99 protein-coding genes, 1 tRNA gene and 1 pseudogene (1 of these 101 running past the window's edge) are annotated in these 112352 nt (G+C 68.4%); 60 read left to right on the top strand and 41 right to left on the bottom strand.

Annotated features, from left to right (window positions below; all coding sequences use genetic code 11):
* The 3 genes from ACTIEF_RS03215 to ACTIEF_RS03205 all read left to right on the top strand — a co-directional run.
* Window positions 1–1038 carry the 3' portion of a sensor histidine kinase gene (locus ACTIEF_RS03215; RefSeq protein WP_439470757.1) on the top strand. The gene continues 423 nt to the left of window position 1, outside the view, so only the last 1038 of its 1461 coding nucleotides appear in the window; its start codon lies off the left edge, out of view; it ends in the stop codon at window positions 1036–1038.
* A gap of 99 nt (window positions 1039–1137) precedes the next feature.
* On the top strand, window positions 1138–1623 hold the full coding sequence (locus ACTIEF_RS03210) for a hypothetical protein (RefSeq protein WP_439470756.1): 486 nt from the start codon (window positions 1138–1140) through the stop codon (window positions 1621–1623).
* Between the two features lie 68 nt (window positions 1624–1691).
* Window positions 1692–3257 carry a carboxylesterase/lipase family protein gene (locus tag ACTIEF_RS03205; RefSeq protein WP_439470755.1) on the top strand — a complete coding sequence of 522 codons (1566 nt, stop codon included), beginning with the start codon at window positions 1692–1694 and terminating at the stop codon, window positions 3255–3257.
* Here ACTIEF_RS03205 and ACTIEF_RS03200 read toward each other — a convergent pair.
* Window positions 3254–4294: an oxidoreductase gene (locus ACTIEF_RS03200; protein WP_439470754.1), complete on the bottom strand. Its 1041-nt coding sequence runs from the start codon at window positions 4292–4294 to the stop codon at window positions 3254–3256. The two genes, ACTIEF_RS03205 and ACTIEF_RS03200, sit on opposite strands and share 4 nt — an antisense overlap.
* A 54-nt stretch (window positions 4295–4348) precedes the next feature.
* The gene (locus tag ACTIEF_RS03195; protein ID WP_439470753.1) at window positions 4349–5398 is read right to left on the bottom strand and encodes a ribonucleotide-diphosphate reductase subunit beta; all 1050 of its coding nucleotides are present in this window, start codon (window positions 5396–5398) and stop codon (window positions 4349–4351) included.
* A 249-nt stretch (window positions 5399–5647) separates the two neighbouring features.
* Between ACTIEF_RS03195 and ACTIEF_RS03190 the strand changes: the two genes are divergently transcribed.
* On the top strand, window positions 5648–6301 hold the full coding sequence (locus ACTIEF_RS03190) for a glutathione S-transferase family protein (RefSeq protein ID WP_439470752.1): 654 nt from the start codon (window positions 5648–5650) through the stop codon (window positions 6299–6301).
* Here ACTIEF_RS03190 and ACTIEF_RS03185 read toward each other — a convergent pair.
* Window positions 6298–8442 (bottom strand): response regulator, encoded by a 2145-nt coding sequence (locus ACTIEF_RS03185; RefSeq protein WP_439470751.1) that lies wholly within the window; start codon window positions 8440–8442, stop codon window positions 6298–6300. The genes ACTIEF_RS03190 and ACTIEF_RS03185 overlap by 4 nt on opposite strands.
* 171 nt (window positions 8443–8613) lie before the next feature.
* On the opposite strand from ACTIEF_RS03185, the gene ACTIEF_RS03180 reads away from it, so the two are divergent.
* On the top strand, window positions 8614–9393 hold the full coding sequence (locus tag ACTIEF_RS03180; RefSeq protein WP_439470750.1) for a hypothetical protein: 780 nt from the start codon (window positions 8614–8616) through the stop codon (window positions 9391–9393).
* 111 nt (window positions 9394–9504) lie between these two features.
* Entirely contained in the window at window positions 9505–10266 is a 762-nt protein-coding gene (locus ACTIEF_RS03175) for a metallophosphoesterase family protein (RefSeq protein ID WP_439470749.1), read from the top strand.
* A 187-nt stretch (window positions 10267–10453) separates the two neighbouring features.
* Here ACTIEF_RS03175 and ACTIEF_RS03170 read toward each other — a convergent pair whose 3' ends face one another.
* Window positions 10454–11191: a phosphatase PAP2 family protein gene (locus tag ACTIEF_RS03170; RefSeq protein ID WP_439470748.1), complete on the bottom strand. Its 738-nt coding sequence runs from the start codon at window positions 11189–11191 to the stop codon at window positions 10454–10456.
* Window positions 11192–11460: 269 nt separating this feature from the next.
* On the opposite strand from ACTIEF_RS03170, the gene ACTIEF_RS03165 reads away from it, so the two are divergent.
* Together ACTIEF_RS03165 and ACTIEF_RS03160 are read left to right on the top strand one after the other, a co-directional pair.
* Entirely contained in the window at window positions 11461–13344 is a 1884-nt protein-coding gene (locus ACTIEF_RS03165) for a ribonucleoside-diphosphate reductase subunit alpha (RefSeq protein WP_439470747.1), read from the top strand.
* Window positions 13345–13558: 214 nt separating this feature from the next.
* Entirely contained in the window at window positions 13559–14428 is an 870-nt protein-coding gene (locus ACTIEF_RS03160; protein WP_439470746.1) for a lipid A-modifier LpxR family protein, read from the top strand.
* Between the two features lie 65 nt (window positions 14429–14493).
* On the opposite strand, the gene ACTIEF_RS03155 is transcribed toward ACTIEF_RS03160, so the two are convergent.
* Window positions 14494–16251 carry a gamma-glutamyltransferase family protein gene (locus ACTIEF_RS03155; protein WP_439470788.1) on the bottom strand — a complete coding sequence of 586 codons (1758 nt, stop codon included), beginning with the start codon at window positions 16249–16251 and terminating at the stop codon, window positions 14494–14496.
* A gap of 120 nt (window positions 16252–16371) precedes the next feature.
* Between ACTIEF_RS03155 and ACTIEF_RS03150 the strand changes: the two genes are divergently transcribed.
* The 5 genes from ACTIEF_RS03150 (at window position 16372) to ACTIEF_RS03130 (ending at window position 19554) form a co-directional block, all read left to right on the top strand.
* Complete coding sequence (locus tag ACTIEF_RS03150) at window positions 16372–16950, top strand: hypothetical protein (protein ID WP_439470745.1); 579 nt, start codon at window positions 16372–16374, stop codon at window positions 16948–16950.
* A gap of 84 nt (window positions 16951–17034) precedes the next feature.
* Window positions 17035–17111 (top strand) — tRNA-Arg (locus ACTIEF_RS03145).
* Between the two features lie 187 nt (window positions 17112–17298).
* A complete protein-coding gene (locus ACTIEF_RS03140) occupies window positions 17299–17757 on the top strand; it encodes a MerR family transcriptional regulator (protein ID WP_439470744.1) in 459 nt (152 codons plus the stop codon).
* Complete coding sequence (locus ACTIEF_RS03135) at window positions 17747–18517, top strand: SDR family NAD(P)-dependent oxidoreductase (RefSeq protein ID WP_439470743.1); 771 nt, start codon at window positions 17747–17749, stop codon at window positions 18515–18517. Before ACTIEF_RS03140 ends, ACTIEF_RS03135 begins: the two co-directional genes overlap by 11 nt.
* Window positions 18514–19554, top strand: coding sequence for a phosphotransferase family protein (locus ACTIEF_RS03130; protein ID WP_439470742.1), 1041 nt, complete (start codon window positions 18514–18516; stop codon window positions 19552–19554). The genes ACTIEF_RS03135 and ACTIEF_RS03130 overlap by 4 nt, the downstream gene beginning before the upstream one ends.
* Here the strand turns inward: ACTIEF_RS03130 and ACTIEF_RS03125 are convergent.
* Window positions 19551–21350: an AMP-binding protein gene (locus tag ACTIEF_RS03125; protein WP_439470741.1), complete on the bottom strand. Its 1800-nt coding sequence runs from the start codon at window positions 21348–21350 to the stop codon at window positions 19551–19553. The genes ACTIEF_RS03130 and ACTIEF_RS03125 overlap by 4 nt on opposite strands.
* 169 nt (window positions 21351–21519) lie before the next feature.
* Here ACTIEF_RS03125 and ACTIEF_RS03120 point away from each other — a divergent pair, with 169 nt between their 5' ends.
* On the top strand, window positions 21520–22476 hold the full coding sequence (locus tag ACTIEF_RS03120; RefSeq protein WP_439470740.1) for a winged helix-turn-helix transcriptional regulator: 957 nt from the start codon (window positions 21520–21522) through the stop codon (window positions 22474–22476).
* 12 nt (window positions 22477–22488) lie between these two features.
* On the opposite strand, the gene ACTIEF_RS03115 is transcribed toward ACTIEF_RS03120, so the two are convergent.
* Window positions 22489–24693 carry a TonB-dependent receptor gene (locus ACTIEF_RS03115; protein WP_439470739.1) on the bottom strand — a complete coding sequence of 735 codons (2205 nt, stop codon included), beginning with the start codon at window positions 24691–24693 and terminating at the stop codon, window positions 22489–22491.
* Between the two features lie 115 nt (window positions 24694–24808).
* On the opposite strand from ACTIEF_RS03115, the gene ACTIEF_RS03110 reads away from it, so the two are divergent.
* Genes ACTIEF_RS03110 through ACTIEF_RS03070 form a run of 9 tightly spaced genes read left to right on the top strand, consistent with a single transcriptional unit; the run spans window position 24809 to window position 35938 of the window.
* A complete protein-coding gene (locus tag ACTIEF_RS03110; RefSeq protein ID WP_439470738.1) occupies window positions 24809–25723 on the top strand; it encodes an SDR family NAD(P)-dependent oxidoreductase in 915 nt (304 codons plus the stop codon).
* Between the two features lie 57 nt (window positions 25724–25780).
* A complete protein-coding gene (locus ACTIEF_RS03105) occupies window positions 25781–27250 on the top strand; it encodes a carotenoid oxygenase family protein (protein WP_439470737.1) in 1470 nt (489 codons plus the stop codon).
* 12 nt (window positions 27251–27262) lie between these two features.
* On the top strand, window positions 27263–28411 hold the full coding sequence (locus ACTIEF_RS03100) for an acetyl-CoA C-acyltransferase (protein WP_439470736.1): 1149 nt from the start codon (window positions 27263–27265) through the stop codon (window positions 28409–28411).
* A gap of 2 nt (window positions 28412–28413) precedes the next feature.
* Window positions 28414–30096 (top strand): aldehyde dehydrogenase family protein, encoded by a 1683-nt coding sequence (locus ACTIEF_RS03095; protein WP_439470735.1) that lies wholly within the window; start codon window positions 28414–28416, stop codon window positions 30094–30096.
* The gene (locus tag ACTIEF_RS03090) at window positions 30093–31322 is read left to right on the top strand and encodes a thiolase family protein (protein ID WP_439470734.1); all 1230 of its coding nucleotides are present in this window, start codon (window positions 30093–30095) and stop codon (window positions 31320–31322) included. The genes ACTIEF_RS03095 and ACTIEF_RS03090 overlap by 4 nt, the downstream gene beginning before the upstream one ends.
* Window positions 31319–32809 carry a class I adenylate-forming enzyme family protein gene (locus ACTIEF_RS03085; RefSeq protein ID WP_439470733.1) on the top strand — a complete coding sequence of 497 codons (1491 nt, stop codon included), beginning with the start codon at window positions 31319–31321 and terminating at the stop codon, window positions 32807–32809. The genes ACTIEF_RS03090 and ACTIEF_RS03085 overlap by 4 nt, the downstream gene beginning before the upstream one ends.
* Complete coding sequence (locus ACTIEF_RS03080) at window positions 32806–34524, top strand: class I adenylate-forming enzyme family protein (RefSeq protein WP_439470732.1); 1719 nt, start codon at window positions 32806–32808, stop codon at window positions 34522–34524. Before ACTIEF_RS03085 ends, ACTIEF_RS03080 begins: the two co-directional genes overlap by 4 nt.
* On the top strand, window positions 34521–35474 hold the full coding sequence (locus ACTIEF_RS03075) for an NAD(P)H-dependent flavin oxidoreductase (protein ID WP_439470731.1): 954 nt from the start codon (window positions 34521–34523) through the stop codon (window positions 35472–35474). Before ACTIEF_RS03080 ends, ACTIEF_RS03075 begins: the two co-directional genes overlap by 4 nt.
* Complete coding sequence (locus tag ACTIEF_RS03070; protein WP_439470730.1) at window positions 35471–35938, top strand: PaaI family thioesterase; 468 nt, start codon at window positions 35471–35473, stop codon at window positions 35936–35938. Before ACTIEF_RS03075 ends, ACTIEF_RS03070 begins: the two co-directional genes overlap by 4 nt.
* Before the next feature lie 559 nt (window positions 35939–36497).
* On the opposite strand, the gene ACTIEF_RS03065 is transcribed toward ACTIEF_RS03070, so the two are convergent.
* Window positions 36498–37715, bottom strand: coding sequence for an acetyl-CoA acetyltransferase (locus tag ACTIEF_RS03065; protein WP_439470729.1), 1218 nt, complete (start codon window positions 37713–37715; stop codon window positions 36498–36500).
* Between the two features lie 12 nt (window positions 37716–37727).
* Window positions 37728–39242: a carotenoid oxygenase family protein gene (locus ACTIEF_RS03060; protein ID WP_439470728.1), complete on the bottom strand. Its 1515-nt coding sequence runs from the start codon at window positions 39240–39242 to the stop codon at window positions 37728–37730.
* 134 nt (window positions 39243–39376) lie between these two features.
* Between ACTIEF_RS03060 and ACTIEF_RS03055 the strand changes: the two genes are divergently transcribed.
* Window positions 39377–40564, top strand: coding sequence for an acyl-CoA dehydrogenase family protein (locus ACTIEF_RS03055; protein WP_439470727.1), 1188 nt, complete (start codon window positions 39377–39379; stop codon window positions 40562–40564).
* Between the two features lie 67 nt (window positions 40565–40631).
* Here ACTIEF_RS03055 and ACTIEF_RS03050 read toward each other — a convergent pair whose 3' ends face one another.
* Window positions 40632–42965 (bottom strand): TonB-dependent receptor, encoded by a 2334-nt coding sequence (locus ACTIEF_RS03050; protein ID WP_439470726.1) that lies wholly within the window; start codon window positions 42963–42965, stop codon window positions 40632–40634.
* A 374-nt stretch (window positions 42966–43339) separates the two neighbouring features.
* On the opposite strand from ACTIEF_RS03050, the gene ACTIEF_RS03045 reads away from it, so the two are divergent.
* The 5 genes from ACTIEF_RS03045 to ACTIEF_RS03025 all read left to right on the top strand — a co-directional run bounded on the left by ACTIEF_RS03045 (window position 43340) and on the right by ACTIEF_RS03025 (window position 48164).
* Window positions 43340–44677 (top strand): spinster family MFS transporter, encoded by a 1338-nt coding sequence (locus tag ACTIEF_RS03045; RefSeq protein WP_439470725.1) that lies wholly within the window; start codon window positions 43340–43342, stop codon window positions 44675–44677.
* The gene (locus ACTIEF_RS03040) at window positions 44677–46305 is read left to right on the top strand and encodes an AMP-binding protein (RefSeq protein WP_439470724.1); all 1629 of its coding nucleotides are present in this window, start codon (window positions 44677–44679) and stop codon (window positions 46303–46305) included. The genes ACTIEF_RS03045 and ACTIEF_RS03040 overlap by 1 nt, the downstream gene beginning before the upstream one ends.
* A 31-nt stretch (window positions 46306–46336) precedes the next feature.
* Window positions 46337–47278 carry a winged helix-turn-helix transcriptional regulator gene (locus ACTIEF_RS03035; protein ID WP_439470723.1) on the top strand — a complete coding sequence of 314 codons (942 nt, stop codon included), beginning with the start codon at window positions 46337–46339 and terminating at the stop codon, window positions 47276–47278.
* Window positions 47279–47394: 116 nt separating this feature from the next.
* Window positions 47395–47796, top strand: a complete 402-nt coding sequence (locus ACTIEF_RS03030; RefSeq protein ID WP_439470722.1) for a nuclear transport factor 2 family protein — start codon at window positions 47395–47397, stop codon at window positions 47794–47796.
* The gene (locus ACTIEF_RS03025) at window positions 47793–48164 is read left to right on the top strand and encodes a nuclear transport factor 2 family protein (RefSeq protein WP_439470721.1); all 372 of its coding nucleotides are present in this window, start codon (window positions 47793–47795) and stop codon (window positions 48162–48164) included. Before ACTIEF_RS03030 ends, ACTIEF_RS03025 begins: the two co-directional genes overlap by 4 nt.
* 139 nt (window positions 48165–48303) lie before the next feature.
* Here the strand turns inward: ACTIEF_RS03025 and ACTIEF_RS03020 are convergent, their stop codons facing one another.
* The 5 genes from ACTIEF_RS03020 to ACTIEF_RS03000 form a co-directional block, all read right to left on the bottom strand.
* A complete protein-coding gene (locus ACTIEF_RS03020; protein WP_439470720.1) occupies window positions 48304–49809 on the bottom strand; it encodes an AMP-binding protein in 1506 nt (501 codons plus the stop codon).
* Complete coding sequence (locus tag ACTIEF_RS03015) at window positions 49806–50633, bottom strand: DUF1295 domain-containing protein (protein WP_439470719.1); 828 nt, start codon at window positions 50631–50633, stop codon at window positions 49806–49808. Before ACTIEF_RS03015 ends, ACTIEF_RS03020 begins: the two co-directional genes overlap by 4 nt.
* Window positions 50634–50666: 33 nt before the next feature.
* The gene (locus tag ACTIEF_RS03010) at window positions 50667–51425 is read right to left on the bottom strand and encodes an SDR family oxidoreductase (RefSeq protein ID WP_439470718.1); all 759 of its coding nucleotides are present in this window, start codon (window positions 51423–51425) and stop codon (window positions 50667–50669) included.
* A 9-nt stretch (window positions 51426–51434) separates the two neighbouring features.
* Window positions 51435–51968: a nuclear transport factor 2 family protein gene (locus ACTIEF_RS03005; RefSeq protein ID WP_439470717.1), complete on the bottom strand. Its 534-nt coding sequence runs from the start codon at window positions 51966–51968 to the stop codon at window positions 51435–51437.
* Between the two features lie 77 nt (window positions 51969–52045).
* Window positions 52046–53068 (bottom strand): NAD(P)H-dependent amine dehydrogenase family protein, encoded by a 1023-nt coding sequence (locus ACTIEF_RS03000; RefSeq protein ID WP_439470716.1) that lies wholly within the window; start codon window positions 53066–53068, stop codon window positions 52046–52048.
* A 134-nt stretch (window positions 53069–53202) separates the two neighbouring features.
* Between ACTIEF_RS03000 and ACTIEF_RS02995 the strand changes: the two genes are divergently transcribed.
* The 3 genes from ACTIEF_RS02995 (at window position 53203) to ACTIEF_RS02985 (ending at window position 55865) form a co-directional block, all read left to right on the top strand.
* Window positions 53203–54168: an SDR family NAD(P)-dependent oxidoreductase gene (locus tag ACTIEF_RS02995; RefSeq protein WP_439470715.1), complete on the top strand. Its 966-nt coding sequence runs from the start codon at window positions 53203–53205 to the stop codon at window positions 54166–54168.
* A 42-nt stretch (window positions 54169–54210) separates the two neighbouring features.
* Window positions 54211–55365, top strand: coding sequence for a DNA cytosine methyltransferase (locus ACTIEF_RS02990; protein ID WP_439470714.1), 1155 nt, complete (start codon window positions 54211–54213; stop codon window positions 55363–55365).
* Window positions 55366–55433: 68 nt separating this feature from the next.
* On the top strand, window positions 55434–55865 hold the full coding sequence (locus ACTIEF_RS02985) for a surface-adhesin E family protein (protein ID WP_439470713.1): 432 nt from the start codon (window positions 55434–55436) through the stop codon (window positions 55863–55865).
* A gap of 18 nt (window positions 55866–55883) precedes the next feature.
* Here the strand turns inward: ACTIEF_RS02985 and gyrB are convergent, their stop codons facing one another.
* The 3 genes from gyrB to recF all read right to left on the bottom strand — a co-directional run bounded on the left by gyrB (window position 55884) and on the right by recF (window position 60627).
* Complete coding sequence (gene gyrB / locus ACTIEF_RS02980) at window positions 55884–58322, bottom strand: DNA topoisomerase (ATP-hydrolyzing) subunit B (RefSeq protein ID WP_439470712.1); 2439 nt, start codon at window positions 58320–58322, stop codon at window positions 55884–55886.
* Window positions 58323–58474: 152 nt separating this feature from the next.
* Window positions 58475–58717 (bottom strand): hypothetical protein, encoded by a 243-nt coding sequence (locus ACTIEF_RS02975; RefSeq protein WP_439470711.1) that lies wholly within the window; start codon window positions 58715–58717, stop codon window positions 58475–58477.
* 749 nt (window positions 58718–59466) lie between these two features.
* A complete protein-coding gene (gene recF / locus ACTIEF_RS02970; protein ID WP_439470710.1) occupies window positions 59467–60627 on the bottom strand; it encodes a DNA replication/repair protein RecF in 1161 nt (386 codons plus the stop codon).
* A 160-nt stretch (window positions 60628–60787) separates the two neighbouring features.
* Between recF and ACTIEF_RS02965 the strand changes: the two genes are divergently transcribed.
* Window positions 60788–62617, top strand: a complete 1830-nt coding sequence (locus ACTIEF_RS02965; protein ID WP_439470709.1) for a hypothetical protein — start codon at window positions 60788–60790, stop codon at window positions 62615–62617.
* A 54-nt stretch (window positions 62618–62671) separates the two neighbouring features.
* Here the strand turns inward: ACTIEF_RS02965 and ACTIEF_RS02960 are convergent, their stop codons facing one another.
* From ACTIEF_RS02960 to ACTIEF_RS02940, 5 genes are all read right to left on the bottom strand, one after another.
* The gene (locus tag ACTIEF_RS02960; RefSeq protein ID WP_439470708.1) at window positions 62672–62809 is read right to left on the bottom strand and encodes a hypothetical protein; all 138 of its coding nucleotides are present in this window, start codon (window positions 62807–62809) and stop codon (window positions 62672–62674) included.
* 99 nt (window positions 62810–62908) lie between these two features.
* Window positions 62909–64027, bottom strand: coding sequence for a DNA polymerase III subunit beta (dnaN, locus tag ACTIEF_RS02955; protein WP_439470707.1), 1119 nt, complete (start codon window positions 64025–64027; stop codon window positions 62909–62911).
* A 117-nt stretch (window positions 64028–64144) separates the two neighbouring features.
* Window positions 64145–65590 (bottom strand): chromosomal replication initiator protein DnaA, encoded by a 1446-nt coding sequence (dnaA, locus tag ACTIEF_RS02950; protein WP_439470706.1) that lies wholly within the window; start codon window positions 65588–65590, stop codon window positions 64145–64147.
* 448 nt (window positions 65591–66038) lie between these two features.
* Window positions 66039–66308, bottom strand: a complete 270-nt coding sequence (gene rpsT, locus ACTIEF_RS02945) for a 30S ribosomal protein S20 (RefSeq protein WP_439470705.1) — start codon at window positions 66306–66308, stop codon at window positions 66039–66041.
* Between the two features lie 131 nt (window positions 66309–66439).
* Complete coding sequence (locus ACTIEF_RS02940; RefSeq protein WP_439470704.1) at window positions 66440–68329, bottom strand: BCCT family transporter; 1890 nt, start codon at window positions 68327–68329, stop codon at window positions 66440–66442.
* 153 nt (window positions 68330–68482) lie between these two features.
* Here ACTIEF_RS02940 and ACTIEF_RS02935 point away from each other — a divergent pair, with 153 nt between their 5' ends.
* A complete protein-coding gene (locus ACTIEF_RS02935) occupies window positions 68483–68860 on the top strand; it encodes a BlaI/MecI/CopY family transcriptional regulator (RefSeq protein WP_439470703.1) in 378 nt (125 codons plus the stop codon).
* Window positions 68857–70671 (top strand): M56 family metallopeptidase, encoded by a 1815-nt coding sequence (locus ACTIEF_RS02930; protein WP_439470702.1) that lies wholly within the window; start codon window positions 68857–68859, stop codon window positions 70669–70671. The genes ACTIEF_RS02935 and ACTIEF_RS02930 overlap by 4 nt, the downstream gene beginning before the upstream one ends.
* 63 nt (window positions 70672–70734) lie before the next feature.
* Here ACTIEF_RS02930 and ACTIEF_RS02925 read toward each other — a convergent pair whose 3' ends face one another.
* A complete protein-coding gene (locus ACTIEF_RS02925; protein WP_439470701.1) occupies window positions 70735–71523 on the bottom strand; it encodes an enoyl-CoA hydratase-related protein in 789 nt (262 codons plus the stop codon).
* Here ACTIEF_RS02925 and ACTIEF_RS02920 point away from each other — a divergent pair.
* Window positions 71485–72015, top strand: coding sequence for a hypothetical protein (locus ACTIEF_RS02920; protein ID WP_439470700.1), 531 nt, complete (start codon window positions 71485–71487; stop codon window positions 72013–72015). The two genes, ACTIEF_RS02925 and ACTIEF_RS02920, sit on opposite strands and share 39 nt — an antisense overlap.
* 12 nt (window positions 72016–72027) lie before the next feature.
* On the opposite strand, the gene ACTIEF_RS02915 is transcribed toward ACTIEF_RS02920, so the two are convergent.
* The 4 genes from ACTIEF_RS02915 to ACTIEF_RS02900 form a co-directional block, all read right to left on the bottom strand.
* A complete protein-coding gene (locus tag ACTIEF_RS02915; RefSeq protein ID WP_439470699.1) occupies window positions 72028–72504 on the bottom strand; it encodes a hypothetical protein in 477 nt (158 codons plus the stop codon).
* A complete protein-coding gene (locus ACTIEF_RS02910; protein ID WP_439470698.1) occupies window positions 72501–73037 on the bottom strand; it encodes a DUF1697 domain-containing protein in 537 nt (178 codons plus the stop codon). The genes ACTIEF_RS02915 and ACTIEF_RS02910 overlap by 4 nt, the downstream gene beginning before the upstream one ends.
* A gap of 82 nt (window positions 73038–73119) precedes the next feature.
* On the bottom strand, window positions 73120–73983 hold the full coding sequence (mutM, locus tag ACTIEF_RS02905) for a bifunctional DNA-formamidopyrimidine glycosylase/DNA-(apurinic or apyrimidinic site) lyase (RefSeq protein WP_439470697.1): 864 nt from the start codon (window positions 73981–73983) through the stop codon (window positions 73120–73122).
* A 115-nt stretch (window positions 73984–74098) separates the two neighbouring features.
* The gene (locus tag ACTIEF_RS02900; RefSeq protein WP_439470696.1) at window positions 74099–74542 is read right to left on the bottom strand and encodes a cytochrome c; all 444 of its coding nucleotides are present in this window, start codon (window positions 74540–74542) and stop codon (window positions 74099–74101) included.
* Window positions 74543–74776: 234 nt separating this feature from the next.
* Between ACTIEF_RS02900 and ACTIEF_RS02895 the strand changes: the two genes are divergently transcribed.
* Window positions 74777–76834: an OPT family oligopeptide transporter gene (locus ACTIEF_RS02895; RefSeq protein ID WP_439470695.1), complete on the top strand. Its 2058-nt coding sequence runs from the start codon at window positions 74777–74779 to the stop codon at window positions 76832–76834.
* Window positions 76831–77436, top strand: a complete 606-nt coding sequence (locus ACTIEF_RS02890) for a hypothetical protein (protein ID WP_439470694.1) — start codon at window positions 76831–76833, stop codon at window positions 77434–77436. The genes ACTIEF_RS02895 and ACTIEF_RS02890 overlap by 4 nt, the downstream gene beginning before the upstream one ends.
* On the opposite strand, the gene ACTIEF_RS02885 is transcribed toward ACTIEF_RS02890, so the two are convergent.
* The gene (locus ACTIEF_RS02885; RefSeq protein WP_439470693.1) at window positions 77323–78159 is read right to left on the bottom strand and encodes a phosphatase PAP2 family protein; all 837 of its coding nucleotides are present in this window, start codon (window positions 78157–78159) and stop codon (window positions 77323–77325) included. The genes ACTIEF_RS02890 and ACTIEF_RS02885 overlap by 114 nt on opposite strands.
* Window positions 78160–78417: 258 nt before the next feature.
* Between ACTIEF_RS02885 and typA the strand changes: the two genes are divergently transcribed.
* Window positions 78418–80250: a translational GTPase TypA gene (gene typA, locus ACTIEF_RS02880; RefSeq protein WP_439470692.1), complete on the top strand. Its 1833-nt coding sequence runs from the start codon at window positions 78418–78420 to the stop codon at window positions 80248–80250.
* Here the strand turns inward: typA and ACTIEF_RS02875 are convergent.
* Window positions 80247–81986 carry a GNAT family N-acetyltransferase gene (locus ACTIEF_RS02875; RefSeq protein WP_439470691.1) on the bottom strand — a complete coding sequence of 580 codons (1740 nt, stop codon included), beginning with the start codon at window positions 81984–81986 and terminating at the stop codon, window positions 80247–80249. The two genes, typA and ACTIEF_RS02875, sit on opposite strands and share 4 nt — an antisense overlap.
* 106 nt (window positions 81987–82092) lie before the next feature.
* Here ACTIEF_RS02875 and ACTIEF_RS02870 point away from each other — a divergent pair, with 106 nt between their 5' ends.
* Window positions 82093–82455, top strand: coding sequence for a hypothetical protein (locus ACTIEF_RS02870; protein WP_439470690.1), 363 nt, complete (start codon window positions 82093–82095; stop codon window positions 82453–82455).
* A 67-nt stretch (window positions 82456–82522) separates the two neighbouring features.
* On the opposite strand, the gene ACTIEF_RS02865 is transcribed toward ACTIEF_RS02870, so the two are convergent.
* Window positions 82523–82765, bottom strand: a complete 243-nt coding sequence (locus ACTIEF_RS02865; protein WP_439470689.1) for a GlsB/YeaQ/YmgE family stress response membrane protein — start codon at window positions 82763–82765, stop codon at window positions 82523–82525.
* Window positions 82766–82946: 181 nt separating this feature from the next.
* On the opposite strand from ACTIEF_RS02865, the gene ACTIEF_RS02860 reads away from it, so the two are divergent.
* Both ACTIEF_RS02860 and hisN read left to right on the top strand, forming a co-directional pair.
* Window positions 82947–83330, top strand: coding sequence for a helix-turn-helix domain-containing protein (locus ACTIEF_RS02860; protein WP_439470688.1), 384 nt, complete (start codon window positions 82947–82949; stop codon window positions 83328–83330).
* A 119-nt stretch (window positions 83331–83449) separates the two neighbouring features.
* Window positions 83450–84235: a histidinol-phosphatase gene (hisN, locus tag ACTIEF_RS02855; protein ID WP_439470687.1), complete on the top strand. Its 786-nt coding sequence runs from the start codon at window positions 83450–83452 to the stop codon at window positions 84233–84235.
* A 139-nt stretch (window positions 84236–84374) separates the two neighbouring features.
* Here hisN and ACTIEF_RS02850 read toward each other — a convergent pair whose 3' ends face one another.
* The 3 genes from ACTIEF_RS02850 to ACTIEF_RS02840 all read right to left on the bottom strand — a co-directional run bounded on the left by ACTIEF_RS02850 (window position 84375) and on the right by ACTIEF_RS02840 (window position 87291).
* Window positions 84375–85460: an alpha/beta fold hydrolase gene (locus ACTIEF_RS02850; protein WP_439470686.1), complete on the bottom strand. Its 1086-nt coding sequence runs from the start codon at window positions 85458–85460 to the stop codon at window positions 84375–84377.
* Window positions 85457–86368, bottom strand: a complete 912-nt coding sequence (locus tag ACTIEF_RS02845) for a class I SAM-dependent methyltransferase (RefSeq protein WP_439470685.1) — start codon at window positions 86366–86368, stop codon at window positions 85457–85459. Before ACTIEF_RS02845 ends, ACTIEF_RS02850 begins: the two co-directional genes overlap by 4 nt.
* Window positions 86369–86463: 95 nt before the next feature.
* Window positions 86464–87291, bottom strand: coding sequence for a class I SAM-dependent methyltransferase (locus ACTIEF_RS02840; protein ID WP_439470684.1), 828 nt, complete (start codon window positions 87289–87291; stop codon window positions 86464–86466).
* 261 nt (window positions 87292–87552) lie between these two features.
* On the opposite strand from ACTIEF_RS02840, the gene ACTIEF_RS02835 reads away from it, so the two are divergent.
* Complete coding sequence (locus ACTIEF_RS02835; RefSeq protein ID WP_439470683.1) at window positions 87553–88029, top strand: Hsp20 family protein; 477 nt, start codon at window positions 87553–87555, stop codon at window positions 88027–88029.
* 101 nt (window positions 88030–88130) lie between these two features.
* On the opposite strand, the gene ACTIEF_RS02830 is transcribed toward ACTIEF_RS02835, so the two are convergent.
* The 3 genes from ACTIEF_RS02830 to gpmA form a co-directional block, all read right to left on the bottom strand.
* A complete protein-coding gene (locus tag ACTIEF_RS02830; protein ID WP_439470682.1) occupies window positions 88131–89396 on the bottom strand; it encodes a pentapeptide repeat-containing protein in 1266 nt (421 codons plus the stop codon).
* A 62-nt stretch (window positions 89397–89458) separates the two neighbouring features.
* Window positions 89459–90097 (bottom strand): bifunctional diaminohydroxyphosphoribosylaminopyrimidine deaminase/5-amino-6-(5-phosphoribosylamino)uracil reductase RibD, encoded by a 639-nt coding sequence (gene ribD / locus ACTIEF_RS02825; protein WP_439470681.1) that lies wholly within the window; start codon window positions 90095–90097, stop codon window positions 89459–89461.
* A 2-nt stretch (window positions 90098–90099) separates the two neighbouring features.
* Window positions 90100–90819, bottom strand: coding sequence for a 2,3-diphosphoglycerate-dependent phosphoglycerate mutase (gpmA, locus tag ACTIEF_RS02820; RefSeq protein ID WP_439470680.1), 720 nt, complete (start codon window positions 90817–90819; stop codon window positions 90100–90102).
* A gap of 184 nt (window positions 90820–91003) precedes the next feature.
* On the opposite strand from gpmA, the gene ACTIEF_RS02815 reads away from it, so the two are divergent.
* The 4 genes from ACTIEF_RS02815 to ACTIEF_RS02800 all read left to right on the top strand — a co-directional run bounded on the left by ACTIEF_RS02815 (window position 91004) and on the right by ACTIEF_RS02800 (window position 95219).
* Window positions 91004–92503, top strand: coding sequence for a phosphomannomutase/phosphoglucomutase (locus ACTIEF_RS02815; protein ID WP_439470679.1), 1500 nt, complete (start codon window positions 91004–91006; stop codon window positions 92501–92503).
* Between the two features lie 74 nt (window positions 92504–92577).
* A complete protein-coding gene (locus tag ACTIEF_RS02810) occupies window positions 92578–93123 on the top strand; it encodes a hypothetical protein (protein ID WP_439470678.1) in 546 nt (181 codons plus the stop codon).
* Window positions 93124–93180: 57 nt separating this feature from the next.
* Window positions 93181–94500, top strand: coding sequence for an FAD/NAD(P)-binding protein (locus ACTIEF_RS02805; protein WP_439470677.1), 1320 nt, complete (start codon window positions 93181–93183; stop codon window positions 94498–94500).
* On the top strand, window positions 94497–95219 hold the full coding sequence (locus ACTIEF_RS02800; RefSeq protein ID WP_439470676.1) for a ribonuclease T2 family protein: 723 nt from the start codon (window positions 94497–94499) through the stop codon (window positions 95217–95219). Before ACTIEF_RS02805 ends, ACTIEF_RS02800 begins: the two co-directional genes overlap by 4 nt.
* Here ACTIEF_RS02800 and glmM read toward each other — a convergent pair.
* Window positions 95216–96565 carry a phosphoglucosamine mutase gene (gene glmM, locus ACTIEF_RS02795; protein WP_439470675.1) on the bottom strand — a complete coding sequence of 450 codons (1350 nt, stop codon included), beginning with the start codon at window positions 96563–96565 and terminating at the stop codon, window positions 95216–95218. The two genes, ACTIEF_RS02800 and glmM, sit on opposite strands and share 4 nt — an antisense overlap.
* A 167-nt stretch (window positions 96566–96732) precedes the next feature.
* Between glmM and glmS the strand changes: the two genes are divergently transcribed.
* Both glmS and galU read left to right on the top strand, forming a co-directional pair.
* Window positions 96733–98547 carry a glutamine--fructose-6-phosphate transaminase (isomerizing) gene (gene glmS, locus ACTIEF_RS02790; RefSeq protein WP_439470674.1) on the top strand — a complete coding sequence of 605 codons (1815 nt, stop codon included), beginning with the start codon at window positions 96733–96735 and terminating at the stop codon, window positions 98545–98547.
* 55 nt (window positions 98548–98602) lie between these two features.
* Window positions 98603–99481, top strand: a complete 879-nt coding sequence (gene galU, locus ACTIEF_RS02785) for a UTP--glucose-1-phosphate uridylyltransferase GalU (protein ID WP_439470673.1) — start codon at window positions 98603–98605, stop codon at window positions 99479–99481.
* Here galU and ACTIEF_RS02780 read toward each other — a convergent pair.
* From ACTIEF_RS02780 to ACTIEF_RS02770, 3 genes are read right to left on the bottom strand one after another with little or no spacing between them, the layout of a single operon-like run.
* Complete coding sequence (locus tag ACTIEF_RS02780; RefSeq protein WP_439470672.1) at window positions 99465–99701, bottom strand: hypothetical protein; 237 nt, start codon at window positions 99699–99701, stop codon at window positions 99465–99467. The genes galU and ACTIEF_RS02780 overlap by 17 nt on opposite strands.
* A gap of 3 nt (window positions 99702–99704) precedes the next feature.
* Entirely contained in the window at window positions 99705–99932 is a 228-nt protein-coding gene (locus ACTIEF_RS02775; RefSeq protein ID WP_439470671.1) for a hypothetical protein, read from the bottom strand.
* A gap of 15 nt (window positions 99933–99947) precedes the next feature.
* On the bottom strand, window positions 99948–100706 hold the full coding sequence (locus ACTIEF_RS02770; protein ID WP_439470670.1) for an alpha/beta fold hydrolase: 759 nt from the start codon (window positions 100704–100706) through the stop codon (window positions 99948–99950).
* A gap of 71 nt (window positions 100707–100777) precedes the next feature.
* Between ACTIEF_RS02770 and ACTIEF_RS02765 the strand changes: the two genes are divergently transcribed.
* The 11 genes and pseudogenes from ACTIEF_RS02765 to ACTIEF_RS02715 all read left to right on the top strand — a co-directional run bounded on the left by ACTIEF_RS02765 (window position 100778) and on the right by ACTIEF_RS02715 (window position 112280).
* The gene (locus ACTIEF_RS02765) at window positions 100778–101743 is read left to right on the top strand and encodes a glycosyltransferase family 9 protein (protein WP_439470669.1); all 966 of its coding nucleotides are present in this window, start codon (window positions 100778–100780) and stop codon (window positions 101741–101743) included.
* A gap of 126 nt (window positions 101744–101869) precedes the next feature.
* Window positions 101870–102391: a translation initiation factor IF-3 gene (gene infC / locus ACTIEF_RS02760; protein WP_439470668.1), complete on the top strand. Its 522-nt coding sequence runs from the start codon at window positions 101870–101872 to the stop codon at window positions 102389–102391.
* A 92-nt stretch (window positions 102392–102483) separates the two neighbouring features.
* Window positions 102484–103776: pseudogene (locus ACTIEF_RS02755) on the top strand (MFS transporter); the annotation flags it as partial.
* Between the two features lie 155 nt (window positions 103777–103931).
* Window positions 103932–104129 (top strand): 50S ribosomal protein L35, encoded by a 198-nt coding sequence (rpmI, locus tag ACTIEF_RS02750; RefSeq protein ID WP_003166435.1) that lies wholly within the window; start codon window positions 103932–103934, stop codon window positions 104127–104129.
* Between the two features lie 126 nt (window positions 104130–104255).
* On the top strand, window positions 104256–104615 hold the full coding sequence (rplT, locus tag ACTIEF_RS02745; RefSeq protein ID WP_439470667.1) for a 50S ribosomal protein L20: 360 nt from the start codon (window positions 104256–104258) through the stop codon (window positions 104613–104615).
* Between the two features lie 91 nt (window positions 104616–104706).
* A complete protein-coding gene (locus tag ACTIEF_RS02740) occupies window positions 104707–105648 on the top strand; it encodes a polysaccharide deacetylase family protein (protein ID WP_439470666.1) in 942 nt (313 codons plus the stop codon).
* 100 nt (window positions 105649–105748) lie between these two features.
* Window positions 105749–107740, top strand: coding sequence for an alpha/beta hydrolase family protein (locus ACTIEF_RS02735; RefSeq protein WP_439470665.1), 1992 nt, complete (start codon window positions 105749–105751; stop codon window positions 107738–107740).
* A gap of 64 nt (window positions 107741–107804) precedes the next feature.
* The gene (pheS, locus tag ACTIEF_RS02730; RefSeq protein WP_439470664.1) at window positions 107805–108881 is read left to right on the top strand and encodes a phenylalanine--tRNA ligase subunit alpha; all 1077 of its coding nucleotides are present in this window, start codon (window positions 107805–107807) and stop codon (window positions 108879–108881) included.
* A gap of 20 nt (window positions 108882–108901) precedes the next feature.
* Window positions 108902–109324 carry a hypothetical protein gene (locus ACTIEF_RS02725; protein ID WP_439470663.1) on the top strand — a complete coding sequence of 141 codons (423 nt, stop codon included), beginning with the start codon at window positions 108902–108904 and terminating at the stop codon, window positions 109322–109324.
* Complete coding sequence (pheT, locus tag ACTIEF_RS02720) at window positions 109321–111729, top strand: phenylalanine--tRNA ligase subunit beta (RefSeq protein ID WP_439470662.1); 2409 nt, start codon at window positions 109321–109323, stop codon at window positions 111727–111729. The genes ACTIEF_RS02725 and pheT overlap by 4 nt, the downstream gene beginning before the upstream one ends.
* Before the next feature lie 2 nt (window positions 111730–111731).
* On the top strand, window positions 111732–112280 hold the full coding sequence (locus ACTIEF_RS02715; protein WP_439470661.1) for a TIGR00645 family protein: 549 nt from the start codon (window positions 111732–111734) through the stop codon (window positions 112278–112280).
* Window positions 112281–112352 lie beyond the last annotated feature (72 nt).

Below are 112352 nucleotides of genomic sequence, written 5' to 3'. Positions count from 1 at the left end.
CCGTGGCAGACCCTGTTCGGCCACCCCGACCGCTCTATCCGGGTGCAGGCCCGCCCGCGCTATCGCTCCGGCGACTTCATCGAAATCCTGGCCCCGGCCCAGCCGCTGAAGGCCGAGCTGAAGACCTTCCTGCGCAACAGCCTGCTGACCTCCCTGTTCGTGTCGCTGGTGGCGGGGGGCCTGCTCTACGCCGGCCTGGCCTTCCTGGTGCTGCAGCCGCTGCGCCGGGTGACCCGCTCGATCGAGCATTTCGCCGAGGACCCGGAGAGCGAGGGCGCTCCGCCCAGCGACCGTCAGGACGAGATCGGCCGGGTCGAACGCGAACTGGCCCGCATGCAGGAAGAAGTGCGTCACTCCCTGCGCTCGCGCGCCCGTCTGGTGGCGCTGGGCGAGGCGGTGGCCAAGATCAATCACGACCTGCGCAACATGCTGACCTCGGCCCAGATGGCGTCCGAGCGTCTGGCCGATTCGCCGGACCCCGCCGTGGCCAAGGCCCTGCCCCGTCTGGAGCGCGCCCTGAGCCGCGCCGCCGCCCTGTCGCGCAATGTGCTGGAGTACGGCCGCAGCGAGGAGCCCGCCCCGCAGAAGGTGCGCGCGCCCCTGTCCGCCGTCCTGACCACCGCCGCCGAGGATGCGGGCCTGTCGCCGGACGGGGTGAAGCTGGTCAAGTCCCTGCCGCCCCGCTTCAACGTCCACGCCGATCAGGATCAGCTGTACCGCATTCTGGTGAACCTGCTGCGCAACGCCCGGCAGGCCATCGAGACCGACGCCACCCGCGCCGACAAGCACGGGGTGGTGCGGATCAGCGGCTCGACCGCCGACGGCGACTGCGTGATCCTGGTCAGCGACGACGGTCCGGGCATCCCGGCGCGGGTGGCGGACCGGCTGTTCGAAGCCTTCGTCAGCGGACGGGCGTCCGGCGGCACCGGGCTGGGCCTGACCATCTCGCGCGAGCTGGCGGTGAACAACGGCGGGACCCTGACCCTGATCGAGACGGGGCCGACAGGCACCACCTTCGAGCTTCGCCTTCCCAATTAGGCGATCAAGCTGAGCCAAATCGCGCGAACGGCGTTAAGCCTCGCGGAGCGCCGCGAAACGGCCCAGCTTGTTCGCGACGACTTGCTTCCGGAGGACGCCATGACCCGCACCCTGAAGACCCGCCTCGGCCTGACCTGCGCCGCCGCCCTGATGCTGGCCGTCGCGCCCGCCGGGGCCCAGACCGCTTCGCCACAGACGGCGCCGGTGGCCGCCCCGCAGGCCGCGGCCCCGAGGCCAGGCTCGGATGAATGGCTGCGCCAGCGCGGGGAGACCTATCACTCGGCCCCGGAGTCGGCTCAGGACCCTGCGGAAATCACCGCCACCGCCAAGCTGAACGAGGGCATCGCCGCCCGTAACGCCGCCGCCGAACAGGCCGAGGCCGCTGATCAGGCCCGCTTCGACGCCGAAAACCAGCGCTACCAGAACGACACCGCCCGCTCAAACACCGCCCGGGTCCAGTGGGAGTCCGACGTGGCCGCCGCCAATGCCGCCCAGGCCCAGTGGGAGCGGGAACGCGCCGCCTATGAGGCCGAGGTCGCCGCCTGCCGCGCCAGCCGCCGCACCTGCGTGGTCACGCCCCGCTAGGGCCGCCCGCATTGCGCCCCTCTCAGGGGCGTGACACCGTTCCCTGCAGAGACGGAACGAGGTTGGGCGTGGCGCGTGGACAGCTGACACGACGAGGGCTGGGGCTGGCCGCGGGCGCGGCCCTGACGCTGGGCCCCGCGCCGTCGCTGGCCCGGGACAGACGACTGGCCGTCGCTGAAACCCGCCATGGATCCGTGCGCACCGACACCGACGGGATGGTGTTGTCGGCCAAGGGCGTGCCCTATGGCCGGGCGCGTCGGTTCGAGCGGCCGGAGCCGCCCGTCCCCTGGACCGGGCGACCGGATTTCACCCTCTACGGCCCGGCCTCGCCCCAGCGCGGCAATGAACCGAACCAGGCGGAAGACTGCCTGAGGCTGAACCTCTGGACGCCCGCGCTGGATCAGGGGCGCCGCCCGGTGATCGTCTACATCCACGGCGGCGCCTATTCGACCGGATCGGGCTCCAGCCTCCTGACCAACGGCGCGCGGCTGGCGGCGCGGGGCGATGTGGTGGTGGTCACGGTGAACCACCGGCTGGGGCCGCTGGGCTACGCGCCCCTGGCCCGGATCGCGCCGGGGTTCGAGGACAGCGGCAATCTGGGCCAGTTGGACCTGGTTCTGGCGCTGGAGTGGGTGCGGGACACTATCGCGCTCTTCGGCGGCGATCCGGGCTGCGTGACCCTGGTGGGCCAATCGGGCGGCGGGGCCAAGATCGCCACCCTGATGGCCATGCCCGCCGCCGCCGGCCTGTTCCACCGCGCCGTGACCATGAGCGGCCAGCAGGTCACCGCCTCCGGCCCGCTGAACGCCACACGGCGCGGGCAGGTCTGGCTGGAGGCGCTGGGCCTGACGCCGGACCGGATCGACGAGGTGCGCACCCTGCCGGTCCAGCGGCTGATCGAGGCGGCGGGGGCGACCGATCCCATCCTCGGCGGTGCCCTCTATTTCGGCCCGGTGCTGGATGGACGCAGTCTGCCGCGCCATCCCTTCTGGCCCGACGCCCCGGCGCAGTCGGCGTCCATCCCGATGATGATCGGCAACTGCCGCGAGGAGACCCTGGCCTTCCTCGGCGACGATCCGGCCCATGTCGGCCTGACGTGGGAGACCCTTCCGGCCAAACTGACCCCGTCGCAGATGCGCATCGACATCGCCCCGGAAGAGGTGGTCGCTTGGTATCGCGCCCAGCATCCGGAGATGACGCCCGATCAGGTGCTGATCCGCGCGACCACGGCGGCGCGGTCGTGGCGAGCGGCGGTGATCGAGGCCGAGATGCGGGCGGCGCAGGGTTCCCCCGCCTTCGTCTATCAGCTGGACTTCCCCAGCCGCCGGACCAACGGGCGGACGGGGGCGTATCACACCTCGGACATCCCCCTGATGCTGGACAATGCCATGGCCGAGGGCTCGGGCGCCTCCGGGCCGGACGGACAGGCCATGGCCGACCGCATGGCAGACGCCCTGATCGCCTTCGCCCGCACCGGCGATCCGAACCACCCCGGCCTGCCGCGCTGGACGCCTTACTCACTGGCCCGCCGCGAGACGATGGTGCTGGACCGGAACAGCCGTATGGCCGACGATCCACGCGGGGACGAGCGCCGGTTCTTCGGGCGCATCCCCTACATCCAGCCGGGGACCTAGGAGAGCGGCGCCTCCGCCCGCAGCCGATCACTCTCGATCCCGGCCTCCAGCACCGCCATGACGGCCAGCGCCTGCTCCGGCGGCACAGGGTTGCCGCCCCGGCCGGTCAGGGCGGCGGCGACGGCGGCGTAGTAGGCGGCATAGTCGCCCGGCGGGCAGGCGACCTCGGTCCGCGCGCCCGTGGCCCCGTCGACCACGATGGCCGGACGCGGATCGACGCCCCAGCCCTCCGAGCCGACGCCCTGCCGGGCCTTCAGCTGATCCTCCTGCACATCCAGCCCGCCCTTCAGCCAGCTCGCCTTCGCCCCGTGCACGGCGAAACGGACATCCGGCGCCGGGGTGGTCATGTCGGCATGCAGGATCACCCGCTTGTCGGCGTAGCGCAGGACGGCATGCGCCCAGTCCGTCGCCTGCCCGCCGTCCCTCAGCACCGCCAGTTCGCAGGTGATGCCCAGAGGTTGGCCGAACAGCACCAGCGCCTGGTCGATCAGGTGCGGGCCGAGGTCGTTCCAGATGCCGCCGCCCGGCCCGTCGCGCTCCCGCCAGCGGTCGCGGACCTCGGGGCGGAATCGGTCGAAATGGCTCTCATAGGTGCGGATATCGCCCAAGGCGCCGGACGCGATCTGCTGCTGCAGGCTTAGGAAGTCGGCGTCCCAACGGCGATTGTGGAAGATGGACAGGAACAGCCCCTTCTCGCGCGCCAGATCGGCCACGCCGCGCGCCTCCTCCAGCGACGGGGCGAAAGGCTTGTCGATGACCACCGCCTTGCCCGCCTCCAGCGCCGCGCGGGCCTGGGGCGCATGCAGGTCATTGGGGGTGGCCAGGACGACCAGATCGATCTCCGGGTCGGCCAGCACAGCCTCCAGATCAGCGACGGGGCGCGCTTCGGGCCAGGCGGCGCGGACGAGGTCGGGCTTGCCCGTGACGATGCTGTGCAGCCTCAGGTCCGGGCAGGCGGCGATCAGGGGCGCATGGAAGGTCTGTCCGGCATAGCCGAAGCCGACGAGGGCGACGTTGGGAAGGGATGACGCGGTCATGCCCCGTTCTAACGCAGCGGGCGCAGGAGCGGGGTCACGTTCGGCGACCGGAGCTTAAGCCCCCGCCTCTTCGTTGCGCTTCTTCATCAGGGCGTCGAACGAGCCCCAGACGCCATCGGCGCCGTGCCACGAGCCCTTGGTCGCGGCCTTGGAGTATTCGGTGGCGCGGGCTTCGAAGAAGTTGGCGTGCTCGACCCCCGACAGCAGGGCCTGCAGCCACGGCAGCGGGTTGTCCTTCACGCCGCCGTACAGCTCCGGCAGTTGCAGCTGGCGCAGGCGCCAGTCAGCGATGAAGCGGATGTAGGCCTTGATGTCGTCGGCGGTCATGCCGTTCACCGGGCCCATCTCGAAGGCCAGGTCGATGAACTTGTCTTCCATGTTCACCACGGTGCGGCAGCACTCGACGATGTCGTCGGCGACCGCCTTGGTGACCGCGCCGGTCTCCTTGTTGAAGGCGTGGTACAGCTTGATGATGCCCTCGCAGTGCAGGCTCTCGTCCCGCACCGACCACGAGACGATCTGGCCCATGCCCTTCATCTTGTTCTGGCGCGGGAAGTTCATCAGCATCGCGAACGAGGCGAACAGCTGCAGCCCCTCGGCGAAGCCGCCGAACATGGCCAGGGTCCGACAGATGTCGGCATCCGTGTCCACGCCGAACTGGCCCATGTAGTCGTGCTTGTCGCGCAGGGCCTCATATTCCATGAAGGCGCCGAACTCGGCCTCGGGCATGCCGATGGTCTCGAGCAGCAGGGCGTAGGCCGCGATGTGGATGGTCTCCATGTTGGCGAAGCTCGCCAGCATCATCTTGACCTCGGTCGGTTTGAACACCCGACCGTAGCGCTCCATGTAGTTGTCCTGGACCTCGATGTCCGCCTGGGTGAAGAAGCGGAAGATCTGGGTCAGAAGGTTGCGCTCGGCGTCACTTAGGTTGACGGCCCAGTCCTTCATGTCCTCGCCCAGCGGCACCTCTTCGGGCATCCAGTGGACCTGCTGCTGCTTCTTCCACATGTCGAACGCCCACGGATAGCGGAACGGCTTGTAGGCGGCCGAGGGGGTCAGCAGACCCGGCGTGATCAGACCAGTGGGCGAGACGTGCGCGTTCATCGGGAGCTCTGGAACGAATCCGTGGGGGAGAAGTGATTTTCACAATGCGGGCGAGCGGCCCCGGCGCCAAGCCGAAACAAGGCTATTTTGCGATCAATTTTTTCATGACCGCTAGATGTAGTAGCTGAGCCATACTCTCTTGGGGACGAACCGGGGGATGATCCCAAGCGGGACTTATGCCGCCCGGCCAAGGACTTGGATGCGGAACCGCGCCGCCGGGCGCAGGTTTGGCCCGGAAGGAGCATCTCCATGACCTACACCGTCTACGGCGCCGCCGGCTCGGGCTCGGTCCCGGTCGAGGCGGTCCTGACCCTGATCGGGGCGCCCTACGAAGTCATCGAGGCGGTGACCTGGGAGGGCGACGCCGAGCGCGACAAGGTGGCCCCGGTCAATCCGATGCGGCAGGTCCCGGCTCTGATCACGCCCGCCAATTCTGAAGGAATTCGCGAGACGATCACCGAAAGCGCCGCCATCCTGATCTGGCTGGCCGAGCAGCACCCGGAGGCCGCCCTGGCGCCCGAGCCGGGCGATCCACGCCGGGCCCAGTTCCTGCGCTGGATGAGCTTCATCCCAGCCTCCATCTATTCGATGTTCTGGGTGCGGGACGTGCCCTCCCGGCTGGGCGGTGACGATCCGGCGGCGCATCAGGTGATCCAGAAGCGCACCGCCGAGCGCATCGCCGAATGCTGGGGCGTGATGGATCGCCAGATCGCGCCGGGCCGCTGGCTGCTGGGCGACGAGATGACGGTGCTGGACCTCTATGTCGCGGTGGCCAGCCGCTGGACGCCCGGCCGCGCCCGCTTCGCCGAGGTCGCCCCGCGCATGGCCGAGGTGGTGGCGCGGGTGGACCGCCTGCCGGAACTTCAGGCCTTCTGGGCCGAGCGCTTTCCGTTCGAAGGCTAGGCCGCGCGGCTGACCCGGGCTTCGGGCAGGTCGCCGGCGAGGGCGCGGTTGACCGCGTCGAACAGGCCCGCCTGGCTGATCGGCTTGGCCATGTGGGCGTTCATCCCGGCGGCGAGGCAGCGCACCACATCCTCCGGCATGGCGTCGGCGGTCATGGCGACCACCGCCATCCGCCCGGCGTCGCCCGGCAGGTCGCGGATGCGGCGGGTGGCCTCCAGCCCGTCCATGCGCGGCATCCGCACATCCATCAGCACCAGATCGAAGGTCTCGGCGCGGGCGGCGGCGACCGCCTCGACCCCATCGCAAACCTCGACCACATGGCAGCCGAAGGCCTGCAGCATGATGCGGGCGACCTCGCGGTTCACCGGGTGATCATCGACCACCAGAATGCGCGGCGGCAGATCCGGGGCGGGCTCGACAAGCACGGGCGCGGGCTCGACGGTTTGAACCGGCTCGGGCTCGGCGTCGGCCAGCCGGACCAGCGGCAGGTAGAGGCTGAAGGTCGAGCCGACGCCCAGCTCGCTCTCGACATCGACGATGCCGCCCAGACGGGCCACGTGGCGGGCGACCAGCGCCAGGCCCAGCCCCGCGCCCGAGTGACGGCGGCGGATCGAGGCGTCGCCCTGGGCGAAGGCCTCGAACATGTCGGCCATGGCCTCGGTCGGAATGCCGCTGCCGGTGTCCGACACGCGAATGACGACGCCGTCGGCGCCGCGCTCGAGGCGGACCACCACCTCGCCGGTCTCGGTGAATTTCACGGCGTTGGCGACCAGCGGGTGGATGGCCTGGCGCAGGGCGCGGCGGTCGCAGGCGAAGCGGGCGCCGGTCGGCAGGCCGTCCTCGACCGCCAGCCTTAGCCCGCGCGCATCGGCGGCGGCGCGGCTGGGCGTCAGGGCCTCGCAGGCCACGGCGGCCAGATTCAGCGGCTCCAGCGACACCGCGTCGTCGCCATGGGCGAAGTCCAGAATGTCCTCGACCAGCATCAGCAGGCCATCACTGGACTCGCGTATCTGACGCACCTGCCAGCGGGCATCCGGCGCCAGATCATAGCGGGCGGCGAGCAGGTCGGCGAAGCCCGCCACGCCGTTCAGAGGCGTGCGCATCTCATGGCTCATGACCGCCAGGAAGCGCGAGCGGGCGGCGGCGGCGTCCTCGGCCCGGCGGCGGGCCTCCTGCGCCGCGATCGTGCGGGCGCGCAGCCGGGCCTCCAGCCGACGCCGCTCACTCATCACCGTCGACAGCGGCAGGACGGTGATCACCATCGACAGCATGAACAGGTTGTAGATGCCCAGCCGGCGCAGCAGGGGCGACACCCCCTCCAGTCCCGGCACGTCGGCCAGATGGGCCAGATGCACCGGACCGTGCCCCGTCAGGGTGGCCGCCCCACTGATGGCCGCGACGATGATCAGGCCGCTGGCCGCCATCTTGGGCGACAGACGCAGGCCGATCAGCAGCATAGGGGGCAGGGTGACGAACAGCAGCGGGTATTCGTTCTGCCAGAATACCGCCGCCGTCACGACCGTCATCAGCGCCATCAGGGCCACGGCCTCGGGCGCCGAGGCGCGGGTCATGCCCTTGAAGCGGTGGACGCGGGCGAACAGCAGAAGCACCGGCGTGACCAGCAGCAGGCCCATCGTCTCCATGACGAAGAAGGACTGCAGATTGAACAGCCAGACCGGCAGCGGCGGCTGGCGCAGCACCCAGACCAGGCTGAAGCCGATCACGGCGATGACGGCCACCGCATTGGCCGAGATGATCATGAAGCGGATCAGACGACGCGGGCGGCGCATGTCCAGCGCGGCGCCGCAGTATCGACGGGCGATCACGGCGGCCAGCATGGCCTCACCCAGATTGAGCACCGCGTTGATCCAGAGGAAGACGCCCGGATCGCCGCGGAAGGTGTTCGAGAAAAGGTTGATCGCGAAACAGGCGGTGATCACCGTCATCGCGGGGCGGCGATGCAACTGCAGCAGGGCCGCGACCATAATGCCGTTGGACAGCCAGACCGCGACGCTGCCGAAGGTGTCGACGCTCCAGTGGCCGATGAGCTGCGACAGGGCGAAGAGCAGCACATACAGCCAGGGCGGCGGGCCGGCGACGCGCCCCGCTTCGTGTCTGAATAGACGCCAACGTCCCTTCAAGCGGCGGCCCTCCCGGCTCCAACCCGATGGAATATCCTTATGGGTCAATCCGTAAACAAACTTGGCAGCAGTCGAATGAGGGATTTCCCGTAACGCAGATGTCCGATTCCGGACGGAACTTGACCGCGAGCCGAGCCGTTTTTCGCCCCGCGTCGCCGGAGAAAAGCGCCCATGTCAGACACCGTCGCCGAGCCGTCCTTCCATCCGCCGGAAGAGGCTTTGGCCTTCTATGAGGAATCCCTCCGCCTGCTGAAGGAGAGCGGCATTCCCTTCCTGCTGTCCGGCACCTACGCCGTCACCGCCTATACGGGCATCAGCCGCCCGACCAAGGATCTGGACGTCTTCTGCAAGCCCGGCGACTACCCCCGCATCCTCGCCTTCTTCCAGGCGCGCGGCTACCGCACCGACGTCGAGGACGAGCGCTGGATCGCCAAGGTCTGGAAGGACGAGAAGCATTTTTTCGACGTGATCTTCGCCATGTCGAACGGCACCATCGCCGTGAACGACAGCTGGTTCGGCGACGACAGGATAATTGTCTACGGCCATGAGGTCGGCATCACCCCGCCCACAGCCCTGATCCTGTCCAAGGTCTTCATCCAGGACCGCTATCGCTACGACGGGGCCGACGTGAACCACGTCATCCTCAAGCAGTCGGACGCCATCGACTGGAAGAGCCTGCTCGACCAGATGGACCTCTACTGGGAGGTGCTGTTCGCCCACCTGCTGAACTTCCGTTTCGCCTATCCGACCGAGCGGGACCGGGTCCCCGGCTGGCTGGTGGTCGAACTGAACGAGCGGCTGCGCGCCCAGGTCGATCTGCCCGCGCCGCGCGTGAAGGTCTGCCGTGGCCGCCTGTTCAGCCCGCGCGACTACATCGCCGACATCACCGAATGGGGCTTCGGCGACATCGTCGGCAAGGGACTGGAGGAGCGCCATGACCCCATACATTAAGGTGCGCTATCGCTCGGCTCGCGGAGCCTCGCTGCTTGAGCGCGGGAGAACGCGCGGAGATGTCCTCCCCATGCCATGGGGAGGGGGGCCGCGAAGCGGTGGAGGGGCGGCATGAACGACCCGCAAACGCCCCAGCCCGGTCTGGACGCCGGACCGAAGAAGAAGCTGCGGGTGGCCGCCGTCGGCGACCTGCACGTCGGCGAGAACCACGAGCGGCCGCACCGCGAACTGTTCGAGAGGGTGGCCGATGACGCCGACGTCCTCTGCCTGTGCGGCGACCTGGTGAATTTCGGCAAGACCCGCGAGGTCGAGATCCTGCTGGAGGACATCCGCGCCTGCAAAATCCCCATGGTCGGGGTGCTGGGCAATCACGAGCATGAGTGCGGCCAGCCCGAACATGTGACGAAGATGCTGTGCGACGCCGGCGTCCAGATGCTGACCGGTCAGGCCTATGAGATCGAAGGCGTCGGCTTCGCGGGCGGCAAGGGCTTCGTCGGCGGCTTCGGTCGCTACATGCTCAGCCCCTTCGGTGAGGCGACCATCAAGACCTTCGTGCAGGAGGCGGTCGAGGACGCCAACCAGATCGAGAACTCGATCCGCATGCTGCGCACCGAACGCTCGGTCGTGCTGCTGCACTATTCCCCGGTGGTCGACACCGTCATGGGCGAGCCGCCCGAGATCCACGCCTTCCTCGGCTCCTCACGGCTGGGCGAGACGATCGACCGCTATGACAACGTCAGCCTCGTGGTCCACGGCCACGCCCATCGCGGCGCCCCCGAGGGCAAGACCCACAAGGGCGTCCCCGTCTACAACGTCGCCCTGCCTGTGCTGAGGACCCTGGGCGACCAGCCGTACCGGGTGTTTGAAGTGTAAAGTGTCCTCCCCGTCGCGGTCCGCGATGGGGAGGTGGCGCGCTTCGGATACGAAGCGTGACGGAGGGGGCGGCTCAGGCCTGTGAAAGCCATCCGCCAATCCCGTCACATCTGCGCCGCCCCCTCCGTCTCATCGGCTGATAGCCGCCGAGCCACCTCCCCATTCGCAACGCGAACGGTGAGGAAACCTACCCCGCCCCTTCATCCTGCAACCGCGCATGGGCCGCGCTCTGGCGGCGTTCGACCGCATAGGCGACCAGCCACAGGGCCATGGCCCAGGCGGCGCCCGCGCACCAGCCGGCGATGACGTCCGAGGCCCAGTGGGCGCCGAGGTAGACCCGGGTCAAGCCGATCAGCAGGGCGATCAGGATGGCGCAGCCCAGCACGAAGGCCTTCAGCCGCTTCTTGGGGAAGGCCCGGGTCAGCATGACCCCCAGCGTCAGATAGAAGACCGTCGACAGCAGGGCGTGGCCCGAGGGGAAGCTGGCGTTGATCGTCTCCACCGCCTGATAGGCCAGCGGCGGACGCTCGCGCTCGAACAGGGCCTTCAGTCCCTCGCTCAGACAGACACCGCCGATCAGGCCGACCACCAGCAGCAGCGCCGACAGCCGCTTGCGCTGGATGACCAGGAAGCTGAAGGCGATCACCGCGAACAGGGTCAGGACCGAGATCCCGCCCAGCGAGGTCAGGTCCGCCGCCGCCTCATGCAACCACCACGGCCCGCGCGGCTCGCCCGCCACGGGCTGCAGCCAGTGCAGGACCTGCAGATCGAACCTCTGGCCGTCGGCCTCGGTCATGTCATCGGCGACCTCGACGAAGGTCATGACCCCCAGGGCGATGATCATCAAGGCGCTCAAGGCGGCGATTTCGGTGCGGGCGATGCGCAGCGCGCGGCGCCAGAATACGACTTGCTGTTCCCCGGTCATGGCCAAGCTAACGGTCCCGTTTGTGGGACGTTCCACTCACGCGTTCGTGATCGAATATGGCGTAACCTTGTCATGCCCGCGTCGCGGCCTGTCCACAGGCTAATCCCCCGCCAAGACGACGATTCGCCCAGAAAGTGATCGTCAAGCCCGTTGACGGGTCATCAACCATCTGGCTCCCATATATTGGTTCGAGGCGCACCTCACCCACTAGGTCTTGTGGTTGCGGCGCGGGGATAGCTCGTAGATTTTTTGTTCAGGGCGGCGATCAAATGGCTGGCGGCGAAGCGTTGAAGACTGTGGAATTCCAGACGGTTGCAGGCGCCGAGGGCGAAGCTCGCCCCCACCTGTCGCTCGTTCCTTCGATCCAGATCGACCGTTCGCGGGATGATCTGCTCACGGACTTCGGCAAGAAGACCCTGGAGGACCGCTATCTGCTGGCCGGCGAGAGCTACCAGGACATGTTCGCCCGCGTGGCGACCGCCTTCTCGGACGACGCCGAGCACGCCCAGCGCGTCTACGACTACATGTCCAAGCTCTGGTTCATGCCGGCGACCCCGGTACTGTCAAACGGCGGCGCGGATCGCGGCCTGCCGATTTCCTGCTTCCTGAACGCGGTCGGCGACTCGCTGGACGGCATCCAGAACGTCTGGAACGAGAACGTGGCCCTCGCCTCGAACGGCGGCGGCATCGGCACCTACTGGGGCGGCGTCCGCTCCATCGGCGAGAAGGTCAAGGGCGCGGGCCAGACCTCGGGCATCATCCCCTTCATCCGCGTGATGGACTCGCTGACGCTGGCCATCTCGCAGGGCTCGCTGCGTCGCGGCTCGGCCGCCGTCTACCTCGACATTCACCACCCGGAGATCGAGGAGTTCCTCGAAATCCGTAAGCCGTCGGGCGACTTCAACCGCAAGTCCCTGAACCTGCACCACGGCATCTCGATCACCGACGAGTTCATGGAGGCGGTGCGCGACGGCAAGACCTTCGACCTGCTGTCGCCCAAGAACAAGGAAGTGATGAAGACGGTCGACGCGCGCGCCCTGTGGCAGAAGATCCTCGAGATCCGCCTGCAGACCGGCGAGCCCTACCTGATCTTCTCCGACACGGTGAACCGGCAGATGCCGCAGCACCAGAAGGACCTGGGCCTGTCGGTCAAGCAGTCCAACCTGTGCGCCGAGATCATGCTGCACACCGGCCGCGACCATCTGGGCGTCGACCGCACCGCGGTCTGCTGCCTGTCGTCGGTCAACGCCGAGACCTTCCTGGAATGGCGCGAAGAACCCAAGTTCATCGAGGACGTGATGCGCTTCCTCGACAACGTGCTGGAAGACTTCATCCGCCGCGCCCCGCCCGCCATGGCCGCCGCCGTCTACTCGGCCAAGCGTGAGCGCTCGGTGGGTCTGGGCCTGATGGGCTTCCACTCCTTCCTGCAGTCGCAGGGCGTGGCCTTCGAAAGCGCCATGGCCAAATCGTGGAACATGCGCCTGTTCAAGCACCTGCGTCGCGAGGCCGACAAGGCCAGCCGCCTGCTGGCCGAAGAGAAGGGTCCGTGCGAGGACGCCGCCGAGCGTGGCGTCATGGAGCGCTTCAGCCACAAGATGGCCATCGCCCCGACCGCCTCGATCTCGATCATCTGCGGCGGCACCTCGGCGGGCATCGAGCCGATCCCGGCCAACATCTACACCCACAAGACCCTGTCGGGCTCGTTCGCGGTCAAGAACCCCTACCTGCAGAAGCTGCTGGGCGAGAAGGGCATCGACACCGAGGCCGTGTGGAACTCGATCCTCGAGCACGAAGGCTCGGTCCAGCACCTCGACCAGCTGAACGAGGACGAGAAGGGCGTGTTCAAGACCGCCTTCGAGCTGGACCAGCGCTGGATCGTCGAACTGTCAGCCGACCGCGCCCCGGAAATCTGCCAGGCCCAGTCGATCAACCTCTTCATCCCCGGCGACGTGGATAAGTGGGACCTGCACATGCTGCACTGGCGCGCGTGGGAGACCGGCGTGAAGTCGCTCTACTACCTGCGCTCCAAGTCGGTGCAGCGCGCCTCGTTCGCGGGCTCGGAAGACAAGGCCGAGGCCGAGGTCGATCCGAACCAGCCGGATCTCTTCTCGGCGGCCCGCACAGACTATGACGAGTGCCTGGCCTGCCAATAAGGCCTCGGACTGACATTCGAGGGGGCGGAGGCTTCGGCGTCCGCCCCCTTTTTGTTGCGCGCCGGGCCGGACTCCCCTCCCCCAGCTTGGCCATACGGAACCCGCGCCGCCTTCAGACCGTAATCCGGGCGAACACTTGTTGTGAAAATGTCAGTTGGCGGGCCGGCCCTGATCGTGCAGGGTCGAGTCTGTTAACGGACTGAGGGGACCGTTGATGCGTATTACGGTAATCGCCGGACTTTTCGTCTTCGCAGGCAGCGCGGCTTCCGCCGTCGCCGGCGAAGCCGTGGCCGGTCAGGTCGCCATCGCCGATCCCTGGGCCGTGACACGGGAGCGCCCCACCAATGTCTCCGACCTTCTGACCGAAATAGACCGCGACGCCCGCTTCGCCGAAAGCAATGCGCGCGGCTTCGACGAGGTGACCACCCGCGACGGCTTCGTGCCCGCCCGTGACGCCGCGTGGGCCGCGTCCAACCGCGACGTCTGGTTCGAGGGCGGCGCCTATAACGACCGCCTGCGGGTCCGCACCGAGGGTCGCCTGCGCCGCGCCGACGGCGCGCCCCTGCCGCCCAACCCGCTCGACGCCGCCGCCCTGGAGGCCGAGCACTACGACGTCACCTATGTGCGCGGCTGGACCGAGACCCTCGGTCAGACCGGCTCGGGGCTGGACGTCACCCTGACCCCGCACATCGGGGTGGGCGTCGGCAGCCGCGGCGGCTCGACCGAGGCCGGCGCCACCCTGCGCATCGGGCGCGATCTGAATCGCGTGGTCCCCGAGGGCTCGGACGCCTTCGGAGAGCGCCCGCGCTGGTACGTCTACGCCGCTGGTTCGGGCCGGGCCGTCGGCTACAATTTCGCCCGGACCCGCGACGGCGACTACGCCCGCTCGGGCGTCAGCCACGACAGCGGCAACTTCATGGGCGACGCCTCCATCGGCGTGGCCATGCGCCGGGGCGCGATGCAGAGCTCCGTCGGGCTGGTCTATCGCGAGATCGGCGTCGAGGGCTTCAACGCCGGTCCGGGCGTCGACAGCGACGTCTCCGAAGGCCTGATCGCCTTCCAGCTGAGCATCAAGCCCGAGTGAGGGCTTAGGGCGTAGGGATCAGGGTTAGGGAAGCGTCTCCGCCCCGCCGACCTACGCCCTAATTCCTATTCCGTCCTCGCCACGCCCTCGCGCCGGTCGTCCGCCGCGCCGTCCCAGCCCCATTGGCCATCGGCGCGCTGGCGCCAGATGCCGCCGTGCAGGCCCGAGTTCTCGCTGGCGTTCGGACGCAGGGCGATGCCGTTGGCGATCAGCCCGTCCCGCAGAGCGGGCGTGAACCGGTCCGTATCGGCTCCGAACCCGTCCCCGCGCGCCACCAGATTCGGCAGGGCGAAGGCCTCGGCCACCGGCAGGTTCCAGTCCAGCACCCCGATCAGGGCCTTGGTGTTGTAGGCGAGGATCGACGGCCCGCCCGGCGAGCCGAAGGCCCCGACCAGCCGCCCCTCGCGGTCCAGCACGATGATCGGCGCCATGGACGAGCGCGGCCGCTTGCCCGCCGCCACCGCATTGGCCGCCGGCGCGCCGTCCGTGCGGGTCGGCGAGAAGGAGAAGTCCGTCAGCTGGTTGTTCAGGAAGAAGCCGCCGACCATCCGGCCCGAGCCGAAGATGCTCTCGACCGTGGTGGTCATGCTGACCGCGTTCCCGACCGCGTCGACGATGACCATGTGCGAGGTCCCGGCGGGCTCGTGCGTCGCGTCGGGGCCGGTCAGGGCGCCGCCGGGCGGGTTGCCCGGCTGCGCCGCGCCGGTCAGGCCGGGGGCCAGGGCCGCGCGCTGGGCCACATAGGTCGGGTCCAGCAGACCCTGCACCGGCACGCCGACGAAGGCGGGGTCGCCCACATAGCGGTCGCGGTCGGCGTACATCAGCCGCTGCAGCTGGGCGAAGGCGGTCCAGGCGGCGAGGCTGTCGGCGCCGTCGTCGATGTCCGGCGTCCGCTCGGCCATGGCCAGCAGTTGCAGCACCGCCACGCCCGACGACGGCGGCGGCGGCACACAGACCACATAGATGCGGTAGGGGCGGCACAGGGCTCCGCGCTCGATCGGCTGATAGGCGGCGATGTCGGCGGCGGTCAGGGCGCCCGGACGCGGCTCCTGCGCCACCGTCGCCGCGATCTCCTGCGCGATCCGGCCGCGATAGAAGACCTCCGGCCCCCGCGCCGCCAGATCGGCGACGGTGCGGGCGTAGTCCGGGTTCCGCAGGGTGTCGCCCGCGACATAGCGGTTGCCGTCCGGCTTGGTGAAATAGGCGTCGGCCCAGCGGGTGCGCGCCGCGCCCCGGTTCAGGGCGATCATCCCGGCCAGACGCGGGCTGACGGTGAAGCCGTCGCGGGCCAGCCGTTCGGCGTCGCTGAACAGGGCGCTCCAGGGCAGGCGTCCATGGTCCTTCTGGGCCAGGGCGAGCATGGCCACCGCCCCCGGCGCCCCGGTGGAGCGCCCGCTCAGCACCGCCGACATGAAGTCCAGCGGCTGGCCGTTCTCATAAAAGAGCTCGGGCGTCGCGGCGGCGGGGGCGGTCTCGCGCCCGTCATAGCTGGTCACCTCGCCGCTGGCGGCGTCATAGACCATCATGAAGGCCCCGCCGCCCAGACCGGACGACTGCGGCTCCACCAGCCCCAGCACGGCCTGCACGGCCACGGCGGCGTCGACCGCCGAGCCGCCCTCGCGCAGCACCCGCATCCCCGCCTCGACCGCCAGCGGATTGGCCGCCGCGACGAAGGGCCCGCGGGCCGGTGGGGCCACAGGCGCCGCGACCGGCGCCTGTATCGGCGAGATCGGGACGCCGCTCGCACAGCCGCTCAGGGCCACGGCGACGGCGACGGTCGCGACGGCGAAGGGACGGAACAGGCGCGATAGCGTGGGGGGCATGGCGAACTCGACGAATGCGGGACGATCCCTCTGCAGGCTCAGGCCGCCCATGGAAACCCCGCTGGCGTTTCTCCACGGACGTGACAAAGCTTGGACATATCCATCTGGAGACCCTGCCCCGTGCGCGCAATCCTTCTGTCCACAGTCGCCCTTCTGCTTTCGACCCCGGTCGCCGCCGCCCAGACCCCGGCTCCAGCCCCCGCGCCTGCGCCAGCGCCTGCCCCCGCCGTCCAGGCGCCGGTCGCGGCTCCCCAGGACGTCGCCTCGATCGACGCCATCGTGGCCGCCCTCTACGATGTCATCTCGGGCGAGGCCGGGGCGCCGCGCGACTGGGACCGCTTCCACAGCCTGTTCGCCCCCAACGCCATCATGGGCGGCACGGGCCGCACGGCGGCGGGCGAGCTGCGCATGCGCATCGTCTCCCCGGCGGACTACGTCACCCGCAACGCGCCCCACTTCGCGCAGGAGCCCTTCTACGAGCGCGAGATCGGACGGCGGGTCCAGCGCTTCGGCCCGGTGATCCAGATCCTCTCGGCCTATGAGATCCGCAACGCCCGCGACGCGGCCGAGCCGGTGATGCGCGGCGTCAACGCCATCAGCCTGTTCGACGACGGAAATCGCCTGTGGATCTCCTCCATCACATGGGCCGGCGAGACCCCCGAGACCCCGATCCCGGCGGACCTTTTGGCCGCCCCCTGAATTCCGGAATTAAAACCCACAAAGAGGTCTTGCCCCCCCGGCGTCGGTGGGGTAGAGACCCGCCCTCGCCGTTAGCGGCCGTGCGCACCCGTAGCTCAGCTGGATAGAGCACCAGACTACGAATCTGGGGGTCAGGAGTTCGAATCTCTTCGGGTGCGCCATTCGCTTTCCTTCCTGGGTGGAAGTAAAGCCTTGTTCCCCAAAGGCAGAACCACAGCGCCCCGCATCGCCGGGTCGTTTTCGCGTGTCCGCATCCCCCGAGCGAAAGATGCGAAAAGCCGCGCCCGCCTCACTTGCAAACCCGGACTGATCGCGGCAGGTTCGGTTACGCAAGTGACGGAGGAATGGATGACGGTCGTACCGCTGCACCACAGGACTTCTGGCAATCCGGCGCTTCGGTCGGTGATCAGCATTCGCGAGCTGTCGGCGCGGACCGGGGCGACGCTTCGGGCGCTGCGGCACTATGAGGACATCGGCCTGCTGACCGCCGGACGGCGGCCGTCGGGGGCGCGGTGCTATGACGCCGACCAGCGGCGGACGGCGGCGCTGATCGCCCGCCTGCGGCGGCTGGGCATGCCCACGCCCGATATCCACGCCGCCCTGTCGGACCGGCGTCCGGGCGAGAGCGTCGAGGCGGTGTCACGCTTCCTCTCCGCCGAGATGGCCGCCGCCATCGACCGCATCCAGGACCTGCGCAACGCCCTGATGGAGCTGGAGAGCGAGGGGTTGGACGGCCTCGGCGCGGGCGAGTCCCCGCCCTCGGTCGGTTCTCTGGATCGCTCGGCCCGACTGCGCCATGTCCGCTGAAGGCAAGCTTTCCGGTCGTCACGTCCTGATCACCGGCGCCTCGTCGGGAATCGGCGAGCATCTGGCCCGGGTGGCCGCGCGCGAAGGGGCGCAGGTCACCGTCGCCGCCCGCCGCACCGATCGTCTGGCCGCCGTCGTCGAGGCCATCAGGGCCGACGGCGGCGAGGCCCTCGCCGTGGCCATGGACGTCGCCGACGAGGCCAGCGTCATCGCCGGGATCGCCGCCGCCGAACAGGCGCTGGGGCCGCTTCACACCGCCTACGCCAACGCCGGCATCGGCCTGCCGGGCCTCGCGCTCGACGCCCCGGTGGCCGAGTTCGACCAGATGTTCACCGTCAATGTGCGCGGCGCTTTCCTGACAGCGCGCGAGGCGGCGCGCGCCTTCAAGGCCAATGGAACGGCGGAGGCCGGGCGCGGCCGCATCGTCCTGATCGCCTCCATCGGCGCCCAGCTGCAGCTGCCGGGCCTGACCGGCTACTGCGCCTCCAAGGCGGCGGTCGTGTCGCTGGGCAAGGGTCTGGCGCGCGAATGGGCGCGCGAAGGGATCAACGTCAACGCCGTCTGCCCCGGCTATCTGGAGACGGAGATGAACTCCGACTGGTTCTCCAGCCCCGGCGGCGAGAAGCAGATCAAGGGCTTCCCCCGTCGACGCCTGATGCCGGGCGACGGACTGGACCCGACCCTGATCCTGCTGGGCTCGGACGAGGCCGCGCCGATCACCGGCGGGGTCTTCGTCATCGACGACGGCCAATCGCTGTGACGGCTGACGCAGGCGTGCGCGCCGGGTTCGAACTGGACGCGGCGGCGCTGGAGGCGTGGATGCGGGCGCGGATGGAGGTCCCGCCCGGCCCGCTGGCGATCACCCAGTTCTCGGGCGGACAGTCCAACCCGACCTATGGCGTCGCCGTCGGCGACCTGAACCTCGTCCTGCGCCGCAAGCCGCCGGGCGCCCTGCTCAAGGGCGCCCACGACGTGCTGCGCGAGGCGCGGGTCATGGGGGCCTTGGGCGAGGCCGAATTCCCCGTCCCGCGCATCCATGGCGTCTGCGAGGACCCGGAGGTGATCGGCACGGCCTTCTATCTGATGGCCCATGTCGAGGGTCGCATTGTCTGGGACCCGGCGACCGACATCGCCGATCCGGGCGAGCGCGCGGCCACCTTCGACGCCATGAACGCGACCCTGGCGAAGCTGCACAGCCTCGACATCGACGCCCTGGGCCTGTCCGACTACGGCCGTCGCGGCGGCTTCGTCCAGCGGCAGACCGCCCTGTGGACCCGCCAGTATCGCGAGGTCGCCGACGCCGGGCGCGACGACAACATGGACCGTCTGGCCGACTGGCTGGCGGGGAAGGAATTGCCCGACGAGACCTCGGTCATCCACGGCGATTTCCGCATCGACAATCTGATCCTGCGGCCCGGCCGGCCCGAGGTGGCGGCGGTGATCGACTGGGAGCTGTCGACCCTCGGCCATCCGCTGGCCGACTTCGCCTACCATCTGATGATGTACCGGATGCCGACCCATCTGGGCGGGCTGGGCGGACGCGACCTCAAGGCGCTGGGCATCCCGGCGGAGGCCGACTACGTCGCCGCCTATGCGGAGCGGACCGGGCGCGCCGTCCTGCCCGACCTCGACGTCTTCGTGGCCTTCAACATGTTCCGCTTCGCCGCCATCATCCACGGCATCCGCGGCCGGGTGATCCGCGGCAACGCCGTCTCGCCCAAGGCCCGCAAGCGCGCCGACGAATTCCCCGACCTGGCCCGGCTGGCGTGGGAGCAGGCGGTGAAGGCTGGGGCCTAGGGCGTAATCACGCCCGCCCCGCCCGCATACAGCCGCGCCATATCCCCGGCGCGACGGCGCAGGACCATGGCCCGGTTGATCGAGCCCTTGTCCGACACCTCATGGCCTTCGACATCCGGCGGCGTTTCGAGGAACAGAAGCCCCGCCAGCCGCTCGCTCTGGGCGGTGTGGGTCGCATTGTAGCGGCGCAGGCCGTCGGCGACGGCGGCGTCCACATCCCCCAGCCGTCGCTCCGCCTCCGGGTCGGCCCAGGCCAGCACCCGCAGGTCCGCCTGTCCCTCGCCGCAGATGACCACGTCGCGGAACACGCCCGGCAGGGCCTCCAGCAGGTCGGTCCGCAGGCGACCGGCGGCGACGAAGGTGCCGTTGGCCAGCTTGAACTGCTCGACCCGGCGCCCGGCGAAGAACAGGCCCAGCAGCGGCGCTTCCGGATCGTGGAAGTCGGCCAGGTCGTCCATCCGCAGGAAGCCGTCCTCGTCGAAGACCTCGGCGGTCCGCGCGTCATCGCCATGGTAGCCGGGCGTCACGCTGGCCGCCTTGACCCGCACCTCATAGGCGCCGTCGGCGGGGACCAGTTTCAGCGCCGCGCCCGGCACCGGCAGGCCGATGCCGACGCGGGTGCTCTCCCACCAGGTGTAGCTGATCGCCGAACCGGTCTCGGTCGAGCCGTAGCCGGAGACGAACATGAACCTCTGCCCCGTCGTCGCCACCGCCAGCCGCTGAAGCCGGTCATGCAGGGGCTGGGGCAGGCCCGCGCCGCCGAACAGCATCACGCGCAACTCGCTGAAGAAGGTCCGCCGCAGATCCTCGTCCGCCTCCAGCGCATCGGCCAGCATGGCGTAGCCGCTGGGCATGGTGCCGTAGAAGCGGACCGGAACCTCCTTCAGATTGCGCAGGGTCGCCGCGAAGCCGGTCGCCGTCGGGCGGCCGTCGTCGATGTGCAGCGTCCCGCCCAGCCAGGTGATGTTGGTCAGCAGGGACGAGCCGGCGATATGGCTCCACGGCAGCCAGTCCAGCATGGTCCCGCCCCAGTCGAAGGCGTCGCCCATGGCCTGCGCCCCGCTGGCGGTGTTGCCGGTCATCATGGCCTGGGTGTGGATCACCGCCTTGGGCCTTCCGGTCGAGCCGGAGGTCAGCAGATAGCGGGCGGGCGCCGTCGGATCGAGCGCCTCGACGGCCTGCCCGATCCCCTCGACATCCGGCGTCGACAGCACCTCGGCCATCGTCACGGTTCCAGCCGAGAAACCCTCCGCCTCGGCGCTGACGATCACCGCGTCCTCCGGCGCGATGGCCTCGGCGGCCCGCGCGAAATCGGCCGTCTCGGCGAAGATCACCGCCGGCTTCACCAGATCGACCACATGGCGCAGCCGCTCGAAATCGGTGCTCAGCAGGGCGTAGTTCACACTGACCGAACAGATCGGCACGCCCGCCGCCATCGCCCCGAAAATCCACAGCGCGTGGGTGGGCGTATTGCCCGACAGGACCAGGATCGAGCGGCTGGCCGGGACGCCCCGCGCCTTCAGCCAGGTCGCCACGGCCGAGACGTCGCGCCGGGCGTCGCCATAGGTCAGCCGCCGCCAGTCGTCTCCGTCGCGTTCGGCGATCCAGGTCTTGTCGGCCTGACTGTCGCCCAGCCGCCAGAAGCGGCGCAGCAGGTTCTGCTCATAGGGTTCCAGAGGCGCCTTGGCCGACAGGATCAGGGTCCCGTCATCGCGCCGCTCGATCTCCAGCCCGACATCGCCGAAGCGGATGGGGCGACAGGGCGCCTGATGAAAGTCCTCGACCGTATCCAGCACGCTCAACTCCCATACCTGTCCGGTTCTCCGGATCTGGGCGCCATCCTACCCCTGACGACTGACTTGCAAAACAGGATTTATCGTCCAATTGCGCGCCTTCACGCGTACACCTGCGATTCGGGCGCGCATGGTGCTAGAACGGTCCGGGGCAGGACCGAAACGAGGGCTCGTGGACCACATTTCCACCCGCGATCTGATCATGGGCAATCCCGTCGCGCGCGCGTTCGCGGTGACGGGGGACGCCTGGACGCAGTTGATCCTGCGCGAGGCCTTCTATGGCGCGCGCCGCTTCTCCCAGTGGCGCGACCGCCTGGGCATGCCACGCAGCGTGCTGACCGACCGGCTGAACCGTCTGGTCGCCTCGGGCCTGCTGGAGCAACGCCCGGCCAAGGACTCGCCGACCCGCATGGAGTACCGGCTGACCGAGATGGGCCTCGACATGTTCGGGGTCGCGGTCATGCAGGGGCAGTGGGAGCGCAAATGGGCGCGCTCGCCGCTGCAGGAGCGCTACGCCCTGGCCTTCTTTGATCGCCAGACCGGCGAACGGGTGACCCCGGCCATCTTCGATCATGAGCGCGGCCACCCCATCGATCCGCATTTCGTGCGCGGCGAGGCGGGCGAGGGACTGGCGCCGATCCCGCCGCCGACCTCGCGCCGTCGCCGGACCCAGCCGGTCGAGACCGATCGGGCGATCATCGACCGCTCGACCGACATCATGGGCGACTACTGGAGCTGGGCCGTGCTGGCCGCCGCCTTCTTCCGCCTGCGCCGGTTCGACGAGTTCCATGAGGCCCTGGGCGCCGCGACCAACATCCTGGCCGACCGGCTGAACCGCATGGTCCTGCACGGGGTGCTGGAGAAGAAGCTCTACCAGAAGGCGCCGCCGCGCTTTGAGTACCGGCTGACCCAGGCGGGGCTCGACCTGTTCCCGATGATCATGGCCATGCACGGCTGGGCCGAGCGCTGGCTGTGCCCGGACGGCGTGCCGCTGAAGCTGGTCGACACCCGCACCGGCGAGGCGATCCACCCCGTCGTCTGCGACCTGAACACGGGCGCCCTGCTGGATGCGCGCAACATCCGCTGGGAAGTCGAGGCGACGGCGCCGGAAGGCTCCGGCGCCGCCTGACGCGCCCCGGTCCTAGAAGCTCTGCGTCACCGCCAGGCCGAACGACCGCGGCGCGCCGAATACGCTGAAGCCGACGCCCACATTCTTGATGATGTGGGTCTGGTACTCGGTGTCCGTCAGGTTCTTGCCGTAGACCGACACCTTCAGGCCCGAGGGCGCTTCCCACGACAGGAAGGCGCTGACCAGATCGTGGGCGGGCGACAGGACTTCCGGATTGTTCGACGGATCGAAGTAGAAGTCGTCGCTCCATTGGTAGTCGGCGCGGGCCGCCAGCACCCCGCCGGCCACATCCCATTCGCTGTCGATATAGATCGTGTACTGGCTGTCCGGCGAGCGCGGCAGGCTGTTGCCGTTGTAGGGCAGGACCAGCGAGCCCGAGACCGCGTTCGAGGTAAATTTGGCGTCCAGGCTGGTGTAGGAACCGCCGATGGTCAGGTTGTTGGTCACGGCCAGCGCCGTCTCGATTTCGAAGCCCTCGACCTCGGCCTCGGCGTTGGAGGTGACCAGCGCCAGACCCAGAAGTTCGTAGACCTGCAGGTCCTGGTAATCGAGCTTGAACGCCGCGGCGTTGAAGCGCCAACGGCCGAACAGGGTCGACTTCACCCCCAGCTCGTAGTTGTCGAGCAGCTCCGACGCCAGAGGCATCAGGGCCTGCGTCCCCGACTGCGCCGTCGACGGATACGAGCCCGCCTTGTAGCCGCGGTCATAGCTTGCATAGAAGCGGACGTTGTCGACCGGCTCGACCGCCAGCGAGATCTTCCACGTCGGCTCGCTGAAGTGGGTGTAGCCGCTGACGTTGTAGGGGTTTCCGGTCGGTCCCAGCGGGATGCCCACCGGCGGATTGGCCCCGCCCTCGTTGTCAATCGCGACCTGATGGATCTTGCGATAGTCGCTGGTCCAGCGCAGGCCCAGCGTCAGCTCCCAGATATCGGCGAACGGGATGTTCGCCTGGCCGAAGGCGGCGAAGCTGCGGTTGGTGGCGTCCTGGAAGAAGGTGGTGTCGCCGCCGAACGACGGCGGGGCGATGGGCAGGGCGGCGCGCACGATGAACCGCTCGGTGCGCTCGATCTCTTCCTGGAAGAAGTAGACGCCGCCGACCCAGTTGATCGCGGAGTCCGGCTTGGACACCAGACGGAACTCCTGGCTGAACTGCTTCGCCGCCTCGGACGCCCGGTCGTCGACTTCCAGCGGGAAGGCCGGGAATGGCAGGCCGCCCAGATTGTCCCGCCACGAATAGTCATTGTCGCGGTACGAGGTCAGGGAGACGAAATCGAAGGCGTCGCCCGAATGCTCGACCCGCGCGGTCAGGCCGTAGTTGGTGCGTTCCTGATAGTTGTCGGGCGAGGAGAAGCTCTGGCGACGGTCCAGCCCGTTGCGCAGGGTATTGATCAGTGTGACGAAGGCCGGGGCCGTGCCGGACGCCGTCACCGGGATCCGGGCGTGGCCGTCCATATCGTCCTCGGAGTAGTCGCCGCTGACCAGCACGCTCCAGTCGCCGATGTCCTTCAGATACGACAGGCGCGCGCCCCAGGAGGTCCCGCCTTCCAGCCCCTCGCCGCTCGGCAGGCTCTCGGCGTAGCCGTCATTGGTGGTGTAGCGGGCGGCGAAGCGGATGGCCGAGTCGTCGCCCAGCTGGCGGTTGATCACGCCTTCCAGCCCGTACTCGTCGAAGCTGCCGACGCGGGCGGTGATGCTGCCGGAATCCTCGAACACCGGCTTGCGGGTGTAGATGTTCAGCGCGCCGCCCGAGGCGTTGCGGCCGTACAGGGTCCCCTGCGGCCCGCGCAGCACCTCGACCCGCTCGATATCGAGGAAGGACAGGGCGCTGGCGCCCGAACGACCGATGGAAACCTCATCGATGGAGAAGCCGATCGACGGGTCGCTGGCCGCCGAGTCGCTCGAGGTGCCGACGCCCCGGATGTAGAGCTGCGGCTCACCGATGTTGAACTGGGTCAGGGTCACCCCCGGCGCCTTGGCCGCGATGTCCTGAATGCCCGTCGCCGCCGTGCGCTCCAGCGTCTCGGCGTTGAAGGCGGTGATGGCGATCGGCACGTCCTGCAGGCTCTGCTCGCGCCGCTGGGCGGTCACGATGACCTCGTCCAGGGTCGCGGCGGCTGGCGCTTCCTGCGGTGCGGACTGCGCGAAAGCCGGTGAGCCGAGGGCCGCGGCGGCGACCAGAGCGACGGCGGACGTAGTTGTGGCGTGTGCAAACTTCATCAGCGTTTCCCTCCCCAGGGCAGCGGCCTCTCGTTGATCGGAAGCTCGACTGGAAGAGTAGCTTGCGCCAACAGACCAAGTTTGCAAGTCTTTTTACGCAAGCAGGGAGGTGCCGATGGAACAACGGTCATTGAAAGACCGGGTCATCGTGGTCACGGGAGCGGGGCGGGGGCTGGGTCTGGCCTATGCGCTGGATCTCGCGTCGCGCGGGGCCAGGGTGGTCGTGAACACAAGGCCCCGGGCGTCGGGCCAGCCGGCCTCGGCGGAGTCCGTGGTCGAGCGCATCCGGGCCGCGGGCGGCGAGGCCGTCGCCTGCCCCCTGGCGGTGGAGCAGGACGACGCCGGAGAGCGTCTGCTCGACGCCGCGCTCAGCGCCTTCGGCCGCATCGATGGTCTGGTGAACAACGCCGGCGCCCCCGAGGCCAGGAGCCTGCACAAGCAGACGATGGCCGAGTTGCGCGCCGTCTTCGACATCAACTTCTTCGGCACCGTCAGCGCCACCCTGCCGATCTACCGCCACATGCGCGATCAGGGCGCCGGGCGGATCGTCATCACCACCTCGGCGGCGGGCCTGCACGGGGTGCACGGCATGGCGGCCTACTCCTCGTCCAAGGCCGCGCTGATCGGCCTGATGCGGGTCATCGCGCTGGAGGGCGCCTCCAGGGGCGTCCAAGCCAACGCCGTCGCCCCCTATGCCCTGACCGGCATGACCGAGGCCTATGTCACCGACGAGGTCGGCTCGGCCATGCCGCCCGAATACGTCGCCCCCGTCGTCAGCTGGCTGATGAGCGAAGGCTGTCCGCTGAACGGCGAGACCCTGGTCGCGGGCGCGGGCAAGGTGCGCCGCGCGGTGCGGATCGAGGGCCCCGGCGTCCAGTTCCAGCCGCCCGGCGAAGTCTCGCCCGACGACCTGAACGCCGCCCTTGGCCCCCTCATGTCGCTGGAGGACTGGACCCTGCCGCCGGACGGCAACGCCGCCTTCGAAGCCTTCCTCAAGGCCCGCCCCGCGACCGCGGTTCGCCTGCAGTAACTTGCAGAGATGGACCAAATTAGGCAGATTGCATTCTGAGACTTAAGGAGCCGCACCATGGCCGATGACGCAACCGCGGCGCGCCGGATCGAGACCGGCGAGCTGACCCCGCTGAACGAGATGAACCCCTATCTGCAGGGGCTCTACGAGCCTGTGGCGAAGGAGACGACGGCGCTCGACCTGCCGGTCATCGGCGAGATACCAAAGGACCTCTACGGCGCCTTCGTCCGCAACGGGCCGAACCCGGCCGACGCCCCGTCCGGCCTGCATCACTGGTTCGACGGCGACGGCATGGTCCACGCCATCCATTTCGAGAACGGCAAGGCCGAGTACCGCAACCGCTACGTCGGCACCGACGACTACCGCGCCGAACAGGCCGGGCTCGACATCCACGCAGGCGGCGTCCTGGCCCCCTCGGCCCGGACCCGTCCGGATTCGAAGCGCGGCGAGCTGGTCTACAAGGACACCGCCAACACTGATCTGGTCTTCCACAACGGCTCGCTGATGGCGCTGTGGTACATCTCGGGCAAACCGGTGCGGGTGAACGCCCGCACGCTGGAGACGATCGGCAACGAGACCTTCGGCGGCGCCCTGCCCCGCCACGTCTCGGCCCACGGCAAGGTCGACCCCAGGACCGGCGAGTTCTGCTTCTTCGACTATTCGCTCTACGAGCCGTGGATGACCTTCGGCGTCGTCAGCGCCGATAACCAGCTGACGAACTTCCAGAAGGTCGACCTGCCCGGGCCGCGCCTGCCGCACGACATGGGCCTGACCGAGAACTACATCATCCTGCACGACCTGCCCGTGGTCTTCACCGAGGCCGGGCTGCGCAACTCGATGTGGCAGATCAAGGTCGCCGATCAGCCCGCCCGCTTCGGCGTCGTGCCGAAGACCGGGACCGGCGATCAGGTCCGCTGGTTCGAAACCGACACCTGCTACATCTACCACGTCGTCAACTGCTGGGAGGACGGCGACGAGGTCGTCATGACCGCCTGCATGATGACGCCGAACGGCTTCCCGCCGAACCCGGCCTATGGCCCCTACGCCTCGATGGTGAACGTGCTGGCGCTCAACGCCGTGCCGGTCGAGTGGCGGATGAACATGGTCACCGGCCAGGTCCGCAAGCGCCAGCTGGACGACCGCATCGGCGAGTTCCCGGTCGTCAATCTCGACTACACTGGCCGCAGGACCAACTGGTCCTATCACGTCGCCATGGCCCCGCAGGAGCTTCAACGCTTCTCGGGCCTGATCAAATACGACCTCAACACCGGCGCCGCGAAGACCCATGAGTTCGCCCCCGGCGTCGGCGGCTCCGAGCCCGCCTTCGCGCCCCGCGTCGGCGCGGTGGATGAGGACGACGGCTACGTCATCGTCTTCACCACCGACGAAGCCACCGGCCAGTCCGAGGTTCAGGTGCTGGCCGCCAAGGATTTCGAGGCCGGCCCCATCGCCCGCATCCCCCTGCCCGCCCGCGTGCCCGCCGGCTTCCACGGGACCTGGGCGCCCGGCGCCCAGATCGCCGCCTGAGGACAGAACAGTATGACCGCCTATATCGTCGACGCCGTCCGCACGCCCCGCGCCAAGGCCCGCCCCGACGGCGGTCTCGCCTCCCTGAAACCCCATGAACTGGTCTCGGGCCTGATCGACGCCCTCGACCAGCGCAACGGCGGCGCCGCCCACAAGGCCGACGCCCTGATCCTCGGCGCCGTGGGCCAGGTGGGGGCGCAGGGCGCCAACGTCGCCCTCGTGACCAAGATGCACGCCGGACTGCCGGACGACGCCTACGCCTTCAGCCTGAACAACTACTGCGTCTCGGGCCTGACCGCGATCGGACAAGCCGCCAACATGGTCGCCGCCGGGGACGCGCAGACCGCTCTGGCGGGCGGGGTCGAGATGATGAGCCGCGTCCCCTTCATGGGCGACAAGGCCGACTACTATGAGGACGCCAGCTTCCCGCCGCGCACCCGCTACATCCCCGTCGTCGTCGCCGCCGACCGGTTGGCCGAAGACATCGGCGTCACCCGTCAGGAGATGGACGAGGCGGCCCTGCGCTCGCAGCAACGCACTGCCGCCGCCGAAGGCACGGCCCTGACGAAGTCGCGTATCCCGCTGAACGGCCTCAACACCGAGGAACCCGCCCGCGCCTCGACCACTGCCGACAGCCTCGCCGCCATGCCCGCCGCCTTCGCCCCGCTGGGCGAGCAGTACGCCGAGGCGCTGAACGGCCGGAAGATCGACCACCGCCACACCGTCGCCCACGCCCCGCCCATGTGCGACGGCGCCGGGCTGGCCCTGGTCAGCGCCGCCGCCGACGGCGCCCGCGCCAGGATTGTCGCCTACGCCGAGGCCGGGGGCGATCCCGAGGCCTCGCTGACCGCCGGCTTCACCGCCATGGACCGGGCGCTGGCCAAGGCCGGGCTGACGCTGGGCGACATGGACCGGATCGAATTCATGGAGGCCTTCGCCGTCACCATCGTGAAATTCCTGCGCGAGCGGGACGTGGACGTCGACAAGGTCAATGTCGGCGGCGGCCACCTCGCCAAGGGCCATCCGATGGGCGCGACCGGCGCCATCCTGCTGTCCTCCCTGCTCGATGCGCTGGACGCCGCCGAGGGCCGCTATGGTCTGGTCGTCGCCGCGGGCGCCCAGGGCGTCGGCGCGGCCATGATCGTCGAGCGGGTCGGCTGACCATGTACGGGGCCGGGTCGGATCGTCATGCCGAACTGATCGCGCGCCACGCCGCGACGCTGGACGCCGCCATCCAGGCCGTCCGCACCCGCGCGGCCTGGAGCCCGTTCAGCGACTCCCCCTCGACGAAGATCCACGGCCCCGACAAGCCGGGCGCCGGCAAGGCCGCCTTCGAATCCCGCCTGGGAACCACGTTCGAACTGCACCAGCCCGGCGCCACGGGCGAAACCGTCGGCGAGGAGGTCTCGCCCTTCACCCAACAGCCGCTGGGCATCCGCTATCCGGTCAGCGATCCCGAGGCCCTGGTCGCCGCCGCCGTCGCCGCGATGACGAGCTGGCGCGAGATCGATCCCGAGCTCCGCCTCGCCCTCTGCGTCGAGATGGCCCAGCGCCTCTACGACCGCAATTTCGAGATGGCCCACGCCGTCATGCATGTGGCGGGTCAGAGCTATGTGCAGGCCTTCAGCGGCTCGGGCCCCAATGCGCTGGACCGCGGCGTCGAGGCCCTCGCCTACGCCGCCAAGGCCATGCGGGACGTCACGCGCGAGGCGGAGTACCACCGCCCCTTCGGCGCCGATCAGGTCGCGCTGAAGAAAACCTACACACTGGTCCCGCGCGGGGTCGGGCTGGTCATCTGCTGCGCCTCCTTCCCGACGTGGAACGCCTGGCCCGCCATTTTCGCCAGCCTCGCCACCGGCAATCCGGTGATCGTGAAGCCCCACCCCATCGCCATCCTGCCCATGGCCATCGGTGTCGAGACCTGCCGTCGCGTGCTGGCCGATTTCGGCTTCGATCCGAACCTCGTGACTCTGGCGGCCGATACACTCGCCGAGCCCGTCGCGGGCCGGTTCGTGGATCACCCCGACGTCCAGATCATCGACTTCACCGGCAGCCCCCGATACGGCGGCCACCTGGAGCGGACGGTGACCGGCAAGCTGCTGTTCACCGAGACGGCGGGAGTGAACACCGTGGTCATCGACAGCGTCGCCGAGGTCGCCCCCGTGGCCCGCGCCATCGCCCGCTCGTCCAGCCTGTTCTCGGCCCAGATGTGCACCAGCCCGCAGGTCATCTACATCGCCCCCAACCTGTTCCCGGCGATGTCGCAGGCCATCGTCGACCAGATCGACGCCCTCGCCGCCGACCCGTCTCAGGCCGCTGGGGTCATGGGCGCCATCCAGGGGCAGGTCAGCCTCGACGTGGTCGAACAGGCCCGCCGCGCCGCCGAGGCCGCGCCCGGCGCCCGCGTCCTGCGCGAGGCCGCCCCCTATCCGCATCCCGACTTTCCGAACGCCCGCACCCTGACCCCGCTGGTCATCGCCATCGAGGGCGCGAGCGATCCCGAGATCTATGCCGAGGAGCGGTTTGGCCCGGTCCTCTTCCTCGTCTCCCGCCCGTCCGATGAGGCGGTGATGGAGGCGACCTGGCTGGCCAAGACCAAGGGCTCGATCTCGTCCTACCTCTACTCGACCGATGAGGCCTTCATCGACCGCGTCACGCCCGCCTATGAGGCGGCGGGGGCCAATCTCTCGATCAACCTGACCGGCGCGATGTGGATCAATTTCGCCGCCGCCTACAGCGACTATCACGTCACCGGCCTCAACCCGGCGGGCAACGCCTGCCTCGCCGACCTGGCCTTCGTCGCCTCGCGCTTCCGCATCGTCCAGCGACGGCGGCCGCTGGCATGAGCCAAGACGTCTTCCTCGCCGGCGTCTCCATGACCGCCTTCGGAAAGCGGCCGGGCGACAGCGTCAAGGCGCTGACCGCCGAGGCCGTCGCCGCCGCCCTGTCCGACGCGGGAGCCGTTGTCGCTGACATTGAGGCCGCGTGGTTCTCCAACACCCGCCAGCCCATGCTGGAGGGCCAGAACACGGTGCGCGGCCAGATCGCCCTGCGCCCCCTCGGCCTGACCGGCATTCCCGTCGTCAATGTCGAGAACGCCTGCGCCTCCGGCTCCACCGCCCTGCTGCAGGCCCTCCACTGGATCCGCGCCGGAGCCGGAGACATCGCCCTCGTCGTCGGGGTCGAGAAGATGGTCTTCCCCGACCGCCCCGATCAGGTCGCCGCCGCCTTCGCGGGCGGCACCGACATCCACGACCGCGACGGCGTGCTGGACTACATCCGCCAGATGGGCGGCGAGCCGCCAACCGATGGCCGCAGCCTGTTCATGGACCTCTACGCCGCCCAGGCCCGCGCCCACATGGCCCGCTTCGGATCGACACCGCTGGACCTCGCCCTGCTGGCGGCCAAGAACCACACCGCCGCCCAGCACAATCCGCGCAGCCAGTACCGCACCCCGATGACGGCCTCGCAGGTGCTGGCCGACAAGCCCATCGTCTTCCCCTTCACTCGCGCCATGTGCGCGCCCGTTAGCGACGGCGCCGCCGCCGCCATTGTCTGCTCCGCGCGCGGCCTGAAGCGGCTGAACGCCCAGGCCCGCGCCGTCCAAATCCGGGGCTGCGTTCTGGTCAGCGCGGGCGCCCGCGACGCCCGCGACTTCGACAACCACATCGGCCGTCGCGCCGCCTCCGCCGCCTATGAACAGGCTGGGATCGCCCCCGCCGAGATCGACCTCGCCGAGGTCCATGACGCCACCAGCTACGCCGAACTCCAGCAGATCGAGAACCTCGGCCTGGCCGAGCCCGGCAGCGTCGGCGCCCGCGTGGCGGCGGGCGATTTCGCCCTCGGTGGAAAGACTCCGGTGAACCCCTCCGGCGGCCTCGTCGCCAAGGGCCATCCGGTCGGCGCCACGGGCCTCGCCCAGCTGTTCGAACTGACCACCCAGCTGCGCGGCGAGGCCGGGCCGCGCCAGGTCGAGGGCGCCCGTGTCGCCGTGGCCGAGAACGGCGGCGGCTTCCTCGGCGTCGAGGAGGCGGCCACCGTCGTCACCGTTCTGGAACGGCGGGCCGCATGACCCATCCGATCCACGCCCTCTACGAAAACGCCGCCGCGAAGGCCGACCGCCCCGCCCTGTTCGACGGCGACGTGACCCTGACCCACGGCCAACTGATCGCCCTCGTCGAGCGCGCCGCCGCCCACCTGACCGCGCGCGGGATTCAGCCCGGCGACCGCATTGGCCTCTGCGCCGCCAACAGCTGGCGGCACGCCGTCGCCTACCTCGCCATCCTGCGCGCCAATGCGGTGTGGACCCCGCTCAACCCGCGCAACGGCGCCGGGCTGAACAGCGACTTCCAGCGCCGCGCCGGACTGGCCCTGACCCTGCACGACGCCGCCTCCGCATCGGAGATGGGCGCGACGACCCATCCCCTGTCGCTGGAAGACTGGCTGGCCGACCTCCCCAAGGCCGCCCCCGCCGCCATCCTCGACGATCCCGCCGCCCCCTTCGCCCTGAAATTCACCGGCGGCTCGACCGGCGTTCCGAAAGGCGTGGTCCAGTCGCAGGCCAGCGGCCTCGCCGCCCTCCGCTCGTTACAGCAGTTCTACGGCTTCACCGCCGACGACGTGAACCTCGCCGTCGCGCCCCTGACCCACGGCTCCTCCCACTACATCCTGCCGGTCCTGGCCGCCGGAGGCGCGCACGTCCTGCTGCCCACGCCTGACCGCGGCGCCATCCTGTCCGAGCTGAAGCGCCGCACCACCGTCGTCTTCATGCCCCCGACCCTCATCGCCCTGCTGATGGGCGAGACGGACTTCGGTCCCGATGACTTCCCGCGCCTGCGCCATCTCACCTGGTCCGCCGCCCCCATGTCGCCGGGACGTGTCGCGCAGGCCGTCTGCCGCTTCGGCCCGGTCCTCTCCAGCCTCTACGGCCAGACCGAGGCCCCCATGGCCATCACCGGCCTGAACGCCGCCGAGACCGCCAATCCCGACCTCCTGGCCAGCGTCGGCCGCCCCTTCCCGGGCACGCCCGTCGCCGTCCTGACCCGCGACGGTCGGATCCTGACCAAAGGCGAAGGCGAAGTGGTCGTCGGCGGCGATCTGGCCCGCACCGAATATCTGGACGCGCCCGAGCTGACCGCTGCTTCCCGTCACGACGGCTGGCTGAAGACCGGCGACATCGGCCGCATCGACGCCGACGGCCGCCTGACCCTGATCGGCCGGTCCAAGGAGCTGATCATCACCGGCGGCTACAACGTCTATCCGGGCGAGGTGGAAGCCGCGCTGAACGCCCATCCCGCCGTGCGCGAGGCCTGCGCCTTCGGCCTGCCCGACGCGGTCTGGGGCGAGCGTCTGGAGGCCGCCGTGGCCGTCGACGCCCGCTTCGTCGACGACGCCGCCATCCGCGCCTTCGTGCGCGAGGCCATCGGCCCCGTGCGCACCCCCAAACGCCTGCACCTCATGCCCGCCCTGCCCCGCAACCCGGTCGGCAAGGTCGTGCGGGGCGAGGTCCGCAGCCTGCTCTATCCCGACGCCAACATCGCCGTGGAGGCCCAGCCATGATCGTCATTCCCGAGCACCGCATCCGCGAGATGAAGGCCAAGGGCTGGTGGGGCGACGTCACCCTGGACGACCTGTTCCTGAAGCATGTGAAGGCCCATCCGGACACCGAGGCCCTGGTCGATCCGTTCAACGCCCCGGACATCGTCGGCGGGACCGCCGAGCGCCTGACCTGGCGCCAGACCGCCGACGCGGTTGACCGCCTCTGCGCCGTCCTGACCGCCCACGGCATCGGCAAGGACGACGTGGTCGTGGTCCAGCTGCCCAACATCGCCGAACTGACCATCAGCTATCTGGCCTGCCTGCGGCTGGGGATCATTGTCAGCCCCGCCCCGGTCCAGTACCGCGAGCATGAGCTGGGCTACATCATCGGCAAGACCGACGCCGTGGCCGCCCTCACCAACGACCGCATCGGCAAGCAGATGCATGGCGAGATGCTGGTCGGGCTGAAGGCGACCTGCCCGACCCTGCGCCACATCTTCGTCCTGGGCGCGACCTGCCCGCCCGGCGGCCTCGACCTCGAGCCCCTGATGGACGGCGTCACCCCCGCCCAGCACAAGGCCGCGCAGAAGGCGGCGAAGGCGGCCCGCATCACCGCCGACGACATCGTCACCATCTGCTGGACCTCCGGCACCGAGGCCCAGCCCAAGGGCGTCCCACGCAGCCACAATGAGTGGATCATCATGGGCCACGGCGTCATCGACGCCGCTGATCTGGAGCCGGGCGCGCGCCTGCTGAACCCCTTCCCGATGGTCAATATGGGCGGCATCTCCACCGCCTTCATCGGCTGGCTGCTGCTGGGCGGCGCCCTGATCCAGCACCATCCGTTCGACCTGCAGGTCCTGCTGAAACAGATGCGGGACGAGAAGATCGACTACACCGTCGCCCCGCCCGCGGTGCTCAACCTGCTTTTGCAAAATGAAGCGATGCTGGAGGGCATCGACTTCAAGCGGCTCAAGTCCATCGGCTCGGGCTCGGCGCCCCTGTCCGAGTGGATGGTGCGCGGCTTCCACGAGAAATACGGCGTCCAGATCGTCAACTATTTCGGCTCCAACGAGGGGGCCTCCTTCCCCTCGGCCCTGAAGGACCTGCCCGAGGCCGCCGACCGCGCCAGCCTGTTCCCGCGCCTCGGCGACGGCTTCCGCTGGAACTGCGTCCTGCACGACCGCATCTTCACCCGCCTGATCGACCCCGAGACCGAGCAGGAGATCACCGCCGCCGGTCAGCCGGGCGAGCTGCGGGTCAAGGGCGCCACCATCTTCTCCGGCTACTGGCGCGCGCCCGAGATCAACGACCGCGCCTTCGACGCCGACGGCTGGTTCCGCACCGGCGACCTGTTCGAGCTGGCCGGCGACCGGCTCCAGTATCTGAAGTTCGTCGGCCGCCTGAAGGACATCATCATCCGCGGCGGCATGAACATCTCGTCGGAGGAGATCGAGAGCCATCTCGTCGCCCATCCGGCCATCGCCGAGGCCGCCGTCGTCGGCGCCCCGGACCCCAATCTGGGCGAGCGCCTCGCGGCCTTCGTCGTCTTCCGTCCCGAGCAGAGCGCCAGCATGGCCGAGATCAACGCCTTCCTGACCGGCGACCGCCAGATCGCCGTCTACAAGCAGATCGAACGCCTCGACGTCGTCGAGGCCCTCCCCCGTAACCCTGTCGGCAAGATCCTCAAGCGGGAGCTTCGCCAACGCGTCACCACCGAGACCCTGACCGCATGACCTCCCCCTTCGACACCCTGCGCCTGCCCGTGTTCGCGGCGCCCATGTTCCTGATCAGCGGGCCGGAACTGGTCATCGCCGCCTGCAAGGCGGGCGTCGGCGGCGCCTTCCCGACCCCCAACTGCCGCACGGTCGAGGACCTCGATACGTGGATGGGCACGATCACCGACGCGCTGAAGCCGGGCGACGCTCCGTGGATCGCCAACATGATCACCCACTCGACCAACGCCCGCCTGCCCGAGGACCTGCGCCTGATCGCCGAGTACAAGCCGCCGGTCGTCATCACGGCGCTCGGTTCGCCCAGGCCGGTCATGGAGACGGTGAAATCCTATGGCGGTCTGGTCTTCGCCGACGTCGTCTCGATGAAGCTGGCCAGGAAGGCCGCTGAGGCCGGCGTCGATGGGCTGGCCTGCGTCAGCGCCGGCGCGGGCGGCCACACCGGCCACCTGTCGCCCTTCGCCTTCATCTCGGCGGTGCGTGACTTCTTCGACGGCTATATCGCGGTCGGCGGCGGCGTCGGCGACGGCGCGGGCGTGGCGGGCGCGGTCGCGGCAGGCGCCGACTTCGTCTACATGGGCACCCGCTTCCTGGCCTCGGCCGAGAGCATGGCCCAGCCGGAGTACAAGCAGATGGTCGTGGACTCCGGTCCGGACGATCTGATCGTCTCCTCGTCCGTCACCGGCACCCCGGCCTCCTGGCTGCGCCCCAGTCTGGTCGCCGCCGGTCAGGATCCAGACAACCTCGGCGCCGCCCCGGACCGCAACTACACCTCGGGCGGCTCGACCAAGCGCTGGCGCGACATCTGGGCCGCCGGTCAGGGGCTGGAGGCGGTCAAGGCCGTCGAACCGGTCGCCGACATCGTGAACCAGCTCGCGGGCGAATACGACGCCGCCGTCGCCCGCTTCCAGTCGAAGACCGGAGGACGAACGGCCCGGGGCGCGGCGGCGTGAAGGCCATCGCTCCCGTCGACTTCGACCTCGACCCGACCGCGACGGGGCTCGAGCTTCTGCGGCGCTGGGCGCAGAAGGCGGACACCGTCGGCGGCTACCCCCAGCGGCTGGCCGCCCGTCCGGTCGAGTTCGAGGAGGGGCTGGTCCGCATCGTCTGCGACCTCGACCCCGGCCACGCCAACTTCATGGGACTGGTCCACGGCGGGGTTTCGGCTTCGCTGGTGGACGTCGCTGGCGGCAGCGCCGTCATGACCATCCTCGAGCCGGGCCAGAGCCTGCTGACCACCGACCTGTCGATGCGCTTCCTCAACGCCGCCCCGATGGGCTGCGACCGGCTGGAGACCGTCGGCCGCATCGTCTTCCGCGACGGCCGCAAAGCCGTGGTCGAGGCCACGGTCAGCACCGCCGACGGACTGGTGATCGCTCAGGGGACGGTGGGGGTGGCGATCCGGGCGGGGCGGTAAATCCCACGCCCCTCAAGCTATCGTCATCCCCACGAAAGTCGGGACCCAGAACCCCTCCCTTGTCATCCCGGCCGACGCGAAGCGGAGAGCCGGGACGCTGGCCTCATCTCATTGAAGCGCTCCCGGACAGCCCGTCAGGGCTGAGCCGGGAGACAGCCGGCTCCACGCTCCGCTCTTCTCCCGGATAACCGCTGCGCGCTTTCCGGGAGATACTGAGGGTGCGCATCCGTCCCGGCTCTCCGCTTCGCGTCGGCCGGGATGACAAATCCGACATACGTCCAATAGTGACGCACCGGCATGCCATCCTGTCGAAATGGCCCGTCCGAACCCTCGACATGCCGCTCGCCCAATAGACGGGATAGACGCTTTAGACGGTGTTTTCCGACCGTCTACGCCACGTCGGCGACGCGCCCACTCGATAGACGCCGTAGACGGGATAGACGGTTTAGACGATATATTTCGACCGTCTACGCAGCGCCCGAAAGCCACCCAGCCGATAGACGGATTAGACTCTTTAGACGGTTTAGACGGTGTTCTCCGACCGTCTAAACTGCCCGCCTCACATCCCGATCAGGAAGCTCACCGTCGTCGTCGTCGAGCCGCCGATGTTCAGGGTCTGGACGTTGCGCGCCCCCTCGACCTGCATCTCGCCCGCCGTTCCAGTCGTCTGCTTGAACGCGTCCAGAGCCATCCGCACCCCCGTCGCCCCGACCGGGTGACCACAGCCGATCAGCCCGCCCGACGGATTGATCGGCAGCTTGCCGCCCATCTCGATGTCGCCCGCCTCGATCGCCTTCCAGCTCTCGCCCGGCGCTGTCAGGCCCAGATGGTCGATGGCCATGTATTCGGTCATCGAGAAGCAGTCGTGGGTCTCGACCGCGTGGATATCATCCAGCGACACCCCGGCACGCGCCCGGGCGTCGTCGATGGCGCGCTTCACCTGCGGGAAGACGTAAGCCTGCCCCTCGCTCGCCCGGATCTTGCGGCCATAGTCGATGGGGGCGCAGCGGTGGCCCCAGCCCTTGATGCGCGGCAGGCTTTCCAGCGGAACGCCCCGCTTGCGCGCATACTCGGCCGCCCGCTCTGGCGAGGCCAGGATGATGGCGGCGGCGCCGTCGGTCACCTGACCGCAGTCAGTCTTGCGCACCCGCCCCTCGATCACCGGATTGGCCTCGTCGTCGTTCGAGAAGCTGGCCTCGGTGAACTGGTAGTTCCGGGTCTGGGCGTTCGGATTGCGCTTGGCGTTGGCGAAATTGATCTGGGCGATCCGGCGCAGATGCTGCTCGTCGATGCCGTAGCGACGGTCGTATTCCTCAGTCAGGTCCGAGAAGGCGCGCGGCCAGGGATAGGTCGCGTCCAGATACTCGTGTCCGGCCCAGGCGGCTGCGCCCAGATGCTCGGCGGCGGTCACGCCGGGGACGTTGCGCATCATCTCCAGACCCAGCACCAGCGAGGTCCCGTAGCGGCCCGACTCGATGTCCGCCGCCGCCGCCATGATCGCCAGACTGCCCGAGGCGCAGGCCGCCTCATGGCGCGAGGCCGGCATGCCCGTGAAGCGGTCGTCCGCCATGGCGAAGAAGCCGCCCAGCATCCCCTGACCGGTGAACAGGTCGCCGACGAAGTTCCCGACGTGACCCACATCAATGTCCTCGGGGGCCAGACCGGTGTGGTCCAGCGCCCCGTGCACCGCCTCGGCGAAGCCATCGCCGATCTCCAGCCCTTCCCGGGCGTAGTTGCGCGAGAAGTCCGACTGCCAGCCGCCGAGGATGTAGGTCATACGCTCTGGTCCTTACGCCGCGGCCTGGGAGGCGCGGATGGTTTGCCCCTGCGCCCAGGTGGCGTGGGTGCCGCTGGACAGACGGCCCGGCAGGATGATCCGCGCCACCGGCCCGTCGCCGGGCTTCAGCGCATCATAGATCACGCATTCCGACCGGTTCTCGATCATGTCAGTGACGTAGGTGATCAGATAGCCGTCGTCCTCGGACTTCGGATTCAGGCGCGGTGCGAAGCCGGGCTCGGAGCCGTAGCGTTCCGGGCCGAACTCGACGGTCCAGCTCTCGCCGGTGTCCATGTCGTGCTTCACCAGACCGGTGAACAGGAACCAGCCCGGCTTGGACACGGCGCTGTAGGCGTAGCGGTACTTCACCCCGCCGTACTGGTTGTTGATGATGCCGAACTCCAGCACTCGGTCGTCCATCCGCTGCTCGGTCGTCTCCCCCGTTTTCAGGTTGAAGCGCCAGCGGTGCAGCTTCGGCTGCAGCATGTTCTGGTCGAGGAAGGTCATGATCCGCTCATGCCCCGGCCAGGCGTCCGGGCTGGTCTCGGGCACCGGATTGTCCTGGAAGTAGCCGTCCATGATGATCTCGTCGCCCTCCTCCCACGCATTGAGGAAGTGCAGGACGTAGGTCGCGTCGGCTTCGAACCAGCGGACATCCTCGGCCGTGCCGTAGCGGGGCAGGATGCCGAACCGCGACTTCATCTCCGGGTGGAAGCGCGCCGCATGGATCCCCTTGGGCAGCAGCTCCTCCTCCCAGAACAGGGGGAAGTCGTTCAGGATCGAGTAGTTGGTCGTGAACGCCATATCGTGCGGCAGGCGCGCGCCCGGCAGCGGGATCGGCGTGAAATGCTTCAGCTTGTTGTCCGGCCCGACCACGCCGTAATGCATGTGCGGCGCGGCCTTGGAGTAGTTGAAGAACAGCAGGTCGCCGGTCTTCTCATCCACCTTCGGGTGGGCCGAAATGCCTTCCGGCGGACACCAGTCGGCGCTCTCCAGCTGCTCCATCGTATAGGGGTCCAGACGATAGCCTTCCCCGCACTGGTAGAAGGTCGACAGGATCGCGCCCGCATGGACGATCACATCCGTCGAGGACGAGTCCTTCAGCCCGCCGTGGGCGCCCCAGCCCGGCTGTTGCGACAGCGACGGATGCTCGGCCAGACCGGCCCAGATCGCATGCCCCGCCGCCTGCTCGGCCAGGAAGCCCTTGGTGCGGACGAAGCGGTTGCGATAGGCAGCCTTGCCATCCTTAAAGCTGATCGTGTGGATCATGCCGTCGCCGTCGAACGGGTGATAGCGGCCGATCGGCTCATGCACCGGGTTCTCGGTGTTGCGCACATAGACGCCGTCGATGTCGGTCGGGATGGTCCCGATGACCGGCATATCCTCGGCCGTGAACTCCTCATGCTGAGGCGTCCAGGCTCCGGTCATATAGGGATGCTCGTTCGGCTTCAGTGTGACCTTGAACGGTTGCTGCGAGACCTTGCCCAGCTGGGCGTCGCGGGCGGCGCCGGTCGGTTCGAACCCCATCGAAAACTCCTTGCGGACCAACGGTCCGGAAATAGTAGCTTTCGTTAGAATACCATTCTTGTCGAAGAAGGCGAGGGCTTTTAGTATCCGTTTGAAAGCGACGCCGAAGATGGCGCGAAACGGGAGGATTACCGATGGCAGACCACACCGCTCCAGCGCTCGATTTCGACGGCCTGCGCCCGCCCAGCCCCTTCCTGACGGAGCGGCACGACGCCTGGCGGACTCAGCTTCGGACCTTCGTGGATACGCATATCGCCCCCAATCTGAAGGACTGGGACGCCGCCTCCGACTTCCCCGACAGCCTCTATGTCGAGGCGGCCAAGGCCGGCATCCTCGGCATGGGCTTCCGCGAGGATCTCGGCGGCACGGGCGAGGACATCGACCTGTGGGACCGCATCATCTTCGCCGAGGAGTTCTTCCGTCTCGGCTCCGGCGTCGTCTTCGCCGACCTGGCCACCCCGTGGATCGCCCTGCCCCCGATCATCTCGGGCGGCGCGCCTGAGATGCTGGAACGCGTCGCCAAGCCGGTGCTGGCGGGCCAGAAGAAGATCGCCTTCGCCGTCACCGAGCCCGGCGGCGGCTCCGACGTCTCGGCCTTCACCACCACCGCCGAGCGCAAGGGCGACGTCTTCGTCGTCAACGGCGGCAAGACCCTGATCTCGGGCGCCATGAAGGCCGACTTCCTGCTGACCGCCGTCCGCACCGGCGGCCCCGGCATGGGCGGCCTGTCCATGCTGCTGATCGAGACCGACCGAGCGGGCGTCAGCCGCGGCCCGGTGCCAGGCCTGGAATGGTACAACCGCAACAACGGCTGGCTTCAGTTCGATAATGTCGAAGTCCCGGTCACCAATCTGATCGGGGTCGAGAACCGCGGCTTCGCCGGGCTCGCCGGCCAGTTCAACATCGAGCGGTTCAGCGGCATCTCGGCCACCCTTGCCATGGCCCGCACCTGCATCGCCGAGGCCATTTCATTTGCCCGCGAACGCCAGACCTTCGGCAAGCGGCTGATCGACCACCAGTCGATGCGCCACAAGATCGTCGAGATGATCCAGCGGTTGAAGGCGTCCTACGCCCTGCTCGACATCCTCGTCTGGCGCTTCCAGCGCGGCGAGACCCCGGTCGCCGACCTGGCCCTGCTCAAGGTCCAGGCCACCACCACGCTCGAGCACTGCGCCCGCGAGAGCCTGCAGGTCCTCGGCGGCCGCGCCTACACCGGCGACAACCGCGTCGAGCGCATCTACCGCGAGGCCCGCATCTTCGTCATCGGCGGCGGCTCCGAGGAGATCCTGCGCGACCTCGCCGCCAAGCAGATGGGCTTCTGAGCAAAAGAAGAGGGCCCCGGCGTCAGGATCACGCCGGGGCCCCAAGGCTCAGGAAAACGCAGCGTCTTCAGAAGTTGCGACGCAGGGTGATCCCGTAGGTGCGGGGATCACCGAGGAAGGCCGAGTAGGAGCCGGCCTGGAAGGTCGCCGGGATGATCCGGCGGTAGTAGTCCTTGTCGAACAGGTTGCGGGCCCACAGGTCCACCGCCCAGTCGCCGCTCTCATGGCGCAGCGAGAAGCGGGCGTTGGCCACCGAGAAGGACGGCTGCACCCGGTTCGGATCGAAGCCGCCGGTGAAGAACTCGGAGCTGTAGCGGTTGTCGATATAGGCCACCCCGGTCAGGTCGCCCGAGATCGGGAACTCATAGGTCACCGAGGTCACGTTCACCCAGTCCGGCGACTGCTCCATCTCCTTGCCGGAGTAGGTCGAGTTGCCGGCGTTGGTCGGATAGTAGGCGTCGGTGTAGCTCAGGCCGTTGGTGATGGTCAGGCCCGGCGTCGGACGCCAGGTCACCTCCAGCTCCGCCCCTTCCGAGATCGCCTCGGACAGGCTGCGCACCACGAAGTTCACGCCGGTGTATTCAATCAACTGGAAGCCGCTGAACTTCTGATGGAAGATCGCCAGGTTGGCGGTCAGGCTGCGGTCGAAGAACTCGCCCTTCAGACCGAACTCATAGGCGTCCACCGTCTCTTCCGAGAAGGCCAGATCGCGGGCGTTCGGCGTCGCCGGGGTGGTGAAGCCCGCGCGGTCGAAATTGTAGCCGCCCGACTTGTAGCCGCGCGAGTACGACAGGTAGCTCGTCAGCGTCGGCAGGAACTCATAGGAGACGTTGAAGGTGCCGGTGACCGCGTCCTCGCTGCGCGAGTCCGTGTCGCCCGCCGGGTTGAAGCGGGTGTCCCAGAACGGGGCGCAGAAGCGGGTGATGCCCGGCGCATCCGCCGTCGCCACCGCGCTGTCGCACGCCGGGTTGAAGTTCTGGCCCCAGAAGTCGATCGACTTCTTGTTGTTGGTGTAGCGCAGGCCCGCCGTGACGCTGAGCTGGTCGGTGATGTTGAAGATGTTGTGGGTGAAGACCGAGATGTCCCGCCCGCTCTGTTCGCCCACGCCCCGCGCGCCGTCGCCCGGCGTGAAGGCCGCCAGCGTCGTCGCCTGGAAGGTCGCGGCGCCGCCGTAGATCAGCGGATAGTCCGCGCCCATCCGGTAGGCGGAGTCATTGCGAACGTCCTCGTCCGAATAGTAGGCGCCGACCAGCCAGTCGACGATGCCGGTCGTCCCCTGCAGGCGGATTTCCTGGGTGAAGACGTCGAAATTCTGGTGCAGGCCGTCCGGGGCGAAGAAGCCCAGATCCGCGCCGGAGTGGTCGAAGTCCTGCGACCGGGAGGCTTCCCAGCTGCGGTAGGCGGTGACCGAGGTCAGATCCGCCCAGCCCAGGTCCCAATTGGCCTGGGCCGAGAAGCCCCAGTCGTCGATGTTCTCGGAGTTGACCCGGCCGCTGCTCTTGGAGGCCTCGCGGTCGAACGGATTGGTGCTGGTGTAGCCCACGTCACCGCGCGTCCCGGCCAGGGTGTTGACCAGACCATAGGTCGGGCCCGCGATGGCCAGAACCGCGACGCAGCAGTTCTCTTCGCGCTGGGTGTAGTCAGCGCTGAACATCCACGACAGGGTGTCCGACGGCTCCCAGCGCAGTTTGGCGCGGATGAACTGGCGGTCCAGATTGTCCAGCGTCTCCTGGCTGTTGGCGTCCGGATAGAAGCCGTCGCGGGTCTCGGAGCTGCCTTCGACGCGCAGCGCCGCATTGTCGCTCAGGGGCAGGTTGATCGCTCCGGCAACCCTCATGTTCGAGAAGTCGCCGTAGGTGCCTTCCATCCGTCCTTCGACGCCGGAGAAGCTGGGCGCGCGGGTCACGATGTTGATCAGGCCCGAGGAGGTGTTGCGGCCGAACAGGGTGCCCTGCGGCCCGCGCAGGACCTCGATCCGCTCCAGATCACCTAGCTCGGACAGGGCCACGCCGGTGCGGGCGCGGGTCACCCCGTCGATGACCACGCCGACCGAGGACTCCAGGCCCGGATTGGTCGAGGTGGTGCCGATGCCACGAATGCGGATCGACGAGTCCGCGCCGCCGCCGGGGGTCTGGAACTGGACGCTGGGCGCCAGGCCCGTCAGTTCGCGAATATCGGAGACGCCCGAGTTCTGAAGCTGTTCAGAGCCGATGGCGGTGACGGCCACGGGCACGTCGATGAGCCGCTCTTCCCGTTTGGTCGCTGTGACGATCACCTCGTCCAGCTGGGTCGCGTTGTCTTGCGGCGGTGTCTGCGGCGCTGTCTGGGCCCACACCGGCGTCGCGCCGAGAGAAGCCGCCAGAAGCAGTGCGGATACGCTGATCGAACCTCGAATGTTCACGCCCTATCCTCCCTTGAGCCCCCGTTTAGCCGAGGTGCTTCAGCGCTAGGTGTAACTTGCGTATTCAGACTGTCAAATAGCTTTTGTAATCAGACCGACTTCCGTGCTTCATTGCCGGACGACCGCGACAGGGGCGCCGGAACGGCTTTCGCAAGCCCGCCCCGAACCCTGACGCTGGATCGAGCAGACCGGAAAACCGGCGCAAGAACAGGGAGTTGAGACGAGTCCATGGAGACATCGGCGACACGTCACAGCGATCGGACCGGACCGCTTCAGCGGCCCGCGATGCGGTGCGACATCCGCTCCCCGTCGGGCGCTTCGGCTGCTCCTAGTCACTTTCACCTTAAGATTGATCGCTTGACCGGACCTCGCCGATGACCAGTACGACGTCGCCTTCCCAGCCCCGGATATGGCCGCACCCCGCATGGGGCTGGTTCGCGGTCGCGGCCCTGATGGTGGCCTACACCTCCAGCTTCATCGACCGCCAGATCCTCAGCCTGCTGGTCGAGCCGATCCGGTCGGATCTGGGCATCAACGACACCGAGTTCAGCCTGCTGGCCGGCCTGGCCTTCTCGCTCTTCTACACCCTGATGGGCGTGCCGCTGGCGCGACTGGCGGACCGGGGAAGCCGTCGCTGGATCATCTTCTTCGGCATCATGGTCTGGAGCGTGATGACCGTGATGTGCGGTCTTGCCAACAGCTTCTGGGCCCTGTTCGCCGCCCGCGTCGGCGTCGGCATCGGCGAGGCCGCCCTGTCACCCGCCGCCTATTCGATGATCTCGGACTACTTCCCGCCCCGCATGCGGGCGCGGGCGCTGGCGGTCTATTCCATGGGTCCGTACATCGGCGCCGGTCTGGCCCTGATGATCGGCGGCGGCGTGATCGACATGATCGCCCGCCACGGCACGCTGACCCTGCCCTTCGTCGGTGAACTGGCGCCCTGGCAGCAGACCTTCGTGCTGGTCGGCCTGCCCGGCGTGCTGATCGCCGCCCTGTTCCTGATCGTGCGCGAGCCGCCCCGTCATGGGCTGGTGAAGGCGGATCCGAAGGCGGGCGTGCTGAAGTTCATGTGGGCGCGCAAGAAGACCTTCTACGCGATGATCATCGGGTTCTCGATCTTCGGCATCGCGGGCATTTCGTACCTGGCCTGGATTCCGGCGGTGCTGATCCGCACCCACGGCTGGGACGCCTCGCAGGTCGGCTTCACCTACGGCGCGGTCCTGCTGCTGGCGGCGACGCCCGGTGTCCTGATCGGCGGCTGGCTGAGCGACTTCCTCGCCGCACGGGGCCGCAAGGACGCGCCGCTGTACGCCGCCATCATTGGTCTGGTGTGCAGCATCCCCTTCGCCATCGCCACGCCTCTGTTCACCGACGTTCGCTGGACGGTGGCCTCGCTGGCCGGCTTCAGCTTCTTCGCCGGCGTGATGAACAGCCTGCCCGCCACCTCGCTGCAGTCGGTGTCGCCGAACCAGTTCCGGGCCCAGGTCACCGCCATCTACTTCCTGATCGGCAACCTGATCTCGCTGGCGGGCGGCCCGACCATCGTGGCCGCGATCAGCGACGCCCTGCTGGGCGGATCGCAGAAGATCGGCCTGTCGTTGGCCATCGTCAGCGGCGTCTGCATCACCCTGGCCTCAGCCATCCTGATCAAGACCCTGCCCCATTTCCGCGCCAGCGTGGACGAGGCCCAGGAATGGCAGGGTGGCCACTGATGGGCGCGTTGAAGCTTCCGTGGTTCGATCCGAAGCCGCCGACGGCGGACGAGTGTGTGATCCCTCGCCTGCTGGATCGCTACGCGTCCGAGACGCCGGACAAGGTCTTCATCCGCTATGAGACCGGCGAGACCTGGACCTGGGCCGAGACCCGCCACAAGGCGCTGGAGACGGCCGCCGCCCTGCAGGAGCGCGGGGTGAAGAAGGGCGACATCGTCGCCGCCTGGGCGCCGAATTCAGCGGCGCTGGTGCGGTCGTGGTTCGGGGCCAACGCCGCCGGCGCGGCGCTGGCCCCGATCAACACCAGCTTCCGCGGCAAGCTGCTGGAGCATGCGATCCGCAAGACCGGGGCGACGATCCTGATCGTCCATCCCGATCTGGTCGAACGACTGGAGGGTCTGTCGCTGGGTTCGGTCCAGCGGCTGATCCTGACCGGCGAGGCCAAGGGGCCGATCAATCTGGATGTGGCGATCGAGCCCGTCTCGGCCCTGTCCGGCGACGCCTCGACTTACACCCCTGTGCCGTCCGATCCGTGGGATGTGCCCGTGGTGATCTTCACCTCCGGCACGACCGGGCCGTCGAAGGCGGTGCTGACCTCCTATGTGCAGGAGTGGACGACCGGCAAGGTGACCTACGGCTATATGCACGGCGGCGACCGAATGCTGGTGAACCTGCCGATGTTCCACGTCGGCGGCATCGCGGCGATCACGGCGGCGGTGTCCTGCGGCGGCTCGGTCGCCCTGTTCGAGGCCTTCGACACCCGCCGCTTCTGGGATGTGATCCGCGAGACGGAATCGACGGTCTGCAGTGGCCTGATCGGTGCCCTGACCGCCTTCCTGATGAAGGAGCCGCCAAAGCCAGACGACCGGGACAATCCCCTGCGGATGGTGACCCTCGCCCCGATCACCGAAGACACGGTCGCGCTCGCGGACCGGTTCGGCTTCGACTACATCTCGGGCTTCAACATGACCGAGGTGTCGGGGCCGCTGATCTGCGCGGTGAACGAGACGGTGATGCGCTCCTGCGGCCGCGCCCGCGAGGGGATGGAGTGCCGGATCGTCGACGCTTTCGACAATGAGGTGCCGCACGGTCAGCCCGGCGAACTGGTCATCCGCGCCGACAATCCCTGGACCCTGAGCCACGGCTATCTGGGCGATCCGGAAGCGACCGCCGAGGCCTGGCGCAACGGCTGGTTCCACACCGGCGACCTGATGCGGCGCGACGAGGAAGGCTGCTTCTTCTTCATCGACCGCAAGAAGGACGCAATCCGTCGCCGGGGCGAGAACATGTCCTCACTGGAGATCGAGATCGAGGTCTGCGGCCACCCGGCGGTGCGCGAGGCGGCGGCCTATGGCGTGGACCTGCCGGGCGGTGAGCAGGAGGTGATGGTCGCCGTCGCCCCCATCGCCGGGGCGACCATCGATCCGAAGGAATTGGTCGAATACCTGATCCCGCGCATGACCCATTTCATGGTGCCACGCTATGTGCGGGTCGAGGCGGAACTGCCGAAGACCCCCACAAACAAGATCCAGAAAACGGGCCTGCGGGCCGAGGGGGTGACGGCGGAAACCTTCGATCGGGAGACCGCCGGTCTGTCCGTTCGCAGACAGAAGCTATCGACCGCTTGAATCCCGTTCGGCGAGACCGCTAAGACAAGCCATGGCTTCCCAAGGCGCGCCGAAGACCCGGCTGGTTCCCAAGAGTTCCCTGAACCGGGCGCTGAACGCGCTCGGCGACCGCTGGAGCCTGCTGATCGTGCAGGAGGCCTTCCTCGGCGCGACCCGGTTTGAGGAGTTCCACGAACGGCTGGGCGGCGCGCGCAGCACCCTGTCCAGCCGCCTGCAGGCGCTGGAGCGCCACGGCATCCTCGAAAAGCGCCCGCACAAGGATGAGGGCGCGCGCATGGCCTATCACCTGACGCCGCGCGGGCTGGACCTGTTCGACAGCATGATCCTGATGTGGGGCTGGGGCGTGCGCTGGGGCGTGGCCGGTCGCCGCGCGCCGACGGTCTTCATCCACTCGGTCTGCGGCAAGCCGATGCTGCCCGAGGTGCGCTGCTCGTCCTGCGGCGAACTGATGACCCTGCGCAGCTGCAGCTTCGTGCCCGGCCCCGGTCAGGGGATGGAGAAGCTGCCCGTCCAGCGCATGCACCGCAAACGCCAGCCGACCGACACGACCCCGGTGCTGGAGCTGGTTGACCTGCTGGGCGACCGCTGGACCGGGCTGGTGGTCAGCGTCCAGTATTTCGGCATCCACCGCTTCGACGAGATGCAGAACCTGCTGGGCATCGCGTCCAACATCCTGACCGACCGCCTGCGCACGCTGGAGAACGCGGGCATCTTCGAGCGGCGGCTCTATGAGATCACCCCGCCCCGGTACGAGTACCGGATGACCAAGAAGGGGCTGGATCTCTATCCCCACGCCCTGACCATGCTGAACTGGGCCGAGACCTGGCTGAAGGACAAGGCTGGGCCGCCGGTCCGCATCCGTCACGAGTGCGGCGCGGCCTTGGCCAGCGAGGTCGATTGCAGCTGCTGCAAGGGCCGTCTGAAGATGGCCGATGTGCTGCTGAAGCCCGGCAAGGGCCACACCATCACCTGATCGTCGGAGCGCTCGCGAGGACGTGAAAGTCCGCGTTTGAAAGCGTCGTTCACGTCGCTTGCATAAACAAACTTATGCCCCTAGCGTTCTTCCAACGACAAAACGGGAGAGACGCCATGGGCGAGCATATGAAGGTGGTCGAGGCCATGATGGCCGCGTGGAAGAAGCGCGACGTCGAGGGCTTCATCGCCACCCTGTCCGACGACATCGAGTACCACTGGCACCCGACGAAACGTCCCGCCATCGGCAAGGACAAGATGCGCAAATTCCTGTCCAACTACGAGCAGGGCTTTGACCAGCAGGAGTGGCGGATCGTGCACTCGGCCGAGGCCGGAGAGGTGCTGTTCGTCGAGGGCATGGAGGTCCTGGTCGACCGTTCGACGGGCGTGAAGATGGACAATCCCTTCGTTCAGGTCTTCGAGCTGCGCGACGGTCTGATCCGCCGCATGCGGGACTACTATGACACCTCGCAGGTCCATGCCCCGGCCAAGCCGGACGCCGCCAAGGCCACGGCGTGACCGCGCCGATCGAACGCCTGCGGGCGTTGATGGACGTCTCGGGACGTCGCGACAAGGCGGCGTTCCTGGACGCCTTCGACCCGGCCATCGAGTACCACTACCACGTCGGCACCCGGCCTCTGGTCGGCATCGAGTGGGTGGAGAAATTCATCACCCGCTACTGGGCCAATCACTCCCGGACCGAATGGGTCCTGACCAACTGGGCGCAGAACGACACCCAGGTCCTGACCGAGGGCCGAGAGGACTACGTCAACGCCGACGGCGTGAAGGTGTCCCACCCCTATATGGGCATCATCGAGTTCGGGCCGGACGGCAAGATCACCGCCTGGCGCGATTATTTCCAGATGAAGGATCCGGCGGCGACCTGATCTTCATCCTCGGGATTGACCCGAGGATCGGACTTTCCGTGTTGATGGAATGGAAGAGGGCGCACGGTCGGTCGTGCGCCCTCTTTTGCATCGTGCAGGTTGAACGTCTCGTCCTCGGGTCGAGCCCGAGGATGACGGGTCAGTGGAGTAGGCGCTCCGCGCGAAGCTGGCTGCGCCGCACCTTGCCGGCGTCGTCGCGCAGGCGTTGGGCGGTCGCCTCGAAGCTGCGCGGCTGTTTGTAGCGGGCGATGCGGTCGGCGAGAAAGGCGGCCAGCGCCACCTGGTCCAGTCGCCCGTCCGCCGTCTCGACGATGGCGTGGACCCGCTGGCCGAGATCATCGTCCGGCAGGCCGATGACGACGCTGCACTGGACGCCCGGGAAGGCGTCGATGGCCGCCTCGACCTCGGCCGGATAGACGTTGGCGCCGCCCGACAGGATCATGTCCACGCGCCGGTCGGCGAGGAACAGATAGCCGTCCGCGTCCACCCGACCCAGATCACCCAGGGTCTCGAACTCGCCCACCGCCTTCGGCTCGGCGCCGAGGTAGCGATAGGTCGTCCCCTGCCCCCGCAGCGGTCGGAAGAAGATTTCGCCGACCTCATCCACGTCACACGCCGAGCCGTCCGGGCGCAGCACCTGCATCTCATAGCCGGGCAGGATGCGTCCGACCGAGCCGGGCTTCTGTAGCCACTGGACGCCGTTGATGCCCGTTCCGCCCATGGCCTCGGTGCCGGTGTAGAGCTCCCACACCGTCTCCGCGCCGACCCAGTCGATCCACGCCTGCTTCAGCCAGGGCGGACAGGGGGCGGCGATGTGCATGACGGCGTCGAGCGAGCCGATGTCGTATTTCGCCTTCACCGCGTCCGGCAGGGCCCAGATACGGTGCATCATGGTCGGCACCTGGAACAACCAGCGCACCTTGTGCCGCTCGATCAGGCGCAGGGCCTCCTCGGCGTCGAAGCGGGGCATCAGGACCACATGCAGGCCCCAGCCCATGGCGAAGCAGGTCATGCCGAAGGGGGCGGCGTGATACAGCGGCCCCGGATTCATCAGCACGTCGCCTTCCGGCAACATGCCGAGCAGGGGCTTGTCCGGATCGGCCACGCCCGGCGACATGTCGACGATGACCTTGGGCCGCCCGGTGCTGCCGCCCGAGGCGATGGCCTTCAGATGCGGCGCGATCTTCTCGGGCAGGGGGCTGTCGTCCGCCGAGGCGTCGAAGGTGTCGGCCTCTGCATGGGCCGGCGTGTCGCCCGCCTTCGACGCATCGTTGATGACCACCAGCCGGGGCTTGAGCAGGTCGAGGATGCCTCTCAGTTCGGCGGCGGGCAGCTTGTGCGACAGGGGCGCGGGGGTCGCCCCCAGCGCCCAGACGGCGAAGGCCAGTTCGAGGAAGGCGGGGCTGTTGGGCAGGGCGATGGCGACGAAGTCCCCCGCCTGAACCCCCAGCCGCTCCAGCGTCCGCGCCCGGCGGTTGACCCGCGAGGCCAGCGCCGCGCGGGTCAGGGTCGTGCCCTCGAACGACAGGGCCGGAGCGTCCGGGTCGCGCGCCGCATGGATGTCCAGCAGGGCGCCCATCCCCCGCGGCGTCATCTCGCCGATCCCGGGGGTGGACATGACGCGGGGGGTGGCGGGCCTCTTCACGCGGCCTCCGATCCGGCTTTCTTCGGCGGCCAGGGGATCAACGAACTGGTCCGGGCGATGTACTCGGCATAGCCTGGGCGCTGGTAGGTGAGGCGTTTCTCATACGACGGCCCGCCGCTGTATTTGACGAACATCAGCAGCAGCAGCAGCGGCCCGGCGATGGAGACGATGCCCAGCAGCCCCGTCTCGGCGGCCACCAGCCACAGGCCAAACCAGACGCACAGGTCGCCGAAATAGTTCGGGTGGCGGGTGTATTTCCACAGGCCGCTGGACAGCACCTTGCCCTCGTTGGCCTTGTTCGCCTTGAAGCGGACCAGCTGGAAGTCGGCGGTGCTCTCGAACAGGATGCCGAAGACCACCAGGCCGGCGCCGACCCAGCCCAGCGTGCCGACGGCGGCGGGCGTGGCGGACATCTGGCCCAGTTGCACCGGCAGGCTGACGGCCCACAGGATCGGCGCCTGGAACATGAAGACCAGACGCCAGGAGGCGACCGGGAAGCTCCAGCCCTTGGTCTCCTGCGCCCGGCTCAGCATCTTCACATAGCGCCTGTCCGGCCCATGCGAGCGCCAGCGCCACAGGATGTAGAGGCCCAGCCGCAGGCCCCAGGCTCCGGCGAGGATCAGGATCAGTTGCATCCGCTCCGGCGAGCCCTCGGCCTGGAAGAAGGTGGTCACGGCCATGAAGGCCAGCCCCAGCGCCCACCAGGCGTCGACGAAGGTGACGTCCTTCAGGGCGCAGCCGATGGCCCAGAGGATGACGAAGGAGGCGATACAGACCCCCAGATTGATCCCGAGGATCGTGGCGATCTCCTGAATGCCCGGCATTGAACTTCCTCCCCCGTATTGTTCCGCCGGCGCCTAGCGGCCGGTCGATGGTTCCCTGACGAAGACGGCCTTGGCCATCTGGCGTTCCAGCCCCTTGGGATCACGCGCCATGGCGGCGCGCATCTCGATGGCGAAGCGGTCGGTGTCGATCTCGTCCGTGCCGCGCGTGATGCCGCGCATGGCGGCGCGGGCGATGTCCTCGGGCGCCTCCTTGGCCCCCTTCACATGCGAGGCCATGCGGGTGTCGACCGAACCGACGATCAGCGAGGTGACGCTGGTCCCCTGCCCCGCCAGCTCGGCGCGGATGCAGGTTCCGGCGGCGCGCATGGCGAATTTCGACGGGCTGTAGCCCCCCATGTTCGGCGCGGCGAGAATGCCCCCCACCGACAGCACGTTCAGGATGGCGCCACCGCCGTTGGCCTTCAGGATCGGGGCGAAGGCCCGGGCCATGGCCAGGGGACCGAAATAGTTGACCTCCATCTCCTCGCGCGCGGCGGACATGTCATCGGCGCCGATCAGGAGCTGGTTGTTGAAGGCGCCGGCGTTGTTGACCACGACCGACACGTCGGGACAGGCGGCGGCCGCCGCGGTGATCTGGTCCGGCTTCGATACGTCCAGACCCACGGCCACGACACGGCCGGGGAACTCGTCCTCAAGACGCTTCGCCGACGCCGGATCGCGGGCGCCGGCGTAGACCTTCGCCGCCCCCTCCTGTAGCAGAACGCGAACGAAAGCCTCGCCGATCCCGCGATTGGCGCCGGTGACGATGGCGACGCAGCCCTGAACTTCCATGACCGGACCTCAGGCGGCGGCGGTGTAGAGGATGTCGTCGGGCTTCTTGGCCCCGCGACGCAGTTGGGTCGGATCATTGGTGATCGCCCCGCGCGCCCAGGTTTCCGAGATCTCGTGCTCCTCATTCCACTCCCAGCACATGGTGCGGCGGAGGATGCGCCACTCGTCGCCGCGCTTCTCCATCTGATCGACGCAGCGGGCCAGGGTGCGGGTGTCGAACCATTCGCCCTTCACCTTCAGGCGCGAGGCGGTGAGGATGTAGCATTCGGCAAGGGCCGAGTTCGGCCCCTTCAGTTCGATGACCATGTTCATGGCCAGGTGGTTCATCAGCCCGGCCTTGGGCAGGCGCTCCTTGACCACGGCCACCCATTCCGACGCCGGGCCGTTGAAGGTGCCGCCGTGATCCTCCCAGCCGTCCGGCCAGTAGGCGCGTTCGACCAGGGCCTCATCCCCACGATCACAGCCCCGCAGGAAGAGCAGCAACACCTCCTCGATCGCCTTCTTGTCGAGCAGCGCCTGCACCTCGGGATCACGGTCAGCCATGGGGTCGTCTCCTCGGTCTTGTTTTTAGTCTTTGAATGAAAGTTACATGACTTTTGTTAGCGGGCAACCCGCCAGCATCAGAGTCTGAGCAATCCCGGCGGCGCCGCGACCACGCGCGGAATGGCGTCCAGCACCATGGCGGCGACCGCGAACTGCTCCGGCTTGGTCCGCACGCCTTCGGGCGCGGTGTCGACCAGATCCATGGCGATCTTCAGCCCCGGAAGCCCATCGACCTCGATCTGCCAGTGGGGTTTTCCGGCGAAGGCCGGGTCGGTCGGATCCATGATCCAGTTGACCTCATGGGTGAGGCGCCGGACGCCGGCGGACAGGCCGTGGACCCGCCAGGTCGTCGCCGCCACGGAGCCCTGCGGGATCACGCCCGCCGCCACGGTAAGGTCCTGCCGCGCCAGCCGCAGTTCATGGTCGGATTCATAGCCGTCCAGCGTCAGGCCGATGCGTTGCGCCAGCCCCTCCACGCTCTGGGCGAACATCCGGTCGAAGGTCCGCGCCAACGGGCCGTCAACCAGATCGATCACCTTGGGATCAGCCCCGAAGCCCAGGGCGCCAAAGACGTATTCCGGGTTTGGAACCGTCGTGCAGTCAATGATTTCCCGGGTCGCAACATTGCGGTGCGACAGGCACAGGCTGACCGCATTGGCCGCCATCCGCTCGGCCACCCAGCCCGGATTCACCCCCGTCCCCGCCAGGGTCGCGCCGCCCTTCAGCGCGCTGTCCGACAGGCCGGCGGCATAGTCCGCGCCGAGCGCACGCGGCTCGAAGTAGTTGTTGATCGAAATGACGCTCTTGCCCGACTCCAGCAGGCGCCGGACGTCAGCGTCATGCCCGTCATAGGGGTCCGACAGCATAGGGCAGTGCACCACCACATCCGCGTCCAGCGCCAGGATGTCCTCGATGGCGCGGGTGGCGATCACCCCCGTCGGATCGCGCCGCGCGATCTCGCCCGCATCCCGCCGCGCCTTGCCCGCGCCATAGACGAACAGACCGACCAGATCGAAGCGCGGATCGTCGATCACGGCCCGCAGGCAAGCCCGCCCCATGGAGCCCGTCGCCCACTGGATCACGCGGATCGGTCTGGTCATGAGAAGCGGCTTCCGTGACTTTCGATTCCGAACCGATACGCCTTTAGTCCAGAAACGCAAGCCAGTTGCCAATCACCTCCGCTTGTCTAGTATGTTTACGAAAGCGACGATCGGAGCGCTTGGGAGGATGTCCGATGGCCGAACCGCCGTTCCTGCAAGCCGTTATGAAATCGATGAATTTCTACGGCCGCTTCGCGCCCTCCTTCACGCGGGTGGGCTATGTCGCCCGAGGCCTGCCGTTCCGCCCGGTGCGCGCGGACTACACCGGACAGCTCTGGCTGATCACCGGCGCGACCGGTGGATTGGGCCGCGCCGCGGCCCTGCGGGCGGTGCGCAAGGGGGCCACGGTCTACGCTGTCGGACGCAATGTCGCCGCGCTCGAGGCGCTGCAGGCGATGGCCGCAAACGCCCCGGGCCGGATCGTCCCGGTGATCTGCGACCTGTCCTCGATGAGGACGGTCTCGGAGCTGACCCGACGCCCGGAGCTGGCCGGGCTGAAGTTCGACGTGCTGGTCAACAACGTCGGCCTGCTGATGCGATCCTATGAGGCGACGGCCGAGGGGCTGGAGACCTCCTACGCGACCAATCTGCTGGGCCACTACATCCTGACAGAGCGGCTGCATGACGACGGGATGCTGACGCCGGGAGCGGCGATCATCAACGTGGTGTCGGGCGGGCTCTATAATCTGCCCCTGAGCAAATCGGTGCTGAATATCCCCGAGGAGCGGTTCAACGGCTTCGCTGCCTATGCCGCGCACAAGCGGGCGCAGCTGGCGCTGGCCGAGCACTGGCGGGCGACCTTCGCGGACATCGGGGCGAAGACCTATGCGGTCCATCCCGGCTGGGCCGATACGGCGGGGGTGAAGACCTCCCTGCCCAAGTTCCGCAAGATCCTGGCCCCCATCCTGCGCAATGACGATGAAGGGGCCGACACCATCGACTGGCTGGCGGCCACGCGGCCGACCGAGGTGGTTGACCAGATCTGGTTCGACCGGAAGCCCCGGACGGCCCACGCCTATCCGCACACCCGCAATCCGAAGACGCAGATCAGCGACGTGGTGGCCTTCCTGGATCGCGACCGGGAGCGGCTGGTCGGCTGATCCGGTGGACCCGGCGGCGCCGAAGCCGCATGCTCCGGCGTGATGGTCGAATCGCCCCCCTTCGAGGCTTACGAATTCTTCGCCGGCGGCGGCATGCTGCGGGCGGGGCTGGGCGACGACTGGACCTGCACCTTCGCCAATGACATCGACCCGCAGAAGGCCGCCTTCTATCGCGCCAACTGGGGCGGCGAGGAGCTGGCGGTCGGGGACATCGGCGCCCTGACGCCCGCGGACCTGCCCGGACAGGCGGACCTGATGTGGGGCTCCTTCCCGTGTCAGGACCTGTCGCTGGCCGGGAATGGCGCGGGGCTGGGCGGCAGCCGCTCGGGAACCTTCCACGCCTTCTGGGGCCTGGCCAGCGGGCTGGTCCGCGAAGGACGAGGCCCGAAGATCGTGGCCATCGAGAATGTCTGCGGGGCCCTGACCTCGCGCGGCGGACGGGACTTCGAGATCCTGTGCCGGACCTGGAACGAGGCGGGCTACGCCTTCGGCGCGCTGGTGATCAACGCCGACCGGTTCGTGCCGCAGTCGCGGCCCCGGCTGTTCGTGGTCGGCGTCCGGGGCGATGTGCAGATCGATCCGGCCCTGCTGGCGAGCGGGCCGGAAGGGCCATTCCATCCGGTCAGTCTGCGGCGGGCGGTGGAGCGGCTGCCCGCGGATCTGCGCAGCCGGGCCCTGTGGTGGCGACTGCCCGAGCCGGAGGCGGCTCCGGCGGATCTGGCCGCGCTGACCGAGACGGATGGGCCGCATCTGGAGTGGCATAGTCAGGCGCAGACGGCGCGGCTGCTGGAGCTGATGTCGCCGGTCAACCGGGCCAAGGTCGAGGCGGCCCGGGCGGCGGGGACGCGGCAGGTCGGAGCCCTGTACCGGCGGACGCGCAAGGACACCGAAGGGCGCAAGGTGCAGCGGGCCGAGGTGCGGTTCGACATGGCCGGCTGCCTGCGGACGCCGGGCGGAGGCTCGAGCCGCCAGACGCTGGTGGTGGTCGAGCACGGGCGCATCCGGTCGCGGCTGATGACGGCGCGGGAGACGGCCCGGCTGATGGGGCTGTCGGACGACTATCGCCTGCCCGGATCGTACAGCGCGGCGTGCAGGCTGACCGGCGACGGGGTGGCGGCGCCGGTGGTGCGACACTTGGCGCGGTGGCTGTTCGAGCCGCTGGCCGGGGCCGGAGAGACGGCCCGCCGGGCCGCCTGATCCCCCCGCTTGCCAAACCGGACGGCTGGCGCAACATGTGGCCAAACAGCGATCTGGGGAGGTCACCAATGAAAATCGCGCTGACGGCCGCCGCGGCCCTCATCCTGGGGGCAACGCCCGCCCTGGCCGAGGACTGGCACGCCTACTCGAGGACAGCGACGCGGGCTTATCTGGCCGATGTGGCCAGCATCGCCACCGTGGACGGTGTGACCACCATACAGTCGGCCTCGGTGCCGATGACCGGGGCGGCGAGCGAGACCGGCCACACCCAGACCATCTACCAGTTCCAGTGCGACGCCGGGAAATGGCGGACCGCCGGAGAGAGCGAATACGCCGCCGACGGGACCCACGAGGACTATCCCGAGGAGGGCGCCGCGTGGGAGACGCTGCGCCCCAACACCATCCCGGACTTCATCAAACAGATCGCCTGCGACGGCTCGCGCTCCAGCACCGCGACCTTCCCGACGATCCGGGCCTTCCTGGACGCCGGGCGGCCTTAACCGCCCGGCCTTCGCCCCTTACGCGTCGACCGCGGCGTCGAGGGCGTTTTCCTGGATGAATTCGCGGCGCGGTTCGACCACGTCGCCCATCAGCTTGGCGAAGAGGTCCGAGGCCTCTTCCTCATGCTCGACCGAGACCTGCAGCAGGGTGCGGGCGTTGACGTCCAGCGTGGTCTCCCACAGCTGCTCGGGGTTCATCTCGCCCAGACCCTTGTAGCGCTGGATGGCGATGCCCTTCTTGCCCGCGTCGAGGACGGCCTCGAGCAGGTCGAGCGGCCCCCGGATGGTCGTGGACTTGTCCTTGCGGCGGAAGATGGCGGGCTGGTCGAACAGACCCTCGAAGGCGGCGGCGCGTTCGGCCAGACGGCGGGCGTCCTGCGAACGGATCAGGGTCTCTTCCAGCACGATCTTCTCGGAGACCGCGCGACGAACACGCTCGAAGGCGATGGCGCCCTGGGCGCCCGGACCGCCGGTCCACGCCCCGTCACCTTCCTCGGCGAAGAGGTTGAGGCGCTCGGCGGCCTTGCCCAGGTCGCCGCCGTCTTCGTTGAAGACACCGGCCAGGGCCGATTGTTCGATGGCGAAGGCCGGGGCGCGCTGCGACAGGCGATCGACACCCGCCTTGAAGGCCTTGGCCTCGCGCACCAGAGACTGCAGGTCCAGGCCGGTGCGGCGCTCGCCGGACGGCAGGTCCAGTTCGGCGTCGGACGAGCCTTCCTCGATGAGGTAGGCGTCCATGTCCGCCTGGTCCTTGAGGTAGCGCGACTGCTTGCCCTTGGAGACTTTGTAGAGCGGCGGCTGGGCGATGTAGACGTGCCCGCGCTCGATCAGCTCCGGCATCTGACGATAGAAGAAGGTCAGCAGCAGGGTGCGGATGTGGGCGCCGTCGACGTCGGCGTCGGCCATGAGAATGATCTTGTGGTAGCGCAGCTTGTCGGCGTTGAAGTCGTCACGGCCGATGCCGGTGCCGAGCGCCAGGATCAGGGTGCCGATCAGTTCCGACGAGAGCATGCGGTCGAAGCGGGCGCGCTCGACGTTGAGGATCTTGCCGCGCAGGGGCAGGACGGCCTGGTTCTCGCGGTTGCGGGCCTGTTTGGCCGAGCCGCCGGCGGAGTCACCCTCGACGATGAAGAGTTCGGACTTGGCCGGATCGCGTTCCTGACAGTCAGCCAGCTTGCCCGGGAGGGAGCTGATTTCCATCGCCGTCTTGCGGCGGGTCAGGTCGCGGGCCTTGCGCGCGGCCTCACGGGCGGCGGCGGCCTCGATGATCTTGGAGACGATCAGCTTGGCCTCGGCCGGGTGTTCCTCGAACCAGGTGGCGAGGCCTTCCTGGCAGAGGTTTTCGACCGCGGGGCGGACTTCGGACGAGACGAGCTTGTCCTTGGTCTGCGAGCTGAATTTGGGATCGGGAACCTTGACCGAGAGGACGCAGGTCAGGCCCTCGCGGGCGTCCTCGCCCGAGACGGAGACCTTCTCCTTCTTGGCGGCGCCGGCGCTTTCGATATAGCCGCCCATGACGCGGGTCAGGGCCGCGCGGAAGGCCGACAGGTGGGTGCCCCCATCCCGCTGCGGGATGTTGTTGGTGAAGCACAGCATGGTCTCGTGGTAGCTGTCGTTCCACCACAGGGCGAGGTCCAGCTCGATGCCGTCCTTGCGGCCACGGACGGTGATGACGTCCTTGAGCAGAGGCGACTTGGACTTGTCGAGGTGGCGCACGAAGGCTTCGACGCCGCCCTCGTAGTGGAGGATTTCCTCGAACGGCTCGGCGTGACGGTCGTCGCGCAGCTTGATGACCACGCCCGAGTTCAGGAAGGCCAGCTCGCGCAGGCGGTGCTCCAGCGTCTTCAGGTCGAAGTCGATGTGCGAGAAGGTGGTCAGCGAGGGGAAGAAGGTGACCTGGGTGCCAGTCAGCAGTTCGCCCTTCTTGGCGCCCTCGGTGCGGACCGGGGCGTCGCCGGTGACGGCGAGGCTGACGACGGCGTCGCCGCGCTCGAAGCGCATCTCGTGGCGTTTGCCGTCGCGGAAGATGACCAGCTTCAGCCAGTCGGACAGGGCGTTGACGACCGAGACGCCGACGCCGTGCAGGCCGCCGGAGACCTTGTAGGAGTTCTGGTCGAACTTCCCGCCCGCGTGCAGCTGGGTCATGATGACCTCGGCCGCCGAGACGCCTTCCTCGGCGTGGATGGCGGTGGGGATGCCGCGGCCGTTGTCGGTCACGGTGACCGAGCCGTCGGCGTTCAGGATGACCTCGACCAGATCGGCGTGACCGGCCAGGGCCTCGTCGATCGCGTTGTCGACGACTTCATAGACCATGTGGTGCAGGCCCGAGCCGTCGTCGGTGTCGCCGATGTACATGCCGGGACGTTTGCGGACGGCATCCAGGCCCTTGAGAACCTTGATGGAGTCGGCGCCGTATTCGGCCGGGGCGACAGCGTCGTCGGGGGTCTGATCGGTCATCAAATCGGTCGGTGAAGCGGCCCCGTTGAGGACCCGGAAGACGGCGCGAATCTGACCCGCGCCGGAAGGCTCAGAATATAGGAATTATGACGGGAATTGCGAGCTTTCAGGGGCGATTCCGGCAGGTCGTCGGGTGCGTCGGATTCCGCCTGTCAGAACACATGATATCGCGTCGGGTCGACCGGGATGCCGCGCTCCAGCATGAACAGGTGCGGGGCCAGCATATAGTCGTAGACGTTCACCCGTTTTCCAGCCTTGAGCGCGGCGTGGAAATAGCGCTCCCGGGGGTAGAGGGGCTCGATCTCCCGCAGGGCGATCCGGTGCAGGCGCAGACGTTGCTCCTCCCACAGGGCGGAGAGCTGGCGATTTCGGCGGGAAGGACGAGAGGGCTTCATGGGCGGGGCCTCCGGGGTGTGGGGGATGGGATGTGGGGGTGAAACTCGGCGTTCTCCCTCCCCGCCTCGGGGAGGGTGGTCGGCGCGTCAGCGGCGACCGGGTGGGGGCGGCAGAGTGAGACAGGCGCGGCTGTGTCGCCTGGCCCTCCCCACCCGGCTTCGCCTTCGGCTCAGCCACCCTCCCCGGGACGGGGAGGGAGAATTTAGACGTGCGTCTTCGCCGCTCCGGCGGAAGCGGGGATGGGAAGGGCGCGGGACGTCGGGCCTCGCCCGGTGCTGTTTAGAGTTTACCGTTTCGACGAGATCGACATCCCGCGTCGCCGTTTTCCACGCGCTCTCCGGTTGGCGGCTTTGACATTCGAGCCTAGCCGGATCTCCGCCGTCGACATTGCTGTCTCCGACGCGGGACGGACATCGTTACCCGTAAGGGGCCGAGCAGCCCGCCCTTCAGCGCGCGGCGAGCAAGCGGGCAGGATCCATCCCTGCCCTCGAGGACCCCCGCACTCTCCATCGCGCAGGCTTCATCGCTCGGCCACAGCCCGCCGTCGTCGAGAAGCGTGGATCCGACGCCCTCCCCATCGACGGGATGCGCATAGTGTGGGGGTGGTCCTTCCTCAGGCGGGAATATGACGCTGACGGCGTTTCGGGGTGAGGGAGATCAAGGCGTTAGGCCCGGTCCATGTGATGGCTGAAGATGAACCGTCGCGTATTTTTGCGAAACGGACCCTCTCCCGATGGGAGAGGGAAGCCTACGCGAAACCGCCGTCGGCGACCTTCACGAACTGGGCGCGGCCTTGCAGCGGGGCGAAGAGGTCGGCTTCGGTGCCGGTCATGAAGGCCTGCAGGCCCAGCGCCTCGATCTCGTCGAACAGGGCGGCGCGGCGGGCCGTGTCGAGGTGGGCGGGGGCCTCGTCGAGGAGGAGGATGGGGGCCGCCGTCCCGGATAGCGGCTGCGCCGCTTCCGGGATGACAAGAGACCCCGACAGGCGGGTGATCTGGGCGAGGATCAGGTTGAGGACCAGCGCCTTCTGCTCGCCCGAGGAGCCCTCGGCGGCGGGGCGGTTCTTCTCGCGGTGCAGGGCCGTCAGGTCAGAGCGATGGGGACCGTAGAGGGAGCGGCCGGCGGCGGCGTCGCGGGCGCGGGAGCGGGCCATGCCGTCACGGATGACGGCGGCGATGGCGTCGGCGTCAGCGCCGTCGGCGGCCAGGGTTTCGGCCTCGCCGGTCAGGCCGAGATCGGCCTGGGGGAAGGGCCGGTCGTTGCGGGCGTCGATGGCCGACTGGAGCACCGACAGGGCGGCGGCGCGGGCGAGGGCGGCGGCGGCCCCCGCCTCGCCCAGACGAACCTCCAGCGCGTCGAGCCAGAGCGGGTCGGCGGGGCGGCCTTCGGCGCCGTCGGTGAGCAGGCGCAGCCGCTCGCGCAGGGCCTTCTCATAGGCGGAGACGGCGGCGGCGTGGTCGGGCCGGTCGGCGAAGACCAGACGGTCGAAGAATTTCAGGCGGGCGGCGCGAGCGTCGGAGAAGAGGCGGTCCTGCTCGGGCGTGGCCCAGACGGGGCGCAGGAGGTCGAGCAGGCGACCGGGCTGGGCGGTCTCGCCGTCGATGCGGACGATGCGGCGGGCGGCGCCGGGGGTCTGGACGCCGGTGCCGAGCTTGGTCTCGTCGCCTTCACCGGTGAGGACGGCGGCGACGGCCCAGGCGCGGCCGGTCGCCTCGCCGGGCTCGCGACGGCCCATCTCGGGCGCCGTGGCGCCGCGCAGGCCCTTGCCGGGGGTGAAGAGGCTGAGCGCCTCGAGCAGATTGGTCTTGCCCGCCCCGTTCGGCCCATGGAGCACCACCGCCCCCGCCGCGATGGGCAGGGTCGCGCTCGCATAGGAGCGGAAGTCGGTGAGGGTGAGGGATGTGATCAACAAAGGGTTCGTAGCCGAGGGCGCGAGCGATCACCACCCGCTTCCCGACCCCAAAACCCGCGACACGCGAACCGTGTTTGACAGTCCCCATTAACCACATAACGTTGTGTTCTCAACCTTGTGGGAGGGCAAGGCCATCTCTGCATCTGTCTATGACTTCATGGGCGAGACCTATGCGCGGAGCCGCCGGGAGGCGCACAGACGTCGCGCCACCCTGCTCAGCCCACCCACGGTCAGCCTTTGCGCCTGCATCGAACGCCCCGGCGACTGGCAGAACACGTTTGAGCGCTTTCTGCGGGCGATCGTTGATTACGCCCAGGACCCCGCGGCCAATGGCCAGGCCCGAAGCCGGGCCGACGCCTTCGTCAAGAACGTCGTGCGCCACTACGACGTCAGCAACGCCTCCAACACGCCGAACGCTTCGACGGACCTGACCTTCGAGATTCCGGACAGCGTGTTCAGGGATGCGCTCTGGCGGATCGAGGTGCTGAGGGACTACGTCGCCGTCACCCTGCACGTCGGCATCGAACTGGGTCGTAGCGAGACGGACTATCTGGTCACCATCCGCGGCACCGCGCCTGGGACGACCGCGGCAGGGCAGCAGGCCGACAAGGTCTTCAGGTGCGGCTTCGAGCGGTCGGGCCCCACCAATCGCGAAGCGGCGGTCGGCCTGAACAAGGTGCTGTTCAACGATCTGTCCGAGGAACTGGAAAAGCGCTTCCGACCGATCATGAGCGCGGTCAGGCCCATTCACACCGAGGTCAACGGGACAGCCCTCGAGGACGTCGTCTTCGCCCTGACCTACAGCGTCCTGGCCCCCTGGACCGTGCTGGCCGACGCCGACCCGAGACCTGACGTTCGCGCCGGACTGGCGCTGGCGGAGCCTGCCTTCCCCGAGTTTGACGCCCCCGGGTTCAGGCCGCAGGAGTTGGCGGCCGCGCTGCAAAGCACCAACCGGTTCCTCACCCAGCACTGGGAAGTGCTCAAGGGATCACTGCTGTCCGACCAGGAGAGCGACTGTGTCGCCTGCTACATGCAGAACGGTCATTGCATCTACGTGTCCTCGCTCGGTTCGGAGACCGCGAACCCGAGAGAGCCGGTGAAATACCTTCTGCTGTATCGCGACCCTGCCTCGCCCCCGGACGGCAAGCGCGGGATAAGCCACGCCGCCCCCTGCAATTTCGCATGGCGGTTGAGCCGTTTCGTGGGGCGGCTCCATGACATCGCGGCCGCGCGTCTGCGGGCGTTGTCGCAGCATGAGGAGATCAGCCGCTTCCTGGTGCACGCCAAGGACCTGGAGTTCCGGCTCGCCGAACGGACGCTGACGAGCGAACAGGCGGTCAAGGAAATCGAGACCCGCTTTCGGATGATCACTCATGCCCGGACACGCGACGTGCCGGCGGGCGAAGGCTTCACCGACGACGACTACGAACGGGAGAAGATCGTCCCCAACACCAAGCCGCTGATCGTACGGGCCGGGATCGTGCAGGCGCAGTATGCGATCGTGCAGCGCCTTTGCATCGATCTGGGGATCATCAATCTTCCGGGCTACCAGCCCTACGATCAGTTCCTGAGACGACGGGTCGTGGGTCCCATCGAGTGGATGCTGACCGCGCCGGATCTGTATGGCTCGATCGCTCGAAAGCTGAACGACGCCTACGTACGGCTGCAACGGCAGGACACGGTCGAACGCACCCGGAAGATCGCCGCCCAGTCAGATGCGATCGTCAAATTCCAGCGCGCGGCCGATGGACTGGGCAAGCTCCTGTTCGTCTACTACGGGATGCAGAGCGTCTACTACGCGATCGACCACGCCAAGAAAGCTGAGCATTGGCCCAAGATTCTCAAGCCATTGCCCGGCTTTTTTGCCCATCTGGACGCCAGAGCGTCTGCCCTGACGGTGGGCGTCGTTATCGCCATTCTCTGCTTTGCGCTGTTCTTGGGGGAGCTGTGGGAGCGTGGCTTCCGGGCCAGAGAACGCAAATCGTAGTCCGCATGGCGGCTCAGGATCGCGCTGAGGTCAGGCGATATGCCGCGCTCGCCACTATTCCATCAGCACGGCCAGGGGTTCGGGAGCCATGCCGAGGTGCGCCGCCAGGACGAGGCCGATCCCGAGCACGGCGATGCCGAGGGCGCTCCAGACCTTGAAGTCAGCCTGCTCGGGCTGATCGACGAACCACACGCCAGCGCGAGACCCGCGCCGCAGCCGGCCATCGCGAGAAGGATGTTCCGGCGCGGGGTGGTTGGGGGTCAGGGCGTCCGGATTTGAGCCCGAACCCGATTACACCCGCAGCGGCATCAGAACGTACTGGACGCCCGGGTCGCCCGGATCGAGGACGAGGGTCGGGCTGGCCGGGTCGGCGAATTTGAAATGGGCGGTCTCGCCGGTGATCTGGCCGGCGACGTCCAGCAGATAGCGGGCGTTGAAGCCGATCTCGAAGGGCTCTTCCGAATAGCCGATCTCGACCTCCTCGACCCCCTGCCCGGCTTCCATGTTGCGGACGGTCAGGGTGACGCGGTCCAGCTCGAAGGCCAGCTTCACCGAGCGGCTCTTCTCGGCCGAGATGGTGGCGACGCGGTCGACGGCCGAGGCGAAGACGGTGTTGTCGATGTCGGCCTGCTTGTCGTTGCCCTTGGGGATGACGCGCATGTAGTCGGGGAAGGCGCCGTCGATGACCTTGGAGGTCAGGGACGCTTGGCCGAACTCGAAGCGGATCTTCTGCGGCGAGACCATGACCTCGACCATACCGGCGCCGTCATCCAGCAGGCGGCGGACCTGATCGACCGTCTTGCGCGGGACGATGACGCCCGGGCCGCCGGCGGCGCCCTCGGGGGCCGGGGTCTCGGCGAGGGCCAGGCGGTGGCCGTCGGTGGCCACGGCGCGCAGCAGCGGAATGCCGCCCTCGGCCACGGTGTGGAGGTACAGGCCGTTCAGATAGTAGCGGGTCTCTTCGGTCGAGACGGCGAAGCGGGTCTTGTCGATCAGCCGGGCCAGGTCTTCCTTGGCCAGGGTGTAGCGCGAGCCCGAGGTCTCGGTGGACATGACCGGGAAGTCGCCCGCCGGCAGGACCGGCAGGTTGAATTTGGAGCGACCGGCCTGGACCAGCAGGCGGGGGTCGTCGCCCGACCAGGTCAGGGAGACCTCGGCGCCGTCCGGCAGCTTGCGGACGATTTCGTACAGGGTGTGGGCCGGGGCGGTGATCTGGCCCTCGACGTTCACCACGGCCTCGGCCTCGTCGACCATCTCCATGTCGAGATCGGTGGCCGCGAAGCTGAGCTTGTCGCGGCCCGCGGACAGCAGGACGTTGGACAGGATCGGAATGGTGTTTCGACGCTCGACGACGCTCTGGACGTGCCCGAGGGCCTTCAGAAGCGCGGATCGTTCGATGGTCAGTTGCATGTCGTCTCGCCCCGCGACGACTCACCGAGAGCCGCCGGTAAACTATGGGGTATGGACACTAGCGGATTAGGCCGCTGGAGCAACGGGGGAGGCGGAAACCCTCCCCACTGTCCACAGTCAGCCCCGCAGTTTCCGCGTCAGCGCCTCGACGTCGCGGGCGATCTGCTCGTCCTGGGCGATCAGCTCCTCGATCTTGCGGACGCCGTGCAGGACCGTGGTGTGGTCGCGCCCGCCGAAGCGGCGGCCGATGTCCGGATAGGAGCGGGTCGTGTGCTGCTTGCACAGATACATGGCGATCTGGCGCGGGCGGGCGACCGAACGGGTGCGGCGCTCCGACAGCAGGTCGGCCTGTTTGAGGGTGAAGTGGTCGGCGACGGTCTTCTGGATCTCGTCGACGGTGATGCGGCGCTCCGGCCCGCCGCGCAGGGCCGAACCGAGCAGGCCTTGCGCCTCATCGACGGTCAGGGCCGACAGGCGGGTGGCGGCGACGGCGGCCAGGGTGTTCACGGCGCCTTCCAGCTCACGCATCGAGCCTGGGGTGCGGTCGACCAGATGCTCCAGCACGTCGGGACGAACCTCGCCCGAGACGACGCCCAGCTTCGACAGGGCCTCGATACGGTTGCGGGCCACGGCCAGCTTGAGCGAACGATCGGCGGGCTCGACCGGGCAGGTCAGGCCGGAGGCCAGGTGGCTGCGCAGGCGCGGCTCGACCTCGGTCAGGGCCATCGGCGGCTTGTCGGCCGAGAGGATGATCTTCTTGCCGTCCTCGATCAGGGCGGTCAGCGTCGACAGCAGCTCTTCCTGGGTCGAGGCCTTGCCGCCGACGAACTGGACGTCGTCGATCAGCAGCATGTCGGCCGAACGCAGGCTGTCCTTGAAGGCCGCGGTCGAGCGGTCCTGCATGGCGCGCACGAAGGTCGACAGGAAGCGTTCGGCGGTCAGATAGACCACCTTCGCGTCCGGACGCAGGCGCTGGGCTTCCCAGGCGATGGCGTTCAGCAGGTGGGTCTTGCCGTAGCCGTAGGGGCCGCAGAAGAAGATCGGGTTGAAGTGGCCGTCGGCCCAGGCGGCGGCCTGACGGGCGATGGCCAGGGCGAAGGCGTTGCCCTGCCCTTCCACGAAGCTGTCGAAGGTCAGGCGGTCCTGCAGGCCAGCCGCGCGCACGGCGCGGGCGCCGTCGGCGACCGGGGCGACGGTGGCCATCGGCATGGCGACGACATTGCCGCCCGCCATCGAAGGCGCGGCGCGACCGGCGGCGACCTGCGAGGCCGGGGCGACCGAGCCCATCTCGGCGCGGCAGCGAACGTCCAGACGGCGGTTCAGGCCGTCGAGGCCCAGCCAAAGTTCATTCATGCGACGCAGGGCGTTCTTGCGCACCCAGTCACGGGCATAGGCGGTGGGGGTGACCAGGATCAGTTGACCGGCGCCGTCCACGCGCACGGCCGACGGCGCGATATAGGAGCTGAACGCCCCCTCGCCGATCTCACCGCGCAGCCGACCGGCCGCCTCGGTCCAGATTCGATCCGGATCCGTCATCCCCGCCATTCTTGCGCTCCCCATCATCGGTCAGCCACCCGCCGCAAAAGTCCATCACATGTGGCGCCCTTCTGAACCGGCTGACGCAGGGACGACTTCTCCTGCCCGGTGCGACGAAGCCGCCGCCCGGATGGGGTCGTTCTCTCGATCAGACGGCTCACGCCGGTGCAGAACAGCGTTCCGCTCCGTCTTCATCCGTGTGGGGATGGAAGTGCGTCAGCCCCTTGAACTTACGCCCGGCGAAGGGCGGGTCAACGCTGATTCGAGTCGAGATTTGCAGTTAAAATTGTTGACTCCGCTAAAGCCGCCCGCAGCCTTGGGAAATCCAGATTTCGCTCCATACGCGAGCACCAATTCGCGTGACAGCGGTTACCAGCGGACGCGCAAACGGCGAGGGAGCTTGCGCGCCCTCGCCGTTGAAAACACTGATCTTTACCATGACAGGCCCATGAAAGGCCGTCCGGAGCCCGAAAAATCAGGCGGCCGACATCTTCTTCAGTTGCGCGGCCAGGCGCGACACTTTGCGCGAGCCGGTGTTCTTGTGAACGACGCCCTTGGAGACGGCGCGCATCAGCTCCGATTGAGCCTCAACGAAAGCGGTCTTCGCGGCGCCGGCGTCGCCACCGGTGACGGCTTCCTGGAACTTGCGCAGGAAGGTGCGGACGCGCGTGCGGCGCGCCTTGTTCACTTCGGTGCGGGCCGCGATCTTGCGGATCGCTTTCTTGGCGCCGGGATTGTTGGCCATAAGTCAAAACCTATCGAACGGAAAACGCCGCGGAGCTCACGTCCACGGCGTGCGGAAATCTCAAGAGCGCGCGGCTATAGCGGAAAGGGATCGGAGGGGCAAGCAGACTCCGACTCGTTTTGCGGGAGGCCTCATCCGCGCCTCCAGCGTTGCAGGTGGTCCAGCATATCCTCGACCAGTTGGTCGCGGGTGAAGCCGGTGACGTCACGCGCGCGCCCCGCATCGTCGGACCGGGCGGAGAGGCGCCACTCCATCGCACGGCGTCCTTCGGGCGCCTCAAGCGCGGTCAGCGCCGGACGCGGGCGGCGCAGGGCGGACAGGCGATAGTGGAAGGCCCTGCCCTCGGTCACATCGACCGACAGGGACGCCCCATCCTCATCTGTCGCGACATCAGCGGCGAGCCCCTCGGCCCTCAGACCGTCCCGCACGCTCTCCAGCGCTGGAACGCCGGCGCGGGCCAACTGACGATCAATCTCCTTGCGGCTGGCGGGCGAGAAAATCCGCTTCAACTGCTCGGACAGGGGCGGCGCCTCGGTCTCCAGCGTCCGGCCGGACAGGTCGGCGTTCATCTGCCGCACCAGACCGACCGAGATCAGGATCATGATGACGGTGAACGGCAGGGCCGCGACCAGCGTCGCCGCCTGAAGCGCGCCCAGCCCGCCGGCCAAGAGCAGGAGGGCCGCGACGAGCCCCAGCAGGAGGCACCAGTAGAGCCTCTGCCATTTCGGCGTATCGTCCGCCCCTCCCGACGCAATGGTGTCGATGACCAGAGCCCCGGAGTCCGCCGAGGTCACGAAGAAGACGGCCACCAGCAGGATGGCCAGGGTCGAGGTGATGGCCGCGCCCGGCAGATGCTCCAGGAAGTGGAACAGGGCGGTCGACAGGTCCGCCGTGACCGCCTGCGAGATCGCCCCCGCGGCGGAACCCATGTCGAGGCTGATGGCGGTGTTCCCGAAGACCGTCATCCAGAGGAAGGTGAAGCCCGCCGGGACCAGTAGGACATTGAGAATGAACTCGCGCACCGTTCGCCCGCGCGAGATGCGGGCGATGAACATCCCGACGAAGGGCGACCAGGCGATCCACCACGCCCAGTAGAAGAGGGTCCAGTCGGCCATCCACGCCCTTGGCTCATAGGCGTAGAGGGTGAAGGTGCGCTCGAAGAAATGGTCGAGATAGAAGCCGAAATTCTGGACCAGCGCCTTGAACAGGAAGTTGGTGGGGCCGACGAACAGGACGAAGACCATCAGCAGGACGGCAAGGATCAGGTTCAGCTCGGACAGGCGACGCACCCCCTTGCCGACGCCACTCATCACCGAGGCGATGGCGGCGGCCATGACGACGGCGATCAGGCCGACCTGAACCCAGGCGTTGTTCGGAATGCCCAGCAGATAGGACAGGCCGCTGTTCATCTGGGAGACGCCGAAGCCCAGCGAGGTGGCGATGCCGAAGGCCGTGCCCCAGATGGCGAAGATGTCGACGGCGTCGCCGATGGGGCCGTTGATCCGCTTGCCCAGCAGGGGCGACAGGCCGGAGCGGAGCGTCAGGGGCAGGCCCTTGCGGTGGGCGAAGAAGGCCAGGCTGAGCCCGACGAGGGCGTAGATGGCCCAGGCGTGGACGCCGTAGTGGAAGAAGGTGATGCCCATGGCCTCGCGCGCGGCGGCGAAGGTGCCGCCCTGCTGGGCCGGCGGGCTGATAAAATGCTGGATGGGCTCGGCGACGCCGAAATACATGAGGCCGATACCCATGCCGGCGGCGAACAGCATGGCCAGCCAGGACACATAGGGGAAGTCAGGCTCGGCATCGTCCGGCCCCAGCTTCAGCGCGCCGGTGGGACCAAAGGCCAGGATCAGCACCAGTCCGAGGAAGCCCGCCACGGCGGCGATGTAGAACCAGCCAAAGGTGTCGATCACCCAGGACTGGGCCGCCTGAAACACCCGGTCGGAAGCGCCCGGCGCGAGCAGGGCGACGATGAGGAGCAGCCCGATAATCAGGCTCGCCCCCCAGAAGACACGGGGGTTCATCTTGGTCTTTAGCATTCGGCCCAAGCGTCACTGTGGCCGATGAGTTCCCCAATCAAGGCGGAAAAGTGGAAAAGATGGGCGTTAGCGACAGTTGACGCTTATTGGTTACAATTGTAACGCTATAGCGACTGACGTAACTCAACAGGCGCCGCCATGACCGAACCAACCGTCCCCACTGACGCCGAGTTGGATGTGCTGAAGGCCTTCTGGCGCGATGGGGCGCTGAGTTCGCGGGAGGTGCAGACGCGCATCGCCGACGGGCTTGGCTGGACCTCCTCGACCACGCGGACGGTGCTGGAGCGGATGCGGGCCAAGGGGTTGCTGGTCCGGCGTGAGGTGCACGGGGTCGCCGTCTATGAGGCGACCCAGCCGAAGGTGGCGGTGATCGGCGGGATGATGAAGCGACTGTCGGCCCTGCTGGAGATCGACGACCCCCTGCCCGCCGCGGCCTTCTCGGGCAGCCAGCTTCTGGACGCCGAGGACATCGCCGCGCTGGAGCAGGCGCTGGCCGACGATGCGGAGACGAAATGATGGGCGCAGTCGAGATGCTGGCCCTGTCGCTGGGGCTGTCCGTTTGCGTCGCGGGGCTGGGACTGGCGGGTGGGACGCTGGTGGAGCGGATGAGTGATGATCCGCGCCTGCGGGACCGGGTCTGGGGCATGGCCCTGCTGCTGCCCCTGCTGCCGCCGGTCGCGACGGCGCTGCTGCTGATGACGCCCGCGCCGGTGCACGAAGTGGCGACGCTGACGGCCCGCCCCGTCGTGGTGAAGTCGATCGAGGCGACGACCGCCGCCCCGGTCGGGGTTCAGGCGGTCGCGCCGAGCCTCGATCCGGGCCTGATCGCGACGATCCTGCTGGTTGTGGCGGGAGCGCTGATCCTGCTGCGTATGTTGGTGCTGGCGCGGAGAGCGCGAAGACTTTCGGCGCTTCTGAAAAGCGGGCAGGCGGCGGATACGGCCACGACCGAACTGGTGCGCGAGGTTGCGCGTGGGCTCCGGATCACGGCTCCGCTGGTCGTGGTCAGCACCGCCGCCACCGAGCCCCTTCTGGCTGGTCTGAGGTCCGCGCGGCTGGTCATGCCGGTGGCCCTTTCCGGCGACACCGCCTTGCAGCGGGCGGTGATCACGCATGAACTGGCGCATCTGAAGCGCGGCGATCATCGCGCCCTCTGGATGGAAGAGCTGGCGCTGGCCCTGCTGGCCTTCAACCCGCTGGCGCCCCTGCTGCGCGCCCGCCGAAGCGCGGCGCGGGAGGAGGCCTGCGACGCCGTCGCACTGAACCGAGCCGCCGCCGAGACGCGCCGCGCCTACGCCCAATCCCTGATCGAGGCCCTGCGGACCCGCGCCGGTTCGCAGGGGCCGGGCGCCGTGCCCGCCCTCACCTTCACCGGCGCCGGAAGGACCACCGCCATGCATCGCCTGAAAGCCGTCCTGACCCCCGCCGCCCCGGCGACCCGCCGCGCCCGTATCGGCGCCCTGTTGACCGGCGTGGTCAGTCTGGCGCTGGTCGGCGCCGGGTCGGCCGCACTGGCTGCCCAGCGCGAGCCGGTGATGCAGGAGCGGCCGCAGTATTCCGCCAACGCCCGGTTCGAACCGGATGTGCGCGAACCACTGAACGGCGCGCAGGTCCCGGAACGCCTCGGCCATCGCTATGGCGAAGACGCGGCAGTGCGCGCCGCGACGACCAGCGTCCAGGCCTCCTACCGCGCGGAGACCGAGGCGAAGTTTCAACGGGTTTCGGCGGCGGAATATCAGCGCTACTGCGCGTCAGACAAACCGGACGAAGCCGGCTTCTGCGCCGGGGTTATGTTCGGCCAGATCGACAGTGTCGGCGTCTGTACGCCCGCCGGGCTGTCCGACGGGACCAGCGACCGTGGCCCGGCGCTGAACACCTATGTCGAGCGTGGCAAGCGGGAGGTCGCCCGCCTGTCTCCGCGCCGGGATGAGGGCGCGCATGAATATGCATCCCGCGCGATCCGCGCGGCCTATCCGTGCCCGGCGAGCCAGGCGGAGCAGAGCACGGTGGTGGCCTGGATGCCGGTGACCATCGAGGGGCGCGGCCAGCTGAACCCGGGCGACAGGATGCGCGTGACGCTGACCGATCCGTCCGGCGCATTGCTGGCCGAGAGCGTGATCATGGGTGACGGCGAGGTCCGCATTCCGCTGACCGAGGCGGAGTTCCCTCGCCTCGGCCAAGGCAACCGCACCTATACGCTGAGCGGGGCCATCCACCGGACCGACGGTTCGGTCCAGCCGGTCAGCGCACCGACGACACTACGGCTGGGCGCCGGTTCACAGCGCAGCGCCCGGAACCTGACCGCAACACTGGACTTTGGCGGGTGATAGCCGGGAGGGGTGGCCGAGCCTGAGGCGGGCGCCCCTCCCCAGGGGGGAGAAACTGGCCTCTTACTGCCCCGTGAAGTTCGGTTTCCGCTTTTCGACGAAGGCGGCCATGCCTTCCTTCTGGTCGTCGAAGGCGAAGAGGCTGTGGAACAGGCGGCGTTCGAACTGGACGCCTTGGGTCAGGGTCGTTTCGAGCGCGGCGTTGACCATTTCCTTGTTGGCCATGACGGCCAGCGGGCTCTGGGAAGCGATCTTGGCGGCGATCTTGCGGGTCTCGGCCAGCAGGTCGTCGTGGGGGACGACGCGGGAGGCCAGACCGGCGCGCTCGGCCTCGGCGGCGTCCATCATGCGGGCGGTCAGGACCATGTCCATCGCCTTGGACTTGCCGACCAGACGGGTCAGGCGCTGGCTGCCGCCGATGCCGGGAGCGACGCCGAGGTTGATCTCGGGCTGGCCGAATTTGGCCTTCTCCGAGGCGACGATGAAATCGCACAGCATGGCCAGCTCGCAGCCGCCGCCGAGGGCGAAGCCGTTGACCGCCGCGATGATCGGCTTGCGGAAACGGGTGATGCGGTCGTGGCCGAGGGCGAAATAGTTGCCCGTGTACATCTGGGCATAGGACTGGTCGGCCATCTCCTTGATATCCGCGCCGGCGGCGAAGGCCTTGTCGCCCGAGCCGGTGAGGATCAGGCAACGCACCGTGTCGTCATGCTCGACGCTGTCGAGGAAGGCGGCGAGGTCAGCGAACAGGGCCGAGTTCAGCGCATTCAGCGCCTCCGGCCGGTTCAGGGTGACCACCGCATAGCCGTCGTCGTGACGCTCGATCAGGATGTTGGCGTAGGTGTCGGACATGGTTCAGTCTCCCTGTTCGCCGCTGTCTTACAAACGCCGGTGCGTCAGCGAAAGCGGGAGGATGCGTTGAACAGCGCCGACAAGCTGAAGATCACCGACACCATCCCGTTCCTGAGACGAAACCCTGGGATGTTCTTCCGCGCGGGCCAACCAAACACGGCGGAGCTGATCGAGCGGGTGGAGACCTACATCGTCCAGGGCGGGTTCGAGCTTGAGATTCAGCAGCAGGGAGACCTGATCATGGTCAGAACGGAACAGGACTGGATGCAGACGGGCGCGCCCGTCACCACCCTGTTCGAAGGCCTGCATCCGACGCCGGACAGAGGATTGAACACAGACAGGCCTGAGGTCTTCGTCGCGGCGTTCAGTCGTGCGTGGGGCTCGGACGGCGACGCCGGCTCCGCATTCAGCGAACCGGATGAGGATGTGGCCCGGACCCTGTCCACAATGGATTCCAAATGGCGGCGGGTCCTGGTCTGGAAGGCCCTCTGACCCGGAAGGAACTCAGCGCCGCCGGACCAGCAGGAGGGTGAGGATGGTCCGGACACCCTCGGCGAGGAGGATTTCCAGCAGCAGGAGATTGGCCAGCAGCATGGGGGCACGGCTGAGGAGGGTGGCGCCGATGCCGACGGCGTACTGGTTCTCGATCCAGACGGCGAAGAGCCACAGGCCGATCAGGGTCAGGACGACCAGCCCGATCAGGACGACCAGGGCGACCTGACCAGCGACAAGGGCGGCGTCGGTCAGGGCCTGATCCTGGGCCGGGCGATGGCGGCGCTGGAACCAGGCCATGGCGGCGGCGAGCGCGCCCTCGGCCAAGACGAAGACGACCAGGGCGATCAGGAAGGCCAGACCCGTCGCGCGGGCGGGGTGCGGATGGCCGGGATCGAGCAGGATGGGGACGACGCGAGCCGCATAGGCGCCCCAGACCAGAAGGCCCGCGACCAGACTGGCCCAAAGCTGTTTCTCGCGCAGGCTCATGCCTTCACTCCCGCCATCTCGGCCAGCTTCAGCACCGTGTTCCAGTTCCGGCCGGTGCCCATGCCGAGCATCTTGGGCGTGGCCTTCTTGAAGATCTCGGACTCGCCCTGACCGTTGGGAAACCAGAAATACAGAACGCCGTCGACAGCCTCGACCGCCTCGCCGTCGCGGCAGAGGGCCTGAACGGCTTCAAGCCCGCCGTCCTTGATCCCGTCCTTCATGACCATGGCCACCACCCTGGCCGATTGGGCGGCGGCTTCGTCGGGGAAGGGGTTGGCGGCGATCAGCTTCGTCCACTGGTCGGGGGTGCGGGCCATGGCGACGATCTTCAGGTCGAAGGTCTTGTCCATCGCGGCCTCGATGTCGGCCTCGAGTCGGTCGGTGGGGAGGGCGCTCTCGACAACCAGATTGCCGCTGGCCTGGAGGGTGCGCGGGTTCTTCAGCCCCATGGCCTCGGCCATGGCCCGCTGCTCACCGACCGGGGCACGGACGCCGCCGGTGTTCATGCCCCGGAAGAGGATAATGCGGTGCATGGGAGGGTGTGGGGTTTGGGGGGTGGGGTGTGAAGCGGATCAGACCCTACACCCCACGCCCGACACCCCATACCCCGTCGCGTCACCGCTTCTGGCAGGACGGGCAGTAGAAGGTCGAGCGGCCGCCCTGGACGATGCGCTTGACCACGCCGGTACAATCGTCGGCGCGGCAGGGTTCGCCCTCACGGCCGTAGACGTCGAAGCGGTGCTGGAAATAGCCCTGCCCGCCCTCGGCGTTGGCGAAGTCGCGGAGCGTCGAGCCGCCCGCCTCGATGGCGTCGTTGAGGACATCGCGGATGACGGCGGCGAGGGTTTCGAGGCGCGGCCTGGAGACCTTGCCGGCGGCGATCAGGGGCGAGATACGGGCGCGGTAAAGGGCCTCGCAGACATAGATATTGCCGAGGCCCGCGACGAGGCGCTGGTCGAGCAGGCTGACCTTGATGTTCTGCTTGCGGCCCGCGAACACCTCAGACAGGTGGGCGCCGGAGAAGGCGTTGCCGAGCGGCTCGGGCCCCATGCCCGCGAACCACGGATGCTGCTCGACCTGATCGGTGGGGATCAGGCCCATGAAGCCGAAGCGGCGGGCGTCGGCGAAGCCCACGCGGTGGGTGGCGCCGTCCTTGGTGGCGCAGAAGCTCATGTGTTCGTGCTTGCCCGCGATGGGGGCGGGCTCCTCGAACTCGCCCAGCTGGCGGCCGTCGAGGGTGAAGCGGCCGGTCATGCCCAAGTGGGTGACCCAGGTCTCGCCGGTGGAGAGCCGCATCAGCAGATATTTGGCCCGCCGGTCGATCCGCTCGACCACCGCGCCGTCCAGCCGCTCGGGGAAGCGATCAGGGAAGGGGAAACGCAGGTCGGGGCGGTTCTGCCGCGTCCGGTCCAGCCGCGCGCCCTCCAGCACCGGCTGCAGGCCGCGCCGGACGGTTTCGACTTCGGGGAGTTCGGGCATTGGAGGGATTAGGGACCAGGGATTAGGGACTAGGGAGGTAGCGCATCCAGGAGCCGCCGCACAGGACAAGCGCGGCAAACCTAATCCCCAATCCCTGGTCCCTGATCCCTTCCCCTCACTCCTTGTAGACCGCGTGGCAGCTCATGCACTGGGCGCGGACCACGCCCCACTGGGCGGTGAAAGCCTCGGCGTCCTGGCCTTCGCTGAGTTCGGCGAGGCGGTCGGCGGCGGCGGCGAACTCGGCGGCCTTGGCGTCAAAGCCCGCGCGGTCGGTCCAGACGGCGGGGGTGGCGCCGGTGTCGGTGGAGGCGGGATCGGCGCCTTCCGGGAAGAGCTGCGGCAGGGTGTGGGCCCAGCGGGCCAGGCTGCGGGCCGCATTGCGCTGGGTTGACGGCGCCTGGCCGGCGTCGAGCGCGGTCTTGATGCCGCCGACGACCGAACCGGACAGGACCATGCCCGCCTGCCGCGCCTTGACCAGGGCCTCGGGCGAGATCTGGGCGTTGGCGGCGCCGCCGAGGCAGAGCAGGCCGATCACGGCGGTGGTCAGTGTGCGGCGCATGAGGTCCCTCTCCCGTTTCGCCGGACGGTCCGTCGGGCGGCGGAAACTGTCAATCGCCGGAGGCCACTCGACGCCTGTCCCATTTCGGGTTCGAGCGAAACCTGAGCGGGATTGGACGAAGTCCAACCCCGCTCAGGTTTCGCTCAAAATGTATTCTGACCATTTTTTGGATTCAGGTCGTGCCGACCTGAAGCAAAAATGGTTAGGGTCGCCGCAACATCGGGAGAGGGCCGTATGACGGACGCCACAAACACGCCTGCAACGACGGGCGGAAAACGCATTGAGCTGACGATCCGGGCCGTGGTCCTGGGCTGTCTGCTGGCGGTGATCTTCACCGCGGCCAACACCTATCTGGGCCTGAAGGTCGGTCTGACCTTCGCCTCGGCGATCCCGGCGGCGGTGATCTCGATGGCGATCCTGCGGGCGTTCCGCACCTCGACCATCTGGGAGAACATGACCGTCCAGACCGTCGCCTCGGTGGGCGGCGCGATGAGCTCGATCATCTTCGTCCTGCCGGGCCTGGTCATGGTCGGCTGGTGGCTGGAGTTCCCGTTCTGGGAGTCGGTGCTGATCTGCATCTTCGGCGGCGTGCTGGGCGTGACCTTCTCCATCCCCCTGCGTCGCGCGCTGGTGGTGGAGGCGCACCTGCCCTACCCCGAAGGCGTGGCGGCGGCGGAGGTGCTGACCGTCGGCTCGCGCGGGGCCGAGGAGAACGAGAGCGCGGTGCGCGAGAACGCCGCCGGTCTGTGGGTCGTGGTGACGGGCGCCATTGTGTCGGCCGTCTACTCCCTGCTGGTCGCGGGCCGGGTCTTCGCCGGTGAAGCGGCCAAATTCATCAAGCTTCCGGCCGCGCTGGGCGGCGGGGCGACCGGCGTGGGCTTCGGCATGCAGTTCGCCCTGCTGGGCGCCGGCCACCTGATCGGCCTGAGCGTGGGTCTGGCCCAGCTGTTCGGCCTGATCCTGGCCTGGTGCATCGCCGTGCCGCTGCTGACCAGCCCGGACTTCATCGCCTGGCTGACGGCGCACAACATCCCGTCCATCGCGACGACCCTGCCCGCGGGCGTGGGCGCCGAGGAACTGGCCAGCACGGTCTGGGCCAAGGAAGTCCGCTTCATGGGCGCGGGCGTCATCGGCGTGGCCGCCATCTGGACCCTGATCAAGCTGGCCGGTCCGCTGATCAGCGGCCTGACCTCGGCCCTGGCCGCCAACGCCAAGCGCAAGCACGGCGAAGTGCTGGACCGCACCGAACAGGACATTCCGATCAATATCGTCGCCGGTCTGTCGGTCGTCTGTCTGGTCGGCATCGCGGCCATTCTGGCGGTCTTCGCGCAAGGCAATCCGACGCTGGCCAGCTCGACCCTGCTGCTGGTCGGCGGCGGCCTGATCTATGTGATCGTCATCGGCTTCGCCGTGGCCGCCATCTGCGGCTACATGGCCGGCCTGATCGGCTCGTCGAACAGCCCGGTGTCCGGCGTGGGCATTCTGGCCATCGTCGTCGCCTCGGTGCTGATGCTGGGCGTGCTGGCGCTGGCGGGCGTGCCCGCCGATCCGTCGGTCGTGGCCTTCGCCCTGATCGTCACCGCCGTCGTCTTCGCCGTGGCCGTCATCGCCAACGACAACCTGCAGGACCTGAAGACCGGCCAACTGGTCGGCGCGACGCCCTGGCGCCAGCAGGTGGCCCTGATCATCGGCGTCGTCGCCGGGGCGATCATCATTCCCATCATCCTGAACCTGCTGAACAAGGCCGTGGGCTTCGCCGGGGGGCCTCCGGGCATCGCCGACGATCCGCTGCCCGCCCCGCAGGCGACCCTGATCTCGGCCCTCGCCAAGGGCGTGATCGAGGGCGGACTGCGCTGGGACCTGATCGGTCTGGGCGCGGTGATCGGCGCGGTGATCATCGTGCTGGACGCCGTGCTGAACAAGGCGACCGGCGGCAAGGCCAAGCTGCCGCCGCTGGCCGTCGGCATCGGCTTCTACCTGCCCGCCGCCGTGACCACGATGCTGGTGGTCGGCGCGGTCGGCGGCTGGCTGTATGACAAGACGATCAAGGGCACCCGCTTCGCCGACGTCGGCCGCCGCATGGGCGTGCTGCTGGCCTCGGGCCTGATCGTGGGCGAAAGCCTGTTCCTGGTGATGACCGCCGGGGTGATCGTCGGCACCAACAACGAAGCCCCGTTCGCCATGCTGCCGGAAGGCTCGGCCTGGCCCGCCATGCTGGCCGGCATCGCCGCCTTCGCGGTGCTGACGGTCGGCCTGTACGCCTGGGTCCGCAGACGCTCGGCCAAGGTTTGAGCGAGACCCAAGCCCCACTGATCGCGCCGCGCCCCCGGAAGGTTCTGAGAGCCTTCCGGGGATCGGTCGTGGTGATCTACGGCGTCACCCTGCCGCTGGCGATACTGTGCGCGATGGGCGGAGCCGTCGGGCTGGCCTTCGCCACCTCGGAGCCGCCGGTCTATCAGCTGTCCATGACCCTCGGGTTCGCGGTGCTCGCCGGGCTGCTGGCGTGGCGGATGTGGTTGAACTCGCGGGCGCTCGGCTGGGCCGGCGCCGCCCCGGGGCCGCGACGCATCCTGCTGGTCTGGGCGCCGCTGGTCGCGTTGGCGTTGGTCGGACTGCTTGTGGCCCTGTTCGGTCTCGTCTGGATCGCCCTCGCCGTGTTTCTGATGCAGCGACAGGACCCGATGCTGCCATTGACCGCCACGGCGGTCCTCGGCGCCTTGGCCATCGCACTGGGCGGTCTCATGATCTGGCCCGTGATCAGACTGTCAGGACGTCGCCGCTCAGGCGGCGGCGGGGACCAGACCGCGCCAGACACGGGTCCGACGGGCGACGCCGGGAGCGCTGACCATCACCCGGTAGAGCAGGGCGAAGACCACGGCGCTGATCGCCCATGACAGCAGGACGTCCGACAGGAAGTGGCCGCCGAAGGCCAGCCGATTGACGGACAGAAGCGTGGCGTAGAAGACCGTCGGCGCGGCGGCGACGGGGCGATAGCGCCCCGGAACCAGCACCAGGACGGCGACGAACCAGGCGGCCAGCGCGCCCTCGCCGCTGACGAAAGAGCAGTTGGACTGGCACCAGTCGCTGATGCGCCAGACCGTCTGGTAAGGGGCGTCGCCGCCGAACAGGTCGACGCCGACCGGGCGCGGACGACCCCACCAGCTCTTCAGCACCCCGTTGACCACCAGGCCGGGGCCGACGGCGAGGGCCGCGAGCAGGAAGACGCTGCGCCGGGCCGCCATCAGGCCCGCTCCGCCCCGACGGACCAGCACCCGGAGCAGCCGCGCGATCAGGCCGAGGGCCAACACGATCAGGACGAAGTCAGAACTCTCGCGGAAGGCGCGCAGCAGGGGATCCCGGCTGGCCGGAAAGCCCTCGCCCGCCCGGTAGAAGAGATCTGTGGCGGCCAGATCGATCTGCGGGAAGAGCAGGAACAGCAGGGTCAGGGCGCCGACGACCGACAGGCTGAGGGTCAGCGAATCCAGCATCCGAGGCGCCGCCGTGGCCAACAGGCCCAGCCGCACACGCGCGCGATCCAGCCGCCGCGCCCATCGACGTCGGCGTTGCGCCCACGTCGGCGCGACCGTTCCCCAACGGTCGAACCCCGGTTCGGTCATGATGGCCCCCGCCCCTCAACCCGGAACCGGATTGCCTGACTCGTGCGTCGGGGCGGACACGGTTCCACGGCGGTCCGGCATCGGTTTTCGGACGGCGAAGCGACGCTCGATCCGAACAAGGAGCAGGGTATGAAATTACGCGGTTCAGCGGCCGCGCTGGCGTTTCGGTCCACTTGCCTGTAAGAGGCGCGCGCCTTCCCGCAATTATGCCCTGTCCAGCGGCCCGAACCGTTCCGGCCGCCCATTCGCGATACTCAAATGAATCTGCGCAACGTCGCCATCATCGCCCACGTTGACCACGGCAAGACGACCCTGGTGGACCAACTGCTCGCTCAATCGGGCGTGTTCCGAGCCAACGAAGCGACCACCGAGCGCGCGATGGACTCCAACGACCAGGAAAAAGAGCGCGGGATCACCATCCTGGCCAAGGCTACCTCGGTCCTGTGGAACGGCAAGGCGGGCGAGACCCGCATCAACATCATCGACACCCCCGGCCACGCCGACTTCGGCGGCGAAGTCGAACGCATCCTGGGCATGGTGGACGGCTGCGTCATCCTGGTGGACGCCGAAGAGGGCGTCATGCCCCAGACCAAATTCGTTCTGACCAAGGCGCTGAAGATGGGCCTGCGTCCCATCCTCTGCATCAACAAGGTCGACCGCGCTCACGCCGACCCGGACCGCGTTCACCTGGAAACCATCGAGCTGTTCGAGGCCATCGGCGCCTCGCCCGAGCAACTGGACTTCCCGCACATCTACGCCTCGGGCCGTAACGGCTGGGCGACCCTGGACCTGAACGAGAAGTCGGACACCCTGGCCCCGCTGTTCGACCTGATCGTCGACCACGTGCCGCCGCCCGCCGTGCAGGCCAACAAGGACAAGCCGTTCCGCATCCTGAATGTGCTGATCGAGAGCGACCCGTTCCTGGGCCGCATCCTGACCGGCCGTATCGAGAGCGGCAAAGCCGTTCCGGGCATGCCGATCAAGGCGCTGGACCGCGACGGCAAGACCATCGAACAGGGCCGCATCACCAAGGTGCTGGCCTTCCGCGGCCTGAAGCGCCAACCGCTGGACGAAGGTTCGGAAGCGGGCGACATCGTCGCCATCGCCGGCATGTCGAAGGCGACCGTGGCCGACACCCTGTGCGCCCTGGACGTCACCGAGCCGCTGGACGCCCAGCCGATCGATCCGCCCACCATCTCGATGACCGTCTCGGTCAACGACAGCCCGCTGGCCGGTCGCGAAGGCGACAAGGTCCAGTCGCGCGTCATCCGTGACCGCCTGCTGAAGGAAGCGGAGGCCAACGTCGCCATCCGCATCACCGAGACCCCGGGCGCCGACGCCTATGAAGTCGCCGGTCGTGGCGAACTGCAGCTGGGCGTGCTGATCGAGAACATGCGGCGTGAAGGCTTCGAGGTGTCGATCTCGCGTCCGCGCGTGGTCTATCAGACCGGCGAGAACGGCGAGCGTCTGGAGCCGATCGAGGACGTGGTCATCGACGTGGACGACGAGTTCACCGGCGTGGTCATCGAGAAGCTGTCGACCCGCAAGGCCGAGCTGAAGGACATGGGCCCGTCTGGCGCCGGCAAGACCCGCATCCAGCTGGCCTGCCCGTCGCGTTCGCTGATCGGCTATCAGGGGGAGTTCCTGACCGACACTCGCGGCTCGGGCGTGCTGAACCGCGTGTTCAGCCACTACGAGCCCTACAAGGGCGCCATCGAAGGCCGTCTGAAGGGCGTGCTGGTCTCGAACTCGGACGGTGAAACCGCGGCCTACGCCCTGTGGAATCTGGAAGAGCGCGGCGTGATGTTCGTCGGCGCCGGCGAGAAGACCTATCAGGGCATGATCATCGGCGAGAACTCGCGTTCGGACGACCTCGACGTCAACCCGATCAAGGGCAAGCAACTGACCAACGTCCGCGCCTCGGGCAAGGACGAGGCCGTGCGCCTGACCCCGCCGCGCCGTCCATCGCTGGAGCAGGCCATCGCCTACATCGAGAGCGACGAATTGGTGGAAGTGACGCCGAAGTCGATCCGCCTGCGCAAGTCGGTGCTGAACCCCAGCTTCCGCAAGCGCCGCGTGAAGGAAGACTAAGCCTCCTCGGCGACAGCTGGAGCTTCAGAAGGGCGAGCCGCAGGGCTCGCCATTTTTGCGTTCAGGCCCAGCATGCCGATCCAGCCGCCGCTGGTCAGCAGGGCGACGTCCAGAAGGGCCAGGGCCAGCGGGGTCGAGGTCGGGGCCGCGATGAAGCAGGGCCGCCATTCGGGGGCGAATTTCGCCTTCCAGGCGCGTAGGCCCGCGAAGCCGTACAGGGCGCCCCCCTCTTCGAAGACCAGGGCGCCGACACGGGCGAAGACGGGGGCGAGGCGGCGGTTCTCCAGCCCCGCCAGCGGGGCGCGGCCCAAATCCAGCCAGCGATAGCCCTCGTCCTTGGCCCACTGAATGGCGTGGATGAACAGATAATCCATGGCGCCGGGCGGGGCGTCCGGAGTGAAGCGCATCAGGTCCACGGCGAGCCGGTCGCCGCCGGGCATCAGATTGGCGAAGGCGACGATCCGGCCGCCCTGCCGGACGACGGCGATGGGGGTCAGGGCCAGGTAGTCGGGATCGAATCGGCCCAGCGAAAAGCCCTTCTCGGTCCCGATGTGATTGGTCAGCCAGACGTCGGAGACGGCGCGCAGTTGCGCCATGTCGGCCAGGGCCGCGCCCGCGGGCAGCATTTCGAAGGTCGCCCCCTCGCGCTCGCAGCGATTGACGGCGGTGCGCAGGTTCTGGCGCGACTTGCCCTGCAGGGTGAAGGCGTGGGTGTCGACCAGGGCCTCCTCGCCGATCTTGCGCACGGCCAGCCCCATGGTGGCGAGGTCCGCCAGGGCGGTCTCCTCGACCGCGTAGAAGACGGCGACGCCGCCGTAGCTGTCGGCCAGTTCGGCGAAGGCCCAGAGCAGGGCCAGGTGCTCCTCCTCCGGACCGACCGGCTCGCCCATGGTGATCCAGCGACGGCCCCGGACCCGATAGGCGATGAAGGAGCGGCCCGAGGGGCTGAACAGCAGGGCCTTGTCGCGCAGCATGGCCAGCCACCCGTCGGGCAGAACGCCCTCGCCCGCCTGCAGGATCAGCAGGGCGCGAACGACATCGGCCTCGTCGGCGGGGCCATGGCTGCGGGCGCCGGGGGCGGAGATCAGGGAGCGGCCGGCGACGATCACCGCCAGCAGGGCCAGCACGGCGCCGACCCGCAGGAAGCCGGAGACCTCGCGGTCGATCAGCAGGCTCCACCATAGATCATCGGTGTAGGCCACGTCGCGATAGGCGAAGAAGCCCAGCCACAGCATGCCCGCGACCACCGTCAGGACGAGCATGACCCAGGACGGCGACAGGGCCTCGAACAGGCGGGAGCGGCGGTCGAAGGCCGCGCGGCACGGGGCCAGAACGGCGGCGAGGACCAGCAGTTCGGCCGCCTCCTCCCAGTCCAGCCCCTTGAGCAGGGAGAAGGACGCGGCCAGCAACAGGACGACCATGGCCGCCAGCCAGGCGCCGCGCCGACGCCGCCACAGGCCTGCGGACAGGAGCAGCAGCAGGAAGCCCGAGATACTGGCCCCGAAGTGGGACAGTTCGATCAGGATGGGCGGCAGGATGGCGCGGATGTCGTCCAGCCGGTCCTCATAGGCCGGGGTCACGCCGGAGGTCAGCAGGACCACGCCCGCCCCCACCGCCAGCAGGGCGAAGATGTGGGGCGACACTTCGAACAGCAGGGCGAACGCCCGCGTCAGAAGTCTGTTGCCCTGCCCTGTCCTGTTTCGATCCATGGCGCAGATAGACCCGGAATCGGCCAATCACGGCAAGTCCAAGGTCATTTGCGGGCGGCTGAAACAAACAGAAATACGAGGTGTTTGCCTTCCCGTGCGAGCGCTTCCTGCTCGCCTGGACAGAGGCATCATCATGCGAAAGACCGCGCTCCTCACTGGCGTCGCCGGCCTGTTCCTCATGACCGCTCCGGCGTTCGCCCAGGACACGGCCCCGCAAACTCCTCCCGCCACGCCGCCGGCAACACAGGACCAGCCCGCTCCGGCCCAGCCGGAACAGACGGCTCCGGCGCCGACCGACCCGAATGCGCCGACTGACCCGAATGCGCCGACGCAACCGGGAACCACCCCGACCCAGCCCGCGCCGGATTCCTGGCAGCAGCCCGTTCCGCCCGCGCCCGAGCCCACCCCCCCGGATCAGCCGACGCAGGACGGCCAGACCCCGGATGATGACGACAGCGAGCCGGAACCGGCTCCGACCACGCCTCCGGGCGCCTGATAGGCTCCGGATAACAGAAAGGGCGGCTCTCGAAGGAGCCGCCCTTTTTCATTGGCCCAGGACCGGATCAGGCCCTGCGCTTCATCAGCCCCAGCAGGAACAGCAGCAGACAGGCGCCGAGGGTGGCGACGATGGTCGAACCGATCCAGCCGCCCCAGGTAAAGCCCAGCGCATTGGCGATAAAGCCGCCGATCAGGGCGCCGACGATGCCGACCAGCAGATTGGTCAGCAGGCCGTGATTGCGGCCCATGATCTGCTCGGCCAGCCAGCCGGCGATGATGCCGACGATGATCCAGAAAATAATGCTCATTTCGCTCTCTCCACAAAGCAACGCTCGGCGGGCAAACGCTCCTATCGGCGACGGGTTGCCTTGGCCTTAGAGAACGACGCTCACCCGTAATCCCCCGGGACGCGAGCGCGGCATGCCCCTTGAAGCGTGGAGGGCGAGCCGTCCCGCATCGGGACAGGCGGATCATCAAGGGACCCGGGCCATGGCTTCGGACATCGATCTTCACCTCGGACGCCGCCTGCGCCGCCGTCGTCGCCTGCTGGGCCTGACCCAGCAGCAGCTGGCCATGCAGGTCGGAATCCGGTTCCAGCAAATCCAGAAGTACGAGTGCGGCGCCAACCGCATCTCGGCCGCCCGCCTGTGGCAACTGGCTGAGGCGCTGGAATCGCCGGTCAGCTATTTCTACGATGGTCTGGAAGAGGCCATCGAACGCAAGGAAGCCGCCAGCCAGGGCGGTGAGATGTTTTCCCGCAAAGAAACGCTCGACCTGATCCAGGCCTACTACCAGCTGGGCGAACGTCCGCGCCGCCGTCTGCTGGATCTGGCGAAATCGCTGCACGCCGAGGAACCCCCGGCCGCAGCCTGAGAGTGTTCCCCCGTGGCGCGTTGCACAGCGCCCGGGAGGCCGTCCCCGATGCGTTGCACAGCATGGTGGACGGCGATCATCCGGTGACAGGCGGGCGGCGCGTGGGTATGCCGCCTGCCATGACCGAACATGAGCGCTTCATCGTCGAGCTGGCGAACACGGCCGCGGCCGTCACCCTGCCCTTCTTCCGCTCGGACATCGGGCACGTCGACAAGGGCGGCAAGGCGGGCTTCGACCCGGTCACCGAGGCCGACAAACAGGCGGAAGCCGCGATCCGCAAGCTGATCGCCGAACACTATCCCGACCACGGGGTGATCGGCGAGGAGTACGGCGAGGACCGGCCGGAGGCCGAGTTCGTCTGGGTGCTGGACCCCATCGACGGGACCCGCGCCTTCATCTCGGGCCTGCCGCTGTGGACGACCCTGATCGCCCTGCGAGTGCGTGGCGAGGCGACCGTGGGCGTGATCGCTCAACCCTATCTGGATGAAATCTTCCTGGGCGGCCCGTCGGGCGCGCGCCTGATCCGCAGCGGCGGCGAGACCCCGCTGAAGGTCCGCTCATGCGAGAAGCTGACCGAGGCGGTCATCTCGACCACCGATCCCAACATCTTCAACGGCGCCGAACTGGGCGCCTGGACGCAGGTGCGGGCGGCGGCGCGGCTGGCCCGGCTGGGCTGCGACGCTTACGCCTACGCCATGCTCGCATCAGGTCATATGGATCTGGTCGCCGAGACCAGCCTGAAGACCTGGGACTGGTCGGCGCTGATCCCGGTGATCGAAGCGGCGGGCGGCAAGGTGGTCAACTGGCGCGGCGGCAAGCCCGACGACGGCGGCCAGGTTCTGGCCGTCGGCGACGAACGCCTGATCGATCAGGCGCTGGTGACGCTGAAACGGGCAGCGGTTTGAGGGAGTGGCTAGTGGCTAGTGGCTAGTGGCTAGTGGCTAGTGGCTAGTGGCTAGTGGCTAGTAGGTTGCAACTGCGCGCCGCCCGGGATGACAAGCGCTTGCCCCGCTAACCACTCGCCCCTTAGCCACTCGTCACTTCTCAGGCCGCCGATGGTTCCGGCGTCGAGGACGGCGGGAATCCAAGGGGTTGCGCCGGATCGGCGGCCGGTTCCGGCTGGGCGACGACGGCGGGGCTCAGGTCCTCGACCGGCGAAACGTAGGCCGCCATGGCGTCGAACTCCTCAAGGAAGACCGCGCGCTTGTCGTCGGTCTCCATGATCGGCTCGTGCTTGGCGCCCGGAATCTCGACATAGCGGCCGCGACCCAGCCGCTTGGCGGCCCATTTGTTGGTCTGCTTCCAGACGCGGTCGTCCTCGCCCGACTGAACGACGGCGACCGGAATGCGGACCGACTTCAGCGCCTTGGGCTTGAGCGCACGCTCGCCGACATCGAGCCCGAAGGCCAGCCAGCCCCAGGTCGGGCCGCCGACGGCCAGATGCGGGCAGGCGAAGAGTTGCTGCCGCCACTGTTCGTAGCGGGTCTCGTCCGAGGTCAGGGCGTCCTTCTCGAACGTGTGGTCGAAGGGATCGTCCGGATCATCAAGCACATAGTCGCCCGCCTTGCCGTGACGCAGGTTCCAGCGGACGGCCAGCTTGACCGACCACATCGACCGCTTGCCGGTCTTGATGCGCAGCATGGGGCTGGACAGGATCGCGCCCGAGAAGCGCTCCTCGCCGTTCTCCAGCGTCATCAGGTTCAGGGCGCCGCCCATGGAATGGCCGACCATGATCCACGGCTTGGGCGCGCGGGCCTCGAAGGCGTCGAGCAGGCGGGCGTAGTCGTCGAGGAACTCCTCGACCGCGCGGGCGTGGCCCTTGAGGCGATCCGGCAGCAGGCGAGCCGACAGGCCCTGACCGCGCCAGTCATGCGCCAGCACGCACCAGCCGCGCGCGAGGAAATTGCCGATGACCTCGAAATACTTCTCGATCGGCTCGGTGCGGCCGGGGCTGAGCACCACGGTGCCGCGCGGCTTCTTCGCGACGAGGGCCGACGGGGTCCAGAAGGCGGCGCGCAGGCGCAGGCCGCCGGCGCCGCGGAACCATTCGCCCTCGCCACCGGGGGGCGAGGAAGCGCCCGGAACGCCCATCAGAGGCGCATTGGCGGCGTAGGCGGCGGCTCGGTTCACTCAGGCTTCCTGAACTTCAAGGTCATGCGATCGCTTTCGCCGATCTCGTCGTATTTCGCACGATCGAAGGTCGGGTCCGGCGCGGTTCCGCGCGGCGCGGTCAGACGCAGCGGCGGCAGGGTGTCCACTCCGAAGGGATGATCCTTGGTATCCCTTTCATTCGCGTTGATTTCCGACGCGGCGACGAAGGCGAAGCCCGCTTCCGCCGCCAGTTGTCGAACGAACGCTTCCTGGACGTATCCGTTCGCCGCGGCGGGGTCCTGATCCTGGTCAGGGCCGAGCCGGTGCTGTTCGACGCCCAGAATGCCGCCGGGGCGCAGGGCGGCCCAGGCGTCGGCGAAGGCCTTCTCCGCGATGCCCGAGGCCATCCAGATGTGCAGGTTGCGCATGAACAGGACCAGATCGGCCGTACCCGCCGGAGCGACCGGGCCGGAGGTGGCGCCGAAGGCGCTGAGCTCGATCTCGCCGTAGAGCTTGCGGTCGTTGGTGAAGCGCTGCTGGAAGGCGGCCATCAGTTGGACCTGCGCCGGATCGGCGCCCGGTCCGGTCTGGAAGCCGGCGGCGATGTAGTGGCCGGCGCCCTCGGCGAGGTAGGGGGCGATGATCTCGGTGTACCAGCCGCTGCCTGGCCAGAAGTCGACCACGGTGAAGCGCGGCTGGAGGCCGAAGAAGCGCAGGGTCTCCATCGGATGGCGGGCGGCGTCGCGCGCCTTGTCCTGGGCGCGCCACGGACCGGCGACAGCCCATTCCAGCGATCCCTTGGGCGGACCATCCGGCGTGGCCGGCGGTTCGGCGGTCTCTTCCTTCTCGCCACAGGCGGCCAGCCCGAGCAGGGCCGAGGCGGCCACGCCGGAAAGCACGGCGCGGCGGGACAGAAGCGGTCGCCAACCCTTGTTCAAATCATTCATGCACGGCCCCCGCAGGACGGTCCGGACGCCTCTGGCCCCGCCCCGGAACGGAGGGCTTAACCTTGTTCCCCCGCGCGGTCAAAACGCACATCACCTCAGTCCGGCTTGCGGAAACGAAGGGTCATGCGGTCGCTTTCACCGACCGCGTCGAAGGCGGCGCGCTCCTCGGCGGTGAGGGGCGTGGGCCGGTCGTTGGCGTTGCCCTCGCGCGGGGCGCTGACCCGGGTCGGCGGCAGGGTCCAGACGCCGTAGGGGTGGTCATGGTCGTCGCGCGGATTGGCGTTCAGTTCGCTGCGGCCCTCCAGCACGAAGCCCGCGGCCTGGGCGGCGTGGATGACATAGCTTTCGGACACATAGCCGGTGGGGGCGGTGGCGTCGGCGTTTAGTCCCTCGGGCCCGCGATGCTGCTCGATGGCGAGGACGCCGCCCGGCTTCAGCGCCTTGAAGAAGGCGGCCATGTAGGGGGCGGTGCGCTCGCTGCGGTGCCAGTTGTGCAGGGCGCGGGCGACCACGATCATGTCGGCGGTCCCGTCCTCGACGCCCATGCCTTCCAGCGGACGGTTGACCGGGACGTAGCGCCCGCCGGTGGCGGCGGCGTAGGGCTCGAGGATGTTGCGCCACCAGCCCGCGCGGCCCGGCTCGATCTCCACCACAGTCAGGTTCGGGCGCAGGCCCCAGAAGGTCAGGGTCTCGAAGGGATGGCGGTAGGCGTCGCGGGCGCGGTCCGCCTCCGGCCGGGTCGCCGAGGCCACGGCGGCCTGCAGGGCGGCGTCTTCCTGCAACTCGGGCGGGGCCATGGCGGCGCGGCGGGCCGAACGCTGGGCTGGGGTCTCGTCCAGACTGGGCAGGGGCGGCAGGGTCTGGGCGACGGCGGCCGCTGGAATGAACAGGGTGGCGGCCATGGCCAGAACGGTCAGACGCATCGATTTGCCCGGTGAGGTTCAAAGAGGCGGCGACCCTGACGGCGCCGGTCCAAGGGGGCAAGTCGCATCGCGCGGAACGCGACAGGATCACGCGGTCTTGACGTCGAAACGCGGCTTCCCATCTGAGCTCTCGAGGCCGCCGATCCCGGGGCCTCCGGAGCGCGCGGGGCCGATCACGGGCCGCACGAGCCGAACTCCCATCGCCGGTCCGGGCATACAAACCGCGGGGCCGGTCACCTTGCTGATCCTCAGGAGGATGCCATGCGTACCTATGATTTCTCGCCGCTGTACCGTTCGGCTGTCGGTTTCGACCGTCTGGCCAATCTGCTGGAAAGCGCCGCGCGCACCAGCCAGGAAAACGGCTGGCCGCCCTACAACATCGAGACCACGGGCGAGAACGCCTATCGCATCGAGATCGCCGTCGCCGGCTTCAAGCCCGACGAGCTGAACATCGAGGTGAAGGAGAACCTGCTCACCGTCACCGGCCGCAAGACCGCCAATGACGGCGCGGACACCACCGCCCCCGAGCGCAACTTCCTGCATCGCGGCCTGGCCGAGCGCGACTTCGAGCGACGCTTCCAGCTGGCCGACTATGTGGTGGTGAAGACAGCCGACCTGTCGAACGGCCTGCTGTCGATCGAATTGGCCCGCGAGCTGCCGGAGGCCCTGAAGCCGCGCCGCATCGAGATCGGCGGCGGCTCCAAGCTGATCGAAGGCAAGAAGGCGAAGGCGGCGTAAGACGCCGCTCAGAGCCTGCGGTTGGCCGATCCGGCCTCAAGCAGCCGACAGGCGATAGGCCAAGAGAGAGGGCGGTGCGAAAGCGCCGCCCTTTTTCGTTGTCAGGAGAGGTCGAGGCCGCGCGCGCCGGTGGTGATCGCGCCCCGCATCTCGGCCTGACGCAGGCAGGCGCCGTGCATGATGGCCCGGTTCAGCTCGGCGTTGGCCAGATTGGCGCGCTTGAGGTCGGCGCCGGACAGGTCAGCGCTCTTCAGGCTGGCCCCGCTCAGGTCGACGGGCATCAGGCGGTCGGCGGCGATCATCAACGGCCCCAACTGGGCCTCGCGCAGGTCGGCGCCGTCCAGACGGGCCCGGGCCAGCCGGGCGCCGCGCAGGTCCGCGCCGCGCAGATTGACCGAGCGCAGGTCGGCCCCTTCCAGATGCGCGCCCTGAAGCTGCACCCCGCCCATGTCGAGGCCGTAGAAGACCGCGCCCTTGGCCGAGAGGGCGGTCAGGTTGTAGCCCCGGATAGACTTCAGCGCCCGCAGGTCCACGCCGTCAAAGACCGAGGGACGGCCCGAGGCGCCGCCGGTTTCGCACCACTGGGCGTGTTCGGACAGCATGTCGGCGGCGGGCATCTTGCCGACCGGCGCGCCGGCGGGCTTGTCGTCGGTCAGGGCGCCGGACATGTCGGCCCCGTCCGTGCGCCACATGGCGGCCTTGACCCCAACCAGAACCGCATCGCGCAGGTCGGCCCCGGTCAGGTCGGCGCCCGACAGGTCGGCCCCGGCGAGGTTGGCGCCCTTGAAGCTGGCCTGCTTCAGATTTGCCCGGACCAGCTTGCAGTCCTTCATGATGGCGTCGGAGAAGTCGGCGGCGACGGCGACCACGCCGGTCAGCTTGGACCGTTCCAGGTTGGCCCCGGCCAGACAGGCGCCCTGGGCGACGGTGTCGCGCACGGCGCGGGCCTCGACCACGCGGAAGCCCAGCCGGGAGTCCGCGGCGGCGATGGTGCCTTCACGCAGGTCGGCCTCGAACAGGTCCGCGCCCGTCAGGTCGGCGCCGCGCAGGCAGGCGCCGCGCAGGTCGGAGCGACGCATGCTGGCGTCGCGGAAACAGGCGTCCTGCATGTCGGCGCCGAAGAAGGTCGCATTGTCGAGGCGGCAGCCGGACAGGTCGCAGTCGATCAGGCAGGCGGCGGCGAAGTCGGCGTCGGCCAGGTTGCGCCCCGCCAGCGACAGGCCCGACAGGTCCATCCAGGCGAAGACCGCGCGGGCGCCGCCGGGCTTGGCCTGCCACAGGCGGTCGTGCCGGGCGCAGATGGCGTCCAGTTCCTGTTGGGTGATCCGCTTTCTGGCGGCGGGGGTTTGGGCGTTACTTCCCGACATTGCGCCAGAATGGCACGCTCGCGCTTAAAAAAACGTGTGTTTCTAACGTCGTAAGGCCACGCTTAGAGGGTCAGCAGGCCCTGTTCGCGCAGGGCGTCGGCCAGCTCGCCGGGACCGACCCACAGGCGGGTGTAGCCGGCCTCGCCGAGGCGTTTCAGCTCGGTTTCCAGATCGGCGCGCGAGGAGGCGGCGAAGCGGGCGTCGAAGCCCTCGCCGGTCTCGCTGATGCGGACCATGGGGCGACCGGTCTCGACCCGATGGAGGTAGCCTTCATAGAGGACGGCGGCCTCCTGCGAGAGCAGGCCGGTCTCGACGTCCAGCCCGGCCTTTTTCAGCCGCTCGACGCCCCGGCCCGAGGCGAAGGGCGAGGGATCGACGGCGGCGACGACCACGCGCGACACGCCCGCGTCCATCAGGAAGTGCGAGCAGGAGGTGCGGCCCGAGGACCGGGCGCCGCAGGGCTCCATGGTCACATAGGCGGTCGCGCCCTTCGCCTTGTCGCCCGCCGCCGGAACGGCCTGTTCCTCGGCATGGGGACGACCGCCGGGGGCGGTGGCGGCTTCGGAGACCACCTCGCCGTCCTTGACGATCACGCAGCCGACCGCGGGGTTCGGCCATGTCTGGCCCATCCGCGCCTTGGCCAAGGCGATGGCCCGGCCCATGAAGCGGATATCGTCCGAGGTCTGCTGCGCGCTGGTCATGATCAGGCTCCGGCGATCGGCGGCAGGGGGGTGGCGCGCTCGGCGTCGAGATAGCGGGCGGCGGTCGGGGTCAGCGACGCGTCCAGATCGATCTCCAGCGGGTTGCCCGTGGGGATCTCGACGCCGACGATCCGGTCGTCCGGCACGTTGAACAGGTGTTTGACGATGGCGCGCAGGCTGTTGCCGTGGGCGGCGATCAGCACGTCCTCGCCCGCCTTGAGGCGCGGGGCGATGTCGGCGTCCCAATAGGGCAGGACGCGATCCAACGTGGTCTTCAGGCTTTCGGTGTCCGGGATGTCCTTGCCCGCGTAGCGGGGGTCGGCGGTGAAGTCCCATTCGCCGCCCGGCGCCAGCGGCGGCGGCGGGATGTCATAGCTGCGGCGCCAGATCTTGACCTGGTCCTCGCCGTGCTTGGCGGCGGTCTCGGCCTTGTCCAGCCCGGTCAGGCCGCCGTAGTGGCGCTCGTTCAGACGCCAGTCCTCGACCACCGGCACATCTTTCAGGCCCGCCGAATCCAGCGCCAGAGCGCCGGTCCGCTTGGCCCGTTTGAGGACCGAGGTGAACATGACCGCCGGATGGAAGTCGGCGCCGGCGATCAGTTCGCCGCCCTTGCGCGCCTGCGCCTCGCCCTCGGCGGTCAGGTCGACGTCGACCCAGCCGGTGAAGCGGTTCTCGAGGTTCCACTGGCTCTGGCCATGGCGCAGCAGGATCAGGCGGGGCATGCGGGTCTCCGGACTATGGTCTGTCGGGCGTAGGCCCGGGGTCCGGAAGGGTCAAGCTTTGCGCCGCGCCCGGCGTTCCGCACCCATGACGACGTTCGCGCGTTGTTGCGGCGCCCGAGCGCCCGGGGCTATCAAGGCGCACCTTTCGCCGCGACCACTTCGGTCCGGCCAATCAGGACATTCCATGCTGAAGCCCCGCGCCGACCTTCGCCCGAACACCGCCGAATACGAAACCACGCCGCTGGTGAAGGCGACGGGCTTCCGCGAGTACGACGCGCGCTGGGTGCTGGAGAAGGAAATCAACCTGCTGGGCATTCAGGCGCTGGGCCTGGGCCTGGCGACCTACATTCACGAGATCGGCCAGCGGCCCAAGATCGTCGTGGGTCACGACTTCCGCAGCTACTCCCTGTCGGTGAAGCAGGCGCTGATACTGGGCCTTCTGGAAGGCGGGATGGAGGTGCTGGACATCGGCCTGGCCCTGTCGCCGATGGCCTATTTCGCCCAGTTCGAGCTCGGCGCGCCCTGCGTGGCCATGGTCACCGCCAGCCACAACGAGAACGGCTGGACCGGCGTGAAGATGGGCGCCAACCCGCCCCTGACCTTCGGCCCCGACGAGATCGGTCGCCTGAAGGAGATCGTGCTGGAAAATCAGGGCATGTCGCGCGAAGGCGGCAAGCTGGTCCACATCGAGGGCTTCCGCGAGAAATACATCGCCGACATCGTGTCCAAGGTGAAGCTGACCCGCCCGCTCAAAGTCGTCGCGGCCTGCGGCAACGGCACGGCGGGCGCCTTCGCCCCCGAGGCCCTGCGTCGGATGGGCGCCGAGGTGATCGAGATGGACACCGACCTCGACTACACCTTCCCGAAATACAACCCGAACCCGGAAGACCACGCCATGCTGGTGCAGATGGCCCAGCGGGTGAAGGAAACCGGGGCCGATCTGGCGCTGGGCTTCGACGGCGATGGAGACCGCTGCGGCGTGGTGGACAACACCGGCGAGGAAATCTTCGCCGACAAGATCGGCCTGATGCTGGGCCGCGACCTGTCGGCCCTGCACCCGAACGCGACCTTCGTCGTCGATGTGAAATCGACGGGCCTGTACAAGACCGACGAGGTGCTGAAGGCCAACGGGGCCGAGACCGTCTACTGGAAGACGGGCCACAGCTACATCAAGCGCAAGACGGCCGAGCTGGGCGCGCTGGCGGGCTTCGAGAAGTCGGGCCACTTCTTCTTCAACGCCCCGCTGGGCCACGGCTATGACGACGGCATTGTGGCCGCCGGCGCCGTCCTGGCCATGCTGGACCGCAATCCGGGCAAGAGCCTCAGCGAACTGAAGACCGCCCTGCCGGATGCGTGGACGTCGCTGACGATGAGTCCGCACTGCGACGACGAGCTGAAGTACGATGTGCTGGAGCGGATCGTGGCCGAGTATCAGGCCCTGGCCGACGCGGGCGGCGAGATTCTGGGCCGCAAGATCGTGGAGGCCATCACCGTCAACGGCGTGCGGGTGCACCTGGAGGACGGCAGCTGGGTTCTGGTCCGCGCCTCGTCCAACAAGCCGGAGCTGGTGGTCGTGGTCGAGAGCATGCGGTCGGAAGACGACATGCGCGCCCTGTTCCGCGAGGAAGTGAAACCGCGCCTGGCGAAGTACGAAGAGATCGGCGCGTATAACCAGGAAATCTGAGCCCCGCCGCCGGGCCTGATTCCGACACAATGGCGCGGGCATCGTGAAGCTTCACCGTAACGGAGTCGCTGACCATGCTCGCCGCCCTCGTGACCGCCCTCGCCCTGCAAGCCGCCTCGCCCGACGCCGCCCTCGGCTGCGCCCTGACGCCTGACCATCTGGCGGCCAACCGGACCCTGAGCTTCGAATCCTTCGATCAGGCGGGCGTGAACCCGTGGACGGCGCGCAAGCTGGGCGAACGCGAGTGCTACGTCGAGGCGGCGCGGGTCAGCGAGGACTATCTGCTCCACGGACCGGAACTGACCGAACGCCAGCGGCAGGTCGTCAGCTGGCATCTGGGCCAGTACCTCGCCTCGTCTGGCGCGGAGCTCGAGGCGGCGCGGGTGATGGCCACCACCATCCGGCGCGAGGAAATGACGCCCGACAATTTCGACTGGAACACCTACGTCCTGGGCACCCACGCCTTCCTGACCAAGGACCGGCCCGCCATGGACGCCGCGGTGACGGCCCTGTCGGCGCAGGAGGGGATGCGCAACCAGATCAACGCCCGCGCCCTGCGGCGCCTGCAGGGCTGCTTCGACAAGCCCTATCGCGAGGCCTACGCCTGCCCGGCGGACTGATCCGGGGTTGAACCCCTTCCCGGCGCGGTCCAGAACCCGATCAAAACGGGAGGCGTCGTGACGGGGACCATCCAGCGTGTCGTGATCGTGGGCGGAGGCTATTCCGGCGCCATGCTGGCCGCCCGGCTGGCTGAGAGCGGAATCGCCTCGACCATCATCGACCGGAACGGCCAGTTCGGGCTGGGCGTCGCCTATTCCACGCCCTTCGACGGCCACCTGCTGAACGTGCGGGCCAACCGGATGACGGCTATCGAGGGGCGGCCTGACGACTTCGTGGACTGGCTGAAGGCCCATCATCCCACGCAGGCCGATCCCGAGAGTTTCGCGCCCCGGCAGTGGTACGGTCGCTATGTGCAGGACCGGCTCGAGGCCGTGGACGCGGCCCATCCGGGACTGATCATCCGCCTCGTCGGCGAGGCGGCGGCGGTGGAGGGGACCACCGTGCGGCTGGCGGACGGTCAGGCGATCACTGGCGACGCCGTGGTTCTGGCCACCGGCAATCCTGCCCCGAAGACGGCGGCTCCGGGCGCGGCGGAAGATCGGGTGATCGTGGACGGTTGGGCGCCCGGCGCGCTGGACCGGATCGGCGAGACCGACGATGTGATCGTGGTCGGCACCGGCCTGACCATGGTCGACATGGTCCTGTGGCTGGAGGCGCGCGGCTGGCGCGGCGTGGCCAGGACTCTGTCGCGCCGGGGCCTGACCCCGCGCGGTCACGAGGCCCGCCCCGATACGCCGGTTCCGCCCACGGACGCCCTGCTGCACGAGACCCCGTCGAAGCGGCTGCACGAGGCCCGCAGGCTGTCGGACAGCGGAAACTGGCGCGGGGTGATGGAGGGGCTGCGCCCGATCACCGCCGAGGCTTGGCGCGACGCCGACACCCCGACCCGGGCGCGACTGGTGCGCCACCTACGCCCCTGGTGGGACGTGCACCGCCACCGCATCGCCGACAGCATCGCCGCCGCCCTGACTGCGCTGACGACAGCGGGCCGTCTGACCGTCACCGCCGGACGGGTGTCGCGGATCGAGCAGGACGCCGAGGGTGTGACCCTGACCTTCAAGCCCCGCAGCGGTCCGGCCCAGCCGCCGCTGACGGCGCGCTGGCTGATCGACTGCACCGGACCGGGGCATGATCCGGCCAAGGACGCCCTGACCGGGCCGCTGCTGGCCTCGGGCCGGGCGCGGCTGGACGCGCTGAAGCTGGGGCTGGATCTGGACGGACAGGGGCGGGTGCTGGGCGCGGACGGGACGCCGGACCCGCGCCTGCTGGTGCTGGGCCCGCCCGCCCGCGCCGCCTTCTGGGAAACCATCGCCGTGCCCGACATCCGCAAACGGATCGAGGATGTGGTGAAGACGCTGACGGAAACGCCCGCATGAAACGCCTGATCGCCCTCCTGCCCCTGCTGGCCCTGACCAGCTGTGACTTGCCGGTCGCGACGACGCCGACCGCGACTTCGATGGCGGTCGAGAGCTGCATCCTGCCGACCAGCCTGCCCGCGCCGCATCTGGAGACCGTGCGACCGGACGAGGTGGTCGCCGACCGGCCGATCCTGTTCCACATGCTGGCGGTGACCTGGATGCCCGAGACCTGCCGCGCGGGCGGTGATGGTCAGGGCGACATGGCCTGTTCCGGGCCGAACAAGTTCGGCTGGACCCTGCACGGGCTGTGGCCGAACTCGGACGGGCGGCCCTATCCGCGCTTCTGCCGGGCGGCGACGCGGGTGTCGGACGCCACCATCCGGGCGGAGCTGTGCCGGACGCCGTCGGTCGATCTGGTTCAGCATGAGTGGGCGGCGCACGGCGTCTGCGGCTGGGACACGCCCGAGGCCTATTTCGCCCAGTCGGCGACCATGTACGACAAGCTGGCCCGGCCCACGCCGCGCGAGGGGATGACCGCCGGACAGCTGCGCGACGCCTTCGCGGCCGCCAACCCGGGCCTGCCGCGCGACAGCGTCTATATCGCCACCAGCGACCGGGTTCGACTGCGCGAAATCCGCATCTGCAACGACCTGTCCTTCAACCCCCGCCCCTGCCCCGGCGGCGAGGTCGGCGCGCCGGATGCGACGGTGCTGACGGTGGAGCCGGTGCGGTCTTAACCCGCCGCCTTCACCGCCGCCGAGACATCGGCGACGACCGCCTTGACCAGAGCCTCGTCGTCGCCTTCGGCCATGACGCGGATCAGTTTCTCGGTGCCCGAGGGGCGGACCAGCAGGCGGCCCTGCCCCTTCAGGCGGGCCTCGGCGTCGGCGATGGCGGCCTTGACGGTCGCGTCCTCCAGCGGCTTGCCGCCGGTGAAGCGGACGTTCTCGAGCAGTTGCGGGACCGGCTCGAACTGACGGGCGAGTTCGCTCATCGGACGGCCGCTCTCGACCAGGACGGCCAGCACCTGAAGCGCCGACATCAGGCCGTCGCCGGTGGTGGCGTGGTCATGCAGGATGATGTGGCCCGACTGCTCGCCGCCGACGTTGAAGCCGCCCTCGCGCATCCGCTCCATGACGTAGCGGTCGCCGACCTTGGTGCGCTCCAGAGTCAGGCCCTCAGCCACCAGGGCGCGTTCCAGACCCAGGTTGGACATGACGGTGGCGACCAGGCCGCCGCCGGTCAGCAGACCGCGACGGGCCCAGTCCAGCGCGACCAGCGCCATGATCTGGTCGCCGTCGACGATCTGGCCCTTCTCGTCGCAGATGATGACGCGGTCCGCGTCCCCATCCAGCGCGATGCCGATGTCGGCGCGGTGGGTGCGTACCGCGTCGACCAGGGTCCGGGGGTGGGTGGAGCCGCAGTTCTCGTTAATGTTCAGGCCATTGGGCTCGACCCCCACGGCGATCACATCGGCGCCGAGCTCATAGAGGGTGGTCGGGGCGACCTTGTAGCCGGCGCCGTTGGCGCAATCGACGGCGATGCGCAGACCCTTGAGCGTCAGCCCCTTGGGGAAGCTGGCCTTGGCGATCTCGACATAGCGGGCCTGACTGTCGTCGATGCGTTTCACGCGGCCGATGCGGTCGGCGGGGGCCAGGCCGGCGCCCAGATCCTCGTCCATCATCGACTCGATCTTCAGCTCGACCTCGTCGGACAGCTTGTAACCGTCGGGGCCGAACAGCTTGATGCCGTTGTCGAGGAAGGCGTTGTGCGAGGCCGAGATCATCACCCCGATGTCGGCGCGCATGGAGCGGGTCATCATGGCCACGCCCGGCGTCGGCAGGGGGCCGAAGGTGCGCACGTCCATCCCCGCCGAGGAGAAGCCCGCCACCAGCGCCGGTTCGATCATATAGCCCGACAGGCGGGTGTCCTTGCCGATGACCACCAGATGGCGGCGGTCGTCCGACGACATGAACATCCGCCCCGCCGCCAGACCCACGCGCAGCGCCACTTCGGGCGTCATCGGATGGGTGTTGGCGCGGCCGCGAATGCCGTCGGTGCCGAAGTAGCGTCGTTCAGCCAAAGTCCAGTCTTCCTTGCTCGGCGGCGCACGTAACCTTGCGAAACCGCTTTTCAGGTGCAAATCCACATCGTCGTCGCCTACATCGGCGCTGACAGTCAGGGTCGGCTTAGACCCTCCCGCGCCGAGGTGCAAAGCGCGGAATTCCGATTTCTCCGAGGGTTCTCTTCATGTGCGGCATCATTGGCGTGACGGGCGTCGGCCCGGCGGTTCCCCGTCTGATCGACAGTCTGAAGCGGCTGGAATACCGGGGCTATGACTCCGCCGGGGTGGCCGCGCTGGTCGACGGCAAGATCGAACGGCGCCGCGCCAAGGGCAAGATTCGCGAGCTGGAGGCCGTGCTGGCCGCCGATCCGCTGGACGCCACCATCGGCATCGGCCACACCCGCTGGGCCACTCACGGCGCGCCGACAACCGCCAACGCCCACCCGCACAAGGCGGGCCGGGTGACGCTGGTCCACAACGGCATCATCGAGAACTTCGCCGAGCTGAAGGCCGAACTGGTCGCCGAGGGGCACGCCTTCGAGAGCCAGACCGACACCGAGGTGGTCGCCCACCTGCTGGACAGCGAACTGGCCAAGACCAATGACCCGCTGGTCGCCTTCAAGCGCGTGCTGGACCGGCTGACCGGCGCCTATGCGCTGGCGGTGCTGATCGAGGGCGAGGACGGCCTGATCCTGGGCGCCCGCCGCGGCAGTCCGCTGGTGGTCGGCTGGGGCGACGGCGAGATGTATCTGGGCTCCGACGCCCTGGCCGTCGGCCCGTTCACGACCAAGATCAGCTATCTGGAGGAGGGCGATTTCGTCGCCATCGACCGGGACGGGGCGCGCATGTTCGACGCCTCGGGCGCCCCGGCGGACCGCCCGGTGGTGCAGGTCTCGGCCTCATCGGCCCTGGTCGAGAAGGGCGAGTACCGGCACTTCATGGAGAAGGAGATCCATGAGCAGCCGGACAGCGTCCAGCACACCCTGAGCCACTACCTCGACTTCGTGAACGGCAAGGCCAAGGCCAACGAGATAGACTTCGCCGCCATCGACCGGGTGCAGATCGTCGCCTGCGGCACCGCCTTCTACGCGGGCCAGATCGGCCGCTATGCGTTCGAGAAGCTGGCGGGCCTGCCCTGCGACGTCGAGATCGCCTCGGAGTTCCGCTATCGCCACCCGGCCCTGACCAAGGGCACGCTGGCCGTCGCCGTCAGCCAGTCGGGCGAGACCGCCGACACCCTGGCCAGCCTGACCTGGTGCAAGGGGCAGGGGCTGAAGACCGCAGCTCTGGTCAATGTCCATTCGTCGTCGATGGCGCGCGAGGCCGAGACCCTGTGGCCGACCCATGCCGGACCGGAAATCGGCGTGGCCTCGACCAAGGCCTTCACCGCCCAGGTCGCCGCCCTGCTGGCGCTGGCCGTCTCGGCGGGCGTCCAGCGCGGCCGCATCGATCCGGCCACCGAGGCCGAACTGGTCAAGGCCCTATTCGAGGCCCCGCGCCTGATCGCCGAGGCGATGAGCATGGAGGCCGACCTGAAGGCCGTCGCCCTGGACCTGTCGAAGGCCACCGACGTGCTGTTCCTGGGCCGGGGCTCGATGTTCCCGCTGGCCATGGAAGGCGCGCTGAAGCTGAAGGAGATCAGCTACATCCACGCCGAGGGCTATGCCGCCGGCGAGCTGAAGCACGGCCCGATCGCCCTGGTGGACGAGAAGACCCCCATCGTGGCCCTGGCTCCGCTGGACGAGGTGTTCGAAAAGACCGCGTCCAACCTGCAGGAAGTGGCCGCGCGCGGCGGCCCGGTGATCATGATCGCCCCGAAGACCGCCCCCGATCCCCACGGCGCGGGCATCCGCCGGGTCGATGCGCCCGAGTGTCACTCGCTGATCGCGCCGTTGATCTACGCCATCCCGGTGCAACTGCTGGCCTATTATACGGCCGTCCAGAAGGGCACCGATGTGGACCAGCCGCGCAATCTGGCGAAGTCGGTCACCGTCGAGTGATCGCTTCCTTCTCGAAATGCGTTAGGGTCCCCGACCCTTCTGATCAGGACTGTTCATGACCACCCAGACCCGCCGCCTGCGCAAGGCCGTGCTGCCCGTCGCAGGCCTCGGCACCCGCGTTCTGCCCGGCACCAAGACCACGCCCAAGGAACTGCTGAACGTCGTTGACCGGCCGATCCTGAGCTACATCGTCGAAGAGGCCCGCGAGGCCGGCATCGAGCACATCGTCTTCGTCACCGGCCGCTCGAAAGGCGCCATCGAGGACTATTTCGACCACCAGATCGAGTTGGAGGCCCAGCTGGCGGCCAAGGGCAAGACCGAGATTCTGGCGATGATGAACGCCGAACTGGCCAGCGCCGGCGAGATGAGCTTCACCCGCCAGATGCAGCCCAAGGGCCTCGGCCACGCTGTCTGGTGCGCCCGCGACATCATCGGCGACGAGCCGTTCGCGGTGATCCTGCCGGACGTGATCGTAGACGGTCAGCCGGGCGCTCTGAAACAGCTCGCCGACGTCTACGCCGAGGTCGGCGGCAACGTCATCGGCGTAGAGCAGGTGCCGGAGAGCGAGACCCACAAATACGGCATCGTCGATCCGGACGGTCGCCAGGGCAATCGCATCCATATGCGGGGCATGGTCGAGAAGCCGGCCCAGGGCACGGCTCCGTCGAACCTGTCGATCTCGGGCCGCTACATCCTGCAGCCGGAGATTTTCGACATCCTCGAGACGCAGGAACGCGGCGCGGGCGGCGAGATCCAGCTGACCGACGGCATGGCCCGGCTGATGGCCGACCAGTCGTTCACGGCGGTGGAGTATGCGGGCGTGACCCACGACTGCGGCGACAAGATCGGCCTGCTGCGCGCCAACGTCGCCTTGGCGCTGAAGCGCGCCGACCTTGGCGAAGCCGCGCGGAAGGCGATTACCGCGCTTCTCTAGCGGGCGAAGGAATACGCGAGCCGCCGTTGAGCTGGCAGGCGTAGTCCGCTTCAGGGCGGCCGGTTGACGGTCGCCCGGTCGGAACCAGGATCCCGCCGCGTTCCCGACATTTCGCCGACAGCTCGGCGGTCGTGTCTCCGAACCTGCCTGAGCGTTCACCGGTGGACGCGCAGGCGGAGAGGGTCAGGGCGGCGACGCCGGTCAAGATCAGGATGCGCATGGCTCAGTTCGCTCCGCTGGGGGCGCGGCCGGTCGCGCCGCGAATTTCACAGACATTGTCGGTCGCCGCCCGGCCCGACTGATTACCGGTCGGGGCCAGGATGCCGCCCCGCGCCCGGCAGTCGTCGGACAACCGTTGGACGTCGGAGACATAGGTGTCGGTCCCGGCCGTCGCACAGGACGACAGAGCCAGCCCCAGCAGGATCGGGGTGAAGACAATCAGGGTGCGCATGGCGTTCTCCTCTGGTCAGGACAATGTCGCGACCTGACCCCGGTTCCGCTCGACCGCCTCGACCAGACGATCAAGATCGGCGGGCGTGGACAGACGATGATCCCCATCGACGATCAGGTCCAGCGTCACATCACCGCCCTGAAGCCGTTCGGTCAGCTCGATCTGATGACGCCACGGCACGACATCGTCCTTACGCCCCTGCAGGATATGGACGGGCGCGGTGATCGGGATGACGCCATCCAGCAACAGCCAGTCCCGGGCCTCCTCGAACATACGATGGGTCAGGACATAGTCGCCCAGCCCCTCTTCGGTGATGAGGGCCTCGCCATCGCGCAGGATGGCCTGCCGTATATGGTCGGCCAGACTCGGCCACATCAGCCGCTCGGTGAAGTCCTGCGCCGGATTGACCAGCACCACTCCGGCCATCCGTTCGGGCCGGGCCACGGCGGCCAGCAGGGCCACCCAGCCGCCCATGGACGAGCCGACCGGAATGACCGGCCCCTCAATTCTGTCGATCAGGGCGACGGCGTCCTCGCGCCAGCGGCCGATGGTGGCCTGACGCCAGTCGCCCGATGAGACGCCGTGGGCGAAATGGTCGTAGCGGACGTAGTTCCAGCCCCGCTCGCGCGCGGCGGCGTCGAGCGCCAGCGCCTTGGTCCCTTCCATGTCCGAGCGGAAGCCGCCGATCCAGATGACGGTCGGACCGGTCCCTGAAACCCGCTTGAGGGCCAGGATCTCGCCGTCCGGGCGGTTCAGGCGTTCCACATCGTCCATGGCGGTTCCTCTCGCGAAAACGTTCGGGGACTGATAGCGAACCCTGACTGTTCAAGCGAAGGCCCAAAAGCGTGTCCGAACCCAAGGTCCTGTTCGTCACCTCCAACCGGATCGGCGACTGCGTCATCTCCTCGGGGGTGATCCGCGAGATCAGTCGTCAGCTTCCCGGCGCGAAAATCACCGTCGCCTGCGGTCGTCCGCCCGCCCCCTTCTTCCGCGATGCGCCCGGCGTGGAGCGGACCATCATCCTCGACAAGAAGAAGATGGCCGGACACTGGTTCGGCCTCTGGAAACAGGTGGTCGGCACGCGCTGGGACCTGGTCATCGACATTCGCGGCTCGGCCCTGTCCTACCTGATCCCGGCCAGGCGGCGGGTGGTCTACAACCGCTCGTGGGAGACCGGCCTGCGCAAGGTCGAGATGGTGTCGCGCCTGATGGGCTCGGAGACGCCGCTGCATCCGGAAATATGGCTGGACGATCAGGCCCGGCGTGAAGCCGCTGCCGTGATCGATCCGCAGCTGGCCGGCGGTGCCGGGCCCGGCCCGATTATCGCCCTGGCCCCCATCGCCCACCAGCCGGGCAAAAGCTGGCCCGCCGACCGCTGGGGCGCGCTGGTCGAGAAGCTGAGGGCCGATCCGCGCTTCGACGGCTGGCGTTTCATGCCCGTGGGCGGGCCGGGCGACCGTCCGCCCGCGACCCCGGCGCTGGAAGCGGCGGGCGAGCGCGGCATCGACTTCGTCGGCAAGGGCGACATCCTGGCCTCGGCCGCCGCCATCGACCGGGCCGATCTATTCGTCGGCAACGATTCCGGGCTGATGCACGTCTCGGCGGCTCTGGGTGGGCCGACGCTGGGCCTGTTCGGCCCGACCGAGTGGTGGCTGTACGGCCCCTGGGGCCCGAAGACCCGCACTGTGGCCTCGAACGAGACCCGTGGCCAGTTCGCCCCGATCGAGGACCTGACGGTCGAGCATGTCTACGCTGCGGTACTGGCGCTACACGCCGACTTCATCGCGGCGCCGAAGCCCGTCACGCCTTGAAAATACGGGGTTTGAGGCTCATATAGGCCCACCCGAGGGGAACGCCGCGATTTATCGCGCGCTTCGTCTTGTCAGAATAACGAACGTCTTCGACCACATAAGGAAACGACGCCCATTCGCCGTCCGATGCAAACGCCGCCCGTGAAAGACGGGCCGCCTATCAACCAGGAAATCCGCGCCACCCGCGTTCTGCTCATTGACCAGAACGGCGAAAAGCAGGGTGTGATGCCGCTGTCGGCCGCGCTGGAGGCCGCCGAGGAGGCGGGTCTGGATCTGGTCCAGATCGTCGCCAACGCCGACGCCCCGGTCTGCAAGATCCTGGATTACGGCAAGCATCGCTTCCAGGAGCAGAAGAAGAAAGCGGAGGCGCGCAAGCGCCAGAAGATCGTCGAGCTGAAAGAGATCAAGCTCCGTCCGAACATCGACACCCACGACTATGAGGTGAAGGCCAAGGCCATGCACCGCTTCTTCGACGAGGGCGACAAGGTGAAGGTCACCCTGCGCTTCCGCGGTCGTGAAATGGCGCACCCGGAACTGGGCATGAAGCTGCTCAACAAGGTCCAGGCCGACTTCGACGAAGTGGCCAAGGTCGAATACGCCCCGCGTATGGAAGGCCGCCAGATGATCATGATCCTGGCGCCGAAATAGGCGTCGGATCGATCCGATATCGAAGCGCCCCGGTCGGAGACGACCGGGGCGTTTTGCTTTAGAGGCCGAAGGTCAGAGCCTCCGAAAGACACCCCATGACGGACACCTCCGCCCTGCGTCCCCAGGCCCCCGCGCTGGCCGTGCTGTTCGCCGTGGTGTTCATCAATCTGGTTGGGTTCGGCCTGGTCGTGCCGCTGCTGCCCTTCTTCGCCCAGAGCCTGAACGCCGAGGCCTGGCAGATCACCCTGATGTTCTCGGCCTATTCGCTGGGCCAGTTCTTCGCCGAGCCGTTCTGGGGGCGCCTGTCGGACCGGATCGGACGCAAGCCGGTGCTTCTGGTCACCCTGGTCGCCAATGCCGTGGGCTATCTGGCTCTGGCCTTCGTGCCGAACATCTGGCTGGCCATCGCCATCCGCCTGTTCACCGGTCTGGGCGCGGGCAATATCTCGACGGTTCAGGGCTATGTGGCCGACGTGACCCCGCCCGAACAACGCGCCGGGCGGATGGGCCTGATCGGCGCCGCCTTCGGCCTGGGCTTCATCGTCGGGCCCGGCCTGGGCGGGCTGGTGACCCAGCCCCAGTTGGGCCACATCGGCTTCCAGCTGCCCATCTTCCTGGCCTCCGGCCTGGCCGCCCTGGCCGCCGTCGGGGTGGTGATCTTCCTGCGCGAGAGCCGCGCCAAGGCTGATCCCGCCGCGCCTCGCGCCCCCTTCCTGTCCGGCCTGCATGACGCCCGCGCCAATCCGGTCGTCTCGCGCGTCCTGATCGTGACCCTGATCTACATGGCCGGCTTCTCGGCGATGGAGAGCGTGTTCGGTTTGTGGGCCGAGGACCGCTACAGCTGGGGCGCCAGGGAAGTGGGCCTCAGCTTCATGATCGTGGGCATCGTCTCGACACTGAACCAGGGCTTCTTCGCCGGACGGCTGGCCAGGCGGTTCGGCGAGGCGCCGGTGCTGGCCACCGGCATGCTGCTGTTCGGGGCCTCGCTGGTGGCGCAGGTCGTGGCGCCGGTCGACTGGTTCCCCACCACCTCGCTGAACATCGGAAGCTGGAGCCTGCCCATCCTGCAGGGCTGGATCATTCCGATCATCATGGCGGTAGGGGCCTGCGGAATGTCGATGGCCATGCCCAATGTCTCGGCCCTGATCAGCCGTTCGACCCCGCCCGATCGGCAGGGCGCGATGCTGGGCCTGAACATGGCCTCGGGCTCCATCGCCCGTATCTTCGGCCCGATGGCGGCGGGCGCCCTGTTCTCGAGCGTCGGCCACGACTGGCCCTTCCTGATAGGCGCGGCCCTGACTGTCCCGGCGGCGATCATGGCGATCAACGCCGGGCGTGTCTGGCGCCGGACCCAGGCCGACGCGGCGACAGGAAATCCGGCCTGACGCTGGACTCACGCGCCCGCTTCGACTAGAAGCCGCGCCTTCGCGTACCGAACCGCCGGGCGAACAGGCATGCCTGGGCGGTTCTTAATCAGGGTCACCACCCGCCGGCTCAAGCAGTCGACAGGCGGTAGCCCACTCAAAATGAGAGAGTGAAAATGCCGAAGCTGAAGACGAAGTCGGGCGCCAAGAAGCGCTTCAAATTCACCGCCACGGGCAAGGTCAAGGCCGGCGTCGCCGGTAAGCGCCACCGCCTGATCAGCCACAACTCGAAGTACATCCGCCAAAACCGCGGCACTTCGGTCATGGCCGACGCCGACGCCAAGAAGATCAAGTCCTACATGCCGTACGCCTGATCGGCGCACGCAGCAGACTGATCATCCCACGCATCTGAATTTGAACTGAGCCCCTCAAGCAGCAAGCCGCCCCTCCAGGAGAGATTGGGCGGCGCGCGATAGGGGCCACCGAAAAAGAGAAACATCATGGCTCGCGTTACCCGGGGCGTTACGTCCCACGCCAAGCACAAGAAGGTTCTGAAGCAGGCCAAGGGCTTCTACGGCCGCCGCAAGAACACCATCCGCACCGCCAAGGCCGCCGTGGATCGCGCCGGCCAGTACGCCTACCGCGACCGCCGCACCAAGAAGCGCAACTTCCGCGCCCTGTGGATCCAGCGCATCAACGCCGCGGCCCGCATCGAAGGCTTCACCTACTCGCAGTTCATCCACGGTCTCGGCGAAGCCGGCATCGAACTGGACCGCAAGGTCCTGGCTGCCATGGCCGCCGACGAAACCGCCTTCAAGGCGATCGCCGACAAGGTCCGTGACGCTCTGAAGGCCGCCTAAGCCCTTCTGATCTGACCGATTGAAATACGCCCGCTCTGGTTCGTCCGGGGCGGGCGTTTTCGTCTGCGCGATCTACAGCTAGGGTCGGCGCATGATCCGCGCCCTGTTTAGCACCTTCGCCGTCCTCGCTCTCTTCGCGGCCCCCGCAATGGCCCAGCAGAGGGCCGTCGCCGTCACCTTCGACGACCTGCCCTATCAGGCGGCGGACGCCATCCTGTGCGATCCCGAAGCCTCCATGGCCCTGACCACCCGGTTCGTGGACATGCTGCGCCCGCTGGACACCAGGGCGGCCGTCTTCGTCAACGAAGGCAAGGTCTGTGAAGCGCAGCGGGCGGACCTGCTGCCGCGCATCCTGAACGTCTGGCTGGACGCGGGGCTGGAGCTGGGCAACCACACCTTCAGCCACATCAACGTGCATCGGACGACCGCCGAGGCTTGGCTGGCCGACGCCGATCAGGGCGCGGTGATCACCCGGCAGGTGCTGAAGGCGCGAGGACAGCGGCTGCACTGGTTCCGACACCCCTATCTGTTCACCGGCGACACCCCCGAGAAGAAGGCCGCCATGGCCGCCGGTCTGGCCGAGCGCGGCTATGACGTCGCCCCGGTGACCATCGACAACAACGACTGGATGTTCGCCGCCGTCTATCGACAGGCCGAGGCCGCCGGAGACGAGGCGCTGAAGACCCGCATCGGCGAGGCCTATGTGGCTCACATGACCACGGTGCTGAACCATTTCGAGCCCTACAGCGCCGAACTGACGGGCGGGCGCGAGCCGGCGCAGGTGCTGCTGCTGCACGCCAACAGTCTGAACCAGGATTGGTATCCGCAGATCCACGCCCTGTATCTGGCGCGCGGCTATCGCTTCGTGTCGCTGGGCGAGGCCCTGCAGGACCCGATCTACGCCCATGCAGACGACTATGTGCGCGCCGCCGGGATCTCGTGGCTCCATCGCTGGACCTCGACCGACGGCCGTCCGATCCGCTGGGAGCCGGAACCGCCGAAGTGGATCACGGACGCCTACGCCGCGCTGTAGGCCGAACGCGGGACGCGCGAAAGCTGCGACCCGGGGCTTAAACCACTTGAAGATTGGCCCGCGCCCGGTGACTAATCCCCCAGTGATCGAGGGGGATTACATGAAACGTCTGATGCAAGGTGCCGGTCTGGCCGCCATCCTTCTGGCCGCGACAGTCGCCGGCGGAACGGTCCCGTCCATGGCGAGCGCCCAGAACGCGTCGGCTCCAGCGCCGCTGGCGGCCTACGGAGCGCTGCCCTCCCTCGAGATGGTGACCCTGTCGCCCTCGGGCCAACGCCTCGCCTTCATCACCGTCTCCGGCGAGGAGCGCACCCTGGTCCTGCTCGACCTCGCGACCCGGGAGCAGGTCGGCGGCGCCGGCGTCGGCTCGGCCAAGGTCCGGGATATGGAATGGATCGACGAGACCCGGGTCCTGATGACCACCTCCAAGACCGAGGACATCCCGCAGTGGGGCATCGTCCGCGGCGAGTTCTTCACCAGCCAGATCTACGACACGTCACGCAACAGGATCATCGAGGTGTTGAAGGACACCCGTGGGGTCTTCCCGGTGCTGTTTAGCCCCGCCGAACTGGTCCAGGGCGCGGACCCTCAGATCCTCGTGCGCGCCTACGCCTTCGAGAACCCTGAGCGTCTGGACCTTTTCCGCATCGACCTGCGCACCGGGCGCGGATCACTGGCGGAAGTGATGGGCCGCAATGTCTCGGACTATCTTCTCGATCCCACCGGCCGGTCGGTCGCCCGCGCCGAATATGATCCGCGCTCCCAGATGTGGAGCCTGCATCTGCGGCAGGGCGGCGGCTTCCGGAAGGTCTGGGAGACCCCTGCACCGATCGACCGCCCGTCCCTGATCGGTCTTGGCATCAACGGCGACAGCGTCATCGTTGCCGCTGACCGCCCTGACCTGAGCCAGCCCGGGCGGGAAGACGCCGAATATTTCGATGTGAACCTGGCCACGGGCGCGTGGCGGCCGATCCGGTTCGAGTTCCCGGCGGACGCTCTGGTCTTCCATCCCGTGACCCACCGCCTGATCGGGGCCAGGGGCTCCACGGGCGAAGGCCGGGTCTACGGCTTCGTGGATCCGGCGGCCCGCGCGCTGGCCGACAATGTGCAACGCGCCTTCACCGGTCGATCACCGGCTCTGGTCAGCTGGAGCGACGATCTGCGCAAGGCGGTGGTGTTCACCGACACCGGCGCGGATTCCGGCTCGTACAGCATCGTCGATCTGGATGCGGGAACCGTGATCTCGGCGGGCGGCGCCTATGCGGCGGTCACCCCTGCCCAGGTCGCGCCGGTCCGCGCCATCAGCTACGCAGCCGCCGATGGCCTGGAGATCCGTGGCTTCCTGACCACCCCGCCGGGGGTGGAGAACCCGCGCGGCCTGCCGCTGGTCGTTCTGGCGCACGGCGGTCCGGCCTCGCATGACAGCCGCGGCTTCGACTGGTGGTCCCAGGCTCTGGCGTCACGAGGCTATGCGGTGCTGCAGGCCAATTTCCGGGGCTCGACCGGTTACGGCGACGCCTTCATGGAGGCCGGCTACGGCGAGTGGGGCCGCAAGATGCAGACCGACCTGTCCGACGGCGTGCGCTGGTTGACCGGTGAAGGCGTCATTGATCCGGCCAAGGTGTGCATCGTGGGCGCCAGCTACGGCGGCTACGCGGCTCTGGCGGGCGCGACGCTGGACCGGGGCGTCTATCGCTGCGCGGTGTCGGTGGCGGGCGTGTCCGACCTTCGGGCCATGGTCGATGACGAGGCCTCCCGAGGGGCCCGGCGCGAGAACGTCACCACCCGCTACTGGAACCGGTTCATGGGCGCCGAGCGGCTGGGCGACCGGTCGCTGGACGAACGTTCGCCCGCCCGCCTGGCGGCCCAGGCCGACGCTCCGATCCTGCTGATCCACGGCAAGGACGACTCAGTGGTGCCGATCGTGCAAAGCCGCCTGATGGCCGACGCCCTCCGGCGCGCCAACAAGCCCTTCGAGTTCATCGAACTGGAAGGCGAGGATCACTGGCTGTCGCGCACGGACACCCGTCAGCGGATGCTGGCCGAGACCCTGCGGTTCCTCCAGACGAATAATCCCGCGAACCAGCAGTAGCGGGCGGCATGAACAGGCGGGGCGGGGTGACGAAAGGCCCCGCGCCCGCTAGATGCTGCGGGACATGACCGATCTCGCCCAACTCGAACTCGACCTGATCAACGCCATCGGCTCGGCGGAGACCGCCGCGGCGGTCGAAGACATCCGCGTCGCCGCGCTCGGCAAGTCCGGCTCCATCTCCGGCCTGCTCAAAGGCATGGGCGCGATGAGCCCTGACGAACGCCGCGAGCAAGGCCCGAAGATCAACGGCCTGCGCGACCGCGTGCAATCCGCCCTGGCGGCCCGCAAGGCTGAGCTGGAGGCCGCCGAACTGGACGCCCGGCTGAAGGCCGAGCACGTCGATCTGACCCTGCCGCCGCGCCCGCGCCGCGCCGGCAGCGTGCACCCGACCATGCAGGTGATGGACGAGATGATCGCCATCTTCGCCGACATGGGCTTCGCGGTCGCCGAGGGTCCGGACGTCGAGGACGACTTCCACAACTTCACGGCCCTGAACTTCCCGCCCAAGCACCCGGCGCGGGAGATGCACGACACCTTCTTCCTCAAGCCCGACCCGGAAACGGGCGAGCGCAAGGTCCTGCGCACCCACACCAGCCCGGTGCAGGTGCGGACCATGATGAGCCAGAAGCCGCCGATCCGGATCATTGCGCCCGGCCGGACCTTCCGGAAGGACTCGGACGCCACCCACACCCCGATGTTCCATCAGGTCGAAGGTCTGGTGATCGACAAGGGCATCCACATGGGCCACCTGAAGTGGACCCTGGAGACCTTCGTCGCCCGGTTCTTCGAGCTGGACGGCGTCGACGCCCGCTTCCGCCCACACCACTTCCCCTTCACCGAGCCGTCGGCGGAGATGGACATCCGTTGCGACCGCTCGGGCGGCGAGCTGAAGCTGAACACCGGCGACAGCTGGATGGAGATCCTCGGCTGCGGGATGGTGCACCCCAATGTGCTACGCAACTGCGGCATCGATCCGGACGAATATCAGGGCTTCGCCTTCGGCATGGGCGTCGATCGTCTGGCGATGCTGAAGTACGGCATCTCGGACCTGCGCCCCATGTTCGAGGCCGATACCCGGTGGCTGGCCCACTACGGCTTCTCCGCCTTCGCCGCGCCGAACCCGGCCAGCGGCCTCAGCTGATTTCGATTGAAGAGACGACCATGACCGACATCCCCGTGACTCAGCCCCTCGACAGCCAGACCCGCCAGGACTGGGTCGGCCGCGACCGCTTCGAGAAGGAAGCCATCTGGCTGCCCGCCATGGCGGTCCAGCACTGGAACGCCGGCAAGATGGCCATTGAGGGCAAGACCTTCACGGACTGCCTGATCGAGGGACCGGGCGTGATCGCCGTGATGAACGGCACCACCTTCGATTCCTGCGCCATGGGCACGACCACCGACACGCGGAACCTGCTCTTCACGCCGATGGGCGAGAAGATGGCGGGCGTGATCGGCATGTCGAACTGCACCTTCGTGCGCTGCCGCTTCGCCCAGGTCGGCTACACTGGTTCGCCGGAGCTGCTGGAGCAACTGCAGGCGGGCGTGTCGAACCTGACCGACCAGATCCCCGGGACCGCTTCGTGAAGTTCACCCTCTCCTGGCTGAAGGACCATCTGGACACGGAGGCGGACGCCGCCGCCGTGGCCGAGGCCATGACCATGGCCGGCCTCGAGGTCGAGGACGTCCACGACCCGATCGCGGCCCTCGCCCCCTTCACGGTCGCCAAGATCATCTCGGCCGAGCGCCATCCCAACGCCGACCGCCTGCAGGTCTGTCAGGTCGAGACCGTCGACGGGATGAAGGAAATCGTCTGCGGCGCCCCGAACGCGCGCGCGGGCCTGACCACCATCTATGCCCCGATCGGCGCCTATGTGCCGGGCCTGGGCGTGACCCTGGTCGAGAAGCCGGTGCGCGGCGTGGTCTCGAACGGCATGCTGTGCTCGGGCGCCGAGCTGGAGCTGGCCGACGAGAGCGACGGCATTCTGGAGCTGGATGACAGCCTGAAGGTGGGCGAGCCCGCCGCGGGCGTGTTCGGCGCCGAGCCGGTCATCGACTTCGAAGTCACCCCGAACCGCCCCGACTGGCTGGGCGTGGCGGGCATCGCTCGCGACTTGGCCGCCGCCGGTCTGGGCACGCTGAAGACCCCGGCCATCGAACCGGTCGCCGGCAGCTTCGCCTCGCCGATCACGGTGCGTCTCGAGGCGCCGGAGATGTGCCCGGTCTTCGCCGGCCGAACCATTCGTGGCGTGAAGAACGGCCCGTCGCCCGAGTGGCTGAAGCGCCGCCTGGAAGCCATCGGCCTGCGCTCGATCAACCGGCTGGTCGATGTGACCAACCTGATCTCCTACGACCGCGCCCGCCCGCTGCACGTCTATGACATCGCCAAGCTGTCGGGGACCGAGATCATCGTTCGAGCCGGTCAGGTGGCCAAGGACACGGGCGAGCACGAGCATCTGATCGCGCTGGACGGCAAGACCTACACGGTCGACCCCTCGATGTGCGTCATCTCCGACGCCGCAGGCGAGCGCCCCATCGGTCTGGGTGGCGTCATGGGCGGCGAGAGCACCGGCTGTTCGGACGAGACGGTCGACGTCTTCGTCGAATGCGCCTGGTTCGACCCGATCCTGATCGCCCAGATGGGCCGCGCCCTGTCGCTGAACTCGGACGCCCAGTACCGGTTCGCGCGCGGCGTGGACACGGCCTCGCTGGTCCCCGGCATCGAACTGGCGACCAAGCTGATCCTCGATCTGTGCGGCGGCGAGCCGTCGGAGGTCGTGGTCGCCGGACAGGCTCCGGCCGTCCCGACCGCCTTCGCCTTCGACCCGGCCCGCGTTGGCGCCCTGACCGGCCTGTCGCTGAGTGAGGACCGGATCGCTGAAATCCTCACCGCCCTCGGCTTCGATGTCGAGCGCGGCGCCTCGTGGTCGGTGACCCCGCCGTCGTGGCGTCGTGACGTGGACGGCCCCGCCGATCTGGTGGAAGAGGTCGCCCGCATCGAGGGCTTCGACCAACTGCCCTCGACTCCCCTGCCCGATCAGGGCGCGCCGTCGAAGGGGGTGCTGAACCCGCGTCAGGCGCGCGTGCGTCTGGCCCGCCGGGCGCTGGCCGCCATGGGCTATGCCGAGGCCGTCACCTGGTCCTTCACCAAGCAGTCGATCGCCACCCTGTTCGGCGGCGGCGACGAAAGGCTGGTGGTCGAGAACCCCATCGCGGCCGATCTGGACTGCATGCGGCCCTCGGCCCTGCCGAACCTGATCCAGGCGGCGGCGCGCAACGCCGCGCGCGGCCACGCCGATGCGGCCCTGTTCGAAATCGGCCCGATCTATCTGGACGACCAGCCGAACGGCCAGCGCACCGTCATCGCCGGTCTGGTGGCTCCGCGTTCGGCCCGTCACTGGGGCGGTACGCCCGAGGACGCCCTGTTCGCGCTGAAGGGCGACCTGATCGCCCTGCTGGACCAGCTGGGCGCCCCGACGGCGTCGCTGCAGCTGGTGCAGGGTCAGAACCGCGACTGGTGGCATCCAGGCCGCTCGGCCCGCCTGCAGCTGGGTCCGAAGAACATCATGGTCGAGTTCGGCGCCCTGCACCCGCGCGTGCTGAAGGCGCTGGACGCCGACGCCCCGATGCTGGCCTTCGAGATCGTGCTGGACGCGGTTCCCGAGCCGCGCGGCGCCAAGTCAAAGACGCGCGGCAAGGCCGAGCTGTCCGCCCTGCAGCCCCTGACCCGCGACTTCGCCTTCGTGGTCGAGGACGCCAAGGCGGTCGGTGATCTGGTTCGCGCCGTGGCCGGGGCCGACAAGGCCCTGATCCGCGACGTCCGGGTGTTCGACGTCTATCGCGGCAAGGGCGTGGACGACGGCTTCAAGTCGGTCGCGCTGGAGGTCGAACTCCAGCCGGTCGAGGCGACGCTGACCGACGCCGAGATCGAGGCCGTCTCGACGAAGATCGTGGCGGCGGCGAGCAAGCTCGGGGCGGCGCTGAGGGCCTGACGATGGGGATCAAGCCTCGCCTCGAGACGGCTTTCGAACGCCTGCTGTTCCAGTCGCGCTGGCTGATGGCCCCCTTCTATGCGGGCCTGGCGCTGGCGCTGCTGATGCTGCTGGCGGTCTTCCTGCGCGACCTGTTCTACTACGTCCCCAAGGCCTTCATGATGGCTCCGGGGGCGGGGCTCAGCTCCAACGACGCCATCCTGGCCGTGCTGACGCTGGTGGACCTGTCGCTGGCGGGCAATCTGCTGCTGATCGTGATGTTCTCCGGCTATGAGAATTTCGTCTCCAAGCTGGATCTGGACGGCGAGGCCGACCGGCCGCCGTGGATGGGCACCGTCGACTTCTCGGGTCTGAAGATGAAGCTGATCGCCTCCATCGTGGCGATCTCGGGCATCCAGCTGCTCAAGACCTTCATGAACATCGGCAAGACCGGCTACGAGCTGAACCAGGTCGAAGCCATGTGGGGCGTCATCATCCACCTGACCTTCGTGGCCTCGGGCGTCCTGCTGGCCCTGATGGACTGGCTGACGTCGAAGACGGACAAGCATTAGCGGGCGCATCGCGCCCCCGTGGCTAGTGGCTAGTGGCTAGTGGCTAGTGGCTAGTGGCTAGTGGCTAGTGGC

Origin of the sequence: Brevundimonas sp. (assembly GCF_051858995.1) — a bacterium.
Classification (GTDB): Bacteria; Pseudomonadota; Alphaproteobacteria; order Caulobacterales; family Caulobacteraceae; genus Brevundimonas.
The sequence above is the reverse complement of the archived record's forward strand: the minus strand, read 5'-3'. Positions and strand labels throughout refer to the sequence as shown.

Excerpts from the sequence above, each read along its gene's own strand:
- ACTIEF_RS03210 (WP_439470756.1), top strand. The coding sequence starts at position 1,138 with ATGACCCGCACCCTGAAGACCCGCCTCGGCCTGACCTGCGCCGCCGCC.
- ACTIEF_RS03200 (WP_439470754.1), bottom strand. The coding sequence starts at position 4,294 with ATGACCGCGTCATCCCTTCCCAACGTCGCCCTCGTCGGCTTCGGCTAT.
- ACTIEF_RS03195 (WP_439470753.1), bottom strand. The coding sequence starts at position 5,398 with ATGAACGCGCACGTCTCGCCCACTGGTCTGATCACGCCGGGTCTGCTG.
- ACTIEF_RS03190 (WP_439470752.1), top strand. The coding sequence starts at position 5,648 with ATGACCTACACCGTCTACGGCGCCGCCGGCTCGGGCTCGGTCCCGGTC.
- ACTIEF_RS03180 (WP_439470750.1), top strand. The coding sequence starts at position 8,614 with ATGTCAGACACCGTCGCCGAGCCGTCCTTCCATCCGCCGGAAGAGGCT.
- ACTIEF_RS03175 (WP_439470749.1), top strand. The coding sequence starts at position 9,505 with ATGAACGACCCGCAAACGCCCCAGCCCGGTCTGGACGCCGGACCGAAG.
- ACTIEF_RS03170 (WP_439470748.1), bottom strand. The coding sequence starts at position 11,191 with ATGACCGGGGAACAGCAAGTCGTATTCTGGCGCCGCGCGCTGCGCATC.
- ACTIEF_RS03165 (WP_439470747.1), top strand. The coding sequence starts at position 11,461 with ATGGCTGGCGGCGAAGCGTTGAAGACTGTGGAATTCCAGACGGTTGCA.
- ACTIEF_RS03160 (WP_439470746.1), top strand. The coding sequence starts at position 13,559 with ATGCGTATTACGGTAATCGCCGGACTTTTCGTCTTCGCAGGCAGCGCG.
- ACTIEF_RS03155 (WP_439470788.1), bottom strand. The coding sequence starts at position 16,251 with ATGCCCCCCACGCTATCGCGCCTGTTCCGTCCCTTCGCCGTCGCGACC.
- ACTIEF_RS03140 (WP_439470744.1), top strand. The coding sequence starts at position 17,299 with ATGACGGTCGTACCGCTGCACCACAGGACTTCTGGCAATCCGGCGCTT.
- ACTIEF_RS03135 (WP_439470743.1), top strand. The coding sequence starts at position 17,747 with ATGTCCGCTGAAGGCAAGCTTTCCGGTCGTCACGTCCTGATCACCGGC.
- ACTIEF_RS03115 (WP_439470739.1), bottom strand. The coding sequence starts at position 24,693 with ATGAAGTTTGCACACGCCACAACTACGTCCGCCGTCGCTCTGGTCGCC.
- ACTIEF_RS03110 (WP_439470738.1), top strand. The coding sequence starts at position 24,809 with ATGGAACAACGGTCATTGAAAGACCGGGTCATCGTGGTCACGGGAGCG.
- ACTIEF_RS03105 (WP_439470737.1), top strand. The coding sequence starts at position 25,781 with ATGGCCGATGACGCAACCGCGGCGCGCCGGATCGAGACCGGCGAGCTG.
- ACTIEF_RS03100 (WP_439470736.1), top strand. The coding sequence starts at position 27,263 with ATGACCGCCTATATCGTCGACGCCGTCCGCACGCCCCGCGCCAAGGCC.
- ACTIEF_RS03095 (WP_439470735.1), top strand. The coding sequence starts at position 28,414 with ATGTACGGGGCCGGGTCGGATCGTCATGCCGAACTGATCGCGCGCCAC.
- ACTIEF_RS03090 (WP_439470734.1), top strand. The coding sequence starts at position 30,093 with ATGAGCCAAGACGTCTTCCTCGCCGGCGTCTCCATGACCGCCTTCGGA.
- ACTIEF_RS03085 (WP_439470733.1), top strand. The coding sequence starts at position 31,319 with ATGACCCATCCGATCCACGCCCTCTACGAAAACGCCGCCGCGAAGGCC.
- ACTIEF_RS03080 (WP_439470732.1), top strand. The coding sequence starts at position 32,806 with ATGATCGTCATTCCCGAGCACCGCATCCGCGAGATGAAGGCCAAGGGC.
- ACTIEF_RS03075 (WP_439470731.1), top strand. The coding sequence starts at position 34,521 with ATGACCTCCCCCTTCGACACCCTGCGCCTGCCCGTGTTCGCGGCGCCC.
- ACTIEF_RS03065 (WP_439470729.1), bottom strand. The coding sequence starts at position 37,715 with ATGACCTACATCCTCGGCGGCTGGCAGTCGGACTTCTCGCGCAACTAC.
- ACTIEF_RS03060 (WP_439470728.1), bottom strand. The coding sequence starts at position 39,242 with ATGGGGTTCGAACCGACCGGCGCCGCCCGCGACGCCCAGCTGGGCAAG.
- ACTIEF_RS03055 (WP_439470727.1), top strand. The coding sequence starts at position 39,377 with ATGGCAGACCACACCGCTCCAGCGCTCGATTTCGACGGCCTGCGCCCG.
- ACTIEF_RS03045 (WP_439470725.1), top strand. The coding sequence starts at position 43,340 with ATGACCAGTACGACGTCGCCTTCCCAGCCCCGGATATGGCCGCACCCC.
- ACTIEF_RS03040 (WP_439470724.1), top strand. The coding sequence starts at position 44,677 with ATGGGCGCGTTGAAGCTTCCGTGGTTCGATCCGAAGCCGCCGACGGCG.
- ACTIEF_RS03035 (WP_439470723.1), top strand. The coding sequence starts at position 46,337 with ATGGCTTCCCAAGGCGCGCCGAAGACCCGGCTGGTTCCCAAGAGTTCC.
- ACTIEF_RS03030 (WP_439470722.1), top strand. The coding sequence starts at position 47,395 with ATGGGCGAGCATATGAAGGTGGTCGAGGCCATGATGGCCGCGTGGAAG.
- ACTIEF_RS03015 (WP_439470719.1), bottom strand. The coding sequence starts at position 50,633 with ATGCCGGGCATTCAGGAGATCGCCACGATCCTCGGGATCAATCTGGGG.
- ACTIEF_RS03010 (WP_439470718.1), bottom strand. The coding sequence starts at position 51,425 with ATGGAAGTTCAGGGCTGCGTCGCCATCGTCACCGGCGCCAATCGCGGG.
- ACTIEF_RS03005 (WP_439470717.1), bottom strand. The coding sequence starts at position 51,968 with ATGGCTGACCGTGATCCCGAGGTGCAGGCGCTGCTCGACAAGAAGGCG.
- ACTIEF_RS03000 (WP_439470716.1), bottom strand. The coding sequence starts at position 53,068 with ATGACCAGACCGATCCGCGTGATCCAGTGGGCGACGGGCTCCATGGGG.
- ACTIEF_RS02995 (WP_439470715.1), top strand. The coding sequence starts at position 53,203 with ATGGCCGAACCGCCGTTCCTGCAAGCCGTTATGAAATCGATGAATTTC.
- ACTIEF_RS02990 (WP_439470714.1), top strand. The coding sequence starts at position 54,211 with ATGGTCGAATCGCCCCCCTTCGAGGCTTACGAATTCTTCGCCGGCGGC.
- ACTIEF_RS02985 (WP_439470713.1), top strand. The coding sequence starts at position 55,434 with ATGAAAATCGCGCTGACGGCCGCCGCGGCCCTCATCCTGGGGGCAACG.
- gyrB (WP_439470712.1), bottom strand. The coding sequence starts at position 58,322 with ATGACCGATCAGACCCCCGACGACGCTGTCGCCCCGGCCGAATACGGC.
- ACTIEF_RS02975 (WP_439470711.1), bottom strand. The coding sequence starts at position 58,717 with ATGAAGCCCTCTCGTCCTTCCCGCCGAAATCGCCAGCTCTCCGCCCTG.
- ACTIEF_RS02965 (WP_439470709.1), top strand. The coding sequence starts at position 60,788 with ATGGGCGAGACCTATGCGCGGAGCCGCCGGGAGGCGCACAGACGTCGC.
- dnaN (WP_439470707.1), bottom strand. The coding sequence starts at position 64,027 with ATGCAACTGACCATCGAACGATCCGCGCTTCTGAAGGCCCTCGGGCAC.
- dnaA (WP_439470706.1), bottom strand. The coding sequence starts at position 65,590 with ATGATGGGGAGCGCAAGAATGGCGGGGATGACGGATCCGGATCGAATC.
- rpsT (WP_439470705.1), bottom strand. The coding sequence starts at position 66,308 with ATGGCCAACAATCCCGGCGCCAAGAAAGCGATCCGCAAGATCGCGGCC.
- ACTIEF_RS02940 (WP_439470704.1), bottom strand. The coding sequence starts at position 68,329 with ATGAACCCCCGTGTCTTCTGGGGGGCGAGCCTGATTATCGGGCTGCTC.
- ACTIEF_RS02935 (WP_439470703.1), top strand. The coding sequence starts at position 68,483 with ATGACCGAACCAACCGTCCCCACTGACGCCGAGTTGGATGTGCTGAAG.
- ACTIEF_RS02930 (WP_439470702.1), top strand. The coding sequence starts at position 68,857 with ATGATGGGCGCAGTCGAGATGCTGGCCCTGTCGCTGGGGCTGTCCGTT.
- ACTIEF_RS02925 (WP_439470701.1), bottom strand. The coding sequence starts at position 71,523 with ATGTCCGACACCTACGCCAACATCCTGATCGAGCGTCACGACGACGGC.
- ACTIEF_RS02915 (WP_439470699.1), bottom strand. The coding sequence starts at position 72,504 with ATGAGCCTGCGCGAGAAACAGCTTTGGGCCAGTCTGGTCGCGGGCCTT.
- ACTIEF_RS02910 (WP_439470698.1), bottom strand. The coding sequence starts at position 73,037 with ATGCACCGCATTATCCTCTTCCGGGGCATGAACACCGGCGGCGTCCGT.
- mutM (WP_439470697.1), bottom strand. The coding sequence starts at position 73,983 with ATGCCCGAACTCCCCGAAGTCGAAACCGTCCGGCGCGGCCTGCAGCCG.
- ACTIEF_RS02900 (WP_439470696.1), bottom strand. The coding sequence starts at position 74,542 with ATGCGCCGCACACTGACCACCGCCGTGATCGGCCTGCTCTGCCTCGGC.
- ACTIEF_RS02895 (WP_439470695.1), top strand. The coding sequence starts at position 74,777 with ATGACGGACGCCACAAACACGCCTGCAACGACGGGCGGAAAACGCATT.
- ACTIEF_RS02885 (WP_439470693.1), bottom strand. The coding sequence starts at position 78,159 with ATGACCGAACCGGGGTTCGACCGTTGGGGAACGGTCGCGCCGACGTGG.
- typA (WP_439470692.1), top strand. The coding sequence starts at position 78,418 with ATGAATCTGCGCAACGTCGCCATCATCGCCCACGTTGACCACGGCAAG.
- ACTIEF_RS02870 (WP_439470690.1), top strand. The coding sequence starts at position 82,093 with ATGCGAAAGACCGCGCTCCTCACTGGCGTCGCCGGCCTGTTCCTCATG.
- ACTIEF_RS02865 (WP_439470689.1), bottom strand. The coding sequence starts at position 82,765 with ATGAGCATTATTTTCTGGATCATCGTCGGCATCATCGCCGGCTGGCTG.
- ACTIEF_RS02860 (WP_439470688.1), top strand. The coding sequence starts at position 82,947 with ATGGCTTCGGACATCGATCTTCACCTCGGACGCCGCCTGCGCCGCCGT.
- hisN (WP_439470687.1), top strand. The coding sequence starts at position 83,450 with ATGACCGAACATGAGCGCTTCATCGTCGAGCTGGCGAACACGGCCGCG.
- ACTIEF_RS02845 (WP_439470685.1), bottom strand. The coding sequence starts at position 86,368 with ATGAATGATTTGAACAAGGGTTGGCGACCGCTTCTGTCCCGCCGCGCC.
- ACTIEF_RS02840 (WP_439470684.1), bottom strand. The coding sequence starts at position 87,291 with ATGCGTCTGACCGTTCTGGCCATGGCCGCCACCCTGTTCATTCCAGCG.
- ACTIEF_RS02835 (WP_439470683.1), top strand. The coding sequence starts at position 87,553 with ATGCGTACCTATGATTTCTCGCCGCTGTACCGTTCGGCTGTCGGTTTC.
- ACTIEF_RS02830 (WP_439470682.1), bottom strand. The coding sequence starts at position 89,396 with ATGTCGGGAAGTAACGCCCAAACCCCCGCCGCCAGAAAGCGGATCACC.
- ribD (WP_439470681.1), bottom strand. The coding sequence starts at position 90,097 with ATGACCAGCGCGCAGCAGACCTCGGACGATATCCGCTTCATGGGCCGG.
- gpmA (WP_439470680.1), bottom strand. The coding sequence starts at position 90,819 with ATGCCCCGCCTGATCCTGCTGCGCCATGGCCAGAGCCAGTGGAACCTC.
- ACTIEF_RS02815 (WP_439470679.1), top strand. The coding sequence starts at position 91,004 with ATGCTGAAGCCCCGCGCCGACCTTCGCCCGAACACCGCCGAATACGAA.
- ACTIEF_RS02810 (WP_439470678.1), top strand. The coding sequence starts at position 92,578 with ATGCTCGCCGCCCTCGTGACCGCCCTCGCCCTGCAAGCCGCCTCGCCC.
- ACTIEF_RS02800 (WP_439470676.1), top strand. The coding sequence starts at position 94,497 with ATGAAACGCCTGATCGCCCTCCTGCCCCTGCTGGCCCTGACCAGCTGT.
- glmS (WP_439470674.1), top strand. The coding sequence starts at position 96,733 with ATGTGCGGCATCATTGGCGTGACGGGCGTCGGCCCGGCGGTTCCCCGT.
- galU (WP_439470673.1), top strand. The coding sequence starts at position 98,603 with ATGACCACCCAGACCCGCCGCCTGCGCAAGGCCGTGCTGCCCGTCGCA.
- ACTIEF_RS02780 (WP_439470672.1), bottom strand. The coding sequence starts at position 99,701 with ATGCGCATCCTGATCTTGACCGGCGTCGCCGCCCTGACCCTCTCCGCC.
- ACTIEF_RS02775 (WP_439470671.1), bottom strand. The coding sequence starts at position 99,932 with ATGCGCACCCTGATTGTCTTCACCCCGATCCTGCTGGGGCTGGCTCTG.
- ACTIEF_RS02770 (WP_439470670.1), bottom strand. The coding sequence starts at position 100,706 with ATGGACGATGTGGAACGCCTGAACCGCCCGGACGGCGAGATCCTGGCC.
- infC (WP_439470668.1), top strand. The coding sequence starts at position 101,870 with ATGCAAACGCCGCCCGTGAAAGACGGGCCGCCTATCAACCAGGAAATC.
- rpmI (WP_003166435.1), top strand. The coding sequence starts at position 103,932 with ATGCCGAAGCTGAAGACGAAGTCGGGCGCCAAGAAGCGCTTCAAATTC.
- rplT (WP_439470667.1), top strand. The coding sequence starts at position 104,256 with ATGGCTCGCGTTACCCGGGGCGTTACGTCCCACGCCAAGCACAAGAAG.
- ACTIEF_RS02740 (WP_439470666.1), top strand. The coding sequence starts at position 104,707 with ATGATCCGCGCCCTGTTTAGCACCTTCGCCGTCCTCGCTCTCTTCGCG.
- ACTIEF_RS02735 (WP_439470665.1), top strand. The coding sequence starts at position 105,749 with ATGAAACGTCTGATGCAAGGTGCCGGTCTGGCCGCCATCCTTCTGGCC.
- pheS (WP_439470664.1), top strand. The coding sequence starts at position 107,805 with ATGACCGATCTCGCCCAACTCGAACTCGACCTGATCAACGCCATCGGC.
- ACTIEF_RS02725 (WP_439470663.1), top strand. The coding sequence starts at position 108,902 with ATGACCGACATCCCCGTGACTCAGCCCCTCGACAGCCAGACCCGCCAG.
- ACTIEF_RS02715 (WP_439470661.1), top strand. The coding sequence starts at position 111,732 with ATGGGGATCAAGCCTCGCCTCGAGACGGCTTTCGAACGCCTGCTGTTC.